General features: G+C 60.1%; 111 protein-coding genes, 1 other RNA gene and 1 pseudogene (2 of these 113 cut by a window edge). 73 read left to right on the top strand and 40 right to left on the bottom strand.

Features of this window, described 5'->3' with window-relative positions; translation table 11 throughout:
* The 3 genes and pseudogenes from I6G90_RS01245 to I6G90_RS01255 form a co-directional block, all read left to right on the top strand.
* Positions 1 to 107 carry the 3' end of an IS66-like element ISAs21 family transposase gene (locus I6G90_RS01245; protein WP_004576012.1) on the top strand. It extends 1,312 nt beyond the left edge of the window, so only the last 107 of its 1,419 coding nucleotides appear in the window; the start codon falls outside the window, past its left edge; the stop codon is at positions 105 to 107.
* Positions 108 to 114: 7 nt separating this feature from the next.
* Positions 115 to 567 (top strand): annotated as a pseudogene (locus tag I6G90_RS01250) (IS3 family transposase); the annotation flags it as partial.
* A gap of 365 nt (positions 568 to 932) precedes the next feature.
* Positions 933 to 1,343 carry an H-NS family histone-like protein gene (locus I6G90_RS01255; protein ID WP_005344269.1) on the top strand — a complete coding sequence of 137 codons (411 nt, stop codon included), beginning with the start codon at positions 933 to 935 and terminating at the stop codon, positions 1,341 to 1,343.
* Positions 1,344 to 1,876: 533 nt separating this feature from the next.
* Here I6G90_RS01255 and I6G90_RS01260 read toward each other — a convergent pair.
* The 6 genes from I6G90_RS01260 to nadK all read right to left on the bottom strand — a co-directional run bounded on the left by I6G90_RS01260 (position 1,877) and on the right by nadK (position 10,618).
* The gene (locus I6G90_RS01260) at positions 1,877 to 3,241 is read right to left on the bottom strand and encodes an efflux transporter outer membrane subunit (RefSeq protein WP_197929368.1); all 1,365 of its coding nucleotides are present in this window, start codon (positions 3,239 to 3,241) and stop codon (positions 1,877 to 1,879) included.
* Between the two features lie 2 nt (positions 3,242 to 3,243).
* Positions 3,244 to 5,220 carry a MacB family efflux pump subunit gene (locus I6G90_RS01265; RefSeq protein WP_197929369.1) on the bottom strand — a complete coding sequence of 659 codons (1,977 nt, stop codon included), beginning with the start codon at positions 5,218 to 5,220 and terminating at the stop codon, positions 3,244 to 3,246.
* Complete coding sequence (gene macA / locus I6G90_RS01270; protein WP_197929370.1) at positions 5,217 to 6,380, bottom strand: macrolide transporter subunit MacA; 1,164 nt, start codon at positions 6,378 to 6,380, stop codon at positions 5,217 to 5,219. Before macA ends, I6G90_RS01265 begins: the two co-directional genes overlap by 4 nt.
* Positions 6,381 to 6,631: 251 nt before the next feature.
* Positions 6,632 to 7,522 (bottom strand): manganese-dependent inorganic pyrophosphatase, encoded by an 891-nt coding sequence (locus tag I6G90_RS01275; RefSeq protein ID WP_197929372.1) that lies wholly within the window; start codon positions 7,520 to 7,522, stop codon positions 6,632 to 6,634.
* 295 nt (positions 7,523 to 7,817) lie between these two features.
* Entirely contained in the window at positions 7,818 to 9,482 is a 1,665-nt protein-coding gene (recN, locus tag I6G90_RS01280; RefSeq protein WP_197929374.1) for a DNA repair protein RecN, read from the bottom strand.
* Between the two features lie 251 nt (positions 9,483 to 9,733).
* Positions 9,734 to 10,618 carry an NAD(+) kinase gene (gene nadK, locus I6G90_RS01285; RefSeq protein ID WP_042018657.1) on the bottom strand — a complete coding sequence of 295 codons (885 nt, stop codon included), beginning with the start codon at positions 10,616 to 10,618 and terminating at the stop codon, positions 9,734 to 9,736.
* A 292-nt stretch (positions 10,619 to 10,910) separates the two neighbouring features.
* Here nadK and grpE point away from each other — a divergent pair, with 292 nt between their 5' ends.
* The 3 genes from grpE (at position 10,911) to dnaJ (ending at position 14,957) form a co-directional block, all read left to right on the top strand.
* Positions 10,911 to 11,486 (top strand): nucleotide exchange factor GrpE, encoded by a 576-nt coding sequence (gene grpE, locus I6G90_RS01290; protein WP_042058176.1) that lies wholly within the window; start codon positions 10,911 to 10,913, stop codon positions 11,484 to 11,486.
* A 298-nt stretch (positions 11,487 to 11,784) separates the two neighbouring features.
* The gene (gene dnaK / locus I6G90_RS01295) at positions 11,785 to 13,713 is read left to right on the top strand and encodes a molecular chaperone DnaK (protein ID WP_042058174.1); all 1,929 of its coding nucleotides are present in this window, start codon (positions 11,785 to 11,787) and stop codon (positions 13,711 to 13,713) included.
* A gap of 101 nt (positions 13,714 to 13,814) precedes the next feature.
* Positions 13,815 to 14,957 (top strand): molecular chaperone DnaJ, encoded by a 1,143-nt coding sequence (dnaJ, locus tag I6G90_RS01300; protein WP_033136595.1) that lies wholly within the window; start codon positions 13,815 to 13,817, stop codon positions 14,955 to 14,957.
* Between the two features lie 50 nt (positions 14,958 to 15,007).
* Here the strand turns inward: dnaJ and I6G90_RS01305 are convergent, their stop codons facing one another.
* Positions 15,008 to 16,336 (bottom strand): IS4 family transposase, encoded by a 1,329-nt coding sequence (locus I6G90_RS01305; protein WP_197928825.1) that lies wholly within the window; start codon positions 16,334 to 16,336, stop codon positions 15,008 to 15,010.
* Between the two features lie 322 nt (positions 16,337 to 16,658).
* Between I6G90_RS01305 and I6G90_RS01310 the strand changes: the two genes are divergently transcribed.
* From I6G90_RS01310 to I6G90_RS01330, 5 genes are all read left to right on the top strand, one after another.
* A complete protein-coding gene (locus I6G90_RS01310) occupies positions 16,659 to 18,149 on the top strand; it encodes a carbohydrate porin (RefSeq protein ID WP_197929376.1) in 1,491 nt (496 codons plus the stop codon).
* A gap of 115 nt (positions 18,150 to 18,264) precedes the next feature.
* Positions 18,265 to 19,221 (top strand): aminoimidazole riboside kinase, encoded by a 957-nt coding sequence (locus I6G90_RS01315; RefSeq protein ID WP_197929378.1) that lies wholly within the window; start codon positions 18,265 to 18,267, stop codon positions 19,219 to 19,221.
* Positions 19,222 to 19,304: 83 nt separating this feature from the next.
* Entirely contained in the window at positions 19,305 to 20,669 is a 1,365-nt protein-coding gene (locus I6G90_RS01320; protein ID WP_197929380.1) for a sucrose-specific PTS transporter subunit IIBC, read from the top strand.
* Positions 20,669 to 22,084, top strand: a complete 1,416-nt coding sequence (locus I6G90_RS01325; RefSeq protein ID WP_197929382.1) for a glycoside hydrolase family 32 protein — start codon at positions 20,669 to 20,671, stop codon at positions 22,082 to 22,084. The genes I6G90_RS01320 and I6G90_RS01325 overlap by 1 nt, the downstream gene beginning before the upstream one ends.
* Positions 22,085 to 22,111: 27 nt before the next feature.
* Complete coding sequence (locus tag I6G90_RS01330) at positions 22,112 to 23,122, top strand: substrate-binding domain-containing protein (RefSeq protein ID WP_197929384.1); 1,011 nt, start codon at positions 22,112 to 22,114, stop codon at positions 23,120 to 23,122.
* Between the two features lie 95 nt (positions 23,123 to 23,217).
* On the opposite strand, the gene I6G90_RS01335 is transcribed toward I6G90_RS01330, so the two are convergent.
* From I6G90_RS01335 to I6G90_RS01345, 3 genes are all read right to left on the bottom strand, one after another.
* The gene (locus tag I6G90_RS01335; protein ID WP_042657034.1) at positions 23,218 to 23,946 is read right to left on the bottom strand and encodes an MgtC/SapB family protein; all 729 of its coding nucleotides are present in this window, start codon (positions 23,944 to 23,946) and stop codon (positions 23,218 to 23,220) included.
* A 288-nt stretch (positions 23,947 to 24,234) separates the two neighbouring features.
* Positions 24,235 to 24,639 (bottom strand): hypothetical protein, encoded by a 405-nt coding sequence (locus I6G90_RS01340; RefSeq protein WP_197929386.1) that lies wholly within the window; start codon positions 24,637 to 24,639, stop codon positions 24,235 to 24,237.
* 414 nt (positions 24,640 to 25,053) lie between these two features.
* Positions 25,054 to 25,239: a YgaP family membrane protein gene (locus I6G90_RS01345; RefSeq protein ID WP_197929387.1), complete on the bottom strand. Its 186-nt coding sequence runs from the start codon at positions 25,237 to 25,239 to the stop codon at positions 25,054 to 25,056.
* Positions 25,240 to 25,327: 88 nt separating this feature from the next.
* Here I6G90_RS01345 and I6G90_RS01350 point away from each other — a divergent pair, with 88 nt between their 5' ends.
* Genes I6G90_RS01350 through I6G90_RS01390 form a run of 9 tightly spaced genes read left to right on the top strand, consistent with a single transcriptional unit; the run spans position 25,328 to position 35,053 of the window.
* Positions 25,328 to 25,642, top strand: a complete 315-nt coding sequence (locus I6G90_RS01350) for an ArsR/SmtB family transcription factor (RefSeq protein WP_058058004.1) — start codon at positions 25,328 to 25,330, stop codon at positions 25,640 to 25,642.
* Positions 25,642 to 26,055: a YeeE/YedE family protein gene (locus tag I6G90_RS01355; protein ID WP_029304077.1), complete on the top strand. Its 414-nt coding sequence runs from the start codon at positions 25,642 to 25,644 to the stop codon at positions 26,053 to 26,055. Before I6G90_RS01350 ends, I6G90_RS01355 begins: the two co-directional genes overlap by 1 nt.
* Positions 26,056 to 26,068: 13 nt before the next feature.
* Positions 26,069 to 26,539 carry a YeeE/YedE family protein gene (locus I6G90_RS01360; RefSeq protein WP_197929389.1) on the top strand — a complete coding sequence of 157 codons (471 nt, stop codon included), beginning with the start codon at positions 26,069 to 26,071 and terminating at the stop codon, positions 26,537 to 26,539.
* Between the two features lie 41 nt (positions 26,540 to 26,580).
* The gene (locus I6G90_RS01365) at positions 26,581 to 27,621 is read left to right on the top strand and encodes an efflux RND transporter periplasmic adaptor subunit (protein WP_197931135.1); all 1,041 of its coding nucleotides are present in this window, start codon (positions 26,581 to 26,583) and stop codon (positions 27,619 to 27,621) included.
* On the top strand, positions 27,614 to 30,790 hold the full coding sequence (locus I6G90_RS01370; RefSeq protein ID WP_197929391.1) for an efflux RND transporter permease subunit: 3,177 nt from the start codon (positions 27,614 to 27,616) through the stop codon (positions 30,788 to 30,790). Before I6G90_RS01365 ends, I6G90_RS01370 begins: the two co-directional genes overlap by 8 nt.
* Before the next feature lie 27 nt (positions 30,791 to 30,817).
* Positions 30,818 to 31,957, top strand: coding sequence for an efflux RND transporter periplasmic adaptor subunit (locus tag I6G90_RS01375; RefSeq protein ID WP_197929393.1), 1,140 nt, complete (start codon positions 30,818 to 30,820; stop codon positions 31,955 to 31,957).
* Positions 31,950 to 32,639: an ABC transporter ATP-binding protein gene (locus I6G90_RS01380; RefSeq protein ID WP_197929395.1), complete on the top strand. Its 690-nt coding sequence runs from the start codon at positions 31,950 to 31,952 to the stop codon at positions 32,637 to 32,639. The genes I6G90_RS01375 and I6G90_RS01380 overlap by 8 nt, the downstream gene beginning before the upstream one ends.
* Positions 32,640 to 33,854: an ABC transporter permease gene (locus tag I6G90_RS01385; RefSeq protein WP_197929397.1), complete on the top strand. Its 1,215-nt coding sequence runs from the start codon at positions 32,640 to 32,642 to the stop codon at positions 33,852 to 33,854.
* Entirely contained in the window at positions 33,854 to 35,053 is a 1,200-nt protein-coding gene (locus tag I6G90_RS01390) for an ABC transporter permease (protein ID WP_197929399.1), read from the top strand. Before I6G90_RS01385 ends, I6G90_RS01390 begins: the two co-directional genes overlap by 1 nt.
* A 105-nt stretch (positions 35,054 to 35,158) precedes the next feature.
* Here the strand turns inward: I6G90_RS01390 and I6G90_RS01395 are convergent, their stop codons facing one another.
* Positions 35,159 to 37,621 carry a diguanylate cyclase domain-containing protein gene (locus tag I6G90_RS01395; RefSeq protein ID WP_197929401.1) on the bottom strand — a complete coding sequence of 821 codons (2,463 nt, stop codon included), beginning with the start codon at positions 37,619 to 37,621 and terminating at the stop codon, positions 35,159 to 35,161.
* A gap of 428 nt (positions 37,622 to 38,049) precedes the next feature.
* On the opposite strand from I6G90_RS01395, the gene I6G90_RS01400 reads away from it, so the two are divergent.
* Entirely contained in the window at positions 38,050 to 39,066 is a 1,017-nt protein-coding gene (locus tag I6G90_RS01400; protein ID WP_197929403.1) for a lipoate--protein ligase A, read from the top strand.
* Between the two features lie 223 nt (positions 39,067 to 39,289).
* Positions 39,290 to 40,984: a pyridoxal phosphate-dependent decarboxylase family protein gene (locus tag I6G90_RS01405; protein WP_197929404.1), complete on the top strand. Its 1,695-nt coding sequence runs from the start codon at positions 39,290 to 39,292 to the stop codon at positions 40,982 to 40,984.
* A 146-nt stretch (positions 40,985 to 41,130) separates the two neighbouring features.
* On the opposite strand, the gene I6G90_RS01410 is transcribed toward I6G90_RS01405, so the two are convergent.
* From I6G90_RS01410 to yiaY, 3 genes are all read right to left on the bottom strand, one after another.
* Positions 41,131 to 41,760, bottom strand: a complete 630-nt coding sequence (locus I6G90_RS01410) for an NAD(P)H-binding protein (RefSeq protein ID WP_197929405.1) — start codon at positions 41,758 to 41,760, stop codon at positions 41,131 to 41,133.
* Between the two features lie 172 nt (positions 41,761 to 41,932).
* Entirely contained in the window at positions 41,933 to 42,271 is a 339-nt protein-coding gene (gene bamE, locus I6G90_RS01415) for an outer membrane protein assembly factor BamE (RefSeq protein ID WP_005337980.1), read from the bottom strand.
* Positions 42,272 to 42,407: 136 nt separating this feature from the next.
* The gene (yiaY, locus tag I6G90_RS01420) at positions 42,408 to 43,559 is read right to left on the bottom strand and encodes an L-threonine dehydrogenase (RefSeq protein ID WP_127008248.1); all 1,152 of its coding nucleotides are present in this window, start codon (positions 43,557 to 43,559) and stop codon (positions 42,408 to 42,410) included.
* 382 nt (positions 43,560 to 43,941) lie between these two features.
* Between yiaY and udp the strand changes: the two genes are divergently transcribed.
* Positions 43,942 to 44,697 carry a uridine phosphorylase gene (udp, locus tag I6G90_RS01425; protein ID WP_197929406.1) on the top strand — a complete coding sequence of 252 codons (756 nt, stop codon included), beginning with the start codon at positions 43,942 to 43,944 and terminating at the stop codon, positions 44,695 to 44,697.
* A 153-nt stretch (positions 44,698 to 44,850) separates the two neighbouring features.
* On the opposite strand, the gene I6G90_RS01430 is transcribed toward udp, so the two are convergent.
* A complete protein-coding gene (locus I6G90_RS01430) occupies positions 44,851 to 45,579 on the bottom strand; it encodes an RluA family pseudouridine synthase (RefSeq protein ID WP_197929407.1) in 729 nt (242 codons plus the stop codon).
* A gap of 222 nt (positions 45,580 to 45,801) precedes the next feature.
* Between I6G90_RS01430 and rihA the strand changes: the two genes are divergently transcribed.
* Together rihA and I6G90_RS01440 are read left to right on the top strand one after the other, a co-directional pair.
* Positions 45,802 to 46,737 carry a pyrimidine-specific ribonucleoside hydrolase RihA gene (gene rihA / locus I6G90_RS01435; RefSeq protein WP_197929408.1) on the top strand — a complete coding sequence of 312 codons (936 nt, stop codon included), beginning with the start codon at positions 45,802 to 45,804 and terminating at the stop codon, positions 46,735 to 46,737.
* A 33-nt stretch (positions 46,738 to 46,770) separates the two neighbouring features.
* Positions 46,771 to 47,238: a hypothetical protein gene (locus I6G90_RS01440; RefSeq protein ID WP_005337958.1), complete on the top strand. Its 468-nt coding sequence runs from the start codon at positions 46,771 to 46,773 to the stop codon at positions 47,236 to 47,238.
* Between the two features lie 113 nt (positions 47,239 to 47,351).
* On the opposite strand, the gene I6G90_RS01445 is transcribed toward I6G90_RS01440, so the two are convergent.
* The 4 genes from I6G90_RS01445 to I6G90_RS01460 form a co-directional block, all read right to left on the bottom strand.
* Positions 47,352 to 47,798 (bottom strand): hypothetical protein, encoded by a 447-nt coding sequence (locus I6G90_RS01445; protein ID WP_047438555.1) that lies wholly within the window; start codon positions 47,796 to 47,798, stop codon positions 47,352 to 47,354.
* 67 nt (positions 47,799 to 47,865) lie between these two features.
* Complete coding sequence (locus I6G90_RS01450; RefSeq protein ID WP_005337957.1) at positions 47,866 to 48,162, bottom strand: winged helix-turn-helix domain-containing protein; 297 nt, start codon at positions 48,160 to 48,162, stop codon at positions 47,866 to 47,868.
* Entirely contained in the window at positions 48,159 to 48,689 is a 531-nt protein-coding gene (locus I6G90_RS01455) for a DUF1523 family protein (RefSeq protein WP_042053974.1), read from the bottom strand. Before I6G90_RS01455 ends, I6G90_RS01450 begins: the two co-directional genes overlap by 4 nt.
* A 175-nt stretch (positions 48,690 to 48,864) precedes the next feature.
* On the bottom strand, positions 48,865 to 50,487 hold the full coding sequence (locus I6G90_RS01460) for a methyl-accepting chemotaxis protein (RefSeq protein ID WP_197929409.1): 1,623 nt from the start codon (positions 50,485 to 50,487) through the stop codon (positions 48,865 to 48,867).
* A gap of 232 nt (positions 50,488 to 50,719) precedes the next feature.
* Here I6G90_RS01460 and I6G90_RS01465 point away from each other — a divergent pair, with 232 nt between their 5' ends.
* Positions 50,720 to 51,352: a LysE family translocator gene (locus I6G90_RS01465; RefSeq protein ID WP_042058111.1), complete on the top strand. Its 633-nt coding sequence runs from the start codon at positions 50,720 to 50,722 to the stop codon at positions 51,350 to 51,352.
* A gap of 73 nt (positions 51,353 to 51,425) precedes the next feature.
* Here the strand turns inward: I6G90_RS01465 and I6G90_RS01470 are convergent, their stop codons facing one another.
* From I6G90_RS01470 to I6G90_RS01485, 4 genes are all read right to left on the bottom strand, one after another.
* Positions 51,426 to 52,634 (bottom strand): cation:proton antiporter, encoded by a 1,209-nt coding sequence (locus I6G90_RS01470; protein ID WP_197929410.1) that lies wholly within the window; start codon positions 52,632 to 52,634, stop codon positions 51,426 to 51,428.
* A 32-nt stretch (positions 52,635 to 52,666) separates the two neighbouring features.
* Positions 52,667 to 53,770: a beta-N-acetylglucosaminidase domain-containing protein gene (locus I6G90_RS01475; RefSeq protein ID WP_197929411.1), complete on the bottom strand. Its 1,104-nt coding sequence runs from the start codon at positions 53,768 to 53,770 to the stop codon at positions 52,667 to 52,669.
* A gap of 43 nt (positions 53,771 to 53,813) precedes the next feature.
* Positions 53,814 to 55,541, bottom strand: a complete 1,728-nt coding sequence (locus I6G90_RS01480; protein WP_058053650.1) for a potassium/proton antiporter — start codon at positions 55,539 to 55,541, stop codon at positions 53,814 to 53,816.
* A gap of 476 nt (positions 55,542 to 56,017) precedes the next feature.
* A complete protein-coding gene (locus I6G90_RS01485; protein WP_197929413.1) occupies positions 56,018 to 56,764 on the bottom strand; it encodes a LexA family transcriptional regulator in 747 nt (248 codons plus the stop codon).
* Positions 56,765 to 57,172: 408 nt separating this feature from the next.
* On the opposite strand from I6G90_RS01485, the gene I6G90_RS01490 reads away from it, so the two are divergent.
* The 12 genes from I6G90_RS01490 to I6G90_RS01545 all read left to right on the top strand — a co-directional run bounded on the left by I6G90_RS01490 (position 57,173) and on the right by I6G90_RS01545 (position 63,741).
* On the top strand, positions 57,173 to 59,386 hold the full coding sequence (locus tag I6G90_RS01490; protein WP_197929415.1) for a DNA-binding protein: 2,214 nt from the start codon (positions 57,173 to 57,175) through the stop codon (positions 59,384 to 59,386).
* A gap of 42 nt (positions 59,387 to 59,428) precedes the next feature.
* Positions 59,429 to 60,151: an AAA family ATPase gene (locus tag I6G90_RS01495; protein WP_139747559.1), complete on the top strand. Its 723-nt coding sequence runs from the start codon at positions 59,429 to 59,431 to the stop codon at positions 60,149 to 60,151.
* A 37-nt stretch (positions 60,152 to 60,188) separates the two neighbouring features.
* On the top strand, positions 60,189 to 60,779 hold the full coding sequence (locus I6G90_RS01500; RefSeq protein WP_197929417.1) for a hypothetical protein: 591 nt from the start codon (positions 60,189 to 60,191) through the stop codon (positions 60,777 to 60,779).
* Entirely contained in the window at positions 60,763 to 61,314 is a 552-nt protein-coding gene (locus I6G90_RS01505; protein ID WP_197929419.1) for a transcriptional regulator, read from the top strand. The genes I6G90_RS01500 and I6G90_RS01505 overlap by 17 nt, the downstream gene beginning before the upstream one ends.
* Positions 61,315 to 61,370: 56 nt before the next feature.
* Positions 61,371 to 61,619 carry a hypothetical protein gene (locus tag I6G90_RS01510; RefSeq protein ID WP_197929421.1) on the top strand — a complete coding sequence of 83 codons (249 nt, stop codon included), beginning with the start codon at positions 61,371 to 61,373 and terminating at the stop codon, positions 61,617 to 61,619.
* Positions 61,620 to 61,638: 19 nt separating this feature from the next.
* The gene (locus I6G90_RS01515) at positions 61,639 to 61,818 is read left to right on the top strand and encodes a hypothetical protein (RefSeq protein WP_029300298.1); all 180 of its coding nucleotides are present in this window, start codon (positions 61,639 to 61,641) and stop codon (positions 61,816 to 61,818) included.
* Between the two features lie 10 nt (positions 61,819 to 61,828).
* Positions 61,829 to 62,449: a DUF3164 family protein gene (locus I6G90_RS01520; RefSeq protein ID WP_197929423.1), complete on the top strand. Its 621-nt coding sequence runs from the start codon at positions 61,829 to 61,831 to the stop codon at positions 62,447 to 62,449.
* Between the two features lie 12 nt (positions 62,450 to 62,461).
* Positions 62,462 to 62,656, top strand: a complete 195-nt coding sequence (locus I6G90_RS01525) for a hypothetical protein (RefSeq protein WP_197929425.1) — start codon at positions 62,462 to 62,464, stop codon at positions 62,654 to 62,656.
* A gap of 7 nt (positions 62,657 to 62,663) precedes the next feature.
* Positions 62,664 to 62,733: hammerhead ribozyme type II (locus I6G90_RS01530), an RNA gene on the top strand.
* Between the two features lie 45 nt (positions 62,734 to 62,778).
* Positions 62,779 to 63,036 carry a hypothetical protein gene (locus tag I6G90_RS01535; protein ID WP_068976970.1) on the top strand — a complete coding sequence of 86 codons (258 nt, stop codon included), beginning with the start codon at positions 62,779 to 62,781 and terminating at the stop codon, positions 63,034 to 63,036.
* A complete protein-coding gene (locus I6G90_RS01540; protein ID WP_197929427.1) occupies positions 63,023 to 63,289 on the top strand; it encodes a hypothetical protein in 267 nt (88 codons plus the stop codon). The genes I6G90_RS01535 and I6G90_RS01540 overlap by 14 nt, the downstream gene beginning before the upstream one ends.
* The gene (locus I6G90_RS01545; RefSeq protein WP_197929429.1) at positions 63,289 to 63,741 is read left to right on the top strand and encodes a gp16 family protein; all 453 of its coding nucleotides are present in this window, start codon (positions 63,289 to 63,291) and stop codon (positions 63,739 to 63,741) included. Before I6G90_RS01540 ends, I6G90_RS01545 begins: the two co-directional genes overlap by 1 nt.
* A 1-nt stretch (position 63,742) precedes the next feature.
* On the opposite strand, the gene I6G90_RS01550 is transcribed toward I6G90_RS01545, so the two are convergent.
* Positions 63,743 to 64,036 (bottom strand): hypothetical protein, encoded by a 294-nt coding sequence (locus tag I6G90_RS01550; protein ID WP_134984303.1) that lies wholly within the window; start codon positions 64,034 to 64,036, stop codon positions 63,743 to 63,745.
* A gap of 113 nt (positions 64,037 to 64,149) precedes the next feature.
* On the opposite strand from I6G90_RS01550, the gene I6G90_RS01555 reads away from it, so the two are divergent.
* Positions 64,150 to 64,581 (top strand): Mor transcription activator family protein, encoded by a 432-nt coding sequence (locus I6G90_RS01555; protein ID WP_197929431.1) that lies wholly within the window; start codon positions 64,150 to 64,152, stop codon positions 64,579 to 64,581.
* On the opposite strand, the gene I6G90_RS01560 is transcribed toward I6G90_RS01555, so the two are convergent.
* Complete coding sequence (locus I6G90_RS01560) at positions 64,578 to 65,780, bottom strand: tetratricopeptide repeat protein (RefSeq protein ID WP_197929433.1); 1,203 nt, start codon at positions 65,778 to 65,780, stop codon at positions 64,578 to 64,580. The genes I6G90_RS01555 and I6G90_RS01560 overlap by 4 nt on opposite strands.
* A gap of 186 nt (positions 65,781 to 65,966) precedes the next feature.
* Between I6G90_RS01560 and I6G90_RS01565 the strand changes: the two genes are divergently transcribed.
* From I6G90_RS01565 to I6G90_RS01655, 19 genes are all read left to right on the top strand, one after another.
* Positions 65,967 to 66,542: a glycoside hydrolase family 108 protein gene (locus I6G90_RS01565; RefSeq protein ID WP_197929435.1), complete on the top strand. Its 576-nt coding sequence runs from the start codon at positions 65,967 to 65,969 to the stop codon at positions 66,540 to 66,542.
* Positions 66,539 to 66,841: a hypothetical protein gene (locus tag I6G90_RS01570; protein WP_016350120.1), complete on the top strand. Its 303-nt coding sequence runs from the start codon at positions 66,539 to 66,541 to the stop codon at positions 66,839 to 66,841. Before I6G90_RS01565 ends, I6G90_RS01570 begins: the two co-directional genes overlap by 4 nt.
* On the top strand, positions 66,834 to 67,055 hold the full coding sequence (locus I6G90_RS01575; RefSeq protein WP_005353373.1) for a hypothetical protein: 222 nt from the start codon (positions 66,834 to 66,836) through the stop codon (positions 67,053 to 67,055). Before I6G90_RS01570 ends, I6G90_RS01575 begins: the two co-directional genes overlap by 8 nt.
* Before the next feature lie 21 nt (positions 67,056 to 67,076).
* Entirely contained in the window at positions 67,077 to 67,304 is a 228-nt protein-coding gene (locus I6G90_RS01580) for a TraR/DksA C4-type zinc finger protein (protein ID WP_136501540.1), read from the top strand.
* Positions 67,285 to 67,599, top strand: coding sequence for a DUF2730 family protein (locus tag I6G90_RS01585; protein WP_016350122.1), 315 nt, complete (start codon positions 67,285 to 67,287; stop codon positions 67,597 to 67,599). The genes I6G90_RS01580 and I6G90_RS01585 overlap by 20 nt, the downstream gene beginning before the upstream one ends.
* Entirely contained in the window at positions 67,596 to 67,892 is a 297-nt protein-coding gene (locus tag I6G90_RS01590) for a VpaChn25_0724 family phage protein (protein WP_005345917.1), read from the top strand. The genes I6G90_RS01585 and I6G90_RS01590 overlap by 4 nt, the downstream gene beginning before the upstream one ends.
* Positions 67,893 to 67,894: 2 nt before the next feature.
* On the top strand, positions 67,895 to 68,470 hold the full coding sequence (locus I6G90_RS01595; protein WP_197929437.1) for a DUF3486 family protein: 576 nt from the start codon (positions 67,895 to 67,897) through the stop codon (positions 68,468 to 68,470).
* Positions 68,470 to 70,038, top strand: a complete 1,569-nt coding sequence (locus tag I6G90_RS01600; protein WP_197929439.1) for a terminase large subunit domain-containing protein — start codon at positions 68,470 to 68,472, stop codon at positions 70,036 to 70,038. The genes I6G90_RS01595 and I6G90_RS01600 overlap by 1 nt, the downstream gene beginning before the upstream one ends.
* Positions 70,038 to 71,615, top strand: coding sequence for a DUF935 domain-containing protein (locus tag I6G90_RS01605; protein ID WP_197929441.1), 1,578 nt, complete (start codon positions 70,038 to 70,040; stop codon positions 71,613 to 71,615). The genes I6G90_RS01600 and I6G90_RS01605 overlap by 1 nt, the downstream gene beginning before the upstream one ends.
* The gene (locus I6G90_RS01610) at positions 71,615 to 73,087 is read left to right on the top strand and encodes a phage minor head protein (protein WP_197929443.1); all 1,473 of its coding nucleotides are present in this window, start codon (positions 71,615 to 71,617) and stop codon (positions 73,085 to 73,087) included. Before I6G90_RS01605 ends, I6G90_RS01610 begins: the two co-directional genes overlap by 1 nt.
* Before the next feature lie 32 nt (positions 73,088 to 73,119).
* Entirely contained in the window at positions 73,120 to 73,323 is a 204-nt protein-coding gene (locus I6G90_RS01615; RefSeq protein ID WP_230581610.1) for a hypothetical protein, read from the top strand.
* Positions 73,323 to 73,769, top strand: a complete 447-nt coding sequence (locus tag I6G90_RS01620; RefSeq protein WP_197929445.1) for a phage virion morphogenesis protein — start codon at positions 73,323 to 73,325, stop codon at positions 73,767 to 73,769. The genes I6G90_RS01615 and I6G90_RS01620 overlap by 1 nt, the downstream gene beginning before the upstream one ends.
* A 223-nt stretch (positions 73,770 to 73,992) precedes the next feature.
* Positions 73,993 to 75,141 carry a phage protease gene (locus tag I6G90_RS01625; protein ID WP_197929447.1) on the top strand — a complete coding sequence of 383 codons (1,149 nt, stop codon included), beginning with the start codon at positions 73,993 to 73,995 and terminating at the stop codon, positions 75,139 to 75,141.
* A 44-nt stretch (positions 75,142 to 75,185) separates the two neighbouring features.
* On the top strand, positions 75,186 to 76,094 hold the full coding sequence (locus I6G90_RS01630) for a Mu-like prophage major head subunit gpT family protein (RefSeq protein ID WP_197929449.1): 909 nt from the start codon (positions 75,186 to 75,188) through the stop codon (positions 76,092 to 76,094).
* Positions 76,095 to 76,197: 103 nt separating this feature from the next.
* Positions 76,198 to 76,671, top strand: a complete 474-nt coding sequence (locus I6G90_RS01635; protein WP_197929450.1) for a Rho termination factor N-terminal domain-containing protein — start codon at positions 76,198 to 76,200, stop codon at positions 76,669 to 76,671.
* A gap of 1 nt (position 76,672) precedes the next feature.
* Positions 76,673 to 77,086 carry a gp436 family protein gene (locus I6G90_RS01640; protein ID WP_016350132.1) on the top strand — a complete coding sequence of 138 codons (414 nt, stop codon included), beginning with the start codon at positions 76,673 to 76,675 and terminating at the stop codon, positions 77,084 to 77,086.
* Entirely contained in the window at positions 77,083 to 77,529 is a 447-nt protein-coding gene (locus tag I6G90_RS01645) for a phage tail terminator protein (RefSeq protein WP_016350133.1), read from the top strand. The genes I6G90_RS01640 and I6G90_RS01645 overlap by 4 nt, the downstream gene beginning before the upstream one ends.
* Entirely contained in the window at positions 77,529 to 78,278 is a 750-nt protein-coding gene (locus I6G90_RS01650) for a phage tail tube protein (RefSeq protein WP_197929451.1), read from the top strand. The genes I6G90_RS01645 and I6G90_RS01650 overlap by 1 nt, the downstream gene beginning before the upstream one ends.
* 155 nt (positions 78,279 to 78,433) lie before the next feature.
* Positions 78,434 to 78,964 carry a hypothetical protein gene (locus I6G90_RS01655; RefSeq protein ID WP_197929452.1) on the top strand — a complete coding sequence of 177 codons (531 nt, stop codon included), beginning with the start codon at positions 78,434 to 78,436 and terminating at the stop codon, positions 78,962 to 78,964.
* Between the two features lie 188 nt (positions 78,965 to 79,152).
* Here I6G90_RS01655 and I6G90_RS01660 read toward each other — a convergent pair whose 3' ends face one another.
* Positions 79,153 to 79,956 carry a hypothetical protein gene (locus I6G90_RS01660; protein WP_197929453.1) on the bottom strand — a complete coding sequence of 268 codons (804 nt, stop codon included), beginning with the start codon at positions 79,954 to 79,956 and terminating at the stop codon, positions 79,153 to 79,155.
* Positions 79,957 to 80,372: 416 nt separating this feature from the next.
* On the opposite strand from I6G90_RS01660, the gene I6G90_RS01665 reads away from it, so the two are divergent.
* Entirely contained in the window at positions 80,373 to 81,791 is a 1,419-nt protein-coding gene (locus I6G90_RS01665) for an IS66-like element ISAs21 family transposase (protein WP_004576012.1), read from the top strand.
* On the opposite strand, the gene I6G90_RS01670 is transcribed toward I6G90_RS01665, so the two are convergent.
* The 3 genes from I6G90_RS01670 to I6G90_RS01680 all read right to left on the bottom strand — a co-directional run bounded on the left by I6G90_RS01670 (position 81,774) and on the right by I6G90_RS01680 (position 83,188).
* Complete coding sequence (locus tag I6G90_RS01670) at positions 81,774 to 82,049, bottom strand: hypothetical protein (protein WP_197929454.1); 276 nt, start codon at positions 82,047 to 82,049, stop codon at positions 81,774 to 81,776. The two genes, I6G90_RS01665 and I6G90_RS01670, sit on opposite strands and share 18 nt — an antisense overlap.
* A 190-nt stretch (positions 82,050 to 82,239) precedes the next feature.
* Positions 82,240 to 83,013 (bottom strand): reverse transcriptase domain-containing protein, encoded by a 774-nt coding sequence (locus I6G90_RS01675; RefSeq protein ID WP_197929455.1) that lies wholly within the window; start codon positions 83,011 to 83,013, stop codon positions 82,240 to 82,242.
* A complete protein-coding gene (locus tag I6G90_RS01680) occupies positions 82,982 to 83,188 on the bottom strand; it encodes a hypothetical protein (RefSeq protein ID WP_197929456.1) in 207 nt (68 codons plus the stop codon). The genes I6G90_RS01675 and I6G90_RS01680 overlap by 32 nt, the downstream gene beginning before the upstream one ends.
* Before the next feature lie 304 nt (positions 83,189 to 83,492).
* On the opposite strand from I6G90_RS01680, the gene I6G90_RS01685 reads away from it, so the two are divergent.
* The 9 genes from I6G90_RS01685 to I6G90_RS01720 all read left to right on the top strand — a co-directional run bounded on the left by I6G90_RS01685 (position 83,493) and on the right by I6G90_RS01720 (position 95,715).
* The gene (locus tag I6G90_RS01685; RefSeq protein ID WP_197929457.1) at positions 83,493 to 86,336 is read left to right on the top strand and encodes a tape measure protein; all 2,844 of its coding nucleotides are present in this window, start codon (positions 83,493 to 83,495) and stop codon (positions 86,334 to 86,336) included.
* The gene (locus I6G90_RS01690) at positions 86,333 to 86,701 is read left to right on the top strand and encodes a hypothetical protein (protein ID WP_197929459.1); all 369 of its coding nucleotides are present in this window, start codon (positions 86,333 to 86,335) and stop codon (positions 86,699 to 86,701) included. Before I6G90_RS01685 ends, I6G90_RS01690 begins: the two co-directional genes overlap by 4 nt.
* On the top strand, positions 86,698 to 90,291 hold the full coding sequence (locus I6G90_RS01695; protein ID WP_197929460.1) for a curculin (mannose-binding) lectin protein: 3,594 nt from the start codon (positions 86,698 to 86,700) through the stop codon (positions 90,289 to 90,291). Before I6G90_RS01690 ends, I6G90_RS01695 begins: the two co-directional genes overlap by 4 nt.
* 39 nt (positions 90,292 to 90,330) lie before the next feature.
* Complete coding sequence (locus I6G90_RS01700; protein ID WP_197929461.1) at positions 90,331 to 91,542, top strand: hypothetical protein; 1,212 nt, start codon at positions 90,331 to 90,333, stop codon at positions 91,540 to 91,542.
* 3 nt (positions 91,543 to 91,545) lie between these two features.
* The gene (locus I6G90_RS01705; protein WP_197929462.1) at positions 91,546 to 93,132 is read left to right on the top strand and encodes a hypothetical protein; all 1,587 of its coding nucleotides are present in this window, start codon (positions 91,546 to 91,548) and stop codon (positions 93,130 to 93,132) included.
* Positions 93,129 to 93,533, top strand: a complete 405-nt coding sequence (locus tag I6G90_RS01710) for a hypothetical protein (RefSeq protein WP_197929463.1) — start codon at positions 93,129 to 93,131, stop codon at positions 93,531 to 93,533. Before I6G90_RS01705 ends, I6G90_RS01710 begins: the two co-directional genes overlap by 4 nt.
* 11 nt (positions 93,534 to 93,544) lie before the next feature.
* Positions 93,545 to 94,750, top strand: a complete 1,206-nt coding sequence (locus tag I6G90_RS21270; protein WP_232254397.1) for a hypothetical protein — start codon at positions 93,545 to 93,547, stop codon at positions 94,748 to 94,750.
* Positions 94,751 to 94,831: 81 nt separating this feature from the next.
* The gene (locus tag I6G90_RS21275) at positions 94,832 to 95,494 is read left to right on the top strand and encodes a hypothetical protein (RefSeq protein WP_232254398.1); all 663 of its coding nucleotides are present in this window, start codon (positions 94,832 to 94,834) and stop codon (positions 95,492 to 95,494) included.
* On the top strand, positions 95,491 to 95,715 hold the full coding sequence (locus tag I6G90_RS01720; RefSeq protein WP_197929464.1) for a hypothetical protein: 225 nt from the start codon (positions 95,491 to 95,493) through the stop codon (positions 95,713 to 95,715). Before I6G90_RS21275 ends, I6G90_RS01720 begins: the two co-directional genes overlap by 4 nt.
* Positions 95,716 to 95,910: 195 nt before the next feature.
* Here I6G90_RS01720 and I6G90_RS01725 read toward each other — a convergent pair whose 3' ends face one another.
* The 5 genes from I6G90_RS01725 to I6G90_RS01745 form a co-directional block, all read right to left on the bottom strand.
* Entirely contained in the window at positions 95,911 to 96,057 is a 147-nt protein-coding gene (locus tag I6G90_RS01725; RefSeq protein WP_005337933.1) for a hypothetical protein, read from the bottom strand.
* Positions 96,054 to 96,743, bottom strand: coding sequence for a M15 family metallopeptidase (locus I6G90_RS01730; protein ID WP_197929465.1), 690 nt, complete (start codon positions 96,741 to 96,743; stop codon positions 96,054 to 96,056). Before I6G90_RS01730 ends, I6G90_RS01725 begins: the two co-directional genes overlap by 4 nt.
* Positions 96,740 to 97,867 (bottom strand): succinyl-diaminopimelate desuccinylase, encoded by a 1,128-nt coding sequence (gene dapE / locus I6G90_RS01735; protein WP_197929466.1) that lies wholly within the window; start codon positions 97,865 to 97,867, stop codon positions 96,740 to 96,742. Before dapE ends, I6G90_RS01730 begins: the two co-directional genes overlap by 4 nt.
* 19 nt (positions 97,868 to 97,886) lie before the next feature.
* Complete coding sequence (locus tag I6G90_RS01740) at positions 97,887 to 98,237, bottom strand: ArsC family reductase (protein ID WP_111807508.1); 351 nt, start codon at positions 98,235 to 98,237, stop codon at positions 97,887 to 97,889.
* A gap of 317 nt (positions 98,238 to 98,554) precedes the next feature.
* Positions 98,555 to 98,869, bottom strand: a complete 315-nt coding sequence (locus tag I6G90_RS01745) for a hypothetical protein (RefSeq protein WP_005337929.1) — start codon at positions 98,867 to 98,869, stop codon at positions 98,555 to 98,557.
* Between the two features lie 285 nt (positions 98,870 to 99,154).
* Here I6G90_RS01745 and dcuC point away from each other — a divergent pair, with 285 nt between their 5' ends.
* Both dcuC and I6G90_RS01755 read left to right on the top strand, forming a co-directional pair.
* A complete protein-coding gene (dcuC, locus tag I6G90_RS01750) occupies positions 99,155 to 100,531 on the top strand; it encodes a C4-dicarboxylate transporter DcuC (RefSeq protein WP_197929467.1) in 1,377 nt (458 codons plus the stop codon).
* 134 nt (positions 100,532 to 100,665) lie between these two features.
* Positions 100,666 to 101,805, top strand: a complete 1,140-nt coding sequence (locus tag I6G90_RS01755) for a M20 family metallopeptidase (RefSeq protein ID WP_197929468.1) — start codon at positions 100,666 to 100,668, stop codon at positions 101,803 to 101,805.
* Between the two features lie 138 nt (positions 101,806 to 101,943).
* On the opposite strand, the gene I6G90_RS01760 is transcribed toward I6G90_RS01755, so the two are convergent.
* The 4 genes from I6G90_RS01760 to asnS all read right to left on the bottom strand — a co-directional run bounded on the left by I6G90_RS01760 (position 101,944) and on the right by asnS (position 106,728).
* Entirely contained in the window at positions 101,944 to 102,600 is a 657-nt protein-coding gene (locus tag I6G90_RS01760) for an adenine nucleotide alpha hydrolase (RefSeq protein ID WP_197929470.1), read from the bottom strand.
* A gap of 143 nt (positions 102,601 to 102,743) precedes the next feature.
* Entirely contained in the window at positions 102,744 to 104,087 is a 1,344-nt protein-coding gene (locus I6G90_RS01765; protein ID WP_042062536.1) for an anaerobic C4-dicarboxylate transporter, read from the bottom strand.
* Between the two features lie 377 nt (positions 104,088 to 104,464).
* A complete protein-coding gene (locus I6G90_RS01770; RefSeq protein WP_197929472.1) occupies positions 104,465 to 105,217 on the bottom strand; it encodes a substrate-binding periplasmic protein in 753 nt (250 codons plus the stop codon).
* Positions 105,218 to 105,327: 110 nt separating this feature from the next.
* Positions 105,328 to 106,728, bottom strand: a complete 1,401-nt coding sequence (gene asnS, locus I6G90_RS01775; protein WP_075114525.1) for an asparagine--tRNA ligase — start codon at positions 106,726 to 106,728, stop codon at positions 105,328 to 105,330.
* A gap of 200 nt (positions 106,729 to 106,928) precedes the next feature.
* On the opposite strand from asnS, the gene I6G90_RS01780 reads away from it, so the two are divergent.
* On the top strand, positions 106,929 to 107,273 hold the full coding sequence (locus I6G90_RS01780; RefSeq protein WP_058053659.1) for a hypothetical protein: 345 nt from the start codon (positions 106,929 to 106,931) through the stop codon (positions 107,271 to 107,273).
* 9 nt (positions 107,274 to 107,282) lie between these two features.
* Here the strand turns inward: I6G90_RS01780 and I6G90_RS01785 are convergent, their stop codons facing one another.
* Together I6G90_RS01785 and bioA are read right to left on the bottom strand one after the other, a co-directional pair.
* Positions 107,283 to 108,095, bottom strand: coding sequence for a HAMP domain-containing protein (locus I6G90_RS01785; protein ID WP_197929474.1), 813 nt, complete (start codon positions 108,093 to 108,095; stop codon positions 107,283 to 107,285).
* 175 nt (positions 108,096 to 108,270) lie between these two features.
* Complete coding sequence (bioA, locus tag I6G90_RS01790) at positions 108,271 to 109,545, bottom strand: adenosylmethionine--8-amino-7-oxononanoate transaminase (protein WP_197929476.1); 1,275 nt, start codon at positions 109,543 to 109,545, stop codon at positions 108,271 to 108,273.
* 193 nt (positions 109,546 to 109,738) lie between these two features.
* Here bioA and bioB point away from each other — a divergent pair, with 193 nt between their 5' ends.
* The gene (gene bioB / locus I6G90_RS01795; RefSeq protein WP_197929478.1) at positions 109,739 to 110,827 is read left to right on the top strand and encodes a biotin synthase BioB; all 1,089 of its coding nucleotides are present in this window, start codon (positions 109,739 to 109,741) and stop codon (positions 110,825 to 110,827) included.
* Positions 110,824 to 111,247: the 5' portion of an 8-amino-7-oxononanoate synthase gene (gene bioF, locus I6G90_RS01800; RefSeq protein ID WP_197929479.1), read on the top strand. 773 nt of this gene lie beyond the right edge of the window; the window shows 424 of its 1,197 coding nt (coding positions 1-424); its start codon is at positions 110,824 to 110,826; its stop codon lies beyond the right edge, outside the window. The genes bioB and bioF overlap by 4 nt, the downstream gene beginning before the upstream one ends.

Consider the following 111,247-nt stretch of genomic DNA (forward strand, 5'->3'; position numbering starts at 1 on the left):
TGGGCCGCTGCCCGCAGGAGTGGCTGAGGGCAGTTGTCAGGTCCTGCATCGAGAAAACCGACTACCCGTTCCCGGAGGAGTTGGTGCTGTCAACACCGTCCCGGTGAACGGTTACGTTGGCATTACCTGGCCGCAGTGCTCGACCTGCATGCCCGGCGGGTTGTGGGGTGGGCGATGTCAGATAAAGCAGATGCCGAGCTGGCCATCAAAGCACTTGAGATGGCCTATCAGCAACGGGGTTGCCCATCTGGCGTGCTGTTTCACTCTGACCAGGGCAGCCAATACGGCAGCCGGGCATTTCGGCAACGACTGTGGCGTTATCGAATGACCCAGAGCATGAGTCGCCGTGGTAATTGCTGGGATAACGCACCGATGGAGCGATTGTTCAGAAGCCTGAAGTCAGAGTGGCTCCCGGCAACGGGGTACATGGGTCTGCGGGAAGCAAAGCGGGATATCAGTTATTACCTGATGGATTACTACAACTGGCGGCGTCCACATCAACACAATGACGGGATACCGCCAGCAAAAGCCGAGGATCGGCCTAACCAAGTGTCCGGATTTAGTTGACCACTACATCTAGGCTTGTTCATTGCTAAACGGATAGGAACAGGCTTGTCATATGATGTTGAGCGTATGGTAGAGATGTGCGATCAAGGTTTATATAGCGGATCTCAGCGTTAGTCTATTGGATACTGAACTGGAAATTAATGAGTCTTGAAATACCGACTTTTCTTGAACACAAGACGGTAATCGCCTCACTACCCAAATGATCGGCATTCGAGCTTGTTTGTTATTGATAGTGACCGGCATTCGATCTTGCTGGTGAAAATTAAGAAAAAAGAATGCTAATATAGAAAAACTGTATGTTGTCGGGAATTGTCCATGCTATTCTGAAACGGTATCCCTGTAACCGACTTTTTTGTGAGGAAATAATGAACGAGTTTCTGAAAGTTCTGCTGAACATTCGCAGTCTGCGTGCCGCTATTCGTGAGCTGCCGTTTGAGCAACTGCTGGAAGCTAAAGAGAAGTTTGACCTGGTTTACCAAGAGCGCGCCGATTCTGTTGAACAGGAGCGTGCTGAACAGGAAGAGCGTCAGCGCAAGCTGAATGAATTCACCGAAATGCTGCAGCAGGCTGGTATTGATCCTCGCGAGCTGCTGGCTACTGCCGCTGCTCCGGCTGCTGCGACTGGCGCTGCCAAGAGCAAGCGCGCTCCGCGTCCGGCTAAATACAAGTACGAAGAAGATGGCCAGGAAAAAACCTGGACCGGTCAAGGCCGTATGCCGAAAGCCATTGCTGCTCAAGTCGCTCTGGGTAAAGACCTGAACGATTTCCTGATCTAATTCGTCAGGTTCAGAGATTGAATAATGCCGCCCTTGGGCGGCATTATTTTTTCCGTTTTACTCGTGGTTATCCTATCCGACCCTTTGCCCCACAGTTATCAACATCCTCGCTTGTATCCTTTTTACTGCGTTTCACCTCACTGTTACTTTTCTCAATATCACGCGTTGTTTGCGATTAATTTTGCCCTGCGGCTCACCAGCGCGATATCGCTATTTGTATAGGTCGTGCAGATACGTGTTTCGGAAATGCCTCTCACGATTCACGGGGCACCGTTCGGCAAGAGAAACTCCTCTGCTGATGGAATATCCGGTAACCGTTATCTCCGCAGGGTGCTTTTCGTATCAAGAGTGCTGTAAGGGATGGCTAGGATATTCAGGGCGATCGACGTACGGAATTGGCTGAGTTGCCATGACAGTCCCTTGATGATGGGCAATGGAGTTCGGCTGCAGTGTGGGAGAGGGAATTCGGTACGGTCTATGGGGGTAGCATTCCCCACCCTGCTGGCCAGAGTGGGGAATAGCTGGGTGAACCATTATCGGGGCGTCATGCTATCGCTGCCACCCAGGGCGCGATAGATTTTGGCGGTGGTGGTGAGCTGCTCTTTTTGCTGGACCAGCAGGCTCTGCTGGGCATCCCACAACCGGTTCTGCTCATCAAGCCAGGCCTGCACACCGGTTGCCCCCGCCTGGAAGCGAGCCTTGGCCAGCCGCTCGGCCTCTTGGGCATAACTCAGTTGTTCCTGCAGATAATCGAGTCGCTGCTGGCCATAGTGGCGGGCGGCCAGATTGTCCTCCACTTCTACCAGTGCGGTGTAGAGCTGTTTGCGAAACTCGGTTTCGGCAATCTGGTAATCCAGCTCTGAGCTTTCGATGGCGAGCTGGGTGCGGTTGTATTCAAGGAAGGGGAGGGCGAGGCTGGCTCCCAGCGTACCGACCGGATTTTGCAGCACCTGCGCCAGTCGATCGGATGCGGTGCTGGCACTGCCGGTCAGGGTCAGGCTGGGATAGAAGCTGGTACGGATCTCGTCTCCTTTTGCCAGCGTCTTGCGCAGCCGCAATTCGGCCGCTTTGACATCGGGGCGGCGAGCCAGCACATCGGCCGGGATACCCACCGCAAGTTCAGGAATGGTCTGCTTTGCAAGGGAAGCGGGTGCATACTCCAGTGGCCCGCTGCTGCGGCCCAGCAGCAGACGCAAGGCATTGCGGGCCTGCTCCTGCAGCGCCTTGAGGGAGGCCAGCTCAGCCTGTTTGCCTGCCAGTTGCTGGCGTGCCTGCGCCAGATCGAGCCGGGTGATGGCGCCTGCCTGGTATTTGGTCAGGGTCAGTTGCTCGGTTCGTGTCAGGTTGGCCAGCTGCTGTTCTCCGAGCGAGATGGCAGAGCCGAGATAGCCGAGCTGCCAATACTGCTCCAGGGTATTGCCGATCAGCAGCAGTCGGGTACTGGCGAGATCCTGCTCGCTCGCAGCCGCTTCCCAGCTTGCCTGATCCCGTACCGAGGCGAGCTTGCCCCATAAATCCACTTCGTAACTGAGGCTCAGCGAGGGGCCAAGGCTGTTGGTGGCCTTGCCACTTTTCAGATCCTTGTTGCCAGTTGCGCCTATAGAGCCATTGACCGAGGGGGTGAGGTTGGTATCGGCCAGCTCGGTGCCCAGTCGGGCGCTTTTGAGCTTGAGGGCCGCCACACGCATGTCGGGGTTGGCGGCCAGTACCGCATCGACCAGCTTGTCGAGCCGGGGATCATGAAATTCCCGCCACCATGGGCCTGCCTGCGCAGCCAGTTGGGCGCCCTCTGCTTGTTGCCATGTGGGGGCAATCGCCAGCTCGGGTCTTTGATAGGTGCTGTGCTGACTACAGCCGCTGAGGGCCATGCAGAGAGCCAGCCAGGAGAGTTTGTGCATTGTTATTCCCTCGCCAGTGCGACAACAGGGTCGAGCCGCGCCGCATTGCGTGCCGGCAGGTAACCAAACAGGATCCCGATGAGTGACGAGCAGCCAAAGGCCATCAGGATGGAGAAGAGCGAGAACTGCATCTTGATGGAGTCCACCAGCAGTGAAAAGATCGCGCCAATGCCTAGCGAGAGGCCGACGCCGAAGATCCCCCCCAGCAGGCTGACCATCACAGCCTCAATCAGGAATTGCTGCAGAATATCCGACTGGCGGGCGCCCACGGCTATGCGAATGCCGATCTCGCGGGTGCGCTCGACCACTGACACCAGCATGATGTTCATCACGCCCACCCCGCCGACGATCAGCGAGATCACCGCGATGGCCGAGACCATCAGGGTCATGGTGGCGGTGGTTTTTTCCACCGATTTGATGATGCTGTCGCTGCTGAAGGTGAAGAAATCCTTCACCCCGTGGCGCTTGGTGATCAGCTCGATCACCGCCTGTTCGGCCAGTGCCGGTTGTACCCCGTCTTTGACCCGGATGGTGATCTGGCTGAAGTGGTGTTGCGAGATGAGGCGACTCATCACCGCGCTGTAGGGGAGCCAGATATTGACCGACTGGCTGGTGGGGCCGAAGCCGGTCTCCTGCGAAACCACACCGACAATCCGCACCGGCAAGGTGCCGACCAGTACCACCTTGCCGACCGGATCCTCCTGGCCAAGCAGGCTGGTGATGCTCTTCTTGTCCACCACGGCAACGGCGGCACGTTGCTGGATATCTTGCCACTCCAGTAAGCGACCACTGACCAGCGTCATCCCCTTTACCTTGAAATAGTCGTTGCCGACCCCTGTCACGTTGCCGCTGTTGGTCTTGTTGCGATAGCGCAACTGGCCTGAGTTGCCGATCTCGGGGCTGGCGCCTGCAAGATAGGGTTGCCCCAACAGGGCATCGAGATCCCCCTTGTTGAGGGTCTGGATGCTGGCCATCTTCTCATCGCCCCATCCCTTGCCCGGGAAGATTTCGATGGTGTTGGTGCCCATCGCATTGATCTGGTCGATCACCTTGGCGCGCGCCCCTTGCCCCAGCGCCACCACGCTCACTACGGCAGCGATGCCGATGATGATGCCGAGCATGGTGAGGAAGGTGCGCATCCGGTGGGCGAGCATGGCATGCATCGCCATCCGTCCCGCTTCCCGATAACGATCCCAATCGTGGCCCATGGCACCTTTAGTAGTGGGCACTATTTTTTGAGGGTCTACGACGGTGGTTGGGGCCAGCGTGGCCGTTTGGCGTGGGCCGCTATCTTGCTCAATTCGACCATCCTTGAGAGTGATGATCCGGTCGGCATGGCTGGCCACGTTCATATCGTGGGTGACCAGAATGATGGTATGGCCCTGAGCGTGCAGCTCCTTGAGGATCGCCATCACCTCCTTGCCGCTCTGGCTATCCAGTGCGCCGGTCGGTTCATCGGCGAGGATCACTTCGCCGCCATTGGCCAGCGCCCGGGCGATACTGACCCGCTGCTGCTGACCGCCGGAGAGTTGGCCCGGTGTATGGTGGCTGCGATCGGCCAGCCCCAGTCTGCCCAGCAGCTGACGCGCACGCGCCTGGCGATCCGAGCGGCTGGTGCCGGCATAGACGGCGGGGATCTCCACGTTGGCGGCGGCATCGAGATGGGGCAGCAGGTGGTAGCGCTGAAAGATAAAACCGAAGTGGTGGCAGCGCAGTCTGGCCAACGCCAACGCATCCATGGTGGCGGTGTCCTGACCGCGAAACAGGTACTGGCCGCCGCTCGGGCTATCGAGACAACCCAGCAGGTTCATCAGGGTCGACTTGCCAGAGCCGGACGCGCCGACAATGGCGATCATCTCTCCTGCCGTGATGGTGAGGTCAAGAGGGTGGAGCACGGTGACTTCGCTGTCGCCGCTCTGGTAGCGTCGCTCGACCCCTTTCAGCTGGATCAACGGCAGCTGGTTCAGGGGCTCACTCATAGCATCACCGCCATCTCATCATTGGCGGCGGGGGTACCGTGATTGAGCTGCACCTCCTCCTTCTCGGCCAGCCCGCTGATCACCTCAATACGGATCTCGTCCTTCATGCCGGTCTTGATATGGCGGGTTTCGGTTGTTTCATCGTCCTTGACCACGGTGACTTCATACTCGTTATCACCCAGCGACTTGCCGAGGGCAGTTTGCGGCACAGTGAGCACCTGCTTGCGCTCGCCGAGCACTATGGTCACCTGGGTGGTCATTGCAACCCGCAAGGTATGCTCGGGATTGGGCACATCGAACAGGGCGTAGTAGTAGACGGCCGCATTGCTGGTGGTGGTGCCGGTGGTGGCCTGCTCGTTGATGTTGGTAGGCGCTAACTCCACGGCGCGAAGCGTGCCCTGATAGCGGGTATCCGGATCGCCGATCAGGGTGAAGTAGACCGGCATACCGGCTTTTACCTTGGTGACATCGGCTTCGGAGATCTGCGCCTTGACCGTCATGGTCTCTAGGTTGGCCAGCTTGAGCACGGTCGGCACCGTCTGGCTGGCAGCCAGGGTCTGGCCCTGACGGGTCACAATGCTGATGACGGTGCCATCCATCGGCGCCAGGATCTTGGTGTAGCCCAGCTCGGTTCTGGCCCGATCAACCTTGATCAGGGCGCTGTCGATATTGGCCTGACTGTTTTGCAGTTCGGCGCGGGTGACCGCCAGCAGTGCCTCGGCGCTCTCCAGATCGGCCCGGGAGCTTGCCTCCTGTTTGAACATCTGCTGTTGGCGCCGCCAGGCGAGCTCGTTCTGCTTCAGCTGCGCCTGCTTGATCTTGAGCTGGGCGCGGTTGCTGGCGAGCTCCGCCTCGGCCGTCTTGAGATTGTTCTGGGCAATCAGGGGATCGATCTCGGCCAGCAGGTCTCCCTGTTTGACCTGATCACCGGCCTCGACGGCCAGCTTGGTAACTTGACCGGAGACCTGGGCCCCCACATCCACCTGCTCAACAGCCTGCAGCACGCCACTGGCCAGTACGGTCTGGGCAATATCCTCGCGGGTCACCTGAGCGGTCAACATCGCCTTGGGTGGTTGACTGGGCCAGAGCAGCCAGCCGAGGAGCACCACGGCGATCAGCATGGTGATAGCCAGGGTTCTCTGCTTGGGGGTTATGTTCATCGATCACCTGAATGGAAACGGGAAGGTTGTGCGCGGCGATTATCCTGCAGCAAAGCCCTGATAAATAACAGCCGCAAATATGTAAGCAAAGTTATGGCGTTAACTGTCAATAAGCAGCGGAAGGAACACGCGCGAGAGCGGAGGGGTGAGCATGATGGTCAGCAAGAGAGGGCGAGAGTGCGGCTGACGATGGGGATGAAAAAAGCCCTGCGCAGAGACAGGGCTTGGGAATAGGTTATGGCGAGTGAGGATCAGGCCTTGGCCAGCAGATCCATCACCCAGGGCAGGCCCTGCTTCTTGCGGCTGACAAAGCCCGGGTGGTAGCTGGACTCTGCCGGTACTTTCGGATGCTTGGTAAAGTAGATGCGGCTGGCGGCAGCCGTCAGGTCAGTCACCATCAGCACGAAGAAGTCGAGCCCTTCGCTCGCCACACGCTGGGCCATCTCCTGCTGCAGTGCCGGCAGGTGCTCGGCCAGCTGCTGCTCACAGCCTACTTCGATCTGGCTCATGATGAAGTTGCAACCTTCCGCCTGGAACGCTTTCTCATCCTGCTGTAGCAGTTGAGCTGGGGTCAGGCCGCTCAGGTCGGTTTTCGCCATCAGCAGCTGTTGGCCAAACTCGGCCAGTGATACTTCGGCCAGCGGCGCCAGACGCTCACAAGCGATCTTGTCCTGCTCGGTGGTGGTCGGCGAGGTGAGACAGAGTGTGTCGCTCATGATGGCACCCAGCATCAGGCGAGCCTGGCTGCGGGTCACGGTGCCTTGCTGACTCAGCAGATCGAAGGCGATGGTGCAGGTGCAGCCGACGGCCCGGATCCACGCATCCAGCGGAGACTGGGTGACCAGAGTGCCGAGACGGTGGTGATCCACCAGACCCAGTACATTGGCTTGTGCCAGTGTGGCGGGGCCCTGTTCCAGATCACTGAAATCCACCAGCCAGACATCTTCACCGGTCAGATCTTTGGTCAGCAACTCGGGTTCGCTGACGCCAGCCTGTTCCAGAATAAAACGGGTTTCGGTGCGCAGGTCACCCAGACGCCATGGGGTGGCCTGACGGCCTTGGCCATTGAGCCAGTCGGTGATAACCAGCGCACTGCAGATACTGTCGCTATCAGGATTCTTGTGACCAAAAACGTGGATCATAGACAAAGCCTCACAATTGGATACCCATAAAGGGGGGCAACACTATGCGAAATCCGCTGCATGAAGGCAACCGGATCCACGCCCATGTTGCTGCCAGCTTCGCCTAACTCGCCATTTTATTGATCTGGGTCGGTAATCCTGACGCGAGTTCAGTTCTCACAGTTGGCTATTGGCTATTGGCTATTGGCTATTGGCTATTGGCTATTACTGATTGCGCAGGCCATGGCTCTCGCCTGTACCTGCGCAGTCAGCGCCCTGTCAGTCGCCATCGCTGCAAATCGCGTTATCGCCTGATTCAGCAGCGCAGCAGCTCGCGAGCATTAGCCAGGGTATTGTCGGTGATCTGATCGCCGCCGAGCAAACGTGCCAATTCATTGAGACGGGCGGTCTCATCAAGGGCTCTCATTTGGGTTTCGGTGGTTTTGCCATCGGTATGCTTGCTCACCACCATATGCTGGTGGCCGTTGCCTGCCACCTGAGGCAAGTGAGTGACTACCATCACCTGGGTGGACTCCCCGAGCTGGCGCAGCAGGCGACCCACCACGGCGGCAGTCGGGCCGCTGATCCCCACATCCACTTCGTCGAAGATCAGCGTCGGGGTAGATACTTTACGGGCGCTGATCACTACGATGGCGAGGCTGATACGCGATAGTTCACCGCCTGACGCCACCTTGCCAAGTGGCTGAATGGGTTGGCCCGGGTTGGTGGTGACCATGAACTCCACCCGATCGATACCAAGCGGTGACAGGCTGCTCTGGGCGTCGGGGCGCACCTCGATGGCGAAACGGCCATCAGGCATCGCCAGTTCGTGCATGCTACTGGTCACCTTGGCGCCCAGCTCCTGAGCGTAACGCTGACGGCTCTGGCTCAGGGCTTCGGCGGCCTGGACAAACGCCTGACGGGCGTCGGCCAGCTCGTCTTCCATCCCCTCTAACCGCTCTTCGTCGGAATTGAGGCGGGCGAGATCCGAGGCCAGCTCCTGATGATGCTGGGCCAGATCTGCCGGTTTGACATGGTGCTTGCGGGCCAGATTGATCGCCTTGGAAAGGCGGGCTTCCAGCTCGTTGAAACGTTCGGGATCCAGTTCCAGCCGATCGAGGTAGCTGCGCAGCTCGCTGTGGCTCTCCTGCACTCCGATCAGGGCTTCGTTCAGCATCTCCAGTACCGGAGTGAGGCGGCTGTCCATGCTGACCAGCCCCTCGGCGCGATCGACGGCCGATTGCAGCAGGCCAGCGATAGTGGTCTCTTCGTTGTCATAGAGCAGATCGAGGCAGGCGCCGCACTCCTGCATCAACTCGGTGCCGTTAGCGAGACGCTGGTGCTCCTCCTCTATCTCTTCAAACTCCCCCGGCTGCAGGGCAAATTCGTCCAGCTCCTGCACCTGATACTCGATCAGCTGGCGACGGGCCTCCCGCTGCTGCTGTTCGGCCTTGAGCCGGTTGAGTTCGTTTTGCAGTTGGCGCCACTGCTGATAGTGCTGGCGCACCTCGTCGAGCAGCAGATGGTGACCGGCATAGCCATCGAGCAGGGCGAGCTGGTAGTCGGGTTTGAGCAGCATTTGGTGGGCATGTTGACCGTGTACGTTGACCAGTAGCTGGCCCAGATTCTTGAGCTGGGTGAGGGGGACGGGCACGCCGTTGATATAGCTGCGTGAGCGCCCCTCGGCGGAGATGACTCGCCGCACGATACACTCACCTTCGTTTTCCAGCTCGTTGGTGGCGAGCCAGGCGCGGGCGGCCGGGTTGTTGTCCAGCAGGAAGCGGGCGCTGACCTCGCTTTTGTCGCTATCGGGTCGCACCATGCCCGCTTCGGCCCGCTCTCCGAGGCAGAGACCGAGGGCATCGATGGCGATGGATTTACCGGCGCCGGTCTCACCTGTGATGCAGGTCATCCCGGGTTGCAGATCGAGTTCGAGAAACTTGACGATGGCGAAGTTGTTGACGGTCAGCTGGGTCAGCATGGTCTCATCCTGTATAGGTCAACATTACTGTTTATGCATCCAGTATATACTGGTCTTATATACAGTAAAGAGGGCACCGCCATTTTTACCACAGGAAAGGTGCGCCAGTGTGGTATGGCTATGAGAATGCGGTACTGAGCATTGACGCGCGGTACTGATATGGAGTGCAGAGGGAAATGTTGTCACGAAAGAAAAGAGAAGGGCGCCAATCAGGCGCCCTCTCTGGCAATGCCGTTGTCGGCTCACACAGGTTAAAACAGCTTGCTGCCCCAGCCGAGCTTGTTGCGCAGTACGTGGAAGTAGCTGTAGTCGAGGGGATGCACCAGATGAAGCTGGTGGTGGCTCTTCTTGATGAGGATCTCGTCCCCCGGGTGGACCGCCAGGGTCACCTGGCCATCACAGCTCACCTGCATGGCATCGTCCTGATTGTCTGGCGAGACCAGCAGCCGCACTTCGCTGTCGGCATCCAGCACGATGGGGCGACTGCTCAGAGTGTGCGGGAACATGGGCACCAGCGTGATGGCGTTGAGTTTGGGGGTGAGGATGGGGCCGCCCGCTGACAGGGAGTAAGCGGTGGAACCGGTCGGGGTGGCCACTATGATGCCATCCGAGCGCTGGCTATACATAAAGCTGCCATCGATATAGACCTCGAACTCGATCATGTGGGCGATCTTGCCGGGGTGCAGCACTGCCTCGTTGACCGCCAGATTGCTCGACTTGCGCTCGCCGTGGCGATAGACCGAAGCCTCCAGCAGGAAGCGGTGTTCGCTCTTGTAGTGACCGGAGAGCACCTGCTCCAGCGGCAGCAGATAATCCTGTGGCGAGAGATCGGTCAGAAAGCCGAGGTTACCCCGGTTGACCCCGATCACCGCCACATCGAAGCGCGACAGCACTCGCGCCGCCCCCAGCATGTTGCCGTCACCGCCGACCACGATGGCGAGATCGGCCTGCTGGCCCAGTTGCACCAGATCCATCACGTTTTCATCGAGGATGCTCAGGGTCTGGGCGACCCGGCTCTCGACCAGTACCCGAAAGCCGCGGGCGGTCAGGTATTGATGCAGGCCGGTCAGCGTCTGGTTGGCCCCTTCATGGTGGGGTTTGCCAATCAGGGCGATGGTTTTGAACGGAGAATCCATAGTCTGTCGGGTCTGGGATGAGTATTGCGGGCCAGTATACAGTGCTTTGCCCCGCTTGTGACGCTCTCCTGTGTCACGGGGGCAGCTATCCCCTTGAGTCAGCTGGCTAAAGGGTGAGCGGCAACGCCAAGAAACAGCAGCTTGCGGCAGATCATCCACCCTGATTGGCCTTTTACCCCTTGAAAGCCGGGGATGCATCCCCATAATAGCGCCAACATAGTCGGTCTGTTGTCGTCCGGTCGCTCAACCTGACGTCAGGGCCCTCATAAGTAACCCCGGAATTGGAGATGTCATGAACCACGAAGAGCAAAAGGTTGAAGCGATGGAGCAAGTGGAAGTCCAGCCAGTCGAGCCGACCGATGTAGACAGTGAAGTGACAGCCGAGCAGGCCCGCATTGCCGAACTGGAAGCGCAGCTGGAAACCGCCATCCAGAAGGCGGCGGAAGAGCGTGAACGCGCCCTGCGTACCGCCGCCGAAATGGAGAACCTGCGCCGTCGTACCGAACTGGATGTCGAGAAGGCGCACAAATTCGCCCTGGAGAAGTTCGCAGGCGAACTGCTGCCGGTGCTGGACAACCTTGAGCGTGCCATCGAACTGGCCGACAAGGAGAACGAAGCCCTCAAGCCGATGATCGAAGGTGTCGAGCTGACCCTGAAATCCATGCAGAGCGGCGTGGCCAAGTTCGGTCTGGTGGCGCTCGACCCGCTCAATCAGCCGTTTGACCCCAACGCTCATCAGGCGATGAGCATGGTGCCGAGTGCCGATGTGGCCCCGAACACCGTCATTGCCGTGATGCAGAAGGGCTACGACCTCAACGGTCGGGTGATCCGTCCGGCCATGGTGATGATCGCCAAAGCGGTCGACTGATTGGTTGTGGGTACCCGAGCCCGCCTCGTGGCGGGCTTTTTGTTTCGCAGTGCAGCACCCGCTCATGGTGCCCGGTTTCACTGCTCAACGTGACCGCGCAACCATGACAAAGGGTGTGGTTTTTTAGGGTTGGGGCTTGAAGCTGCGTCTGGCGACCCCATATAGGGTACAAGGCCGCGGCGGCACAAAAAATTTGATGCCGGGAGCTTGAAAGCCAGATTGGCAGCCCCCACCTAGCCGTTAACGCATTAAGGCGAGTTCCTCGCCAGTTTATTCAAAGTATTTGGAGATTCGTCAAATGGGTAAAATCATCGGTATTGACCTGGGTACTACCAACTCCTGCGTCGCTATTCTGGATGGCGACACTGCTCGCGTGATCGAGAACGCAGAAGGCGATCGTACTACTCCGTCCATCATTGCCTATGCCGATGATGGCGAGATCCTGGTTGGTCAGCCGGCCAAGCGTCAGGCCATCACCAACCCGAAAAACACCCTGTTCGCCATCAAGCGTCTGATCGGTCGTCGTTTTGAAGATGAAGAAGTGCAGCGTGACCTGAAAATCATGCCGTACGCCATCGCCAAAGCTGACAACGGCGATGCCTGGGTTGAAGTGAAGGGCAAGAAAATGGCACCGCCGCAGATCTCTGCCGAAGTGCTGAAAAAGATGAAGAAGACCGCCGAAGATTACCTGGGCGAGCCGGTAACCGAAGCAGTCATCACTGTTCCGGCCTACTTCAACGACGCCCAGCGTCAGGCTACCAAGGATGCCGGTCGCATCGCCGGTCTGGATGTAAAACGCATCATCAACGAACCGACTGCAGCTGCTTTCGCTTACGGCGTGAACAAGGTCAAGGGCGAGCGCAAGGTTGCCGTATATGACCTGGGTGGCGGTACTTTCGATATCTCCATCATCGAGATCGACGAAGTTGAAGGCGAAACCACCTTCGAAGTACTGGCGACCAACGGTAACACCCACCTAGGTGGTGAAGACTTCGATAACCGCGTCATCAACTATCTGGTAGACGAGTTCAAGCGTGAGCAGGGCATCGACCTGCGCAACGACCAGCTGGCGCTGCAGCGTCTGAAAGATGCCGCCGAGAAAGCCAAGATCGAGCTCTCTTCTGCCCAGCAGACCGACGTCAACCTGCCGTACATCACTGCAGATGCCACCGGTCCGAAGCACATGAACATCAAGGTGACCCGCGCCAAGCTGGAGTCCCTGGTAGAAGACATGGTGAAAGACTCTCTGGAGCCGGTTCGTGTCGCCCTGAAAGACTCCGGTCTGGCAGTTGGCGAGATCGACGACGTGATTCTGGTTGGTGGTCAGACCCGTATGCCGCTGGTTCAGAAGACCGTTGCCGAGTTCTTTGGCAAAGAGCCGCGTAAAGACGTCAACCCGGACGAAGCCGTGGCCATGGGTGCTGCCATCCAGGGTGCCGTACTGTCCGGTGACAAGACCGACGTACTGCTGCTGGACGTCACCCCGCTCTCCCTGGGTATCGAAACCATGGGTAGCGTGATGACTGCGCTGATCGAGAAGAACACCACCATCCCGACCAAGAAGTCCCAGGTGTTCTCCACTGCCGAAGACAACCAGTCTGCCGTGACCATTCACGTGCTGCAGGGTGAGCGCAAGCGCGCCAGCGACAACAAGTCTCTGGGCCAGTTCAACCTGGAAGGCATCCGTCCGGCACCGCGCGGTCTGCCGCAGATCGAAGTGACCTTCGACATCGATGCCAACGGTATCCTGCACGTCTCTGCGAAAGACAAAGAGACCAACAAAGAGCAGAAGATCACCATCCAGGCCTCCTCTGGTCTGTCCGATGACGAGATCGAGCGCATGGTACGCGAAGCCGAAGCCAACGCGGCCGAGGACAAGAAGTTTGAAGAGCTGGTGCATGCCCGCAACCAGGCTGACGGTCTGGTCCACTCCGTCCGCAAGCAGATCACCGAAGCCGGTGAAGCCCTGCCTGCCGACGAGAAGAGCAAGATCGAAGCCGCGGTGAGCGAGCTGGAAGCGGCCCTCAAGGGTGACGACAAGGCTGCCATCGAAGCCAAACAGCAGGCTCTGCTGGAAGCGTCCCAGAAGCTGATGGAAATTGCCCAGCAGCAGGCTCAGGCCCAGGGCGCAGCCGGTGCTGATGCCGGTCAGTCCTCCTCTTCTGCCAAGGCTGACGACGATGTCGTCGACGCCGAGTTCGAAGAAGTGAAAGACGACAAGAAGTAAGCCCTACCCAGATGGGCGAAGTCCGCTTCGCCCATCGGCTTGGTCAATGAATTCACGGGCGTTGGGTAACCAACGCCCGTCTGCGTAACCACAGGATGAGTATGTCGAAGCGCGATTTCTACGAAGTACTGGGTGTGGCGAAAGATGCCGACGATCGCGAGATCAAGAAGGCGTACAAGCGCCTGGCCATGAAGTATCACCCGGACCGTAACCAAGGTGATGCCGCATCCGAAGAGAAGTTCAAAGAGGTCAAGGAAGCCTACGAGGTCCTGACCGATGCCAACCTGCGTGCCCGATACGACCAGTATGGCCATGCCGGTGTTGACCCGAGCCAGGGTGGCGGTGGCCACGGTGGCTTTGGCGGCAATGCCGACTTCGCCGACATGTTTGGTGACGTATTCGGTGACATCTTCGGCGGTGGCCGTGGTGGTGCCCGTCGTGGCCCGGCCCGTGGCTCCGACCTGCGTTACACCATGGAGCTGACGCTGGAAGAGGCGGTACGCGGGGTCTCCAAGGAGATCAAGGTGCCTACCCTGGTTCACTGCGAAGTCTGTAACGGCTCCGGTGCCCACACCGGCAGCAGTGCCCAGACTTGCCCGACCTGCCACGGCTCCGGCCAGGTGCAGATGCGTCAGGGCTTCTTCGCGGTGCAGCAGGCGTGCCCGCACTGTCACGGTCGCGGCAAGATCATCAAGGATCCGTGCCGCAAGTGCCACGGTGAAGGTCGCTACCAGCGCACCAAGACCCTGTCGGTGAAAATTCCGGCGGGCGTCGATACCGGCGATCGCATCCGTCTCTCCGGCGAAGGGGAAGCGGGGGAAGCGGGGGCTCCGGCAGGGGATCTCTACGTACAGGTGCACGTCAAAGAGCACGAGATCTTCGTGCGTGACGGCAACAACCTCTACTGCGAAGTGCCCATCAGCTTCACCGCAGCTGCCCTCGGTGGCGAGATTGAAGTGCCGACCCTGGATGGCCGCGTCAAGCTCAAGGTCACTCCGGAGACCCAGACCGGCAAGATGTTCCGCATGCGTGGCAAGGGCGTCAAGTCCGTGCGCTCCGGTCAGGTAGGGGATCTGATGTGCAAGGTGGTGATCGAGACGCCGGTCAACCTCACCGAGCAGCAGAAAGAGCTGCTGCGCCAGCTGGACGAGTCGTTCAGCGGTGCCGCTGCCAAGACCCACAAGCCGAAATCGGAAGGCTTCTTCGAAGGGGTGAAACGCTTCTTCGACGATCTGACCAGCTGATTTCAGCCACCCGAATAAAAAGAGCCGGCCTTGTGCCTAATGCCAGTCAGTTAAGCCTGACTGGCATTGTTTTTATTGGCTTTTTTCACACTATACCTCTGTGGCCTTGGCTTCACGCAGCGGGGGTAACTTCGCTCCCTTCGTGCCGGCAGCACAAACTGCCCCGCCTGTTTCTCCAGGTCAGCTACCCGCTTCGGGATAGTCCCCGCTGACAGGTAGGGCATGCAGCTCAGTTCATGGATAAGATAGATCGACGCCATGTGAAAACTCAGCTGGCTCGCCGTGTATCCCTTCAGGCTCGCCGTCATCTTCACCATCTGGCTGCGCAGCAGGTTGTACGCCAGCAGCACGCCCCACAGCTCTTGCCGTATCCCCGTCGCCTTCTTGCTACGCAGGGTCAGTCGATGTTGTTGCAGGCTGTGCTTCATCTCCCGATAGCCCAACTCGATTTCCCAGCGATGGCTGTAGAGTTCAGCGATGTCAGTCCCCGGGAAGCGCATCGGGTCGACCATCGAGGTTAACACTTGGCGCTCCTTGCCGTTGATGTTGCGAGTCAGCAAGCGGGCTTCCACCGTATCCGGCAGTTGTGGCCACTTCTTGCGTGCCTGTGGACTGGTCGTCAGGCGCACCAGCACATCCTGGCGCCCCAGCTTGCGTACCACCTCGTATTGCGTGCCCTTTTTGAGCGGCAGCAGCCAGTGCCGCTCGCTACCCGCAGTTTGCCAGGCATGTAGCAGACCGAGGGAGTAAAACCCCTTGTCGAACAGGGTCAGCGAGTGGTCCGGCGTGCGCGCGACAAGCTGTTCGGCCAGCACCATCTCGTTGACGGCGCAGCTCTCCATGACAGCCTGAACAAGCAGGTGACTGGTCAGCTCCATCTGGCAGAGCATGCGTACCTGCGGATAGGCTGTCTCGCCATGCTGGGTGCCGGGCTTGGCAAACGCGGCGGTATTGTCCAGGGTATCGGGCGTGCGCCACATCACGCCATCGACGGCGAGCAGTTGCAGCCCGGCCCAGCCGGGGTGATTGGCCTGCTGGTGCCAGAGCGAGGCTGTCTCGTGAAACAACCGCTCGATGCTCTTGTCCCCGAGCTTTTGGCGGGCTTGCAGGAAGGCGCTGGGGGCAACAAAGGGACGGTCACCGGGCAACAGGATATCGAGCTGATTGACCAGCTGGGTCATGGGGACATGGCGGAACATGGCCATGCCGATGATGGCCCAGACCAGGCGCTCCATGGGCATGCGGCGACGGCGCAGGGTCACGACATCCTCTTCGGCGAGCAGAGTTGTGATGAGCTCGGGGGAAATGAGGTCGGAGAGTGACTCAAACTGAGCGGGATTGCTGGCGTGGAGGAAGTCGAGAGCCTGTACGATACGCATAAAAAATCCGAAACCAATCAACAGGTTTCGGATTTTTACACATCAGGAGGATCGGTCAATGGATCCTTAACTGATCGGCATTACGGCCTTGTGCCGGCTCTTTTTTTGCCCGCCGTTTAGCCCGGATCCGCCTTATTGAGTGGATCCTGATGAGGGATCCTCCTCACAACTCCCGCCAATTCCTGCTGTACAAATGTTATCCCGCTCACACTGTTGCTGAAACGGTTTAGGTGTCATATTGAGTTAGCTAAAGCGGTTTAGCTATGCTCTGGCTGTCGATAACAACAGCGCCCGTTCGGGCTACAGATGACAGGTGAGGAAGATGATGATGTTCAAGAGCAAGTTGGCGCTGGCGGTAGCGCTGGGATTGGGGATGAGCAACCCGCTATGGGCGGCGGATGGCGGTATCGAGGCCCGTCTGGCGGCGCTGGAGGCGCGGGTACAGGCGGCCGAAGCGAGAGCCGAGGCGGCAGAGATCCGTGCCGATCAGGCCGAGGTGAAGGCGAGCGCCGCCAGCGAGCAGGCGCAGGTGGCCGACAGCCGTAGCCAGAAGGTGGATGAGAAGACCGCCGGTGCCCAGGGCTTCGAGTTTCACGGCTATGCCCGCTCGGGCCTCTTGGTCAACGGCAATGGCAATGGTGGCCGCGGTGGCCCCTACCTCACGCCAGCCGGTTCGGTGGGCGGGGCTGTCGGCCGCCTTGGCAACGAGGATGACACCTACATGGAGGCCAACCTGCTGAAAACCCAGACCTTCGAGGATGGCAGCTGGGCCCGCTACAAGCTGATGCTGGCAGACGGGGTGGAGACCAGCAACGACTGGACCGCCAGCGATTCGAGCCTCAATACCCGTCAGGTGTTTGCCGAGATCGGCAATCTGGCGAGCTTCGACGGCCCCTTCAAGAATGCAGTGCTGTGGGCGGGCAAGCGCTTTGACCGCGACAACTTCGACATCCACTGGCTCGATTCCGACGTGGTGTTCCTGGCCGGTACCGGCGGCGGCGTCTACGACGTGCAGCTGGCCGACAGCTGGAAGGCCAACTTTTCCCTCTACGGCCGCGATTACGGCGACATCAGCGCCAGCGGCCTCTCCGATATCGAGAGCTACATCCTCACCATGAACAACCGCGTCGGCAACTGGCAATGGATGGTGAACGGTCTCTCGGCCAAGGACAATGACGCCCGCATCAATGACAAGGGGGCGGGCAGCGAGGCGGCGGACAAGGGGGCACACACCCTGCTGGCCTACCACGGCGAGAGCTTCTTCGGCATCAACCCCGGTTTTGCCAAGGCGGCGGTGTTGTATGGTCATGGGCTGGGGGCCGAGGTCAAGGGGCTGGGCTCTGATAGCGAGCTGCTGCCGGACGCCGATGCGGTGCGGGTCGCCGTGTTTGGTGCCATCGATCTCAACTCGCGCTGGCGTTTTGCCCCGGCCCTGCTGGCCGAGCAGAGTCAGGATCGCTATGTGAAAGGGGACGAGTACCGCTGGCTTACCTTCAATACCCGGGTGGCGCAGGTGCTGAGCCAGAACGTCGAGCTGGTCTACGAGGCAGCCTGGCAGTACATGGATCTCGATCCCAAGGGCTACAAGGGACGCCAGGCGGTCAACGGCAACTTCACCAAGCTCACCTTCGCCCCCACCTTCAAGGCGCAGACCGCCGGTTTCTTCGAGCGGCCCGAGCTGCGGGTATTTGCCAGCTGGATGGACTGGTCCTCCGAGCTCGACAACTACGCCAGCGACGATGCCATGGGTCAGAGCAACTTCACCGCCGGTGGCGAGTGGAACTTTGGCGTACAGATGGAAACCTGGTTCTAGTTCGTTATCCCGATCACAAAAATGGCAGCCGGTGCCGAGATCTGTTGGTTGGCTAAAACGGTTTAGCTAATAATGCCAGCCAACAGAACAGAGTTCGGGTTTGACCGTGGATCCGATGCAGCAGTGGAGTAGCAAGGTGACGAATCGTGTATGGGTAATGGGGGATGCGGTGGTGGACTTGATCCCGGAAGGGGAGAGGCACTACCTCAAGTGTCCGGGTGGCGCGCCCGCCAATGTGGCCGTTGGCGTGGCACGGCTGGGTGGCGATGCGGCCTTTATCGGCCGGGTCGGTGCCGATCCGTTTGGCCGCTTTATGGCCGACACCCTGAGCGGGGAGGGGGTGGATATCGGTGCGCTGCGGCTCGATCCTGACCATCGCACCTCTACCGTGCTGGTGGCACTGGATGATGAGGGGGAGCGCAGCTTCACCTTCATGGTGCGCCCCAGTGCCGACCAGTTCCTCACCCCGGATGAGTTGCCCCGCTTTGATGCCAGTCAGTGGTTGCTCACCTGCTCCATCGCGCTCGCCAACGAGCCGGTGCGCACCAGCTGCCTGCAGGCCATGGCCGCCATCAAGGCTGCAGGCGGGCGGGTCTGTTTTGACCCCAACCTGCGCCCAGAGGTGTGGGGCAACCCCGCCGAGATGCTGCCGCTAGTACGTCAGGCTATTGCGCAGGCGGATGTGGTCAAGCTCTCGGTGGAGGAGCTGCAACTGCTGAGCGGCGAGGATGAGCTGGCCGCCGGACTCGCGACGCTCTCTGGCCCAGTGCTGGTGCTGGTGACCCGGGGGGCGGCCGGTGTGGTGGCTCGCCTCGATGGCGAGCTGCTGGAGTGGGTGGGGCAGAAAGTGACTCCGCTCGACACCACGGGGGCGGGGGATGCCTTCGTCGCCGGGCTGCTGGCGGCGCTGGCCGGGCGTTCGTCGCTGCCGACGCTGGCCGAACTGCCCGCCATCCTGGCGCAGGCCCACGGCTGCGGGGCGCTCGCCACCACTGCCAAGGGGGCGATGACGGCGCTGCCGACCCGCAGCGAACTGGATAAATTTTTGCGATCAGACACAAGCGGCTGTTGATCTGCGGCTAGAAGCCCGGCTCGACAGCCCCTACTCTCATGTGACAAGGGCCCGCCAGAGTGGCGGGTCATAAGAGGAAGAATATGAATATCAGTGCGATAGCCAAGGATCTGGTGCCCCTGCTCGGGGGCAAGGAGAACATCGTCAGCGCCGCCCACTGCGCCACCCGGCTGCGGCTGGTGCTGGCCGATGACAGCAAGGTGAACAAGGCCGCCATCGACAAGCTGGAGGGGGTCAAGGGGTGCTTTAGCAACGCGGGTCAAATTCAGGTGATCTTCGGCACCGGCTTGGTCAACAAGGTCTATGCCGAGTTCGTGGCGCTGACCGGTACCGGCACCGCCAGCAAGGCGGAGCTGACCGACCTGGCGGCGGCCAAGCTCAACGTGGCCCAGCGGTTGGCGCGAACCCTCTCCAACATCTTTGTGCCGATCATTCCGGCCATCGTCGCCTCGGGCCTACTGATGGGGCTGCTCGGCATGGTGCGCACCTACGGTTGGGTCAATGCCGACAGCGCCCCGTTTGTGATGCTCGACATGTTCAGTTCGGCGGCATTTATCATATTGCCGATCCTCATCGGCTTTACGGCGGCGCGGGAGTTTGGCGGCAATCCGTACCTCGGTGCGACCCTCGGCGGCATTCTCACCCACCCGGCGCTGACCAACGCCTGGGGCGTGGCCGGTGGCTTCAAGACCATGGACTTCTTCGGGCTGGATGTGGCCATGATCGGCTATCAGGGCACCGTCTTCCCGGTGCTGCTGGCGGTCTGGTTTATGTCCCATCTGGAGAAACAGCTGCGCAAGCGCATTCCGGATGCACTGGATCTGATCCTCACGCCGTTTCTCACCGTCATCATCACCGGTTTCGTGGCGCTGCTCTTTATCGGCCCGGCGGGACGCGTGCTGGGGGATGGCATCTCGTTCGGCCTGAGCGCCCTCTATGAGCAGGCGGGCTGGCTGGCGGGGCTGGTGTTTGGCGGCACCTATTCGCTGATCGTCATCACCGGCATCCATCACAGCTTCCACGCCATCGAGGCGGGGCTGCTGACCAACCCGCAAATTGGCGTCAACTTCCTGCTGCCGATCTGGGCCATGGCCAACGTGGCCCAGGGCGGTGCCTGCCTCGCGGTCTACTTCAAGACCCGGGACGTCAAGATAAAGGCCATTACGGTGCCGGCGGCCATGTCCTGCCTGCTTGGCATCACAGAGGCGGCGATCTTTGGCGTCAACCTGCGCTACATCAAGCCCTTCCTGGCCGGTCTGTTTGGCGGTGCCTGCGGCGGTGCCTACGTGGTGGCGGCCAAGGTGGGGATGACGGCGGTGGGGCTGACAGGTATTCCAGGCATGGCAATCGTCCAGCCCATGAGCCTCATCCACTACGTCATCGGGCTGGTGATCGCCTTTGTCGCCGCCTTCGCCGCTTCCTACCTGCTCAAGTACAAGGTGGAGTGATGAAGGAAAGCGATCTTCTCAACCAGATTGTCCGGTCGTTGCTGGCCGGACAGCTCAAGGCGGCGGCCGATCCCCATCGGCCCCGCTGGCACCTGGCGGCCCCGGTGGGGCTGCTTAACGATCCCAACGGTTTTATCGAACACGACGGGCGCTACCACCTCTTCTACCAGTGGAATCCGCTCGGCTGCGAACACCGCAACAAGGGCTGGGGCCATGTCACCTCCACCGATCTGCTGCATTGGCAGCACGAGCCGGTGGCGCTGTTGCCCACCGAAGCCTATGAGAGCCACGGCTGCTATTCGGGCTCGGCGGTGAGCGACGAGCAGGGGCGCCTGACCCTTATCTACACCGGCAATGTCAAATACCCGGACGGCAGCCGCACCGCCTATCAGTGTCTGGCCCGCGCCGACGGTGAGGGCGGTTTCGAGAAGCTGGGCCCTGTGCTGGATCTGCCGCAAGGCTACAGCGGCCATGTGCGGGACCCAAAGGTGTGGCACGACGGCCAGCAGTGGCTGATGGTGCTGGGGGCCCGCACCCTGGACGATCGGGGTGAGGTGCTGCTCTATCGCGGCGACACCCTGCAAAGTTGGCAGCCGGTAGGCCCCATCGCTGGCAGCGGGCGCGGGGGGCTGGGGGAGTTTGGCTATATGTGGGAGTGCCCTGATCTCTTCCCGCTAGGGGATCGCCATGTGCTGATCAGCTGCCCCCAAGGCATAGCGCCCCAAGGGGAGGATTATCGCAACCTCTACCAGTGCGGCTGGCTGGCGGGCGATTTTGACGGCGAGCGCTTCGAGCACGGGGCTTTCCACGAGCTGGACCGTGGCTTCGAGTTCTATGCGCCGCAAACCACCCGAGACAGTCAGGGTCGTCGCCTCTTGTTTGGCTGGCTGGGGCTGCCGGAGGAGAACGAGATGAGCCAACCGACTGTCGCTCACGGCTGGATCCACCAGATGAGCTGCCCGCGGGAGCTGTTCTGGCAGGATGAGTGGCTCTGCCAGCGACCGGTGGCGGAGCTGGCGGCATTGAAGGGAGAGCAGACCCGTTTCGAGGGGACGCTTGGCGAATTTCCGGGGCTGGCCATCGACTCGGCCTGGCTCGATCTGGATCTCTGTGGCGAGGGGAGCCTCTGGTTCGGCGCTGTGGCCGAGCTGGTGTGGCAGCCGGGGCGCATCACCCTGCGGCGCCAGAACTGGCAGAGTGGAGCGTGGGAGACCCGCAGCAGCCCATGGTCTGGCGGGCGGATCACCGTGCTGTGTGATCGCTCCAGTCTGGAGTGTTTCATCGATGAGGGTCGCCACAGCCTGTCGGCGCGCTACTTCCCCGGGGAAAAGCCGCAACTTTCATCAGGTAACGGCGATGATGGCTGCAAAATTTGCCTCAATCACTGGCCGCTGTCGGCGTGCCTAGTACAATAGCCCGGTTCTAGTCAGCCGGGAGGCCAGGTGGAGAAGAAGAAACGGATCACGATTGCCCAGATCGCCGAACTGGCGGGGGTGTCCAAGGCGACCGCCAGTCTGGTGCTCAACGGGAAGAGTGCGGAGTACCGGATTGCCGACGATACCCGCAAGCGCATTCAGGCGGTGGCGGATGAGTGTCACTACCTGCCGAGCTTTCACGCCCGCTCCCTGCGCGAGACCCGCAGTTACACCTGGGGATTGGTGATCCCCGATCTCACCAACTTCGGTTTCGCCCGCATCGCCCGCGCCCTCGAAGCCCACTGCCGGGAGGCGGGCATCCAGCTGCTGATCGCCTGTTCCGAGGATGATCCCGCCCTCGAGCAGCGGGTGGTGGACAACCTCATCAGCCGTCAGGTGGATGGGCTGATTGTCGCCTCCAGCGGCCACAGCGATGACATCTATGCCCGCATTCACGATCGTCTGCCGGTGGTGCAGCTAGACCGTCACATCGGCGAGTCGCGCCTGCCCATGGTGATCTCCGATGCCTGCAAGGCCACCGCCGAGCTGGTGCGGGACATGACCAGCGAGTGCGGCGAGGAGATCTACTACTTCGGCGGCCTGCTGGATCTCTCCCCCAGCCGTCACCGGCTGGCGGGCTACGAGCTGGGGCTCCATCGCGCCGGTTTCGAGGCCGATGCAGCCCGGGTGCGCCATCGTGACTACCAGCCGAGCTCCGGTTATCAGCTGATGGCCGAGCTGGTGGCCGAGTTGGGGGCACTCCCCAGGGGGCTCTTTACCGCCTCCTTTACCCTGCTGGAAGGGGTGCTGCGCTACCTCAACGAGGCGGGGCTGATGGAGACGGGGATGCGGCTCTGTACCTTCGATGATCACGACCTGCTCGACTGCATTCCGATGCGCATCGACTCGGTGGCGCAGGATTGCCCGGCGCTGGCCCGTGCCGCCTTCGAGCTGATGCAGCAGCTGATTGCGGGCAATCCCCCGGCGCAGACTGCCCAGGTGATCACCCCCAAGGTATGCTGGCGCAGTCGCCGCTAGCCACGCCGATTCGTCCATCCCATATGAGAAAGCCCCGCCATTGCTGGCGGGGCTTTTTGCTGTTGGTGGATGGAGCCATTCCTCTGACTGGCAGCTCAATCCGTGGTGCTGGCGCGCCAGAATACCTGCTTGATATGGGGATGGATGGCCAGTTTTTGCATCAGGGCATCCAGCTCGTCGCCATCGATGGAGGTGGCGAGCAGCACCGCCGAGATCTCCAGATCCCGCACTCCGAACGGCTCGATATCGAGTTCGCTCAAGGGGTAGTTTGCCTGCTCCAGCATCTCTTCCAGCCAGTGCAGCACCTCTTTTTGATGTTCACGCTGGGTCAGCGCCGTCACCTTGTAGGTCACTTCGGTGTCGGTATTGTCCACCGGGCGGCGGTTGATCTGATTGACCAGCGGGCGCAGCAGGGTATTGGCGGCCAGCACAAAGAGGGCGCCCAGAATTGCCTCCATGGCCAGTCCGGCGCCACAGGCGGCGCCGACCGCTGCCACGCCCCAGAGGGTGGCGGCGGTGTTGATGCCGCGGATATTGCCTGACTCGCGCATGATGACGCCGGCACCGAGAAAGCCGATACCGGAGACGATATAGGCCACCACATGGACCACGTTGTAGTTGCCGCCGTGCAGGTCATAGATGCGCTGGGCCAGACTGACGAACAGGGCGGCCCCCACGGCGACCAGCACGTTGGTGCGAAGGCCCGCGGTACGTTGGCGGTACTGGCGCTCCAGCCCGACCAGACTGCCAAGCACAAAGGCGAGCAGCAGGCTGGCCAGGGTGTCGAGCAGGGAGATCATGTCAATTTGTTGCCACATCTTCATGGCGTACTCCTTCTGATGAGTGCTGGCTTGGCGCAATCCATGATGAAACGCCGGGTGGCGGATGGATCAGGGGATGATTGCGCGGATAGCCAGCAGAAAAACAACACAGCGCGCCCGCCTTCGGGCGCTCGGGGTGCGAGCCGAGCATAGGCGTGAGCATAGGTTCGAACATAGGTGCGAGCATGGTCGGCGTATCGGCTATCCGATCCGCCGCAGAGCAAGCTGTTGCTCACGACAAGGGGGCCAGCGTGGCTGGCCCCTTTCACTGTGGTTAACGCAGGTGTGCGGTCAGTTGAGTTCGGGATCGCAGTCGATGCGCGGGCGCAGTTGCCAGCGCACCGGATGTGCTACTCCGACCTGATGAACAAACTGCACCAGATAGCGTCGCTGGGGCGGGGTGCACTGCAGGTTGAGCACCAGCTCACGCCCGCCGCCGCGACCCGGCTTCATCGATTGCATCGGTTGCAGCCCGGCCGGTTGCAGGGTGTGGTTCACCATATCCAGCACCTGCTCCATATCGGCGCGATCCTCGCAGCGGATCTGCAGCCGGTAGTGGTGCTGGCGCTGTTTGCCGCCCAGCCAGCGTGGCAGCATGCCACGGCCAAACTTGCTCAGCCGGGGGTGAGCCCGGGTTGCAACAGAACCTGTTGCGACCGCGCGATCCGCAGCCGGTTTGATTGAGATAAAACGCATAGCAGCCTCCTTGTGGGAAGCAGAAACTATGCAGGCATAGCGACCGTGGCGGTTGGCCACTGGTTGCCGGACGTCAAGTGTAAAAAGGGAGAAGAGGGGAGTGGATTTCCGCTTCTCGCAGGGTTGCGAGTTGCGGCAGAGGAAATCTGCGGCTAGCTCGCGACCGGGGTGCCGACGATAAGGGTCGGCAGACATCTGTCACTTGATGAGTTGCCCACTGATGGTCTCCGCTGTGTTAAGAACGGCGAAATGGTACTCATCCAGAGCGGTGAGGTAAAGCCTCAACTCCCTTTCAGCAACATTTAGATACAAGTTTGTCAATAATCGGGGTCGGCTGGCTACTACAAGGACGATGAAAGAGCGTTGAGTACCATCACCGCCCTCGCTCCATCTTCTGCTCTCCCCACCGTGACCCTATTTCAACCCCAGCCGTTTGAGGATCATGGCGGCCGGGCAGAAACCGGTGAAGGCGCTCTGGATCAGGTTGACCCCGACAAAGGCACTCAACCAGACAAAACCCGGATGGACCCAGTTGGTAAGGATCAGCGAGAGCAGCAACATGCAACCCGCGACGATTCTGACGCCGTTATCTACTGTCATGGTCTTTCTCCCTATCTACTTTAGATATTGCTAATTTAGTGTTGTTTTATACAATAGAACAAATATCAGCAATTGCTAATTTACTCTTATGAGCCAATTCGACGAGATGAACAGACATGCGACAGCCGCCGCCTCCCTGCTCAAGGCGTTGGCTCATCCCGAACGCCTGATGGTGCTCTGCCAGCTGGTGGAGGGGGAGAAGGGAGTCGGGGAGTTGCTGGCTCACAGCCAACTCGGCCAGTCGGCCTTCTCCCAGCAACTTTCGGTATTGAAGCGCCATGGCCTGATCCGTTCGCGCAAAGTCTCCCAGCAGATCTACTACTCGCTGGTGAGCGAGGCGGCCGCCGATGTGCTGGGGGCGCTGCAAACCCATTTTTGTCACTCAGAAAATAAGGAATCTTGATGATGGAAAGCCAATGGCTGCTCTCTTTGGGCGGCGGCATGCTGGCGGGGCTCGCGGCCCTGATCCTGATGTTGTTCAACGGCCGGGTGGCCGGGATCAGCGGCATTCTGGCCGGTGCCTTGCAACACCGCGCGCCGTGGCGTGTGCTGTTTCTGCTGGGGCTCGGGGCGGGGGCCTGGCTGGCGCTGACTCTGGGTTGGGCCAGCATGCCCGCATTCACCACCTTGCCCGGCTGGCCTGTAGTGCTGCTGGCCGGTCTGCTGGTCGGCATCGGTACCCGTCTTGGCAATGGCTGCACCAGCGGCCACGGCATCTGTGGCATGGGGCGGCTCTCCCTGCGCTCCATCGTCGCCACCCTCACCTTTATGGCGGCAGGCTTTATCACCGTCTTCGTCACTCATCATCTGCTGTAAGGGGCTGATTGCCATGAAGTTGCTGACTAGTCTGTTTGCGGGTGTGTTGTTCGGACTGGGGATGGCCATCTCCGGCATGATGGATCCCGCCCGGGTCACCGGTTTTCTCGATCTGGCAGGCACTTGGGATCCCAGCCTTGCCTTCGTGATGGGGGGCGCCCTGCTGGTCTTTATGCCGGGTTATTTTCTGCTGGTGAAACCCCGTCGCCAGAGCGTGCTGGGGGAGCCCATCGTTGCTGTACCAGCCCCAAGGCTGGATCGCCGGCTGGTCGGCGGGGCCGCGCTGTTTGGCATCGGCTGGGGGCTGGTGGGCATCTGCCCGGGGCCTGCTCTGAGTCTCATTTCCAGCGGGCAGCCCATGATAATGTTGTTTATCGCGGCCATGGTGGCCGGGATCTTGCTGTTTGATAGAGGGCTGGCCAGGGTGCTGACCAAGGCGCCAGCTCGGGGAAAGGATAAGGTGCGCCAGTCCCATACCGGCTGATCCCGTGCAGTGACTGATGATGCCAGGGAAGGATAGTAATGATGGAAAAGATCCGGTTGCTGGGGATCACCTTGCTGGTGATGACATCGCAGGCCATGACATTCACTCAGGCCCTGGCCGCAGAAGGGGAGCCAGAGCCCTTGCTGACAGTGGCGCCACAGCCGGTGACCGACTGGCTGACGCTGGATGGCACCGTCAGTGCCATCAATCAGGGGACGGTGGCGGCCCAGACCAGCGGCCGGGTCTCCCGCATGCTGGTGGATGTGAACGATCAGGTGCAGGCGGGGCAACCGCTGCTGGAGATCAGCGGCAAGGAGCAGTTTGCCGTCGTCACGGGGGCCGAGGCGCGGCTGGCCCGGGCGCAGGCCCAACAGGTGGAAGCCGAGCGTCAGCTCGCCCGTTTTCAGGCGCTGATTGCCAAGGGGGTGATCACCCGCGCTCAACTTGATAATGCCGAGGCCTCCGATCGCGCCGCCCGCGCCGAGGTCAATGCGGCCGATGCGGCTCTCACTCAGGCACGCGAGGCTTACGGTTATACCCGCATTCTGGCTCCTTACGCCGGGGTGGTGACCAAACGGCTGGTGGAGTTGGGGGAGACGGTGGCCCCCGGTACCCCGCTGCTCTCCGGCTTCTCCCTCGACACCTTGCGGGTGGAGGTGGAGTTGCCCCAATCCGCCCTGACGCTGGCTCGTGAGCCTGCGGATGTGCAGGTGCTGCTGCCGGATGGCAGGGCCGTTACCCCGGTCAAACTGACCCGCTTCAACTATGCCGACAGCCAGAGCCACGCCTTCAGGCTGCGCCTCGACTTGCCGCCGCAAACTGCCGGAGTATTGCCCGGCATGTGGCTCAAGGTGCAGCTCAAGCAGGGTGAACGTCAGGTGCTGCAAGTGCCGGATCGCGCCCTGCTGCGGCAAGGGGAGTTCAACGGCGTCTATCTGCAGCAGCCCGCTGGCTGGGCCCTGATGCCGGTACGGGTCGGCCACTGCTTGGCGGGGCAGTGCGAGATCCTGGCCGGGCTGCAAGCCGGTGACCAGCTGGCCCCCGATGCCAGGGCGCAGCAGCAGGAGGTGGCCCATGAGTAGCGAGCTGAACGGCAACAAGGAGAGGCTGGGACCTGCCGGTCGGCTGGCGGCGCTGTTTCAGGGCTCGGCCATCACCCCCCTGCTGGCGCTGGTGGGGTTGCTGCTTGGTCTGTTTGCGGTGCTGGTGACCCCCAAGGAGGAGGAGCCGCAGATCGATGTTACCTTCGCCGATGTCTATATCCCCTTCCCGGGAGCCACTCCGGCTGAAGTGGCCTCTCTCGTTACTACCCCTGCCGAGCAGGTGGTCTCCCAGATAAAGGGGATTGATACCCTCTACTCTTTTTCCCAACCCGATGGTGCCCTGCTGGTGGTGGTGTTCAAGGTGGGGGTGAGCCGCGAGCAGGCCATTGTCGATCTCAACAACCAGCTCGACTCCAACCGTGACTGGTTGCCACAGGGGATCGGAGTCGGTCAGCCACTGGTAAAACCCCGGGGGATCGATGATGTCCCTATCGTCAGTTTGACCTTATGGAGCAAAGAGTGGAACAAAGAGGGGAGCAAGCAGCTGGGTGCCGCCGAACTGACCCGGGTTGCCCATGAGCTGGAGACCGAACTCAAGCGCATTCCCGGTACCCGCGATATTTACAGTTTGGGCAGCCAGAGCGCCGTGTTGCGGGTGATGCCGGATCCGGTGGCTCTCAGCGCCCACGGCATCAGCTGGGGCGAGCTGAGCCAGCGACTTGCCGCCGCCAATCAGGTAGGCCCGACACAGGCCATCGAGCAGGACAACAGTGAGATTAAGGTGCAGGTGGGGCAGTTCCTGCAAAGTGAGCAGGAGGCTAGAGAACTGGTGGTGGGGCTGCACGACGGCAAGCCGGTCTATCTGGGGGATGTGGCCAGGGTCTCTCTGGGTCAGGAGACCCCGACCAAGCGCAGCTGGATGGGGCAGGGGCAAGCCAGTTATCCGGCGGTGACGCTCGCTATCGGCAAGCAGCCGGGCCAGAACGCGGTCGATGTGGCCAAGCAGGTGGAGGCGCGGGTCGAGAGTCTCAAAAATCGGCTGATCCCGTCTGGCGTCGAGGTGACGGTGACCCGGGACTACGGCGTCACCGCCGAGACCAAATCCAACACCCTCATCGGCAAGCTGATTTTTGCTACCACGGCGGTGGTGCTGCTGGTACTGGTGAGTATGGGCTGGCGCGAGGCGCTGGTAGTGGGGGTGGCCATCGTCATCACCCTGGCGCTGACCCTGTTTGCCAGCTGGGCCTGGGGTTTTACCCTCAATCGGGTGTCGCTGTTTGCGCTGATCTTCTCCATCGGCATTCTGGTGGATGACGCCATCGTGGTGGTGGAGAACATTCACCGCCATCGCGGTTTGGGCAAGGGGTCGCTCAAGGATCTTATTCCGGGGGCGGTGGACGAGGTGGGGGGGCCGACCATACTGGCTACCCTGACCGTCATCGCGGCTCTGCTGCCGATGGCCTTTGTCAGTGGCCTGATGGGCCCCTACATGAGCCCCATCCCCATCAATGCCAGCATGGGGATGCTCATCTCCCTGCTGGTGGCCTTTATCTTCTCACCCTGGCTGGCGAGCCATTTGCTCAAGGGTGAGGTGCATGCAGCCCACGGCGAGGCCAAGGCGGGTCTTTTTCACCGGCTGATGACCCCTTTCCTGATCGGTGATGGCGCCAAGCGCGCCAGACGCAAGCTCTGGCTGGCGGTGTTGCTGCTGGTCGGGGCGGCTACCGCCATGCCGGTGGTGCAGTGGGTGGTGCTCAAGATGCTCCCCTTTGACAACAAATCGGAATTTCAGCTGGTGCTCGACATGCCGGAGGGGGCAACGCTGGAGCAGACAGAGCGCACCCTGCTGGCGGTCGGGCGGGAGCTTGCCAAGGTGCCCGAGGTGAAGGATTACCAGATCTACGCCGGTACTGCCGCCCCCATCAACTTCAACGGCCTGGTGCGCCACTACTTTATCCGCAGCGGCGCCAACGTGGGGGATATTCAGGTCAATCTGGTGGACAAGCATGAACGGGATCGCAGCAGTCACCAGATTGCCCAGTCGGTTCGGGCACCGTTGCAGGCCATTGCCGGTGCGGCGGGGGGCAACCTCAAGGTGGTGGAGGTGCCGCCCGGCCCGCCGGTCTGGTCACCCATCGTTGCCGAGATCTATGGCCCAACCCCTGCTGCCCGCGAAGCAGCGGCACGCGCCGTTCAGGCCCGCTTTGTGGTCACCGCGGATCTGGTGGATGTCGATATCTATCTGACCGACCCGCAGCCCAAGTGGCGGCTGGTGGTGGATCGCAGCAAGGCGGCCCTGCTCGGGATCGATCTCGGGGTTCTGGTGAGCACCCTCAATGGCGGGGTGGGTTATCAGGATGCCAGCTGGCTGCAGGGGCACGGCGCCAAGTATCCGGTGCCGATCCGCATCGAACTGGCTCCCGGTGACAAGCGGGATCTGGCGGGTGTGCTGGCGCTCAAGGTACGCAGCCAGAGCGGCCAGCTGGTGCGGGTCTCCGAGCTGGTGAGTCGTCGTGATGAGGCGGCCCCCAGCTATATCATGCACAAGAACATGCAGCCCATGGTGATGGTGGTGTCCGACATGGGCGGTCATACCGACAGCCCGCTCTACGGCATGTTTGCCGCCGGTGCCGACATCGATCTGCCCCAATATTACGTGCAGCAGCCCGACAAACTGGGGGAGGTGGCCCTGTTGTGGGACGGGGAGTGGAAGATTACTTACGAGACCTTCCGCGACATGGGGCTAGCCTACGCCGTGGGGATGATCCTTATCTACCTGCTGGTGGTGGCCCAGTTCCGCTCCTATCTGGTGCCGCTTATCATCATGGCTCCCATTCCGCTCACCCTCATCGGGGTGATGCCGGGCCACGCCCTGCTGGGGGCCCAGTTTACCGCCACCTCGATGATCGGGATGATCGCGCTGGCCGGGATCATCGTACGCAACAGCATCCTGCTGGTGGACTTTATCGAACAGCAGCGGGCGAGTGGAGTGGCGTTCGAGCTGGCGGTGATCGACGCGGCGCAGGTGCGGGCCAAACCCATCATGCTCACCGCGCTGGCGGCGATGATCGGGGCCCTGTTTATCCTCGATGATCCCATCTTCAACGGGCTGGCCATCAGCCTGATTTTCGGGATCCTGGTCTCCACCTTGCTCACCCTGGTGGTGATACCCTTGCTCTATTATGCCCTGCTCTCCCGACGTTCATGACGGGAGTCACTAGCGAAAGGATGTGCGATGAAGAGAGGCTGGTTGTGGTGGGGAAGTGGCGCCGTGGTGGCGGTGGCTGCTGTGGCATGGTGGTGGCGACCGCAGGCGACGCCGATCAGGCTGGTTGAGGTCGGGCGGGGGGACGTGCTGGTCACCGTGGTCAACACCCGGGCCGGCACCATCAAGTCCTGTCAGCGGGCCGGGCTCAGTCTGCCCGGTGGCGGCGTGGTGGAGCAGATCGCCGTCAAGCCAGGGGAGCGGGTGGCGCAGGGGGATTTGCTGCTGACCCTCTGGAGTGACGATATTCGCGCCGATCTCGCCCGTGTCCGCGCCCAGCAGGCCCTTGGCAAGACCCAGCGCGAGGAGCGCTGCAGCGAGGCGGCCTATTACGAGCGGGAGGCCAACCGGCTGGCCACCTTGCTGGCCAAAAACCTCACCTCCCGCACCCTGGCCGAGCAGGCCCAGAATCTGGCCGATACCCGTCGCTATATCTGCCGCGCATCCCGTCAGCAGGAGCGGGTCGACGAGGCGCAGGTCGCCCAGGTGGAAGCCCGCTTGAGCGAGCGCCGCCTGCTGGCGCCGTTTGCCGGTGTGGTGGCGGAGGTCAACAGCAAGCTGGGCGAATACATGACTCCCTCACCGCCCGGAGTGGCCATGCCTCCCGTTATCGATCTTATCGACGATCGCTGCCTTTATATTTCTGCTCCCATCGATGAAGTGGACGCCGCCCGTCTCAAGGTGGGTCAGTCTGCCCGGGTACTGCTCGACGCCATGCCCGGGCGCGATTTTGCCGCCACCGTGACCCGCATCGCCCCCTATGTGAAGGAGCTGGAGAAGCAGGCTCGCACCGTGGAGGTGGAGGCATCGCTCACCGCCCTGCCCACCGATGTGCCCCTGCTTATCGGCTACAGCGCCGATCTTGAGGTCGAGGTGACCCGCGCCACCGATGTGCTGCGGGTGGCCGCCAGCAGTCGTGCCGACGATGGCAGCGCGCTGCGGCTGGATGGGGATAAGCTGGTGCGGGTGGTGCCCCGCTGGGGTGTGGAGAACTGGAACTGGATTGAGGTGGCCGAGGGGCTTGCCGCTGGTGAGCAGCTGGCGGCCCAGCCCGGTCAGATTGTCGGAGAGGGCCCCTTCAGCGCCGCCACGGAGCAGCCGGATGAGTGATCTCATTCGCCTCGATGCCGTCAGCCGTCGTTTCACTCTGGGCGGCAGCGAGGTGGCAGCCCTCGATCGCGTCTCTCTGCGCGTTGCCGAGGGGGAATATCTGGCGGTGATGGGCCCTTCTGGTTCCGGCAAATCGACCCTGCTCAATGTACTGGGGCTGCTGGATCGGCCCGACGAGGGGCGCTACTGGCTGGGAGGGGAAGACACCGCCACCCTGTCAGAACCTGCGTTGGCCCAGCTGCGCGGCCACCGCATCGGTTTCGTGTTCCAGTCGTTTCACCTCATCTCCCGCCTCACCGCCCGTGAAAACGTCGAGCTGCCGCTGATGCTGTGCGGGATTGCCCCCACCGAGCGCCATCGCCGCAGCCAGCGGTTGCTGGGAGAGCTGGGGCTGGAGAACCGGGCCGGGCATCGCCCTGCCGAACTCTCCGGCGGTCAGCGCCAACGGGTAGCTATCGCTCGGGCCATGGCGATGGCGCCGCGGCTGATCCTGGCCGACGAGCCCACCGGCAATCTCGACTCCCATTCCGGGGAGGAGGTGATTACCCTGCTGGAGGGGCTCAACCGGGAGCAGGGGATCACGCTGGTGGTGGTGACCCACGATCCGCGCCTCGGTGAACGGGCGGGCAGGCGGATCCTGATGAACGATGGCCATATCAATACCGATAGTGGCGGGGGCTGAATGCGGCGGCCCGATGTTATTCGCTTTGCCGCCGTGGCCCTGCTGCGCCAGCGCTCACGGGCGTTGGTATTGATTTTGGCGGTGAGTCTGAGCGTCACCTCAGTGCTGCTGCTCACCGCGTTGGGGGAGGGGGCGAGACGCTATGTGGCCGATCAGTTCAGCTCCCTTGGCAAGGATCTGCTGGTGATGTTCCCGGGCCGCAAGGAGACCACCGGCGGGCTGCCGCCGGTCACCGGCAACAGCCTGCGGCAGATCACCCTCGATGACCTGCACTACCTAGGCCAGCATCAGCCCAAGGTGCGGCTGGTGCCGCTGGTGATGGGCTTTGCCGAGGCCAAGCAGGGGGCGCGGCTGCGCCAGACCATGCTGCTTGGCAGCAGCAACGGGCTGCGTGATACCCACGGGCTGGAACTGCTCTCCGGCCGTTGGTTGCCGGGGGATGCCGCAGAGGATCGACCGGTCGCCCTGCTCGGGGCCGTGGTGGCCCGCGAGCTGTTCGGTCAGGCCGATCCGGTCGGCCAGTGGCTGCGTTTTGACAATCGCCGCTTTCGGGTGGTGGGGGTCTTCACCAGCCAGAGCAGCAATCTGGGGATGGATATGGCCGAGGCGGCGCTGATCCCGGTGGGCAGCGCAATGCGGTTGTTCAATACCGAGGGGCTGTTTCGCTTGCTGATCCAGCCGCTGGCGGGGCAAGCGGTGTCCCCGCTGGTCAAGCGACTGGAGCAACTGATGCAGGCGCGCCACGGGGTGCTCGATGTGACCGTGGTACGCCGTGACGCCATGCTGGCCACCTTCTCTACCATTCTCTCGACCCTTACGCTGGCGGTCGCCGGTATCGGCGCCATCAGTCTGCTGGTCTGTGGCATCATGATGATGAATCTGGCGCTGATCAGCACCCGCCAGCGCACCGGCGAGATCGGCCTGCTCAAGGCGCTGGGGGCCGACAGTCGCCAGATCCGCCAACTGTTTTTGTGGGAGGCGCTGCTGCTGAGCGGCAGTGGCGCGCTGTTTGGCACGGCGTTGGGCTATGCCCTGGTTGCCCTTGCCGCGCTGATCTGGCCCAGTTTTCCGGTGGCGGTCCCTTTGCTCGCGACTCTCTGCTCTATACCGGCGGCCCTGCTGACCGGGCTCTTCTTTAGCTGGCTGCCCGCCTCCCGGGCGGCAAGACAAGATCCGGTCAGCAGCTTGCGCAGCGGGCAGTGGAGCGGTGGCTGATGCGCCTCGCCGATCTGCTGTTCTGGCTCTGGCGCGCCTTGTTGGCGGGGCGCAGTCGCAGCCTGCTGTCGGCGCTTGGCATTGCTATCGGGATCGCCTCGGTGACCCTGCTCACCGGCCTCGGTGAGGGGCTCAGGCTCTATCTGCTCGACAGCTTCTCCCAGTTTGGCACCCGGCTGATCGCCGTCACCCCAGGCAAGACCGAAACCGCCGGAGGCCCGCCCGGCATCCTTTCCAGCAGCCGTCCCTTGTTGTTGGAGGATGCCGATGCCCTCGCCAGATTGGCAGGTGTAGAGGCTGCGCTCCCTGTGGTGCAGGGGCAGGGGGAGGTGCGCAGCCGCGGACTGACCCGCAGCACCGCCATTCTGGGCACAGGTCCGGCGGCGCTCTCCGGTTGGCGACTCACCCTGATGCAGGGGCGTTTTCTGCCCGCGGACGACAGTGCCATGCCCCGCGCCTATGCAGTGCTGGGCTCCAAGGTGGCGGCGGAGCTGTTCCCCGGTGGCGATGGGCCGGGGAGTCTGCTGCGGGCCGGTGATCGCCGTTTTCGGGTGGCCGGGGTGCTGGCCCCCAAAGGGCAATTTCTCGGCTTTGATCTGGACGACATGATCTATCTGCCCGCCGCCCACGCCCAGGCGCTGTTCAACAAGGAGGGACTGCAGGAGATCGACGTTATCTATCGCGCCGGGCAGAGGGAGGCCGAGATCACCGCCCAGATCAGGCGGCTGCTGATCGCCCGCCACGGCGCCGAGGATTTTACCCTCACCTCCCAGCAGGACATGTTGACCAGCCTCGACAAGATCCTCTCCATCATCAAGCTGGCGGTCGGTGGGCTCGGCATTATCTCGCTGCTGATCGGGGCGGTCGGTATCTTCAGCATCATGAGCATCGCCCAGCAGGAGCGGATCCCCGAAGTGGGCTTGCTGATGGCGCTGGGCTGCCCGCGGCGCCGTATCCTGCTGCTGTTCCTGCTCGAAGCCGTGGTGCTGGCGCTGCTGGGCGGGGCCATGGGGCTGGCCCTGCTCGGCGGACTCAAGCTGCTGCTCACCTTGCTGGCGGCCGGGTTGCCGCTCACCCTCCATCCTCTCTATCTGCTGCTGGCGCTCGGTTGCAGCGCCCTGGTCGGCCTGCTGGCCGGGGTCGCCCCTGCGCTGCGGGCGGTGCGCCTCGACCCCGTGGTTGCCCTGCGAGGTGACTAGGCGACCCCTTCCGCAACCGGCACGCTGCGCTCTGATCTGAACAGGGGGGACTAGGCGACCACCTCCGCAACCGGCACGCTGCGCTCGGATCTGAACAGGGGGGAACTAGGCGACCACCTCCGCGACCGGCAGGTTGCGCTCAGATCTGAACAGGGGGAAGTAGCGGCGATCCGCCTGACTCATGTGGCCGACCACCAGCTCCTGAATGATGAAGTTGAGCAGCTCGTCGTTGCCCAGCGTCCCCGCTTTGGCGGCGTGCAGCAGCTGGCCTGCCTTGTTGAGCAGGCGCTGGTGATCCTGACGGTGGCTGGCCAGCTCCCGATAGTCGATCTCCGCCAGCATCTGCTCTTCAAAAGCGAAGTGGTGACGGGCCATCTCGAACAGGCTCTCCAGACTCTCCAGAAACGGGGCCGGGTGTTCGTGTTGATCCTTGACCCGCTCCAGCAGCCGGTTGGTCAGCACGAACAGCTGGCGATGCTCGGCATCGATGCGCGGGTGACCGCACTCGTGGCCGGGCTGCCACAGCAGGGCGCCCTGCTCCGGATCAAGCCCTGCGCTAAAGAGGCAGACCCGGCCACGGCCGCGATGCTTCGCCTGATACATCGCCTGATCGGCCTGGTGCATCAGGGTCTTGGCATCCTCCCCGTGCTCCGGATAGAGCGCCAGCCCGATACTGCTGGAGATAAGCAGCTCCTGCCCCTCCAGCTGGAACGGATCGCGCAACTGGCGGTGCAGCTTGTCGGCCACCGCCAGCACTTCATCGCCGGTATCGGGCAGCAAGATGACGAACTCGTCGCCCCCCAGCCGCGCCACCAGATCCTGTTCCCGCACACAGTGACGCATTCGTTCGGCCACCAGATTGAGCAGGATATCCCCGGTCTCATGGCCGAAGGTGTCGTTGATCGGCTTGAAGTGATCGAGATCGATAAACATCAGCGCCAGCGGACGGGGCGCCTCCTGATCCAGCAGCTCCTTGAGCCGTTGTTGCAGCAGGCGGCGATTGGGCAGGCCGGTGAGGGGGTCGTAGAAGGCGAGGCGGTGCATCATGGCCTCCCGCGCCGCTCGCTCGGTGATATCCCTTGTGACGCCCAGGATCGCCTCGGGTTGGGCCGTGCCACTGCCATGGAGCGTGGTGATGGTCTCGGTCGCCACCAGATGGCCATGCTTGTGACGCAACTGGGTGCGGATGACCCGGCGGGTCTGGTCGTGTTCCCCCTGTTGCCAGGCGGTGAGGGTGGCGGAGATCTCCTCGCGCAGCAGTTGCCGCGAGGCATCCGGCAGCAGTTGCTTGAGCGGCATGGCGAACAGCTCGGGAGCCTCGTAGCCGCTCAGGGCAGCGATGGCCGGACTGACATAGCGAAAGCGCAAGCTGGTGGCATCCATGGTCCAGATCACATCGGCGCTGTTCTCCGCCACGAAGCGGTAGTGCTGTTCGCTCTGGGCCAGTTCACGGGTCAGCCGCTGGCGATCCCGCGCCTCCTGACGCAGCCGCAGATAGAGGTGCAAAAAGATGCCGAGCAGGGTCATCAGGGTAAAGGTGACGAGCATGGCCACCGCCACGCTCTTGTCGAGCAACTTGCGCTGCTGGCGCAGCCGCTCTTGCGCCGGGTCGTAGATAAAGTGGTCGAGGTTGGGCAGCACTTGGAGCAGGCCCGCCTCCAGATAGGTTTTGGCGATCTGCAGCCAGCGCTCCTGCTGCATGTAACCCGGTTCGACAAGATCCGGCTGCATCAGTGCTCTGGTTTCGCGGGCCTCGAACGCCAGCTGGTCACGACCCGCGCCGCTCGGGTACTGCTCCATGATCAGGTTGATCATCTCTTCGGGGTTGTCCATCGCATAGCGCCACCCCTTGAGGCTGGCCTGCTGGAAGGCGTATACCCGATCCTGTCGGGTGATCAGCTCCCGCTCGGAGGTAAACAGGTTGTCACCGTAGAAATCGAAGCCGACGGTACGCGGTCTGAAGACCCGATAGGGGATCCCTTTTTGCTGCAGATAGAAGGGTTCGGTGGAGCTGTAGGCGCTGATGGCATCCACCTCGCCCGCCAGCAGTGCCTGCAGTCCTCTCTCATAGGGAACGGTGACCCAGTCACGGCGCTCGTTATGCCGGGTCAGATAGGTCAACAGCTCGTTGGAGCCAGGCTCCAGCATCAGCCGCTTGTTGGCCAGATCCGCCGGGTTGCGGATATCGGGCCGCTCCAGCGTCAGCAGCACCAGTGGCGAGTGTTGCAGCAGGGCGGCGAGCACCACCACGGGTCGGCCGGCGGCCCGGTCCAGCAGCAGGTCACTGCCGCTGATGCCAAAATGGGCCTTTCCCGAGATCACCTCGCTGACCACATCGGTCCGGTCGTTCGCCTCGCGCAGGGTGACCCGTAGACCGGCATCCTTATAGAAGCCCTTGGCGATGGCCGCGTAGTAACCGGCAAACTGGAATTGATGTTGCCAGGGCAGTTGCACGATGACCTGCTCCTCGGCCCGCAAGGGGGGAGAGATCAGGGTGGCGATGACCAGACTGACCAGCATCGGCAGGAACCAGCTGGGGCGCTGGCGGGGGTCGGCGTTCTCCGTCATACAGCGTTCTCTCGGGAGGCGGTGTCTAAGCTAGATTCAAGCAATTCGTTGTAACCTGCAAGGGGGGTGAAGGCGTTTGCAATGGGGTGTCCGGGACATTAAAAGTCATTTTTGTGTCATTCATCACACTTGATATGCGCATACTGTTTTTTGGCGAGTTATGTGACGAAGAAGAGAGCCATATGGCCAATTAAAGTGGTCGCATTCTAGCCATTTTTTCCCGTTTTTATCGTTGCCATTGTGGCTTGACTGCATTTTTTTCGCGGTTTCACGTCAAGTTGTGTCGTTATATCAAAAGATACTTTTACGGGGCGGTCGGGTGTGAAGCCAATGTATCCATGCTGCTGCGCGTCGGTTAAGGTGAAACGGGTCAGTGATGGCCCCGCCAGTGTTATCATGTTGCCCCCTGTTCCGGATAAGGTCCTGTTATGTCCCGCTTGCGTCTGCTTCTCTCCGACTCTCACGATCCCCTGTTCAATCTGGCCGTCGAGGAGTGCATCTTCCGCCAGATGGACCCCGGCCAGCGGGTGCTGTTCCTCTGGCGCAACGCCAATACCGTGGTGATCGGCCGGGCCCAGAACCCGTGGAAGGAGTGCAATACCCGCCGGATGGAGGAGGATGGTGTGACCCTGGCGCGCCGCAGCAGTGGCGGCGGCGCCGTGTTCCACGACCTTGGCAACAGCTGCTTCACCTTTATGGCGGGCAAGCCGGAGTATGACAAGAGCATCTCCACCGCCATCGTGCTGGACGGGCTCAAGCGGTTGGGGATCGAGGCCTTTGCCTCCGGTCGCAACGATCTGCTGGTCGCCACTGCGGACGGAGAGCGCAAGATCTCTGGCTCGGCCTATCGTGAGACCCTGGATCGCGGTTTCCACCACGGCACCCTGTTGCTGGATGCCGATCTTGGCCGCCTCGCCAACTACCTCAATCCCGACCCCAAGAAGCTGGCCGCCAAGGGGATCAGCTCGGTGCGCAGCCGGGTGGCCAATCTGTGCGAGCTGCTGCCGGGGATCGACCATCAGCAGGTGAGCGAGGCTCTGCAGGAGGCGTTTTTCCACCATTACGGTGCGCGGGTCGAACCCGAGCATATCTCCCCGGCGCAGATGCCGGATCTGCCGGGCTTTGCCGAGACCTTCGTCCGCCAGCGCAGTTGGGAGTGGAACTATGGCCATGCCCCGGCGTTCAGCCATCTGCTGGAGGAGCGCTTTGGCTGGGGCGGCGTGGAGCTGCACTTTGATGTGGAGAAGGGGGTTATCACCCGGGCACAGCTGTTCAGCGATACCCTGGAACCTGCCCCGTTCGATCTGCTGGCAGCCGAGCTGGCGGGTTGCGACTATCGGTCGGAGGCGGTTGCCGCGCGCCTGCAGCCCTGGCTGGCAGCTTTTCCGCAGCAGCAGGTCGAGCTGGCGGAGTTTGCCCAGTGGCTGTTGGCCTCCCTGCGTTGAGGGTGGCGTGGCGCTGATGGCGGTCTGGTAGTAAGGACTATGTCAGCCAACATGTGAACGAGATCACGAAATGCAAAGAGGCGCCCCAAAGGCGCCTTTTTGCCAGCCCTTGTCATGGCTGATGCATGACAAAAAGTAGGGTAGGCCATTAGATATTGTCGCTGTCGGCCCCGCTGGCACAGGGGTATAACGGCCGCACGTTTTCTGTACTAATGGTATAAAAATGAGTGACTTAGTTTATCTGAAAGACGAAAGCGTCAACGCCGTTCACCCCGAGTTCTCAAGCCGGTTTGCAGCCGTAAAAGCCAACTTTTTCTCGCGCAATCCCGATCTCTGGCCGGTTTTTCGCGAACCCGGATTTGCCACCCTCAATGAATTTCGGGCCCGTGGCCTGGCCCCGGATGCCCGTCTGAACGCCTGGCCAGATGGCCGCGCCCGCCTTGCCGATCTCTGCGAGACCATGCCGGTGCCTGCCACCATGCGCACCCCGGGCGAGCCGATGGCCGAGCTGCTGTTCGCCGCCGCCCTGTCGAAGGATTGGGAGAACCCCTCCAGCGTCGAGAACGTCATCACCATGTCGGCGGATCCCGCCATCTACGGCGCCCAGCTGGGCATTCTGGCCAACCCCAATCTGGTCTACTCCGAATATGCCGGGGTAGCCGAGGAGCTGGAGAAGAAGGTGGTGCGCCAGATTGCGCTGCTGGCGGGTTATGATCCCGAGCGGGCCACCGGCATCTTCACCCAGGGGGGGACCTTCTGTAACCTCTATGGCTACCTGCTCGGCATTCGCAAAAGCCTGCCGGAGGCCAAGCACAAGGGGCTCGGCCACTATCAGGATTACCGCATCATCAACTCCCAGGGCGGTCACTACTCCAACATCACCAACCTCTCCCTGCTCGGGGTCGATATCGAGAACAAGACTATCCGCATTCAGGTCGGCGAGAACAATGACATCGATCTCGACCACCTCGAGCGCACCCTGACCGCCTGTTTTGCCCTGAAACACGTGGTGCCCACCATCATGCTCACCATGGGCACCACCGACACCTTCGGGGTGGATCAGGTGAAACCCGTATTCGAGCTGCGCAATCGCCTCTGCGAGCAGTTCGAGGTGACGGTCAAGCCCCATATCCACGTCGATGCCGCCATCGGCTGGTCGATGATCTTCTTCCTCGATTACGACTTTGCCGCCAACCCGCTCGCCATCAACAGCGCCACTCTGGCGGGGATCGAGCGCAACGTGGCGCGCTTTGCCGAGCTGAAATATGCCGACTCCTTCACCGTCGACTTCCAGAAGTGGGGCTATGTGCCCTACACCTCCAGTCTGGTGATGATCAAGGAGCAGGATGACCTCAAGGCGATGGAGAACGATCCGGAGAACTTCTCCTACTTCGAGCGGGACATTCAGGGCCAGACCCACCTGCAATCCACCATCGAGTGTTCCCGTGGCGCGAGCGGTTTGTTCGGGGCCTATGCGGCGCTCAACTACATGGGGGTCGAGGGGTATCGCACCGTGCTGGCCCACTGCTTGCAAAATGCCAACTACTTCCGCTTCCGGTTAAGCCAGCTCGGCAACGTCAAGCTGGTGGCGCAGGAGAATCAGGGGCCGAGCGTGGGCTTCAAGATCTACAACCCCGAGTGGGTGAGCGATCCGGAGGCCGAATTTGCCTTCGAGCTGGCCCGCTCCAGCGATCCCGCCTACAAGGCGCGGCTGCAGCGCAACACCGATTACCACCGCAACCTGTTCAAGGGGCGCGGCAAGGTGGGGCTCTACACCAACTGGGTGGAGGCGGTGGCCCACTCCGACTACGACGCACGGGGCAAATACTCCTACATCGCCGGGGAGAAGGCCGTCTTTATGAACCCCGCCTGCACCCGCGAGCAGATCGACGCCTTTATCGACCATATTCGCGGTTGATGGCGGTTGCCCTGACTGTCGAGCGCGGTCAATGGTGGCAAGAGGTGGTTGGGGTGTATCACGCCGACAAATAGACGAAGGGCAAGCCGGTTGGCTTGCCCTTCTGTTTTAACGACGGTATGCGAAAGCGGTGGAAAAGGCCGGGCTCAGAGGGCCAGCAGTTGCTCATTTTCGACAATCTCGCACCCGGCGGGCAGTTGCGAGAGTGCGATCATGGCGCGGGCCACCTGCTGGGCCTCGATGGCGCGCCAACGGGCGAGCTTGCCCACCAGCAGCGGCCGAAACAGCGGATAGATAGCCTGAAAGATCTGCTCCGAGCGGCGCGGCGGTTGGCGATCCCCCAGCAACATGGCGGGGCGCACGATGGCGAGCCGTGGCCAAGATTGGGCCAGCAGGGCCTGCTCCATCTCCCCCTTGGTACGCGGATAGAGAGCCGGGGACGATGCGTTTGCTCCTATGCTCGAGACCACGATCAGCCGCTGGCAACCGTGGCGGCGGGCCAGTTCGGCAAAGGCGACCACATAGTCGAGATCGACCCGGCGGAACGCCTCGGCAGAGCCCGCCTCCTTGCGGGTGGTGCCGAGGGCACAGAAGGCGATATCCACCGGGCGGGAGAGGGTGACGCTGGCCAGATCATCAAAATTGACCGGCAGCCAGTGGTGCGCCTCCTTGCCCGGCTTGCGACAGAGCAGGGTCAGTTCATGTTCGGCAGGCAGTTGCTGCACCAGTTCGTGACCGATCAGGCCGCTGGCTCCGGCAATCAGGATCCGGCTCATGGGGATTCTCCCTGTGTCATTCGATGGTGTTGATGCCATGGTGGCTGCTCATCAGCATCAGGCAATTTGCGGGCAGCTGCAATGGGGGGAGATGACACAGTGTTGCCGGGCTGGATACATAGCGCGGGGTTTGGATAAAACAAAACCGGCGCGAGGCCGGTTTTGCGGGATATCAGAGCGGGGTATTGAAGGCTGCTGGCAGCGGGAAGTCACCCGTCACTGTGGTCAGCCTGTCATTGGCGAAGGTGACGGTGAGCTCTTTGCGCTCCTTGTCGCCGTGGCCCGGCTGGAATTCATAGAGGTAGTACCAGGTGTTGGGGTCAAAGCCGTCGCGCAGCATGGGGGTCCCCAGCACATAGCTGACCTGCTCGCGGGTCATCCCCTGGCGCAGTTTGTCGACCTGTTTTTGTTCCACATAGTTGCCCTGGGGAATATCAATGCGATAGACCAGGCTGCAACCGGAGAGGGTGAGGGCGGTCAAAGCCGCGGCAATCAGGTGTTTCATCCGCATATCGAGTTCAGATCATCCATACAGTCTTTTTGGCTCGGCAAATCATACCGACTCCCTCCACGGAAGTAAAAAGCCATTGATCCATCAGCCAATAAAAAGGGTCGCACTGCGACCCTTTCTGGCAATCAGGCAGCGATTACATGGCTGCGCGGAAGATGGCGACGATCTCTTCGTGGCTGGCCTGTTTCGGGTTGGTGAAGCCGCAGGCATCTTTCAGGGCGTTGCTGGCCAGAGTGTCGAAGTCATCGGCCTTGACGCCGAGCTGCTCCAGACCGGCCGGGATCTTCACATCCAGCGCCAGCTGCTTGATGGCGGCAATGGCAGCGGCGGCGCCCTGCTCGTCGTTCATGGCGCTCACGTCCACACCCATGTAGCGGGCGACATCTTTCAGGCGAGCGGCGCTCACCTGGGCGTTGTAAGCCTGAACGTGGGGCAGCAGCACGGCGTTGCAGACACCGTGGGGCAGGTCGTAGAAACCGCCCAGCTGGTGCGCCATGGCGTGCACGTAACCGAGGCTTGCGTTGTTGAAGGCCATGCCGGCCAGGAACTGGGCATAGGCCATCTGCTCGCGGGCGTGCAGATCATCGCCCTGGTTGACCGCGGTGCGCAGGTGCTTGGCAATCAGTTCGATGGCCATCACGGCGCTGGCATCGGTCACCGGGGTGGCGATGGTGGAGACATAAGCCTCGATGGCGTGGGTCAGGGCATCCATGCCGGTGGCGGCGGTGAGACCCGCCGGCTTGGCCAGCATCAGCTCGGGGTCGTTGACCGACATCAGCGGGGTAACGTGTTTGTCGATGATGGCCATTTTCACCTGGCGCGCTTCGTCGGTGATGATGCAGAAGCGAGTCATCTCGGAGGCGGTGCCGGCGGTGGTGTTGATGGCGATGAGCGGCAGTTGCGGCTTGGCGGAGCGATCCACCCCTTCGTAATCCTTGATGTTGCCACCGTTGGCGGCGACCAGGGCGATGCCCTTGGCGCAGTCATGGGGTGAGCCGCCACCGAGCGAAATGACGCAGTCGCAGCCGTTGGCCTTGATCATGGTCAGACCCGCTTCGACGTTGGTCATGGTGGGGTTTGGCTTGGTTTCATCGAAAACCACGCTCTCAATGCCATGTTCAGCCAGCAGGGTGGTGAGCTTGGCGACCACGCCAATCTGGTTGAGGATCTTGTCGGTGACGATCAGTGCCTTGCGATAGCCGTAACCCTTGATATCGGCGGCGGCCTCTTGCAGACAGCCGGCACCCATCAGGTTGATTGCGGGAATATAGAACTTGAATGTAGCCATGATGGACTTCCTGTAGTTAGCCATTAAGTGGTAGTTGGCCGCTAGGCTATCATCTCGAAAGGGATACAAAAGCATCTTGTTTACAACTTTACGGGGTCGATCACGAGTCGTTAATTAAGCGCTGAACCGGGCTTGACTTTCCCTGTTCGAGACCCTTTTTCAGAAAAACGTTTGTCAATTATTTCATTGGGTTAGCAAACGTTTTGCGCGATCTTTGTGACTGTCAATGCGTGGAAGTGTGAGGCGCTTCAAGGAATTGGAAAGCGCTTTCGACCATAGTTGGCGCCTCCCCGAAGAGGGGGGTAAAGGCTTGAAAGTATCATAAAGAATCATCTTAACTTGCGCCCTGACCATGCTGGCAGGGGGCAACCAGGAGTCCACTATGTCTGATGTATTTCACTTGGGTTTGAAGAAAGCGGATCTGCAAGGCGCCACCCTGGCGATCGTCCCCGGTGACCCCGAGCGCGTCAAGCGCATCGCAGAGATGCTGGATAACCCGGTGCACCTGGCCAGCCATCGTGAATTCACTACCTGGCGTGGCGAGATGGACGGCAAGGCCGTGATCATCTGCTCTACCGGTATCGGTGGCCCGTCCACCTCCATCGCAGTGGAAGAGCTGGCCCAGCTGGGTATCCGCACCTTCCTGCGTATCGGCACCACCGGCGCCATCCAGCCGCACCTGAACGTGGGTGACGTGATCGTGACCACCGGCTCCGTGCGCCTCGACGGTGCCAGCCTGCACTTCGCACCGATGGAGTTCCCGGCTGTAGCCGACTTCGACTGCACCACAGCGCTGGTCAACACCGCCAAAGAGATGGGCTCCAAGCTGCACATCGGTGTAACTGCCTCCTCCGACACCTTCTACCCGGGTCAGGAGCGTTACGACACCGTATCCGGCCGCGTCGTGAGCCGTTTCCAGGGTTCCATGAAAGAGTGGCAAGCCATGGGCGTGCTGAACTATGAGATGGAGTCTGCAACCCTGCTGACCATGTGCTCCAGCCAGGGCCTGCGTGCCGGTATGGTGGCTGGCGTTATCGTCAACCGTACCCAGCAAGAGATCCCGAACGCCGAGACCATGGCGAAGACCGAATCTGATGCCATCAAGATCGTACTGGGCGCTGCCCGCAAGCTGATCTGATAGCACCACAAAGAGTGGGGGGTGGGGGCCGTTGCGAAAGCGCGGCCCCTATCTTTATCCGCCGTTTACCGCCTTTCCTCTCCCGCCCCCCCTTTCACTGATCCCGTCGCACTCGCGCAGGTTGTCTCTGCTGGCTGCCTCTACCTATTGCTCCTAAAAAGGCGCTGCACAGCGCACTTGCATCGGCTCGCCGCTCACCGGATGAGTAAAATCCAGCTCGCTGGCGTGCAGCATCAGCCGCGGCGCCTGTTCGCAGCCTGGCGGCAGCTGGCCGCCATAGAGATCGCAGCCGAGGATGGGGTGGCCCAGCAGCTCGCTGTGGATCCGCAGCTGATGGGTTCGGCCGGTCTCCGGCAGCAGTCGTACCCGGGTCAAAGGCACGGTCTGCCCCTGCATCTGCAACTCCAGCAGCTCAATCACCTGATAGCGGGAGCGGGCGGGTTTGCCACTGGCGGCGCAAATCTTCATCAGCGGAAAGAGGGCCGGATCCTTGGCGATGGGGGCGTCGATAACTCCTTCGTCGTCAATCAGATGACCGCACAGCAGGGCGCTGTAGGCCTTGCTCACCGCCCGCTGACTGAACTGCTGGCAGAGCAGGGCATTGATGGCCCTGTTTCTGGCCACCACCATGATGCCTGAGGTACCAAAATCGAGGCGATGCACCAGGGTGCAGCCGGGGTAATCCTGCACCAAGCGATAGTGAACCGAGTCGAGGTTCTGCGGATTCTTGCCCGAGAGGCTCAGCAGGCCGCTCGGCTTGTTGATGAGCAGCAGGTGCTCATCATCGAACAGGATCTCGATGGCGGCATTGCAGGGCGGGGCAATAAAGGTGTCGACGATAACGGACATAGGGCACACGGGCTGGAAACGGGGGGCGATCATACCCGAACCGGCGCGGCCGGGCGAATGGGCGGTGCGCTGCCTCGGAAAATGAACGGGATGACGCCATGCAAACTTTTGATAGTGAGCCGTGTTGAGCGAGGTGGCGTGCCGTGCAAACCGCCCAGGTCAGCAACAAGGCCCCGTTTTGTGACCCCTTCCCGAGTTCATCCGAGGCTTGCTTGTTAAGGTATGGCTCCCTGTTATGTTGTAAGGACTCATCCCATGGCACTGCCCGTTATTCTCGATTGTGATCCCGGCCACGACGACGCCATCGCCCTCATTCTGGCGCTGGCCAGCCCTGAACTTAAGGTGCTGGCGGTCACCACCAGCGCGGGCAACCAGACGCCGGACAAGACCCTCAACAATGCCCTGCGCATCCTCACCTTGTTGGGGCGGGACGATATTCCGGTGGCGGCCGGGGCACCGAAACCGCTGGCCCGCGAGCTGATTATCGCCGACAACGTCCATGGCGAATCTGGGCTCGATGGCCCCAAACTGCCTGATCCTGCCTTTGCGCCGCAGGCCATGACTGGGCTTGAATTGATGGCCAAGTGCTTGCGCGAGAGCCCGCAGCCCGTGACTCTGGTGCCGACTGGGCCGCTCACCAATATCGCCCTACTGCTGGCGGCTCATCCCGAGCTCAAACCCAATATTGCCCGCATCGTATTGATGGGGGGCGCCGCTGGGGCTGGCAACTGGACGCCGGCGGCGGAATTCAATATTTATGTGGACCCGGAAGCGGCCGATATGGTCTTCAAGTCGGGTATCCCCATCACCATGTGCGGCCTTGATGTGACCCATGAGGCGCAGGTGATGGACGAGGATATCGAGCGGGTGCGCGCCATCACCAACCCGGTAGCCCAGTGTGTGGCCGGGCTGCTCGACTTTTTCATGATCTACCATCGGGATCCCAAGTGGGGATTTGCTGGTGCACCGCTCCACGACCCCTGTACCATTGCCTGGTTGCTGGCTCCCGAGCTGTTCCATGGAGTCGAGTGCCGGGTCGATATCGAGACCAGCGGGGAGCATACCGTGGGGATGACGGTGGTGGATCGTTATGGTCTGACCGGCAAGCCAGCAAATGCGCTGGTATTGTTGGGGCTGGATCGTCCGGGCTTTATCGATCTGCTGGTGACGCGGCTGCGGGCGTTTGACTGAGCGCCGGTTCATTTTTGCAAGAAGGGGCGGGGAATGTGGAAGAGAGGCTTGGTGCTGCTGGCCGGGTTGCAACTGACAGGCTGTGCGACGCCATTCGAGCGGATGTGGCAGGGGCTGGCGACCTGTGAATTTACCGATCTCTATGTGGATGAGACGGGCAGGCCCGCCAATCTACAACTGGCCAACTACACCCCCTACAAGGTGAGCGACGGCTTTGCCTGGTACAAGGTGCACGAGGAGCTGCACGGCTTGCCGGTGGTCGGCTTTATCGTGCCCGCTTCCAGCTTCGAAGTGCATGCTCTCTTTGTCGATACTCCCATCGCCAATGCCCGCCGGTTGACCCACAACGCCTACGGCAGCGAGTTTGGTGACGAGCAGAAGCATGACGAGGGGTTGGCGCCCCTGCTGCTGCGCGATCCCAACAACCCCAAGCGCTCCATCATCGACTGCACCCGCGGCGAGTCTGACGGGGAGCTTGAGGATTCGGCCATGCCCGAGTAGGGCTACCTGTCACGCCGTCGGCCTGAAAAAGAGGGGCCAGCCTTGCCGGCTGGCCCCTCTTTTTCCATTAGGACTATGAGTTAATAAGGCTTACATGATGGCATTCAGTAAGGCTATCGTCTTCCCCTCACCAAGTGGTAACCAATAAAGCAAAGAAATAGTCCCGCGACTGACCACAAGCTGAAGGCAAACAGTTTGGCAACTGCTTGGCCAAATGCTTCGGATGCCAACAGTATGATCCCGCACAGGGCACGGCATGCACCACTACCATTCGGTAAGGATTGCTGTCCGATGAGAATGCTCGCGCCGTAGAACATGGCAAACATACCAGACAGGAGCAGAACCATTCCAATTGGTTTGAAGCTGAGCTTATGGTCAGGGCTTAAGCGGTTTTTTGTGTGCTCTTTTAGTGCCTGCGTGAGAGCAAGGAGAAGTGCTACAAAGCCAAGTAAAACGACAATGACTGTGAAATTTGGTGTAGGCACAGCAATGAGAGCCGCAAGAGTAATACCCCCTGCGGCAAGAATCACAAGCTGCAAAATGATGCGTATAGCTTTCATTGGTGCGCCCGAGGATTGACTGGGAGATCCCCCGTTGGTAGGGACATATCGGAGTTCACCCTCAGGATCAGGGATAGCTCAACGTCTCTTTGATAAGCGGCAGTTGAGCCTTGATCCACGCCGGATTGATGGGACCCCAGTCGCTGATGCGGTAGTGCCCCTGCAGGTGGCGAGCCCCCTCGGTCTGCTCGAAGGCGCAGCTGATGTCGAGCTCGGCCAGCGCCGTCAGGGTATCCTGCGCGGTGCGGCGCGGCATGCCGGTTGCCTCCATGATGGCAGGTACCGTATCCGTGCCCTGGCTGATCAGCCAGGCCACGTAGAGGCGGCGGTAGAAGCTGGTGCGGGTCTTGCTCGGCTCGCTCATAGCTCGTCCTCGAGACGATCGAAGTAGCGCCAGGTCGCGATGGCGGCTTTGCCCATCACCAGTGCCCAGAGGCCGAACCAGAACCAGCGGAAGAAGCTCCAGGTGGAGGCATCAGGCTCGGTGCTCTCAATCTTGGTAACGTTGGGGAACATGGAGAACATGTTGATGCGCCAGCCGTAGGAGGTGATGATGGCGAGCCGTTTTTCAAACTCCATCGATTTGGCCTTGGCCTGCACGTCGGCGGCGTTGAACTTGAAGTAGAAGGGCCAGCCCCACTCGGTATCTTCATTGCGGAACACCCGGATCTTCTCGCCGGGCCGCTCGGTATAGATGTAGTAGACGTCGGTGGTGGGGCCGTCAGCCGGGTTCTTCTGGCTGATGGGGCCATCCTTGTCGGTGCGCTTTACCTCGACCCCGGTGATGGTGGCGATGGTGTGCTCCGGCAGATAGTAGTCGAGCCAGGCGGCGGAAATGAGGGCGATGAGCCCCAGGGCGATAAAAGCGGGTTTCTTGAATCTCAGGCTCATGGTGTGCTCACGTGAGGGGGAGTAACGTGCCTCTACCATACCGATATTTGACGGGGCAGCCCAGCCCCTTATGGCACCAATGGCCAAAAAATGGCGTTTAAAACAGGGACAAACGGATTGCACCGTGAATCAAAAAGGCCCTCGCGGGCCTTTTTGTCTGGTTCACTTCCTGTGCTTACAGCTGGAATCGGGAGAGCTGCTTGCGCTGCTGCTCGGCGAGCTGCGAGAGTTCGTTGCTGGCAGTGGCGCTCTGGCTGATACCGGCGGAGCTCTGGCTCACGATCTCGTGAATATTGGTGATGTTGCGGTTGATGTCGGCGGTGACGCAGGACTGCTCCTCGGCGGCGGTGGCGACCTGGGCGTTGGCGTCGTTGATCTGGCGCACGGCACCGGTAATGCCACTCAGCAGATCCTGCACCTGAGCCGAGAGGCGCTGGTTATGGCTGAGGATCTCCAGGGTCTCCTGCACGCCGTTGTTGGCGGACTGGGACTGGCTCTGCAGCCGCTCGATGATGGTCTGGATCTCCTTGGTGGAGTCCTGGGTGCGGGCCGCCAGCATTCTCACCTCGTCGGCCACCACCGCAAAACCACGCCCCGTTTCACCGGCACGGGCCGCTTCGATGGCGGCATTGAGCGCCAGCAGGTTGGTCTGCTCGGAGATCCCCTGGATCACTTCAATCACCTTGCCGATCTGCTCGGACTGGGATTTGAGCTGGGCCACGATGGCGGCGGCATCTTCCAGACTGCCCGCCATCCGGCTGTTGGCAGCGATGCTTTCGGTAAAGAGCGCGAGCCCCTGTTCGACCCGGCCATTGGCATCCCGCGCCAGCTCATCGGCGATGGCGGCGTTGTGGTTGACGTTGTCAGCGGTGCTGGATAGCTCGGTCACGGCGGAGGCGACCTGTTCGATCTCGCTGTGCTGCTGCCTTGCATTGGCCTCGGACTGGGTCATCACGGCGGCCAGTTCGGTGGCAGCGGAGGCGACGCTGTTGCTGATGCCGGTCAGGGTTTCGATGGTGCTGCCAAGCTGCCCCAGAGTGAGGTTGATATCCTTGGCCAGCTGGGCCAGCTCGTTGTTACCCTCGACCCTGGCGCGGACGTTGAAGCGACCCTGCGCGACGGCGTGCATCACGCTCTGCAGCTGGCCGATAGGGCTGACGATACGGCCGGAGAGCCACCAGCCACACAGCAGTGCCGCCAGCAGGGCGACGGCCATGAGCAGCAGGGTGCGCAGCAGGGTGGCATGGTAGTGGGCCTGCTCCTGCGCCAGCTCGCTCTGGGTCAGCTGGTTGATGTGGGCAGACATGCTGTCGATCTGCTTGATCAGCTGTTCACCCAGCTCGCGGAAATGGAGGCGGGCCGCCTCGTAGGCGACCGGATCGCCGCCACCCTGATGTTTTTGCGCCAGCAGCGGCAGCATGTTGCCGCGAGTATGGCCGAGGTAGGCCTGCAGGGCGGCAGCGACCTGACGGTTATCCTGCTCGGCACCGGGGATCACCAGACGGGCGAGGATGCTGTTGATCTCCTGCTCGGCGCTGTTGAGGTTCGCCGGCAGCGCGGCAAACAGCTTGGCATCGTAGAGGCCATAGATGGCGCTGGTGCGCAGCCGGTAGGTGGCGTGGATCAGTTTGGCAATGTCGTCCTTGTTCTGGACCACGCTCTGGGTCGTCTCATCTATGTCACGGATGGCTTCGTCCAGCCCCTGTTTACTGATGGCGATCATCACCAACATCAGTAGGCTGGCCAACAGCAGCGGTATCAGGATTTGGACTCTTATTGATAGATTATTCAATGACATAGATAGTTCTAATCCGAAATTGGAGGAACCGACATATTACACATTAGCGTCAGGAGCTGTCACAGGCTTTTATTGCTGAAATGTGCTGAAGAAAAGGTTTTTCCTTGTGCGCAAGGAGCCGTTTAGGCATGATTGAACGCTTAATCCCCTGAATATGTGGTACAACTGGCTGTATTGATTCAATATTGTCCGGTTTCCGTTATTCCCCGCTCTCGTCCCATGGAGGTGTGTTGTGTCCAGCTGGATCGATCCGGCCATTCTGGCTCTGTTTATCCCGACCTTTTTCTTTGTCTCGGTGACCCCCGGCATGTGCATGACCCTGTCGATGACGCTGGGGATGAGCCTGGGTGTGCGCCGTACCCTGCACATGATGTGGGGGGAGCTGATCGGGGTAGGGTTGGTCTCGGTACTGTCGGTGATCGGGGTGGCCGCCATCATGCTCAACTATCCGGGGATCTTCGCCGCCTTCAAATATGTCGGGGGCGCCTATCTGGTGTGGCTCGGCATCCAGATGTGGCAGGCGAAGGGGAAGATGGCCATTCCGGCGGATCTCTCGGCCGGTCAGCAGACCAGCGCCATGGGGCTGGCGGTGCAGGGCTTTGTCACCGCCATCGCCAACCCCAAGGGGTGGGCCTTTATGATCTCTCTGCTGCCGCCGTTTATCTCTGCCGACAAGCCGATGGCGCCGCAGATCAGCGCGCTGGTGGCGCTGATCCTGGTCATCGAGTTCTCCTGTCTGCTGCTATACGCCAGCGGTGGCCGCACCTTGCGCCACTTCCTCGCCAGGAGCGGTAACGTTACCCTGATGAACCGCATCGCCGGTACCCTGATGCTGGGAGTGGGGGTCTGGCTGGCGCTTGGTTGAGCGCCGTCAGTGACCCTCGCCACCAAAGAAAAATGCCACCTTGCGGTGGCATTTTTTATGGGCGCGGCCTGGCTCAGCGAGGTTTGAAGCGCTCGACCCAGGGGTTGGCGGTGAGGCCGTGGAGCAACACGCTCAATATGATGGTGCAGAGCACGGTGGCGATGATGGGGCGTTGGCCGATCAGCGCCGGCTGGTTTTGCAGTACCATCACCGCAAAGACGATGCTGGCAAGGCCCCGTGGCCCGAACCAGCCGATAAAGAGCTTGAGCTCTGGCTTGAGGCCGGTGCCGATGAGGCTCAGCCAGACCGGCACCATCCGCAGCAGGGTGAGGCTGGCAACGGCATAGAGCCAGTATTGCCAGTGCATCAGCTCCGGCAGCATGGGGAGCAGAGTGGCGCCAAACACCATCCAGATCACCACAGAAAGTAGGTCGCCATACCCCTCGCAGCTGTCCATATAGGCGTGCTTGTGTTCACCGAGTCTGCGTCCGATAAAGAGGCCGCCGACAAAGGCAGCGATAAAGCCGCTGCCACCCAGGCTCTGGGCCAGCGCGAAGCAGAGCAGGGCCAGCCCCGGCATGGTGAGCTGACGCCACAGTGGCAGTTGCCAACCGTTGAGATAGGAGATTTTCAGCAGTCGGATGGTGAGGCTGGTCAGCACGAAGGCAACCAGCAGGCCAATGCCGATCTCCTCCAGTATCAGGGTAATGGCCAGCGTCGCGGTGCCTGCGTGCTGTTCGGTGGGGGCGATAAGGGCCAGCAGCAGGAGCAGTACTGGCACGCAGATACCGTCGTTGAGGCCGCTCTCCTGATTGAGCCCTTCACGCACCGGTGCCGGTACGGCCGGGTTGCTGACCACCGCCTTGCCGAGCGCAGCATCGGTGGGGGCGAGTATGGTGGAGAGAATGGCCATCTCCAGCAGTGGCAAATCGGGGAAGAGCCAGTGGCCAAACAGGGCGCCACAGACCAGGGTGAGGGGCAGGCCTATCAGCAGCAGCCGGATCGGCAGTTGCCGGTTGGCCAGCAACACCTGCCAGTTGGTGTTGGCGGCATCGTTGAACAGCACGATGACCAGCGAGAGCTCAGCCAGCAGCTTGATGCCATCGCTGTCGATGGAGAGGGCGATCAGCTCCACACCACCCGGCCCCAGCAGCCAGCCCGCCAGCATAAACAGCAGGGGGCCGTTGACCAGTTTTGATTCGAAGCGCCCGGCAATCAGGCTATAGACCAGCAAGAAAGCGGCGATCACCGCCAGGTTCTGGTAAAGCAGGTGTGCATCCATACAACCTCCTTTCTGCCCCCCGCAGGGGCGGTTTAGTCGGTCAGGCAGTCGGGGTCGAACACATACTCCCCGTCGAGCCAGCGCACGATTTCGTCGACGCAGGCTTGATCCCGAAACGGCAGGTAGCGCGCCTTGAGGGCGGCAATCTGCTCGGGGGTGAGCTGCGCCAGCCCCAGATCCTGAAACAGCGGCAGGTCGGCCTCGATCATCGCCGAGATCTGTGGGCCGCAGGTGGCGTTGAGGGCGGCGTGCAGCGCCTTGTCGGGATCGTACTGCTTGCCGAGTCGGTAACTCATCGGCAGGGTGGCGAGCGGCAGGGCCGACAGCGCCGCCTGCTTCATCGGGTTGACCGCGTGGCCCGCGACCAGCTCCGCCAGCTCGGCGGGGCGGTTCTCGAAGGCGCGCAGATGGAGGTAGCTGCTCGCCTTGCTGCCATCGTTGACCGGGTAGTTGTCCCACAGGAAGGGCTTGCGGCCGAGCAGTTCGGTCACCTGCTTGAGGTGTACCGCCGGATACTCGGTCGAGCAGACCTTGGGGCCGGTCCAGAAGATCTCGAAACGGCGGTCGAGCTGCTCGCCAAGCTCCTCCAGATAGCGGGGAGGCATAGCGCCGAACACCTTCTCCAGCACCGGGTCGGTCGAGTAATAGCTGGGGCAGAAGATGAGGCGGGTCGCCTTGCTGTGAGCCGCGATATCGTGGGCGATGGTGAGCTGGTGCCGGGCCAGGTCCGGGGTATCCCCCTTCATGTCGTCAAACAGCACTGCCAGAATGTCGGGCTGGAGCATCTCGTCGATCAGGCGCACTTTTTCGAGCAGCGCCGGGCGCTTGCGATCGTAGTCGTGGTGCGCCCCCATCGGGCTTAAGCCCACTCCGAAGGCGAGCCCGTTGGCGCGGCACTGGCGCGCCAGCTCGGCGAGATCCGTCAGCTGCTGCTCGGGCCAGGGGAGGGCCCAGTGCTTGCGCAGATAGCCATCCTCTTTCGGGGCGTAGATATAGAAGCCGTAACCGTGGCGCGGCAGCCACTGGGCGTAGCGGGCGCGGGCCTGCCAGCTCCATCCCTTGCCAAAAAAGCCTTCAATGACCCCCAGATTGGCAGCGGGGGGCAGGGGGCCGGACAGCAAACTTTGATATGGCATAACTCTCTCCCTTCTTGCTGGGGACTTGATACGGGACGGTCGGTCAGACCGGGTCCTCTTCCTGAAAGCGCACCCCGATCTTGCTCGGCACGCTCTCGTCCATTTCGGCCACGGTCCAGATCAGGCCCTGCCATTCGATGTTGTCACCGACCACCAGATTATCGCCCAACTGGCTGGCAATAAAATCGCCCAGTGTCTGATCCGCCACCTCGCTCACATCCAGTCCGTAGAGAGGGGCGAGATCCACCACTCGTGCGTCCGCTTCCAGCAGGAAGTCGCCGAAGAAGCGGGGGCCGAGATCCTGCTCCGGCGCCTGACTGAACAGCTGGCCGAGGGCGGGGAGGTCACGTTCGTGGCCGATCACGCAGAGGATGTCATCGGCCTGCAGGCAGGTACTGCCCGAGGGGTGGAGCAGCTCGCGGCCGCGAAACAGGGCGCAGATCCGGGTGCCGGCGGGCATCTGCAGATCCCGCAGTGGCGAGCCGATGCACCACTTCTCCTCCCCCAGCTGGTAGACGAAGGTCTCCCACTGGCTGTCGAGATCGATCTCGAGCCCGGAGCGGTTGATGGGAGACGGCGGGGCCGGTACTTCCACCCGCGCCAGTTTTGAGGCCAGCGGCAGCGAGCTGCCCTGCAAAATCAGCGAGACCAGCACCACGAAGAAGGCGACGTTGAAGTAGAGCTGGGCGTTGGGTAGCCCCGCCATCATGGGGAACACCGCCAGAATGATCGGCACGGCGCCGCGCAGGCCAACCCAGGAGATAAACCAGCGCTCGCGCGGGGCGAAGTTCTTGAACGGTAGCAGTCCGATCCAGACCGACACCGGGCGGGCAAACAGGATCATCCAGGCCGCCAGCGCCAGTGCGGGCAGGGCGATGGGCAGCAGCTTGTGGGGGGAGGCGAGCAGCCCCAGCACCAGAAACATGCCGATCTGGCTGAGCCAGGTCAGGCCGTCCAGCACCGACAATGTGGTGCTGCGGCTGCGCAGGGAGAGGTTGCCGAGCAACAGACCGGTGAGGTAGATGGCGAGAATGCCGCTGCCACCGACCGCCGTTGTGAGGGCGAAGATCAGCAGGCCGCCGCTGACGGTGAGCAGCGGATAGAGCCCCGGCGCCAGGCGGGCGCTGTTGATGAGGCGCCACAGCAGCCAGCCGCCGCCAAGGCCGATCCCGGCGCCAAGGCCAAACTGCTTGACCAGTTGCAGCAGCAGGAAGCCCGCATCCAGCCCCTGCTGGGCGGTGGCGAGCACCTCGATCAGAGTGACGGTGAGAAACACCGCCATGGGGTCGTTGCTGCCTGACTCTATCTCCAGGGTGGCGCTCACCCGCTCGTTGAGGCTACGCCCGCCGAGCAGGGAGAAGACCGCCGCTGCATCGGTGGAGCCGACGATGGCGCCGATCAGCATCCCCTGCATCAGACTGAGGTCAAACAGCCAGGCGGCGGCCAGACCCGTCAGGCCGGTGGTGATGGCCACCCCGACCGTGGCGAGCGATAGCGCAGGCCAGAGCGCGACCCGAAACGAGGAGACCCGGGTGCGCATGCCGCCGTCGAGCAGGATGATGGCGAGTGCCAGGTTGCCCACCAGATAGGCGATGGAGTAGTCGGCGAAGTGAATGCCACCGGGGCCATCCTCACCGGCCAGCATGCCGACGGCGAGGAAGATAACCAGAATGGGAATACCGAGGCGGGAAGAGAGGGCGCTCAACAGTACGCTGGCTCCCACCAACAGGGCAGCGACAAAAAAGAAACTGTTGATGGTAGCGGCATCCAAGGGCGAACTCCTTCCTGGTAATGTGCAAAGTAGGCACATTATATGCAGTTAGGCCCCCCTTGTGTGGCTTGATTGTGCATCAATTTGCATTTTTTTACATTTTTCACCTCATGCCCGCGCCATATGATGGTCGCGACAAGGTGAACGAAAGCGGAGCCAAAAGAGCGTTGATCTCAGGGTGAGAAGACGGGGTGTAATGGTGTAACCCACCACCAAGAATGAAAAACCGGGAGCTGGTGAAAACAAGTGGGAGATGGCGGGACAAACTCAGGAATGGCGTGGCTTGTAGCGTGATGCGGTTAAACCAAGCTGTTTAAGCGCAAAATGAAAAGTTGGTACGCTCAGCCGATTGGGATGCGCTGAAAATGAAAAACAGGCTGGCGCCTGTTTTTTCTTTTGTGTGACAGCTGGTGGTGGTTTAAATCCGGATTTAAGAGCTGCACAAGTGAGATAGCCTCACTTGTGAGAGTGTCTCGTTAAAAGAAATCGTGCCCGGCCCAGACTACCTTACCGATCACGGCCAGGTTCTCCAGCTGGTTGGCTGGAACGACCTGCAGGGGGTAATCATCGCGGTTGTCGCTGATGATGGTGATCCCGCCATCGAAGTTTTTCTGCAGGCGCTTGGCGTAGAGCTCTTCTCCCAAGCGCAACACGAAGATGGATCCATCTTCGATCTGATTCTTGCTGATATCGACCAGGATAGAGTCACCAGAGTGGATGGTGGGCTCCATGCTGTCGCCTTTGGCGAAGACCACCACCAGGTGATCCGGGTTTAACTTGCGAAACGTGAGCCACTTGCGGCGGAAGGCCAGCTTGCGTTTAACCTCATGATCATCATTAAACGCACCATGGCCGGTACTGACGGTGACATGGTAGCCATCGATCAGCGCGTACTCCTCATCAAACTCCTCACGTTGCACCATCTGCTCGGCCATTCCATCGGGGTGTTTCGGGCCCTGACCGGTGGCCAGCCACTCCAGATTCACATTGAACGTCCGCGCGATGCGCAGCGCCTTGTCGATGGTGGGCAGTGAATTAAACGGGGGGAAGTATTTGCGCATCCCCGACTCACTCATCCCCACCAGTTCGGCAAATGCCTTGTAGCTCAAGCTCCCGCGCAGCTCATCCAGACGGTCACTCAAAGTATCCATTCCCGCCGTCAGAAAAGATACCTCACCGTCTTTTTGTGCTGCTTGTGGTTTTTCTTCATAACGCTCTGACATACAAGGAATTCTCGGCTAGTGGCTAATGCTGGTGAGTCGATAGACAAAAAATTCCGCACAAAAAGACTTGTCAATCTTTTTGGGGTGATCAATCATTCATATGTGACGCACCGCGACATAAAATCATTCTTTTATGAATGACGAAGATACGCGCTGCGACACTTGATGATACCGAAACGGGGTGAGTATGTCAGGGAAAACACCAGAGTGGATCAGGGCTGAGCTCATAAAATGCGGATATTCCCAAGCTGCTTGGGCCCGCGCTAAAGGGTTGCATCCCCGAGCTGTGCAGCGTTGCATCAAACACTATGCTCCGGCCAGAGGGATTAGCCCCAAGCGTCGGGAAAGCCGCGCCATCATGGCCCTGCTGTCCGAATCGCTGGGGATCGATCTACTGGGAGGTGACCAATGAGCACCTGGTACACCGCCCAGGCGCTGGCCGGATTGGTCGGCATGCCCGCTTACCCCGATGGTGTGCGTAAAAAGGCCGAGCGTGAAGAGTGGCAAAGCCGCAAGCGCGAGAAAGGCAAAGGGGCCGAATACCACACTGGCTCACTGCCGATTGAAACCCGCCGTTACCTGGCAGAACAAGCGGTGGCCGCACAAGGTCATGCGGTGACTGACCATGCTGCGGGTGGCAAGGCCATGGCCAAGTTGCTGGCGCGTGAGGTGCCGGTCAAACCGGAGGCAGGCCGCAAATTGCTGACTTTGGGGGAGGGGGCTCGCCAGAAGGTCGATGCCAGACTGCTGATCCTGCAGGCCGCCGATATCTTCCTGGCCCCCTATCACGCTTGCCAGCAAGGGGAGGTGGGTCGCCGTGCCTTTATCGAGGCATACCGTGCCCGCACTCTCGCCCTGCCTGTCAGCGTTTATGAAAGGCAAAAGCCATTCAGTCTGATCACCCTGCGCCGCTGGCAAAGTGCGTTGGCGGACGAAGGCCCCGCAGCCCTGGCTGGCAACTATCAGCGGGAGCGGCCATCAACCGTCGAACAGAGCCCGGATCTGGCCCAGTTTCTCACCGCACTGGTCACCACCAAGCCCCATCTGGCCAACAAGTGGGGGGCGCTGCACGAACTGGCCAGCCAATACAGCGACATGAATCAGCTGGGATGGCAGATCCCCAGCCAATCCTCCTTGCGCCGCTGGATGGTGAAATGGTTGGCAGAGAACAAGGTGGCCTTTACCTACACCACCAACCCGGATGCCTACAACAACAAATACCGCAGCGCGATCGAGGAGATGTACCCCTGGATGGCCCAGCCCAACGACGTGTGGGAGTTCGATAGCACCCCGGTCGATGCCATGCTGGTGGATGGTCGCCACAGCATCATCGCAGTGATCGACGTGTATACCCGTCGTGTTCGTCTGCTGGTGGCCAAGAGCTCATCGAGCGAGGGGATCTGCCTGCTGCTGCGCAAGACCCTGCTGGCCTGGGGCACGCTCAACGATAACGGCGTGATGCGCACTGATAACGGCTCTGATTACGTGAGCCAGCGGGTCATGTCCATCTGCACTCTACTTGGTATGAACGTCAGCCGCTCCAACGCCTACTCGGGGTGGGAGAAACCCCATATCGAGCGTTTTTTCCGCACCTTGAGCCACGGCCTGATCGAGCTGTTGCCCTCCTATATCGGCCACTGCGTGGCAGACCGTCAGGTGATCGAGGCGCGCAAGAGCTTTGCCCAGCGGCTGGAGGAGAAGCGCAAACCGGATGCGCAAAAAGAGATCTACGAGCTGGCCATGACGGCTGCAGAGCTGCAAACCCTGCTCGATAACTGGCTCGACGCCCGTTACCACAACCGCAAGCACAGTGCCCTCGGGGTCAGCCCCAATGAAAAGTACCAGCTGGCCCGTTATCAGCGCCGCGCCATTCCCGATGAAGCTGCGCTGGATCTGCTGCTCAACCATATCGGTGAGGCGACCGTCTCCAAAGGCTTTATCAAGGCCGGTGGCCTCAAATACAGCGCCCCCGAATTGCTGGAGCACAACTGGAAGAGCCAGCGGGTCAGCGTCTTTCTCGATCCGAGCGATGTGGGCCGCGCCATCTTGTACCGCACCGGCGACTGGAATGAGCGGATCGAGGCCATCAACATCGACCTGCTGGGCAATGGCATCAGCCCCGATGCCTTCCGGGCGGCTAAAAAAGCCGATGCCAAGGCGCTGGCCAGCTTTCGCCGCGAGATGCGCAACCTTGCCAAGACCTTTGGCATCGACCAGCTCCATCAGGATGTGGTGCGCCACTTCGTCGATCAGGGCAAGGGTATTGAAGCGTTCAGCAGTCGCGATCTCACCCTCGATAACCCGGCATTGGCCGCGCTCACAGGGGTCTCAACGCCCGCTGAACCCGCCCGTTTCAATGCGGCAGAACTGGCCGCCATAGAAGCCAGACGAGAAGCGAAAGCGCAGCGGGCGCAAGTCACCGCAGGGCAGGAATCGAGAGCACTCAAGACCGAGTATGAGCAAGCCATCTATCTGGCAGAGCGGGAGCTGGATACCCCGCTGACAGAGCGGGAGAAGGAGTGGCTGACCCGATACCTCTACAGCCACAAGCTGATGGCAAAACGCATTAACCGCCATCTGGATGAAGTTCGGGCTACCCGCCGCACCCAGGCAAAAGGTTAGCGAGTAGCCCGAAAAGGCCCAAAAACAAAGGACAAAACCACTATGAAACACAAGATCGTTGAAGTCAAAAACATGCTCAAGACCGAGCAACTGCTCGACAACCTGCTCAACCGTTCCAGCATGGTGCCGGGAATCGGTTTGGTGCATGGGTCTACCGGCTTTGGCAAGACCACCGCCGTAGAGTGGCTGTTCAATCAGGATGAGGTGAATGGGGTGTTTGTGCGCTGCTACAAGGCCGATACGCTCACCAGTTTGATGGATGGCATCACCCGCGAGATCGGCTTGGCTCCGCGTCACAGCTTACGCGCCCAGATCGACGGTATCGTCGAGGCCGTGCGGGCGCAGGAGCTGGTGCTGTTTGTTGACGAGGTGGATCACGTGATTGGCAATGCCCGCATTATGGAGACCCTTCGCGATATCTACGATGCCACCGAACAACCCCTGATCCTGGTCGGGATGGAAGAGATTGCCCGCCGCATCAGCCAACGCAAGCAGCTGTTTAATCGCATCTCCCAGTGGATTGAATTCAAGGCCGCCGACTTGGAAGACGTAGCCCTCTTTGCCAGCGAAATGCTGGAGGTCGATGTGGAGATTGACGAAGCCTTGCTGGATCTCATCCGAAAACGTTCCAACGGCATGGTGCGCACCATTGTCACTGCGTTGGACAAGATCGAGAAAATGGCGATGGCCTCTGATGCTCGCATCATCCGTCTGGAAGATGTAGACGCCAGCGAGCTGTTCCAGGACGTACGCCGCTGTCGCTAGCGTTCGACCCAAATAGCAAAGCACGGGAGGGATACCAGTGGTGGGAAGTCGCGCTAATAAAAACAAAACAGAAATAGCCTGGTTATGGATTACCCAAGGGTTTGAATTTGATTCTGTTTTATTAAGTAAGCAGGTCAGTGTAACCAGAAATTACGCCAGCAGGCTGGTCAAAAAGTGGCACGAAAGCGGTCACTTAATGCTGATTGGTTGTCAGGGGGTGACCCGGTATTACCGAGTCAATCAGACCGCAATCTCAAGCATGCCGCCGGGGTGGGGCGCCGAGCCTGTGAGTACCAATGAAAAGCGGCATGCCCCGATGAAAAGCCGACAACAGAAGATGTGGAACTCAATGAAGATCAACAAAACGGTCAGCAAGTCGGGGTTGGTCATGTCAAGCGGGGCTACGGTTCACACCGTCGCCGGATACCTCCATGCGCTGGTAAACACGGGGTATCTCAAACGGTTGAATTCAACCTGCTCAGATAAACACATGCCAAGTCGGTACGTTTTGGTGCGCGATACCGGTCGCTATGCCCCGATTGTTCGCAAAAACGGTTGTTGGGATCAGAACCAGCAGCGGCTTTATCCATTCCTGGTTGAGGAGGGTGAGCATGGACACGTGGCTTGAGGTGTTGCAGGCCGAAGTGGCGGCCAGCTCGCTGGCCCTGGTGGCCGAGAAGCTCGGGCTCTCTCGCACCACCATCAGCCAGGTCTGCAACGAAAAGTATCCCGGCGATATGGCAAGGGTACGGACATTGGTGGAAGGGGCCCTGATGGGCAACAAGGTGAGGTGCCCGATCTTGGGGGATATCCCGGCTCATCAGTGTCTCGCTCACCAACGCCGTGGCCCGAGCGAAGTGGGCAGCAGTCCGATGGATATCAAGCTCTGGAAGGCATGCCGCAGCGGTTGCCCCCATAGCCAGCTGACCGAGGCGCAGCAACTGCGCCGCCCGATGCGGTTATCGGTAGAGCAGGGCAGTGGCCAGCAGAAAGCCGCGCGCTATGACGCCGAGGCCACCCTCTCCAGATTGCGCCGTCAGGCTAAAAGCGATGGCGACAATGCCAGCAGCAGCCTGCGCATTCTGAGTGAGCTGCTGGCCGAAGAGCTGAAAATCATGGGGATCAAATACAACCGGCTGCTCGACAAGCAAGAAGGCAAATAAGGGTTGGCGGGGCTCTTTCGCGGTGGGCCCGGTGACGAGATCACAAGGAGAACGGGATGAAAAAGCATCTGCACAGCAATTTGCAAAAGACCGCCGAGCAACTCAGCCATTGGCTGACGGCCAAGGGATATGACGTTCGCACCAGTCGGGTTTGCCATACCCCGCTGCTGGCTGTTACCGGGCCACTGCCCAAAGAGATGCAGGCCCGCGCCGTGTTAAGCCGCGAATGCCTGGCGGGCGTGGTGCGTGAAGTCGCCTTGGTGCGCTTTGGCGGCTGCCTGCTCCACTGGCGCCAAAAATCCTGAAACCAGCAAGGGGGATGAGATGAGCAAGATCCAGCTTGAGATAGAAGACGAGGCGCTGGCGCGGGTGGTACTGCGCCAGTTACCCAAGTTTCTCGAATTCTGCAGCGCGACCCATCAGGAGGAGCTGGCGAGCGCGACAGCAGAGCAGTACAGCGCCGTGATGTGCCCTCCGGTGCCCGGCAGCAACAAGATCCATTAAGGAGAAGCCCATGCAAGAAGCACAAACCGCCAGCACAACCCCGATGCGCCAGAACGCACAGGGGCACTGGGTACCGGAAAACCTGATCGCCCCGGCAGACAAGCTGCGCGACGAAGTGGTGCTGGCCATTATCGCCGCTGCTCGCGAGCAACGCGCACAGCTGGCCGCCTTCAAGATTGGCGCCATGCAACAGATCGCCGACTTTGTGGATCTCTCCGCCGAGCAGTACGGCGTGGCATGGGGCGGTACCAAGGGCAATGTGACCCTGCTCAGTTTTGATGGCCGTTACAAGCTTATTCGGGCGGTGGGGGAGCACCGCAAATTTGATGAACGGATCCAGGCCGCCAAAGCGCTGATTGACCAGTGCATCGAACGCTGGAGCGATGGCGCCAGCAGCGAGATCCGCGCTCTGGTAGACCATGCCTTTCGGGTATCCAAAAGCGGTCATATCGACGTGAATCAGGTGCTCTCCCTGCGCCAGCTCAATATCGATGACCCGGATTGGCTGCTGGCCATGCAAGCCGCTGTCGATGCCATCCAGGTGACCGGCACCAGCCAATATCTGCGGCTCTACGAGCGTGACGCCCAGGGGCGTTACATCCAGATGAGCCTGGATCTGGCCAAGTTGTAAAGGAGGAGCGCGATGGAAATCAACGTGGATATGGCCGAGGAGCAACTGCTGCTCTGTGAGCAGATCACCGAAACCGAGGGCACCTGCTACCCCGACGACACCTATGAGGATGGCATCAAGGCCACCCTGCTCTGGGCGTTGGGTCTGGGCCCTGCACCCCTCAATGCCGAGGAGTATCAAGGGGGGACGCCACTGCAGTTTGAGTAATAGCCTGATGCGAAACAGGGCGACGATGCCGCCCTGTCTGCCCGGTGTGGTGGCCGGGTACTGATGAGCAACCAAACGATCTGGGCCCAGGTCTTCACCGTCTTGATACAAGGAGCACGGCGATGACCAAAACAGAGATGGATATTCGACTTACCAAGATATTCAGCAGCGCAGCCATTGCACTGGTAGCTGCTGACAAACGGGCTGTGTGCAAACAGCTCAAACAGTTTGATAAAGAGGCGCGCGCCCGTGGTTTTCATGCGCTGGCCGGAGAAGCCTGCCAGATGCGCTGGCAACTGGTGGCCGAGCTGCAACAGGCCAAATCGGCCAGAGATTGTGGTGGGGTACACGGAACCGGGGATCGCCATGGCCATCTATAGCCCCCTGCTGGCCCCCCATATTCTGGCTCGCCGTCTGCAAAGCGGTCGGGCCTGCATCACCGAACTGGGGCTGGAGCAGCGTTGCCCCCGTTGTGGCGAGTTCTGGCCATGGGATACCGAGTTTTTTGGTGTGGCGAGCGATGCCACCCGGCTCTCCAGCTGGTGTCGGGGGTGCCTCAACGAGCACTACCAACAGCTGAGAGTGGCCGAGCAGCACCATTACAGCAAGGCAGAACGGGGAGGGGATAGGTGATGGATAAACGCAGCAGACTGATCCGGTTGGTACAGGTGGGGCGCCGAGCGTTGGCGCTCGATGACGAGTGTTACCGCGACTTGCTGGCCAGCCATACCGGCAAGCGTAGCGCCGCCCTGTTGAACGAGCAGGAGCTGGAACAGGTGCTGGCTGCTTTCAAGGCGGCGGGTTTTATTCCCAAACCGGCTCGCCATGCAGCCAACAGACGGCTGAGTCCGACGGCCGGTAGTCATCTCAGGGTCAATGAAATTGCCAAGATCAGGGCCATCTGGTGCGAGATGGCCCGCCTTGGCATCATCAGGGATGGTTCGGAAACCGCATTAAACCATTGGGTGCAACGGATGACTGCCCGTTTAAACGGCGGGGTAGGGGTTGCCGAGGTGGGCTGGCTGGATGCGCCTCTGGCCGTCAAAGTGCTGGAGGCGCTGAAAAAGTGGAACAGCCGTACCTGAGTTAATCGGGAATACGCCCTGCTTTTTCTAGTCGAGCCATGGTGAGCATTACCCCTTTGGCTAAAATGATCAGGCCAACTACTGACGAGGCGACCCAGATGATTTGCAATATATCGATCATCCCATCTCGCATCGGGCCTTGAGCTGGAAGGTTGCTGATTAAGAACGCAGGGAAAATAGCCAACCCAAAGGCAATGATAAAAGCAATGACCGCAGGCCATAGAGCATTGGGGTCTCGCTGGCTTTTCACCGTTAGATCCAGCAGCCATTCAACCAATCGTTCGCTCCATTTCATTCGTCTCAATCTCCCTTTGATAACGAGGGACTCAGTATGCGCTAAAAAATGTGCGCATAAAATGGCCTGTGTTCTAATCGGCGCACCGCTTTTTCTGTTTTGCTGGGGGAGTCATGGAACAAAATCAGGATCTCTTTGCCGACGATCATGCCTCGTTGGGGCAACTGGTCGATCGCCTCGACCAGATCCCGGCCTCCGAACTGACGGCCAAATGGCCCAAAGCCCTGAGCGAGCTGGTAGATGTGCTGGCCTGCGAACTGGTAAGAGGGGGGATGGGGCCCGAGCAGGCCAAGGCACAGGCCCGCAAGTTGGCGCTGGTACAGGCCCATTACATGGGGGGCCGTGCCTACTACATCCCCACCGGGGATCATCTCAAGGCCGCACTGCGGGACAGGGCGATCTGGGATGAGTTCAACGGCCGCAATATCGACCAACTGGCCCGCAAGCATGGTCTCTCGGTACCGCAGACCTATGCGGTGGTGGCGGAGCAGAGAAAATTATCAAGACTAGCCCATCAAATGACGCTACCTTTTAGCAATGGTTAATAGTGGTCTTTATAAAAATTAGCGGTTCTATCCTGAATTAATGAAATGTCATCTTGTGATAGTTTTTCTTCTAGGGTTAATACCATTTCCTTTGCTGCTAAATTACCATGGGCTTGTGCAATACTGAACCAAAAGTATGATTTTTTATAGTTTTTTGGTATCCCATTACCACTGAAATACAATTTACCAAGAGAATACATGGCACCATGATCACCAAGTTTTGCTGCAATTTCATAAGGTTCAATAGCTTTATGGTATTGAGGGTTGTTAGTTGGATAGTGACAATATGTAGAGCCTAACAATGACATAGCATCTTTATCGTAAGGCAATTTAAGTAAATGCTCAATGGCCTTCTCATTGTTGTTTAACTCTAAGTGCATCAAGGCTAATTCCCAATGAGCATTGATACTGGTGTATAACTCTTCTGCCTTGCTGATAGAAAGTCCAGTTCCTTTGCCATGTTTGTATAATCTGGCAAGACCTTTTGTTGCTTCTTTCTCCTTGTAATTACTTGCTATTTCATACCAATGAAATGCTTCATGGTAGTCTTGTGCTACTCCTTGACCCTGCTCATAGAAAAAACCAACCATATACTCTGCAGTATGGTCACCAAGTTTCGCTGACTTGATCATCCATTGTAAGGCAAGGTCATGTTTCTCAAGAGAAGAGTATATGTTGCTTAATACATAGGCAGAATAACTGTCGTTATGTTCACAGGATGCTGTGAACCATGCTATTGCATTGTCGATGTCACCGAGGTTGTTTCTATAAAAATTGCCTATCATTCTTGATGACATGGCAACGTTGAAGTTTAATTCATAGGCCCTTTTTAAAAACTCGATAGAGAGAATTGGGTTGTTAGGGAACACATCACTAATCCAAAATGCCTGAGATGCCTTGAAACAGTCCTCGCCAGAACCATTCCTTAAAATAGCTTGCATTTTTTCCATTGCTAGATCTAAATTTTTGTCGACGTTTCTTCCCAAGGCATAATCCCAAGCGAGCTCATAACTGGACTTTTCTTCTATCCAGATAGGGGGCTCCGTCAGTTCATCAGCCCCTGAGAATTCAGGGCATGGGGGTTCCGGGGTTACATAGTTAATATTTTGTGAACGGGCGGAGTATTTTTTTGAACTCAGCGCCCGGATCTTTGAAATTAAGGCTTCTTTTAGATAAAACCAGTTGAAAGAAAAATTCATTAATGTGTCTCAACGAAAATAATAACATTATACAATGACGGATAGCCGTCAGCGTGACTAACATCACGAAATGTCATTGGCTACTTTAATTAAGTAATTTGTTTTTAAAGTAGTAATAGACCATAAACCCATGCCATAGAGGCCCCTCGGTACGCTGCTGATAACGCAGTTCACCGAGGGGCCTTTATGTTATCACTCGCACTTAAATGGCTGCTTCGTCCCGATGTGGAAGGGGGCGAAGTCAACCATCCCGCTGACCGTGGTGGCCATACCAAGTACGGCATCGCCGATGCCGCCGATGGCAAGAAGGACGGCATGGCCGACCTCGATCGGGATGGGGTACCCGATATCGCTATCGGTGATTTGACCCCGGCCCATACCGAGCCCTTTTACCGCCAGAACTACTGGGCGCCCGCCCGCTGTGACCTGATTGCGAGCTTAAGCCCGGCCCTCTCTATCGCCGTGTTTGATGCAGCGGTGCATCACGGGCCGAAACGCGCCATTCAACAGCTGCAGCAGGTCTTGGGGGTGATGGCAGATGGTCGCCTTGGCCCGGTGTCGATTGGCAGGCTCAAGCAGCAACTGGGCACCAAGGGCGAGGGCCAGTTCCTGCTGGCGCTGATGATGCAGCGGGCCAGCTTCATGCACGGCATTGTGCGCAAAGACCCGAGCCAGTGGGCCAATGCCGATGGCTGGATCAACCGGCTGCTGCGTCTGCAGAGCTACCTCCTTTCCGACGTGGTTGGCGAGGTGGTGGCATGAGCGTGCTGACCATCAAGCAACAGCAGGCGGCGGCCGCGATCCAGGCTGCGGGCTGCTTTGGTATTCCTGAGCTCAAGAACCCCCGTTATCTCGCTTGCTTCAAGGATGGGCGCAAAGCCCATCTCAAGGCCGCTCTGGCCAATCAGATCGCTGACCCGAAGGCGATCCCGCTCTATAGCCACCACAAGACCCGTCAATCCCTGTTCGAGAAAGGGTGGCGTTCGGTGACCGAACTGGATCGCCTGCGGGCCCGTGCCCGTCATTCCCAACCTCAACAAAAGGAAGTCCATCATGCCTGATTCCCTGTTACCTCAAGCGAAGTCTGCCTTCAAAAGCCGCACCGTGATCGGTGGTGTGATTGCCGTGGGGGCCGGTATTGCGGGCCTGTTCGGTGTGCCGGTCGATGCGGGTACCCAAGCCAGCTTGGCATCCACCCTGGTGGATCTGGCCAGTGCGGTGGGTGGCCTGCTCGCCATCTGGGGCCGCATCAAGGCGACCCATACCGTCCGTTAGTAGCCATACGAGAGAGGTCATGTGACAAACCTCATAGACCGTGCCCAGCTGGCCGATGCCGATCGGACTGGGCGCATTATCGAAGCCCACCAGAACAGGGCAAGGCCACACGGCGATGGTATCTGTTGCGATTGTGACGAAGCCATTCCGCCCTCCCGCCTTGCAGCCGAGCCTGGTGCCGAGCGCTGTATCGAGTGCCAGACCCTGTATGAGCGCAAGGAGGCGACCCGTGTGGGAATTCATCGTTAAGAACTGGGGGCCTCTTTATGCATTGGCCAGTTTGGTTGGGCTGGTGGTCATCATCTTGCTCTCCAAGACCTACGCCAAGCGCGAAGACCTCACAGCCCTGGTGCAGAGAGTGCAGCGGGTGGAGCAGGTACTGGCTGATCTGCCAAGCGAGCGTGAGCTGCACAAGCTGCAGCTGGAGATCAGCGAGCTGCGGGGGGAGTTGCGGGAGGTCAAACCGGAGCTGCGTCAAGCCCGCCGCCTTGCCGATCTGCTGTTGGAAAATGAGCTTGCCGCCGTACAGAAGGAGAAGCCATGAGCATTCAACAAATATTGGACGCCCAGCAGCGACTGGTGATCCTGCGCTCCCTGCTGGATATCGGTGGTGCCGCCAACGAGTCAATCCTCAATGACTGCCTCGATCAGCTGGGTACCGGCCGGGTGACGCGGGATCGGGTTAAGACCTTGCTTGCCTGGCTGGAAGAGCAGGGGCTGGTACGCATCGAGCGACTGGCCACGGTGCAGGTGGCTCACCTGACCGGTCGGGGCCAGGACGCGGCAGAGGGCCGGGCAACGGTACCCGGCGTTAAGAAGCCCCGAGCGGAGGATTGACCATGGCCGATAAACCGACCCGAGGCCGCGCCAGCAAGGTGTGGCTGCTGCCTGAGTCTATCCGCAACGCGCTCAACGAGATGCTGCGGGATAAGGGCAACAGCCAGGCCGCCATTCTGGATGAGATCAACGGCCTGATCGAGGACGCGGGGTTGCCAGATGATCTCAAGCTCTCCCGCTCCGGGTTGAGCCGTCATGCCAGCCAGGTTGAACAGGTTGGCCAGCACCTGCGGGATTTGCGTGAAACCACGGCCGCCTTGACCTCCCAGCTTGGCGACAAGCCGATGGGGGAGACCACCAAGCTCATTCTGGAGCTGGGTCGTTCCCAGCTGTTCAAGGCGATGCTGGCTCAGGTGCAGAACCCGGAGGAGGCTGTGGATATCGACATGCTGAAAAACGCCATGCTGGCGGCCCAGCGGCTCGAATCGACCGCGATGCAGAGTCACAAGCGGGAGAAAGAGATCCGCCAGGCATTTGCCGAAGAGATCGCCGCCAAGACCGAAGCCATTGTGACTCAGGCGGGCTTGAGTGGTGAAGCCGCCGCCGAGATACGCCGCGAAATATTGGGGATTGCCTGATGACCGCCCTTGCTCAGACCCCTATCGCCCAACAGTTGGCCCAGACCCTGGGTACCGAATACAACCCTGACGAGGTGTTGCTGCCATACCAGCGCATCTGGATTGCTGACGAGAGCCCGCTCAAGATTGCCGAGAAGAGCCGCCGCACCGGTATCACCTGGGCGGAGGCAGCTGACGCGGCCCTGACGGCCTCCAAGACCAAGACGGCCGGGGGTTGCCACCACTTCTATGTGGGTAGCAACAAGGAGATGGCCCGCGAGTTTATCGATGCGGTAGCGATGTGGGCCAAGGCGTACAACAAGGCTGCCGGAGAGATCCAGGAGGAGGTGTTCACCGACGACGAGGATAAGGCGATCCTCACCTTCGTGGTCTATTTCGCCTCGGGCTTCAAGGTGCAGGCGCTCTCCAGCAACCCCTCCAACCTGCGGGGGATGCAGGGCAATGTAACCATCGACGAGGCCGCATTCCACGACCGACTGGCCGAGGTGCTCAAGGCCGCCATGGCGCTGACCATGTGGGGGGCCAAGGTGCGGTTGATCAGTACCCATAACGGCGTCGATAACCTGTTTAACCAGCTGATAAACGACAGCCGAGCGGGCCGCAAAGCGTATTCCATCCATACCATCAGCCTGGACGATGCTTGCCGCCAAGGGCTCTATCGCCGGATCTGCCAGGTCAAGGGCGGCCTTTGGACACTGGAAGCAGAGGACGCCTGGAAGGCGGGGCTGCTCAAGGCCACCGCCACCGAAGAGGATGCCCTTGAGGAGTATTTCTGCGTACCCAAGCAGAGCAGCGGCGTCTATATCAAGCGCACCCTGATCGAGCGGGCGATGCAACCGGATATCCCCATCCTGCGCTTTACCGCCCCCAAAGATTTCGAACTGCAGAGCGAGGAGACCCGCAAGGCAGTGGTGGATATCTGGTGCGAGGAGAACCTCAAGCCCTGTCTGGAAGCGCTCGATCGCAATTGTCGCCATGTGCTGGGGGAGGACTTCGCCCGTAAAGGGGACTTGTCGGTGTTCGTTCCGCTCTCCATCACCACCAACTTGCGCAAACAGGTGCCCTTTGTGGTGGAGCTGGTCAATGCCCCCTATGAGAGTCAGCGCCAGATCCTGTTCTACTTGCTGCAGGGGTTGCACCGTTTCACGGCGGCGGCCTTCGATGCCACCGGTAACGGCGGCTATCTGGCAGAGGCTGCCAGACTGCGCTGGGGCGCCAGCATGATCGAGTGCGTGATGCTCAATGACCCCTGGTATCGGGAGTGGATGCCCAAGCTCAAGGCAGAGTTTGAGGATGGCAACCTGACCATCCCGCGCCATGCAGACGTGCAGGATGACTTGGGGAAAATCCAGGTCATCAACGGCATCCCCAAGATCGACAAGGGCAAGAACACCGGCCAAGGGGGCCAACAGCGCCACGGTGACTTTGCGGTGGCTTTGGCCATGGCGGTGCGGGCCAGCTGGATGGAGGGGGGCGCCATCGAGTTCACCCCACTACCAGGTAAACGTGATGACCATGGCAGCGACAACAACGATGACTATCACCGATATGAGCGAGGAGCCTGGTAATGGGCAGGATCATTGATATCCATGGCAAAGCCATGAGCCTGGAAAAAGAGCCGCAGACCGAGAACGATGCCAAGTTGGCCCAGCTGCGCCGTCATTACAGCGATCATCCGACCATCGGGCTGACCCCAGGCAAAGCGGCTGCTGCACTGAAAGAGGCCGAGGAAGGGGGCCTGATCGCCCAGTGCGAGCTGGCCGAAGACATGGAGGAGAAGGATGCCCACCTGCAGAGCGAGCTCGGCAAACGCCGCCGTGCCCTGCTTGGGGTGAGCTGGACAATCGAGCCACCCCGCAACGCCACCCCGGCCGAGAAGCGTGATGCCGAGCTTATCCGGGAGCTGCTGGAGGACTTCACCTGGTTGGATGATGCCATCTTTGACGCCACCGACGGGATCCTCAAGGGGTTCAGTGCCCAGGAGTTCAGCGGCTGGGAGATGGTCGAGGGGCTACAAATCCCCAAGGGTATCATCTGGCGTGATCCCGCCTGGTTCCAGACCCACCCGGACGATCGCAATCAGCTGCGCTTGCGAGACGGCAGCCAGGAAGGGGTTGCTCTCAACCCGTTTGGCTGGCTGCTGCACAAGGCCAAGTCCAAATCGGGGTATCTGGCCCGCACCGGCCTTGTCCGCACCCTGGTCTGGCCGTTCCTGTTCAAGAACTACAGTGTGCGGGATCTCGCCGAGTTTCTGGAGATCTACGGCCTGCCGGTGCGGCTGGGGAAATACCCGGAAGGGGCGACCGAGAAAGAGAAGGCCACCCTGCTGCAGGCGGTGCTCTCCATCGGTCATAACGCCGGGGGCATTATTCCGCGCGGGATGGAGATTGAGTTCCAGAATGCCGCCAGTGGTCAGGCTGATCCCTTTGTGGTGATGATGGATTGGTGCGAGCGCTCCATGAGCAAGGCTATTCTGGGGGGCACCTTGACCTCACAGGCCGATGGCAAGAGCTCGACCAATGCCCTGGGCAATGTCCATAACGAGGTGCGCCAGGAGGTACGGGATGCCGACCTGCGTCAGCTGGCCGCTACCCTGAGCCGCGATCTGGTCTATCCGCTCTATGCCCTGAACGGCAAGAGCTACCAGGGGCCGCGCCGCTGCCCCCGGTTGGAGTTTGATGTGACCGAGCCGGAGGATATGCGCGATTTGGCGTATCCACTGCGGGCCCTGGTGGGGATGGGAATGCAGATCCCGGCGCAGTGGGTGCGGGATAAGTTGCAGATCCCGGCCCCCAAAGAGGGGGAAGAGGTACTGATCATTGTGGACAAACAGGCCGGGCAGGGAGAGGCCGCGCTCAAGGCAAAGGGACTGGCCGCGCTGGCTGCAAGTAAAGGTGAGGCCGACAAGGGGGATAACAACGATGCCCAGTTGGCCCGGCTGCAGGCCGAGGCGGCCCCTCTGCTGGCAGGGATGAGCGATGCTGTCCAGGCGCTGGTGATGCAAGCCACTACCCTGGAAGAGATCCGGGATGGCTTGTTGGCACTGGAACCAGAGCTCAGCCATGACGAACTGGGGGCGCTGATGGCGCAAGCCATCGCCGCCAGCGAGCTGCTCGGCATGCTTGAGATGGAGGAGGGGCGCTGATGCCCGTTCGCTATGGTTCTTTGCCCTTTGCTGAGGCGATCGCCTTCTTTCGCCAGAAGCTCGATATGCCGAGCGAACGCTGGGCCGATGTGTGGCGCGATGCCCATAACCGCGCCTTTATGGTGGCGGGGGCCACCAAAACGGATCTGCTGGCTGATTTGCGCGGGGCGGTAGACAAGGCGATCAGTGAAGGGCAATCCATCGGGGCCTTTCAGAAGGCGTTCAAGGAGATTGTGGCCCGCCACGGTTGGGAACATACCGGCCCGGCGTCGTGGCGCTCCCGCGTCATCTTCGAGACCAACCTGCGCCAGAGCTATAACGCCGGGCGTGAGGAGCAGATCCAGCGAATCAAGCACAAACGCCCCTATGCGCTCTATCGTCATGGGGACTCCGAGCACCCCAGGGAGTTGCACCTCAAGTGGAACAACCTGGTGCTGCCGGTGGATCACCCCTGGTGGGAGACACACAGCCCGAGCAATGGCTATGGCTGCAAGTGCAAGAAGTTCTTGCTCTCCGAGGCCGATCTCAAGCGGCGCGGCTTGGTGCTGGGTAAGGCCCCGGATGATGGCGAATATGAGTGGGTGGACAAGGCCACCGGGGAGTTGCACAAGATCCCCAGAGGTATCGACCCCGGCTTTGATTATCGCCCCCAGACTCCGGCAGAGCTGACCAAGGTGGTGGCCAAGCGCGAAGCGGCCAAGCCAGCGTTGGCCGAGAGGCTGCCAGAGCGGATGGTGGATAGCGCCTTCTCTAGCGTTAAAGGTGTCACTGCACAGGGTTTGAGTGAGCTGCTGGCCAAGTTGCCAGCCCCCCAGCGCGAACCGTTGGCGGCGTTCCTCAAGGTGCATCCGGTCAAAACGTTGTTTATCAAGCAGACCGAAATGGGGAAGGGCGCGGCAGGGCTCAAGGTTGCCCAGGCTATTGCTGATTACCTGGGCAAAGATCCCTATCTGGTGCGTTCCTTTTACTATTCGCGCCGGGCCAGCAGGGTCAACGGCTTTACCGCAACCAGCTGGGATCATCTGGTTATCAAGGTAAAGGGGGGCGATACTTTAAAGACGGTGGATATGCAGGCGGTACAAGCTGCGGCTGCCGACGTGTTGGCTGATGCCTACGCTAATCGCGGCCCGCGCCAATTAATGCCAAGAGGCGCCAGTGGTGAAGCCTTGCGCCGTCATTGGAGTGTGTCGGCCAATGTAGGCGATAAACTGGGGGAATCGGCCCAGCGGATCTCGACCTGGTTGCATGAGCTCGGCCATCAGGTTCACTTCTGGGCCGGGGAGCCCAATCTCACCGGTATCGGCCTGATTACCGAATATGCCGGAACCAATGGCAAAGAGATGGCTGCCGAGGCGTTTGCCGCCTGGGTGCTGGCGAGGGAATCCATGCTGGAGCACTTTCCCGAACTGGCCAAGAGGGTGGAAGCCATGCTGGCCAAGGCAACAGCTGCCACTACCAAGGGCGGCCGCTAGTGGCCCCGGAGAGCAAAAAATAAAGGAGCGACATGATGACCTTGCTGGAACAAGCCAGCGCCCTGCTGGCACAGGATGGCCCCTTTACCCTGGCGCAAGCCAAGGCGCTGGATGCCCTGTGTGAGCAAGCCCGTGATGAGGAAGCTGACCTGATGGGAGATCTCTGGGAGGCCGCGATGGCTAATGCAGATGAGGAAGCGCTGCACTATATGACCACCTTTGAGGATGAGTTCTGATGGCGGGTATCTTTATCGCCATCAGCCACCACGGGGTGGCCGATGCCTTTGAGCTGCTGGCCAAGCTCTATCAGAAAACCGGTGACTTGAGCGAACCGCTGGCAGATATAGGGGAAGGGCTGCTGCTGTCGCACCGGGATCGCTGGGATGCCCAAGAGAACCCGGAAGGTGAGCCCTGGGCCCCGCTCTCGGAGAAGTACCGTGCCCGCAAGCCGCGTCATGCCGATGAGGTGCTGCGTCTGAACGACGATCTGCGCGATACCCTCGACTATCAAGTTGATCCCCAGGCCCTCTACTTTGGTACGCCCATGGTATACGGTGCCGCCCACCAGTTCGGGCGCCCAGAGATCAACCTGCCAGAGCGCCGTGTTCTGGGGCTGTCAGAAGGGGATAAACAGAGCGTGCTGGAGACGCTGGAGGGATATTTGGTCATCGAGGCTCCGTGAGCTTCTGGGCGCCTCTGGTGCCCCCTTGCGGCTACGATGGCATGTCTACCCTCTGAATAGGTCAGGAAAATGGAGTTTAAACACCATTAAACAGTATCGCCGCCCCCCAGCTTACCCTCCGATCCATCCCGTGATGCAGTAACCCACCATAAACCCCACCCAATTCTCAGTTCGATGACACTGGCCGCAATGAGGTTTGCTGTGACCAGCCGGAGTGAGAGTGATGCCCCTATCTGCCACCAGTTCCGCCATTGCCGTGGCCATCTTGAATGCAAGACCAATCGCCCTGGGGTTGGCCGTGCTCGATGCAGCCCTTGGCCCGAGCGACGACGGTTGGCACCAGTTGCTGCCGGTCGGCCCGTTCAAGGCTCGTGATGGTCGCCCGTTCGATGTGGCGAGTGGCCATTGGCAACTGGACGGGCAGATTGCTGCTGCTCTGATTGCCCGTGCCAAAGCCCTTGGGCAAGACATCCTGATCGACTACGACCACCAGACCCTCCATATCGAAAAGACTGGCAAGGAGGCTCCTGCCGCCGGTTGGTACAACGGTGACGAGATCGAATGGCGCGAGGGGCAGGGCCTCTTTATCAAACCGCGCTGGACGGATCGTGCGGCTGCCATGGTGGCCGCCAAAGAGTACCGATTCCTTTCTGCCGTCTTTCCCTATGACGCCCAGGGCCGCCCGCTGGAACTGCGGATGGCCGCCATCACCAATGATCCCGGTGTGGTGGGTATGCAGGCTCTGGCAGCTCTCAGTGCTTTACCTCCCAAGACCAATCAATCCGGCCAGTTGGCCACTGTAACCAAGGAGATACCCATGAACGAGGCAATGCTCGCCCTGCTGGCCAAGCTGGGCATTCAGGTAGAAGAGGGCAGCGAGCTCACCGTCGAACAGGGGCAGGCTGCGCTGTCGGCCCTCGATACCCTGCAAAGCGCGGCAGGCAAAACCGCCAGCGCTGAAGCCGCCCTGGCTGCTCTCAAAGCCCAACCGGTGCAACAGGGTGGCCAGATTGACCTGGCGCAATTCGTGCCGGTGGCGACCTATAACGCCCTGGTTGCCCAGGTGGCGAGCTTAAGCGCCAAGGTGGAGACCACGGATGCCGCAACCCTGATCAAGGAAGCCCGCACCCAGGGCAAGGTGGTGGCCGCCGAAGAGGAGTATTTGACCGCCTATGCCGCCCAGAAAGGGGTGGCAGCCCTCAAGGCGTTGCTGGATCCCCGTCCGGCGATTGCCGCACTGTCCGCCAGCCAGACCACCCAGGTGACCCTGCCAGAGAAGAAGGGGGATGCGGTGCTCTCGGCGGATGACAAGTATGCCGCCGACCAGCTCGGTATCAGCCACGAGGAGTTTGCCAAGGCCAAGCAGGCTTAAGCGCAGACCCTACCACGCCATTTATCCAGAGAAGGAACACCCGTATGGCCATGATTACATCCGCGCTGTTGCAGTCCCTCTTCACCGGCTTCAAGAAGAACTTTGAAGACGCCAAGAGTGAAGCGCCTGCCCAGTACACCAAGATCGCTACCGTGATCAAATCGACCACCAAGTCCAACACCTATGGCTGGTTAGGCAAGTTCCCCAACCTGCGCAAGTGGGTCGGTGATCGGGTGATCGAGTCGATGAAGGCGCATGGTTACCAGATCGTCAACGAAGACTTTGAGGCCACCGTGGCGGTCGATCGCAACGATATCGAAGATGACGAGCTGGGTATCTACGCGCCGATGTTTGCCGAGATGGGCCGTTCGGCGGGTATTCACCCCGATGAGCTCTGTTTCGGTCTGCTCGGTGCTGGCTTCACCACGCCTTGTTATGACGGCCAATATTTCTTCGACACCGATCACCCTGTCTATCCCAAGGCCGATGGCACCGGTACCCCTGTCTTGACTGCCAACGTGGTGGTGGATGCAGGTTATCAGGGGGAGCCCTGGTTCCTGCTCGATACCAGCCGCGCCCTCAAGCCGGTCATCTTCCAGGATCGCAAGTCACCGCAGCTGATTGCCATGACCAAGATCGATGACGAAGCGGTATTCACCCGCAAGGAATTCCGCTACGGGGTCGATTGCCGCGATGCCGCAGGCTTTGGCTTCTGGCAGCTGGCCTTTGCCAACAAGCGGGCGCTGACCCCCGACAACCTGTGGGATGCCTACTCCAAGATGCGGGAGTTTCAGGCTGATGGCGGCCGCAAGCTCGGGGTGAAGGCCACCATGTTGGTGGTACACCCCTCCCTTGAGAAGCTGGCGACCCAGATGCTGGAGCGAGAGCTGTCGAACAGCAGCAGCAACGAGCTGAAAGGCAAGTTGGAGCTGGTGGTGGCTGACTACCTCTAACCCTGCGTTATGCCTGTTTAAAGCGGGGTTAAACAGCTGCCAGGCTCTGTCTAACCCCCGGTTTAAACAGCCTCTCTATCAGATACGACGAGGAAAACATGAGATGGAACAAGAGATGGAACTGGCTATGCGAGTGGGCATTTATTGCCAAACAGGGTCAACAGTTCGTCAGGTCTATTTTCGCGCGGGCCTGCCGATTGTACCGGGCAAGTCAGAGATGGTTGTGTCGCCTGAGCAGTGCGCGACCCTGGAGAACGACCCGCGTCTGGTGGTCGTCCGGTTGGCTGAAAACGCCAGCCTTCAGGCAAGTGATGCACCATCGGCGCCTGGGGATCTGGACGCAACACTGGGCGTCCTGACAGGTTCGGGCTATCTGGCGGGAGTCGCCACACTGGCGGGCAAGGTCACGCCGCTGGCCGAGATGAAGGTCGATGAGCTGCGCGAGCTGGCGGTGCAGATGGGTATCCCGGAGGCGACCAAGCTCAAAAAGGCCGAACTGGTGACGGCGATCGCGGCGACCGAAGTGCAATACCCGGTCAAGGATGAGCAGTCATCTGGCCAGAACGGAGAGCAGTGATATGTATGCCAGCGTCAATGACATGGTGATCCGCTTTGGCGAGGCCGAGTTGCTGCGCCTGGCCATGACGCCGACCGGTGAGCTGGATCAGGCGGCTATCACCATCGCCCTGCAGGATGCAGGCGCCTTGATCGATGGCTATCTGGCGGGTCGCTATCCCTTGCCGCTGGCCCATATCCCGAGTGCCCTGGTACCTATCTGCGCCGATATCGCCCGTCATCGTCTCTATGGTGAACAGGCACCGGAGCAGATAGCCAAGCGCAATGAGGCGGCCCTGGCCTTTCTGAAATCGGTTGGCAAGGGGGAGCTGGCGCTGGGGTTGGCATCTGATGGCGCCACCCTGGAGAGCCAGAATCTGGCTCAACTGCAGTCGGATGGTCGGGTGTTCGGGCGGGATAAGGGGGGCTTTCTATGAGCCAGCTTGCCAACCAGTCTGGTACCGAACTCGACTACCTGCAGGCTGGCGAGCGGCTGCGTGAGCTGCTGGCCCCCCTCAAACCTGCGGGGCTCAAGGAGGTGTTTGTGGCCACCGATGTGGCGGCCATCGCCAATCTGGGCCAGCACAGTCCGGCGGTGCATGTGGTCTATCAGGGCGAACGTGAGAGCGAAGGCACCCAGTCAGGCCGGGCCAGCAGCTTTGATCAGCTCTGGTTGCTGGTGCTGGTGCATCGTGCCAGCCCCAAGGAGGTCAGTGCCGGAGTGTGGCTTGCCCGCATCCTGCAGGCCGTCAGTGGGCGAGCATGTGGTGACAGTACCTTTCGCCGCGAAACCCCACCGGTAAAACCCAGTTACAGCGGCGGTGCTGCCTATCTGCCGCTTGCCTTTACTACCCGAGTGAAATTCAAAGGAGAGCGATGATGAGCGAAACACTGCACCTGGAAGGGGATCTCTTTATCGAGACCTTTGTGAACGGGCTTTCGGCCGGGGTGATTGGCCCCATCGATGTGGATAGTCTGGAAGTGAAACCAGACAGCCAGAAGATCTCCATTCCCAGTAAGCGCAAGGGGCAATACGGTCAGGCACGGGAGAACTACCACATTCCCAAGCCTGCCATGGTCACCATCAAGACCACCGAAATCCCGCCTGTGCTGCTGGCCGCCGCCTTTATGGGTCTGGAGAGCCCCATCAATCAGGGGGCCGGGACGTTGACTGATCTGCTGGTCATTCTTCCCGCCTGGCCGAAGTGGGCCCAGCTAGGCAAGAGCAATATTGCCGCAACCGGCCTGGCTATCAAGGAAGGGGCCACGGCGCTGGTGGTGGGTACCGATATCGAGGTCAACTATGCGCTCGGGCTGGTGCGAGCGGTGAAAGGTAGCTCGGTAGCCGATGGCGGCAGCCTGACGGTCAGCGGTACCTATAACGCGGTGACCGGTACCCGCATCGCGGGCAACATCCAGCCGGAGATCAAGGCGCGGCTGCTGCTCGATGGCCGCAGTATCGTTAGCGGCGAGGCCATCAAACTGACGGTGCCCCGTGCAAGTTTATCCCCCAAGAAGGCGGTGGACTTTATGAGCGATAAGCCCATCGAGATCGAGCTGGAGGGAGAGTTGCTTGCCGTGGATGGCGAGACAGCCCCCTTCTATGTGGATCGGCCGGTCACTGTGTGACGTTTGATAGCAGAACGGCGGGGTGACCCGCCGTTCTATATAGTATTTGCATTCTCCTGTGAGTAGAGTAATTTGATCCTTGAAGCTGTTAGCTCGAAAAGTTAGCAGATCAACAATTGACATTGTTTCTTTTATCGAAAGTAAAGGTGTGACTTATGAACAATCCCTATATCCCCCAATATTCATCCCTAGTAACGACTATCTATAATGAGCCTGCACCTGTTGGTTGCATTGGTCGGGGTAGTCATTATTCAGTTCTCAGAGCAACAACATCTTACGATTCAACACTTAATCCAACACGCATTGTTAATGTGCATGACTTCGCTGTAATTTGGGATGAAGACCACGATACAAGGCTTATCAAGGTTATTGAACGTATGTGTATAGAGAACTTACTATCCCCAGTTGTTTTTATTGGTGAGCGAAAGGGGAGTGTAACTATTCTTGTCGACAAAAAATTTTATGATGATAAGGACAGGTTACAGTTTTATAACTCGATGATTAGGGGAGTTTGCAGCCCGTTGGACGATTCATGGGGCAGTGAGATCGGGTATTTTGATGGGAATGATGAAGGTGTCACTAATGAAGCAGGAATGATTATTAATGATAAGGAGGCGAAAGTAAAAAATTACCTATTAAACATTAATGGACTTTGGTCTTTGGGTATTAAAAGTTTTAAACCCTAGTTTGTAAATGTGCAGTTGTTTACTGTAATTAGCCATAAACCATCCCATCTTGCCATCCCTTTACCATGGGGCATATCTGAATTTCTCAGGAATGCCCCATGTCCACTTCTTCCATCCTCAAACTTGCGCTAGAACTGTCTGCAAAGGTTTTACTGCGCTGGCTATCTCTTTTGAAATATTTTTAAATTTTACCACCCAGCGAAAAACTCCTTCTTGCACTCCCCATAAAGCGATTCATACTCAATTCCATAACGGAACGAGGTTAAAGCTTTATGTACCGCATAGCTATTAGTCAAGTCTTCGTCCAAATTATGTAATTTAACGTGATACAACATAATGCTGTCAGACGGTGATATTGCCATTGACTCAAGCCCGAACACTGCATTTATATCATACTCATGCTCATCATTTGCAAGAACGGAATCTATTGCTGCATGTAGAGGCATGTTAGCATCAAGCTTTTGGTCGCCAACGAACATAGAAAAAGATTTCAAGATAGCAGGGCCAACTCCTTTATTAATTAGATGTGCCTCAAAGATTCCATTATTAATGCTATGGTTAGTTTGAAGAATAATATATGGTTTAACACTTAGCTTTTGACGTTCTATAGCTAGCATTTCAGCTTCTTTATCCGCGACCGATTTTTTATGATTAAGCTCTTCAATTTTTTTAGCTTCAATGCTTCGTTGTTTTGACTCTCGTACAGAGTAACGTAATGCAACCACAGCAACTACGAGTGAAATTATTGTTGATAAAACAATAGCCCAATCGGCAATATTGGGTTCAGCAATCGACTTCAGCTGCTCTTGTTGATTTTTTAACTCTAAGCTCAATGAGTTTAAAGCAGTCGTTACTGAATTAAAATCAATGTCATTAGATATAATCACGTTAGGCTCACTAGGAAGCACAGTGATATTAACTTTTTCAGTCGATTTTTCGAAAGGACTTTCAATTGTTGATATTTTGTCACATGGTTCTTTGTTATTTTTCATCATCACACTTAAAATTTAACAGTTAAGCCAAAGGGATTTCTAATGGAGGGCTGTAGGTTCGGCTAGCGAAGCGCAATCGGACGTTCGCGGTTCCGATGATATTAGTAATTCCCCATAAACCCGTCCATTTTGCCATTTCTTCACAATAGGGCATATCTGAATCTGAGCGGAATGCATCATGTCCACCTCTACTACTCTCAAACTAGCCTTGGCGCTGCTGGCCAAGGTCACCGGCTGGGAAGGGAAGCCTTATCGGGGTAAGGTGTGGTTTTAGCGCAATGCCAGCCGCTTAATCATGGCCAGTGGCTGAGATGTAACTGTTCACCCAGATGGCATTGACAGGAAAAAGTGAGACGATCATCCCTTGATCCACTGTTGCCCCTTGCCTGATCCCGCCAGCTTGGCACCATCACGTCATGAGCAAACCCATTACGCCACCACCCGGCCTGCCGCTGACCCTCGAGCAAGCCAACGAGCTGATTTACAAGCTGATGGCGCGCATCGCCGAGCTTGAAGACCGCCTCAACCAAAACAGCAATAACTCCTCCAAGCCCCCCTCCACTGATGGCTCGGGGACCCCGCCTGCGCGCAAGCGCCCCGCTTCCGGCAAGGCTCGTGGTGCCCAGCCTGGCCACAAGGGGCAGCGGCGTGAACGTCATCCTGAGGACGACCGACTGACGGCAATACCACACTATCCTGCCCGGCAGTGCGCCTGCTGTGGTGAGCAGGTGGTGTCCCATGACAAGCCCTACCGGGTTCATCAGGTGTTTGACCTGCCCGAGGTCAGCTATGTGGTGACAGAGCATCAGCTGTATCGGGGCACCTGCCGTGGGTGCGTCACCACCAGTGAAGCAGCCCTGCCCGATACGGTGAGCCACAGCCAGATGGGGGCTAATCTGCTGAGCTATATCGCTTTGCAGAGTGGTCAGTTCCACCAGAGCATCAGCAAGATACAGCAGCAGCTCAAGCAGCACTTCGGTTTGAGCTTTAGCCGAGGCGCCATCAGTGAAGCGCAAGGCCGGGTCAGCGCCATGCTCACCCCGACCCACCAAGCCATCAAACAGCAAGTGCAGTCTGCCGCCATCATCCATGCCGATGAAACCCGGCACCAGCGGGGCGGTGAGCGACGCTGGATGTGGCTGGCCCTGAGCAAGGTCGCGGTCTGCTTCATGACGGCGTTTGGCCGCGGTCAGGAGGCAGCGAAGCGGTTGCTGGGCAGTGAGCTTGATGGGGTGCTGGTGACCGACCAGTATGCGGGATACCGCTTCATCGACAGCGCCCAGCGCCAACTGTGCTGGGCGCATGTGCTGCGCAACGTGGCGGCGATTGCCGAGAGTAGCGACGCCGTCAACCAGCCTATCGGAGCCCGGCTGGTACTGCTGGCTGACACGGTGTTCAGAACCCGGCATGGCTATGAACAAGGCTGCTTAAGCCGGGAGCAGTACCAGCGAAGGTTGCAGCGATGTCGGCAAAGCTGGCGAAGGCAGCTGGAGCGGGGCAGTGTACTGTGTTCCAAGCGCTACCGTGGGCGCTGCCAGTTACTGCTCAAGGACGATGAGATGCTATGGCGTTTTATGGAAAACGACGAGATAGCGCTGACCAACAATGAAGCGGAGCGGGCGCTGCGTGGCTATGTGCTGTGGCGCAAGGGAAGCTATGGCGTCTGGTCGCATCGAGGCGAGCAGTTCAGGCAGCGTATCCTATCGTTGGTGGAGACGGCCAAGCGATTGGGCCGCTGCCCGCAGGAGTGGCTGAGGGCAGTTGTCAGGTCCTGCATCGAGAAAACCGACTACCCGTTCCCGGAGGAGTTGGTGCTGTCAACACCGTCCCGGTGAACGGTTACGCTGAGATGAGGCTGAAAGGGGAAGGATGGAGTTTTCTAACCACTGCCAATCCAGCGGTGGAGTACCCTCTTTGAACTTCTGGTAGGGCACGCCATCTTTGATGGTCAGGAACAGGGTGCAAGGTGTATCGGCACGGCAAACATAGCGCACCATCACATCGCCATGGAGTGTACGCAGTAGATGTTTCAGGATCGGCAGCCCTTGTATGGTGTTGTGCCCCCCTTCATGCCAGACGCCAAATTGATTCATTCATGTTGTACCTTTGCTCAAGTGAATCTGAGTATCGATCGTCCAGGCCCACTTGCCACTGTCAGAAATGACAGGTCATTGGGTTGTCAGTGTTTTAGCGAGCAAACTGTAGGGATAGAGGCATTATGTGGAGCGAGCTGTGATGATATGACGGGAGATATTTATCTGTTGGGTGTCTACCGTATTAGCTTTATATAAGCTGTGAAAAAATAGCTAATTGAGCTGGGTTAACTGATTTGATGTAGCCAATGATGCCATCGTGCACAAAATCATTGTCAGATGCTCTGTACTGTTCTGCTAACGAGATGAGCCGGTTATTTGTGATGTCTAAACTTCTATGAGAAAGATGAATGTTGAAGCACTCAATAAGTGGCTGCTGCTTTGCTTCCTTCATTTGATTTAATTCGAAATGAGACTTCAATGCTGCTTTTTTGATCAGCTCAAAGGCCATTTTTGTTATGGATTCATTCATCCCTGACACTATCAAATCATCCATATACAAGCTGATACGCACATAACCAGTTTGATATAATCTCTCTATCACTTTTCCTAAATAGCTACGATGTAAACAAATGGATGCCAAGAGAGGAGACTGAACAAATCCATAGGGTAGACAATGGCTATAGCTTTGCCCATTCGATACAGGGACTGTTGACTTTTTGGCTACATCTCGAGCGATCGGATAGCTGAGGATATCTTTTAGACTTCGAGTAATGCGGGTACGGCTGATGCTACCAAAGAAGTTTTTGATATCAAGATGAGCGAAAAAATGGTCATCAACATGATGCTGTAAAGCAGCTAAATGACCACCTGATTGAAGATGAAAGTAGTATCGGGGACAACGATAGCGCTTTAGTAATTCATCGTGAATCCGTCTGCCATAGTCAGCAACTTGCTTTGTGGGAACATAGACCCAGGAGCCAGGTTTTACTTCAAACTTTACAGTCCATCTTGGCTCGTTCACAACTTCTGATAATTCCTAAAAGGTAGTTTGAAGCCATGTTAATGAGAGTGATGAGACCAATACCAAAAGCAATCATTGCACCGAGAAGAAGATAGACTTCTTTCGCAAGAACAACAATGCTGGTGGCAAGCTCGATACGCTCCTTAACTAGGCCGTAGTCAGATGATTTTTTCATAACTACGTCCCTCCACATACGCACTCGACGAGTCCTAGCGCAAAGCGCATGGCTTAAACTAACCGACAACTCGTGGAACACGTGTAACCCAGTGGGAACAGTGAGACCAGTAGCGAGTCGCAAGGCATCACAACGTGACTAGTGGATCGCTAAACCCCTCGGCGAGCGGGAGCCTAACGTCGAGTGACGCTCAAATCATACGAGTGTACCGTTTGGGACGCAATACTCTTTAATCCACCATAAACCCTTAATCCTCCTAATGAATTTCAAAATGGGAGCTATCGCACTTTAACGAGATAGCCCCATGTCCACCTCAACCACCCTCAAACTTGCCCTGGAGTTGGCGGCCAAGGTCACCGGCCGCGAAGACCTGGCCGCCTTGGCGGGTGAGGTGCAGGAGCTGGGCCCAATCTCGGACGAGACGGCCGCCGAGACTGCACGGCTGGCTGAAACCCTCGAATCGCTAAGCAGCCAGCAGGCGCTGATCCAGCAGTTCAATGACTCAAAGGCCGCCCTGACCCAGCTCGAACTGGCGACAGTGCTCAGCCGTGACAAGCTGGAGCAGTTGCGCCGCGAGCAGCAAGCAGGCAGCGGTGACGCCAAGGCGCTTGCCGAACAAGAGCGGTTGCTGACTTCCGAGGTCAAGCAGCTGGAGCGCCAGCTGGTCGCCCAATCCGCCAGTCATACCCGCCTGCACGCAGGGCTCAAGCAGTCCGGGCTCGACACCAAGAATCTTGCCCAGGAACAGCAGCGCCTGCAGCGTGAGCTGACCAAAAGTGTCGCCCAGACCGAACGGCTGGGGCGCGAGTTTAGCCAAGGCAGTCAGCAGGCCGGTGGCTTGCAGGGGGCCATCGGCAGTCTGACCGGGCGTCTGGTGGCGCTGGCGGGTACCTGGTTCGGTATCCAGACCCTGACTACCCAATTGCTCGCCATGTTCCAGACTGGCGATCAGGCCGAGCGCCTCGATGTGCAGCTCAAGGCAGTGATGGGGTCGATTGCCGGTGGCAAAGAGGCGTCAGCCTGGATCCAGGACTTTGCCAAAAATACCCCCCTGCAGCTCAGTGAAGTCACCCAGGTATTCGTGCGCCTCAAGGCGTTCGGCATCGACCCTATGGCGGGGGCCATGCAGGGTATTGTCGATCAGGCGTTCAAATTGGGCGGCGGTTTTGAAGAGGTGCAGGGCATCTCTCTGGCCCTTGGCCAAGCCTGGGCCAAGCAGAAGCTGCAGGGTGAGGAGATCCTGCAGCTGATTGAGCGGGGCGTACCTGTCTGGCAGATGTTGGAGCAGGTGACTGGCAAGAATACTGCCGAGCTGCAGAAGCTCTCTGAGGCAGGCAAGCTGGGCCGCGAGACCATCTCTGCCCTGATGAACGAGATTGCCACCCAATCGCGCGGTGCCGCTGCCGACAACATGAGCCTGCTCTCCGGGCTTATCTCCAATGCCCAGGACAACCTCGCCAAGTTTTATCGGATGGTGGCCGAGAACGGGGCGCTGACCTGGCTCAAAAACCAGCTGGCCAACCTCAATGCCGAGTTTGAGACGATGGCCAGGGATGGCCGCCTGCAGGAGTGGGCCAAGCGTCTTTCCGATGGCTTTATCACCATGGGGGAAACCCTCAAGTCGCTGATCCAGATCCTCTATGAGTGGCGCACCGCGCTGGCCGTGCTGGCCCAGGCTTGGGTCGGCCTGAAAATCGCGGGCTGGATGGGTGATCTGCGCAGCCTCTATGCCCAGTTTATTGCCATGCCTGTGGCGACAGCGACAGCTGCAGGCGGTATGACGACAGCGGGCACGGCGGCAGCCGGTGCTGCGATCGGGGTCAGGGCACTGGGCGCTGCCGTCAAGGGGCTGCTGGCTGCCGTGGCGGTCGAGTCCATCATCCAGATCACCCAGTTCGCCTCTGCCCTGCGCCAGCTGGTGCAGGCTGAGCTGGCACTTCGAGAGGCGCAAGCGCTGCGCTCCGAGACTCAGGCCCGCCTCAATGGTCAGTTTGCCGCCCTGTCAACGGAGCTGGGTTTTGCCATCACCAGCATGGCGGATCTCGATCGCCTGGTCGCCGAGGGCAAGGTGCATTACGACGATGCCACTGGAAGCTGGCGACAAGGAGCCGCAGCCGTTAAAGCGCTGGGGGATGAGGCCAAGAGCACCCGTGACTATCTGGCCGAGATCAATGCGGTGGCCAAGCAAACCGCCGCCGATGGCCCTGCCAAGTTGGCCAAGGCGTTTGAGGCGTTGGGGCTGGATTTCGAACGGGCCAATGGCCGTATCGGTGCGGGCTTTCAGAAGACCATCGGCGCCCTGGATGTATTGGTGGCGCACACGGGGGCCAGTAGTGCCGCCATCGAGGAGGCGCTGGCCGCCGCCTACAACAGCGCCAAGACCACCGCCGAGATCGATGCGGTGATCGCGCGTCAGAAGCAACTGGCCGCCCAGGGCAAGATCACCGGGGATGCGCTGGCCCGCTCCATGGCCATCGCCGCCGATGCCATGGGCAAGGTGAAAGGGGGGAGCGGCGATACCAAGCAGGCCGTCGCGGCCATTGGTGATGGCTTTGACGAAGCGGCCGCACGGGCCAAAGGCGCTACTGATGCGATGCGGGCGGGGCTTAAAGGGGTACAGGATGAAGCCAGGCAGACGAATGCCAGCCTCACCAGTAGTGGCGGGGGCGGTGGTCGAGGCGATATCACCCGCACCGTGAATGCCGGTTCCTTCTACTACAAGAGCGTGGATATCAACAGCCTGCGCGGCAATGCCGAGGGGCTGGCCAATACCTTGGCTGGTGTTGAGGATGAGCTGGCCCGCTACAGCCAGAAGGTCAAAGACATTCCGGCCTACAGCGAGTGGAGCAAGTATTACGGCGAGAAGTTCCAAAAAGAGATGGAGGCGATGCAGGCCCGCCTCAAAGAGGAGCTCAACAAAGCGTTGGCCAAGGAGAGTGCCAAAACCAATCAGGCCGCCACCCAGCAACCAGTCCTAACTGCAGAGCCATCTACCCCCAGCGCCAACACCCCAGGGACACGCAGACCCTTGTCCGAACGGATCACCATCGAGCTCAAAGGGGCAGGGGGCTCGGCCGAACTGCAGACCGATGAGGTCAATGCGAATGCCCTGATTTCCCTTCTTAAACAGCAAGGACTGCGGCAATGAACGTGACCTTAAACAGCGTGCTGCTGCCAGATGATCTGGTCTGGCGCGACGAGTTCGAGTGGGCGCCGGTCGAGCAGGTGGTGACCCCGACCTTGAGTGGCGCCTTGTTGGTGGAGGAGACCGCCAAACCCGAGGGGCGGCCGCTGACCCTGAGCGGGCATTGTTCCCGCGCCAAGGTGCAGGAGCTCAAGATGCTGGAGGCGCAGGTGGCCCAGCTGATGACGTTGACCCTGCTCGATGGCGTGGCCCGCACCGTGGTGTGGCGCCGCCCTGGTGTGGTGGCGACCCCACTGGTCGAGATGGCCGACCCGGAAGGGGGCGACCCCTATGCCTTGACCCTGAATTTGACCGAGGTAACCCCATGACCATTCTCTCTGGCGATATCGTGTTGTTGGCCAGCCAGCGCCTGGTTGATACCGATGACGGCGGTGGTCGCATCACTGGCCGCGAGATCATCAGCGGCAACCATAACAGCCTGTTCCCTGATGTAAGCGACATGGATCGGGCCTATGGCACCGTGAATATGCGCAAGGCATTTCTGGCAGTGCAGACGGACGACACCGACACCTACTATGGCGCTAATGCCATGGTGCTGCTGCCGCCCAGTGACCCCAGCGTCAACCTGACGCTGATGACCACCAAAGACCACAACGACACCAGAGGCAACGCCCGCAACACCCTGGAGCGCTATCAGGCCCGAGGCCCGAAGTGGCAAGGGGTGCTCTACGATACCCAGCTGGAAGGGCAGCGGGCGATCCGCATCCTGCAACGCATTGAGGTACGGTTGCCGGAGGTCGGGGAGGTGCTGGTACTGGTCGGCAATGAAGGGAAGGGGAACGAGGTTGAGCAGTATGTGCGGGTCGACCGGGTCACCGCCGAGCTGCGCAAGTTCGGGGTATCTGGCTACCAGGGCGAGTTCACCCGCAACGTGGTCACCTGCGTGATCACTGACCCGCTGCGCCACACCTTTGAAGGGGAGCAACCCAGCCCCTATGACCAGGCAACCACCAAGACCACCCTGCGGGAAACCGTGGTGGCCGATGCAGCCAACTACTTTTCGACCACCAAGCTGGTCGCGGATGCGGCGCTGGGGGCAATGCGGGTTCAGGCCAAGACCATTTTCACTCAGCTGGTACCCAGTGCTCGCAGTGAAACCCCTGTGGTCGATCTGACCGCTGCCGGTGAGCTGGGCGCCTTGCTGGAATCCGGGGTGGGCAGTCCCCACACCTTCACCACCACCTCACCGGTCAGCCCGAGTCAGGGGCTATTCCTGGGGATTGGTGCCATGCCGGGTAGCGTATCGGTCACCATCGGCGCGGCGGTGATCACCGACAAGGGTGGCGAGCTGTTCCTGGTCGGTACCGTGGTGGGGGCTATCGACTACGGGCGCGGCCTGCTGACCTTCAACAGCCAGTGCCCGAACTATGGCGCGGCCAGCAAAACCGTGAGCTTTCGCCCGGCAGTGATGCCATCGCGCATCGCTGACACGGCCCAGATCCAGATCGCCGCCAACAACCGGGGCTATGCCTACACCGCGACCCTGCTGCCCACCCCTTGCCCCGGTTCGCTGACCGTCAGCTATCTGGCCCAGGGCAAATGGTACGACCTGAAAGACAACGGGCGCGGGGAGCTGTTTGGCCAGGACAAATCCTATGGCTCTGGCCTGCTCAACTTCACCACCGGCTCTGTGGTGCTGACCCTGGGGGCGCTGCCGGATGTGAACAGCGCGATCATGTTCAGCTGGGGTACCAAGGTCTCTTACCTCAACCGCGCCAGTATGGTGCTGGATCCGGTGCAGCTGACCCATAAGCTGGCCCATGAGGGGATCACCCCCAATAGCCTGACCCTGACCTGGCAAGCCGGAGGCGCGACCAAAACCGCCATCGACAACGGGGCGGGCCAGCTGACCGGCGATGCGACCGGAACCATCAATTATGTGACCGGCGATCTGGCCCTGCGGGTGGCGACCCTGCCGGATGGCGGTCAGGAGTACCAGGTTGTTTACCAGTACGGCGACCCGGACACCCAACGCTTTGACTACCCGGCCCGCAACCCGGACGGGACGATCACCATGCAGCTGACCAAGCAGAACCTGACCCCCAGGATGGTATCAGTACGCTGGAATGCCCTTTATGAGGATGTGAAGGACGACACCGAACTGGTGATCGCTACCCGTGACCCTATCATCAGTGTCCGTGACAACGGCGCGGGCAAGCTACTGGATGCGGCAGGGGTGGAACGGGGCAGCGTCAACTACACCACCGGCAAGATCACCATCAAGCCGGATGGCCAGGGCGGCATTCCGAAAACCCGCTATGAGTGGCGCACCATCGGCACCTATGGCGATGGTCACGGCAACACCATTGCCCGCCAGCGCTGGACTCTGGTGGAGATCTACTACGTGCAGGCGGCTTACTTGTTCCCGGTGGACGACAGTGGTTGGGTCGAGGTGGAGTACCGCAGCAATAACGCCAGCAGCGCGGGTCAGGACACCGTGAAGGCCACCCCGTTGGTGCTGGATATCACCCCGCGCAACGGCGAGGCGATCCTGGCTAACTCAGTGCGCTTTACCCTGGGCGGGTCGGTCTATGTGGACAGGCAAGGGATCCTCTATCGCAACATCGACCCCGCCACCGGGGCCGGTGAGCAGGCCGGTACACTGGATTACGCCACCGGCAAGGCGACCGTCACCGTCTGGAACCCCGGCGCGGCGCCAGTGCCTGCTCTGAGTTCGCTGGTCACCAGCCTGGTGGCCCAGACGGTGGATGAGGTGACATTCAGGACGCCGGGGGCTCCCATTGCGCCATCCAGCCTCTACCTGAGCGGCAACACCGCAGACGGTCGCCGGTTTGAGGTGACCGCCAACGGCGATGGCACCATCACCAGCCAGGATGTAACCGGCAAGGTGGACTATCAGACCGGGGTGGTATCGGTGCGTTTTGGCCGCCTGGTGACGGCAGCGGGCAACGAGAGTAAACCCTGGTACGACCCGGATATGGTGGTTGATGGCAAGATCTGGCGCCCTTTGTCGGTGGTGGCTGACACCATCCGGTTTAATGCGGTGGTCTATAGCTATCTGCCGCTCGATGCGGATCTGATCAAGCTGGATCCGGTGCGCCTGCCATCCGATGGCCGGGTGCCCTTCATCCGCAAGGGGTACATCGTGGTGGTGCATTCCACCAAGCGAAGCGCCTTCCCCATGGGAGTACAGGCGGGACAGCAGCTCAACACCGGGCGCGAACGGCTGGCCTATTGCCGGGTGGAGGACAAGAACGGCAAGGAGCTGGCGCCGCAGCTCTACAGCGTCAACATGAACAGCGGGATGGTGACCTTGGTCAGCCCGCTGAACCTGACCGGCTATGTGGAGCCGCTGACCGTGGTTCATCGGATTGAGGATATGAGCCTGGCCACCGATGTGGAGATTTCTGGCCGCATCACTCTGGCCAGGCCACTCAGTCACAACTATGAGGCGGCGGATACCCTGGTCTCCAGCGCCCTCATTATTGGTGACCTGTGGGCCCGCTATGGGGCGCTGTTCGACCAGCGCACCTGGACAAATAACTGGTCTGATTTTCCGATTGGCGACCCCTGCACGGCGGAATACAACGACACGGATTTTCCGATCGTGGTGACCAACCGGGCCACCCTGCAAGAGCGCTGGGCCATCATCTTCCAGACCACCACCACGTTTATTTTGGTCGGCGAGCATGTGGGCCAAATCGCGGTGGGGGACGTGAATACCGACTTTGCTCCCATCAACCCCAACAACGGCCAGCCTTATTTCAGGCTTGACCGGCGCGGCTGGGGCGCCGGTTGGACTGCGGGCAACGTGCTGCGCTTCAACACCTACGCCGCCAATTACCCGATCTGGTTTATCCGCACCATCTTGCAGTCGGTGGCAGCGGTGGATACCGACCGTTTCGAGGCCCAGCTCAGGGGCAACGTCAACCGTTAACCGGTGAGGCGTTGCGCCTTGCCCGTGGAGAGAAAAGCAATGGCTGAATACAAGGTCAAATGGTTTGCAAGCGAGATGCAGGGGGCCCCGAGCCTGGGCGATACCGCAGAGGGCGCCCTAGCGGCGCTGCTCAAGGCGGTGCTGGTCACCGGCTTTGGTACGCTGACCATCAACGCACTGGCTTTCGATGCCGCAAAGGGGTGGGCGGTGGCGACCTTTACCGGTGGGCATGCCTATCTGCAAGACTCAGTTGTCCAGGTCGAGGGGGTATCGCCTGCTGCCTACAACGGCGAGCATCGGGTGATGCAGGTCACCGCCACTCAGGTCTGGTTTGAGATTGACGGCGGCAACCCCGGCGCCCCAGGAACGGGCGCAGCCATGACCATGAAGGTGGCGCCGCTGGGCTGGACGATCACCCACGAAAGCGGTGACGGCAAGATCTTTATCGTGCGCCCTACCAATGTCAGTGAGTCGGGCAATGTATCGTGGCGAATTGATAACAGCGCATTCACTGGATGGACGGGCTCTAACCAGTATGGGTTTGCCTCCTATCTGGCCAAGATCACCATGGTTGAGGATGTGGTGGATATCAACACCTTTACCACTATCTATGACCATCGTTGGCCTGCGACCCAGCGCTATACGGCAAAGACCTGGGATCTGATAGGCGATAGCCAGTTCTTTTACTGGCTGCCGAGCATTGGCAACTACAGCTATCAAACCGTCTATTGCACCGGTTATATCCGTTCAGTCAGACCCGGTGACCGTTACCATGCTGTCCTGTGCCATTACTTCACTACGGCGGCGAATGCCAACGAGTCAAACTGGGGTAACCGGGATGCGAGTGGTGCCGCTTATTGGGGCACAACACTCACCACGTTCAACACCACCGATCAACGAGCGATTGCTCGCCCATATCATCAGTTGTTTGGCACAACATCATGGTGGCTCAAGGGCATGTTTGCCCGTTTTGGTGTGGGATTGGCCGTACCCAACGGCCCAGATAACGGATTTTATCTCTCAACCGACCCCTGCATGGTGCTGGAGAACGGCAACCATCTGCGTGGGTATATGCCGGGGTTTGTCGTGCCATACGGTGATATCGGCGGTTGGCATCGTAAAAACTTTGGCGATTTGCCTGCATTGCCGGGTAAGAAGGTGCGCTTCATTCGTGGGCTCTATCAGGTAAACACATACCAGGCTGATCCGCGCTCACTGATTGGGTTCGATATCACCGGCCCCTGGAGGTAAGTCATGGCGACTTTCCTGCCGTCAAAAGGGTGGCTGATGTTATCGGCTGCCCAGACCATTACCTACGATGCCGCGCTTGATGTAACCGCGACCAGCGGGGCGGAATGGGTAGACTGGTTTGGCGATACCGCCGATATCGGGTTGTTCCGTTATGCCTATAACAAGAGCGGTGCCGCTGATACCGGCGTATGGGGTGGGTCTATCCCGTTCAAGCCGATTGGGTATCGGTTGAAGATTGGGGCAGCCAACGCCTGCTGGACTAACGACCTGTGCGATATGGATCTGGAGTTTCTGGATGCGGCGGGCAATGTGGTCGCCGCCCTTCGCACCCGCACAGATGGCACCTATCGCAGCGGGCTATGGTACGGCCCAAGCCTTACCAGCCTGACCAAAGCCACCCAGCGAGACGCATACCCGCGCACTTATGGTGAGCTGACCTTTACCCCAACCAGCCTGATTTATACCGATGATGGCGGTCAGCATCGCAACCAGTCATTTACCCTGACCTGCAATATGGCGGTGGTAACGACCCTGCGCTTTAGCAATATGCGCTCCTACGAGACCTATACAGGTGGCAACGGTTGCCGTGCTGAAACCTATTTGCGCATTGCAGGCGGGCCAGCCGGGTTTGATGGGGACTTTGCGGCGCTGACGACAGAGCAGTACACCGCATTGCAGCCGGATTTGGTATTGCCAGTCGGTGCTGCTATTGAACATCAATCCGGGGTTGGGTTGGTTGCTTCTGGCACTGCACCATCCTATGTCTTGGCCAGGGGGATTTTGCCTGGTCAGACTGGGGTGCTGTTCGATGCGGCTGGCGCTGTGGTTGCCCAGCTGGCTTACCTCAATGGCGTGGCCAGGTTGACGGTGGGCGGCGTCACGACAGAGGGGGCAACTGATGCCCCTTATCTGGGCCTAGCTGCCATCAATGGCCAGGTGTTTGGCTATTACCAGACCAAGGTATTGGTGCGTTCATCGCAGTTTATTGCCCCACCAAAGAGCCGGATCTGGATAGAGCTACAGCCTGGGCAGACGTTGGCCATCATCGGAACCGAGTTCACCCCGTTGCTGGTTGAATACACCTATCTGGTTTATCGCCATACCATCACCGCTGTTGCCGCCAACCAGGAACCGCGCAGCCAATTCCAGCCGCAAGATGTGGCCTGGCGCGGCTACCCGGCGATGTATGCGGGCCCGGTCAACCTCCAGCAGCAGACCCAGTACCCGCTCTGTAAGGGGCGGGATTACTTTTGGATCCGCGATGGGGTGCGCAACGTGGAGCAGGGGTTTATTGAAAGTACGGTGACTATCAGCGGGATGGGAGTGCGGCGCCGGGTACTTTGCTTTACCCAGGATGGCGAATTGGTTGGCGAGACCTACAGCCGCGCAGCGGATGGGGTCTATCGGTTCGATCTGTTGTGGCTGAATCGCCGTTATATGGTGGTCGCCCAGGATGACCCGGCATATGGCCCCGCCGACTACAACGCCGTAGCAGCCGACTATCAGGCGCCAAAACCCTACCCGCCTGGTGGTGGCGTGGCGCCCGAGCCGTTCCCCATGATTGCCCCACTCAAGAGGAAAAAACCATGATCTCCTATGCCGAAGGGCTGCGCACCAGTCGTGCCCAGCTATTGGCCACGGCCATTGATACGGGTAGCGGGGCGAGTGCCAAGCTGACCATCTACACCGGCACCAAACCGGCACCTGGGGCGGCTACGACTGACCAGCTGGCTCTGGTGGTGCTCACGTTCAGCCACCCTTGTGCCAAGACGATCAGCGGCGGGGTGCTGACCCTGAAACCTCTGGCTGAGCAGATGGCCACCGCCAGCGGCGCCCCCACCTGGGGGCGCATTGTTAACCGGGATGGGGCCTTTGTGGCGGATCTCGATGTGGGGGTGCCAGGCAGTGGCGCCGATCTGGAGCTGCCCGCAGCGGAGTTTTTTGCCGGTGCGCTGATCCGCATTAATACCGCCACCATCACCGAACCGTAACCGGGGGGCCCATGGCCAGAAAGGATGCGAGCTTAGAACTACGCAAGGCCAGGAACAGCACCGGCCAGCTGGAGCTGAACCAGTCAGAAGTGGTGCGTCTGGTCGGCATCCTGGATAGTACCAACTTGCCGCCGCGCCTGAGTGCATCACCGGGGCTGGTGCTGTCATCGGTATTGGATGGCGCCCCGCATCGTTCCAGCGCGATGCTGGGCGGCTCTGTGGTGCTTGATGCAGTGCTTGCCAGCCACACCCATAGCCGTGGTGAGCTGCTTGGTGAGTTCGTCATTGAATGCACCATGGCCAGCACATCACGCGCCCCGGTGCCGGTGATCGCCGGGGAGTATGACCAGAACGTATTCCGGGGCCCTGCCAGTGCAATGGGGGATGCCTGGGAGCGGGCGGATAGCTATTCCCAGGCCCTCAGTAGCGAATGGCAGAAGGCAGGCACCGAGCGGGCAACCAGTCGCTCCCTGTGGCAACAGGCCGCTGCGCATCAGCAGCAGGTGGCTGAGCTGGGCGAGCAGATGCCCCAGGCGTTCATGGCCAATCAACAACGCTTTGCCGAGGGGTTGCCGGTCAGCCAGCAGAGTCGCCAGGGCTATGACAGCCTGGCCGCTGGCCATGTGGCGAATCAGTCCCTGTGGGTTGAGGCGGCGCCGGTCAGCTGCTGGCGCCTTGTCGGGTTCACCAACCCGCCGCGCTTTGACAAGGCTTGGCTGGCTGACCAGTGGCAAGAAGGCATCCCCATCGGTAAAGGGGTGGCCGCCCAAGCCTGGCACCACGGCCAGCCGCTGATAGAGGGCTGGCGTGATGGCTGGGACGAGGCCATGTGGCCACCCAAGGGCAAGACGCCGCCACCAGAACCACCCAAGCCACCCATCCGCCCCGATAAGCGGGTGCTGCGGCTGGCGTTTGGGCGCAAGCGCGACACGGCAGAGCTGGAGTTCGTCTGGCAGGGCTGTGATGCGGCAATCGTCATTCCAACCCGGAGGGTTTATCTGGTGAGCAATACAGCAAAGATCGTGCGGGTACGTGATGGGCTCGATATCCCGGCCACTGCGGTGAGTATCGAACTCGATACCGACTCCTGGGCGTGGCAGTTCAGTGCCCAGATCCCCCGTATCGCGGCGGCGGCCTTGACCGATGAGGAAGAGGTCAGCATCCATATCAATAGTCAGCAATGGGACTGCGTGTGTGATGGCTGGCAATCGAGCTAGAGCTTTGGCCGCGAGTCAGCAACGCTGACGGGACGCTCGCGTACCGCTTATCTCTCACCGACCCATGTATTGGCACAGGCGGTGAGTGAGAGTGCTGCAGCGACCATGGCCCAGCTGGCGGCCGCCGTATTGCCGGTGGGTTGGACGCTGGATTGGCAAGCGGCTGACTGGTTGGTGCCTGCCGGGTACTTTAGCCTGGACAACCAGACCCCGATCGAGGTGGTCAGGTACCTGGCCGAGGCGGCCGGTGGTTTTGTGCTGCCACACCAGCGCAACCGCCATCTGGTCATCAAACCGCGTTATCCCACTGCGCCATGGCAACTCGATACTGCTGTGGCCGATGTAGCGATCCCCAGAGCCATCATTACCACCCTAGGCAGTGACTTCCTGCCGGGTCATGCCGCCAACGGGATCTGGGTAAGCGGTGGCCATCAGGGCATCAGTGCGCGGGTGGTGCGCCAGGGGACGGCTGGCGAGCAACAAGCGCCGACCATCACCCACCCGCTGGTATGTGATGTGACGGCAGCCCGTGCACAAGGTGTGGTGGGGTTGGCCAAGACCATGCCCAAGCGTACCCAGACCATTGAACTGCCGTTGTCAGCTGATACCGGCTTGATCCTGCCGGGTGCGCTGCTCGCCGTGGACGGTTGGAAGGGTTACAACCGGGGCGTCAGGGTCTCTGCTGCGCTGCAGAACCGGGCCATGACGGTGCGCCAGCAACTGAGTGTGGAGCGATTTGTATGAACCTGTTTAAGCGATTCCTGGAGCTGGTGCCCGGCGCTGATCCCTTGCTGGTTGGTACCGTGACCGCAGTAGGTACCACGACCACCACTCTCACCGTGTTGGCGGGTGGAACGGTCACAGTACGGGGCACCGGGGTAGCCATCGGCAAGAAGGCATTGTACAGGGGAGGAGAGTTGGCAGGGGAAGCGCCTGATTTACCGACCTATGAGATAGAGGTTTAATGCCGGTTTAACTTGCTTATCAAACTCAGTGATTCCGGTGCCACCAAGTTTGATAAACTACTGGGCCGGTAGCTTTTCATTTTCCCCGTCACTCTTTTTCATTTTCGGCGGCGGGCTACAAATGGGGGACCAGTGAGGTCGGGCAGGAGTGGGGCAGGGGAGCACAAGGGCGCTCCCCACGGGATGGGGCGGGATTCAGTCGTCCTCGTCATCCTTCACTTCGCGGATCTTGTCCTTGTAGTTGGGCAACTGCTTCTCCAGCCGTTTCATGTCTTTGATGGCATTGAGAAACAGCCCGAGCAGGAACAGCAGCGGCAACCCTATCCACAGCCAGAGATTCATGGGATTTTCCTTTCGTCAGGACAGGTGGTGACATAACGGGCCAAAATTTCATCGAGGTTGGCCAATATGGTCGACTTGCCTTCAATATCCGCCTGTTGCAGGCAAAGCGCCAGTGCCGCGGGATCGAGCCGCAGCTCGTCGGACTCCAGCGAGAAGCTGATATGCCAGGGCTCGTAGGCGACCCCGCTCTCGGCCCCGACCGGTTTGGCATAAGGGAGGAAGAAGCCGAAGTCGCTCATATGATCGCTGAGCCACTCGCCGAGATCTGCAAACCAGCCCCCGGCTTCATACTCCCATGGCTCCAGCGCCAGTTTGGTATCGGCAGGCAGGCAGTCCGGGTCGTAGATATCGAGATCGGTACCCCAGTGGTGACGGCTGGTGCCCGGCAGGGCGCTCCAGCGCAGGATAGCGTGCAGCCGCTCTATCTCGCCCAGTTGTAGGGCATCGATGGGCTGACTGTTGGCATCGAGCAACGGCCGCTCGCCGCGCCACTTGCCATTCCAGATGGCGAGCTGGCGCTCGAAGCTGCGCCAGCTGGAGGCCGCTTGCAGGTTGAACCCCTCGTAGGCGGCTGCGACCTGCATGTCGTTGAAGGCCGCCGCGGTGGCGGCGGTCAGGCGATGGGGGCCGCGCCCCACCACAACAAGGTGGCTCTCATTGAGCCCCATCAGTTGTTCCTGCGTCATGCCAGCAATCTCTCGAGCACCCCTTGGTACATGTTGGCCAGCAGATCCAGATCGTCCGCCTTTACGCACTCGTTGACCTTGTGAATGGTGGCGTTGACTGGGCCAAGCTCAATCACCTCGGCGCCAGTGGGGGCGATAAAGCGCCCGTCGGAGGTGCCGCCGGTGGTGAGCAAGGCCGGTCGCTGGCCGTTCACTGCCTCGATGGCCGCCACGGCCGCATCGAGCAGCGCGCCGGTATCGGTGAGGAAGGGCTGGCCGGAGAGGGTCCAGCTCAGCTGATAATCAAGACCATGTCTATCCAGCAGCGCTTCGACTCGCTCGCGGATATCCATGTCGGTCAGTTCGGTGCTGAAACGGAAGTTGAACTGCACCTGCAACTCGCCTGGAATGACGTTGGAGGCGCCGGTACCGGCCGAGATGTTGGCGATCTGGAAGCTGGTGGGGGGGAAGTAGGCGTTGCCCTCATCCCACACGGTGGCAGCGAGCTCCGCCAACGCTGGCGCGGCGTTGTGAATGGGGTTGTCCGCCAGATGGGGATAGGCCACATGCCCCTGCACCCCGCGCACCAGCAGATCGCCGGTGATGGAGCCGCGTCGGCCATTTTTCACCACATCCCCCACCACGGCGGTAGAGGAAGGCTCACCGACGATGCACCAGCGGATCTTCTCGTTACGCGCCTCCAGGGTATCGATCACCCGGGTGGTGCCATTGATAAAGGGCCCCTCTTCATCTGAGGTGATAAGGAAGGCTATCGACCCTGTGTGATCCGGATGTTCGGCCACGAAGCGCTCGACCGCCACCACCATGGACGCCAGCGAGCCCTTCATGTCGGCCGCGCCGCGCCCGTAAAGCACGCCATCCTTGATGGTCGGCTCGAACGGCTGGGTGTGCCATTTGTCCAGCGGCCCGGCGGGCACCACGTCGGTGTGACCGGCGAAGCAGAACAGTGGCCCCTCGCTGCCACGGCGGGCCCAGAGGTTGGTGGTGTCCTCAAACACCATGGGCTCGATAACGAACCCGAGCTTTGCGAGGCGCTCCGCCATCAGGGTCTGGCACCCTTCATCGAGGGGGGTAACGGAGGGGCGGCGGATCAGATCCTTGGCCAGTGCGATGACATCCGACATCAGTTGTCCTTAGTTGTCCTTAACGGGAGAAGAGGGATTGGTAGTGATCAGCCTTGAAGCCCAGGGTCAGTTCGCCGTCACGATCCAGCAGCGGGCGCTTGATCATGGCCGGATGCTCCAGCAGCAGGGCGCGTGCCTTGGCGGTGTCGAGCCCCTGTTTGGCCTCATCCGGCAGAGCGCGGAAGGTGGTGCCGCGGCTGTTGAGCAGGGCTTCCCAACCGAGTTGTGCCAGCCAGCAGTCCAGATCGTCCGGGTTCAGGCCGTCGGCGCGGTGGTCGTGAAAGCGGTAGTCGATACCGGCCTCATCCAGCCACTTGCGGGCTTTCTTGATGGTGTCGCAGTTCTTGATGCCATAGAGGGTGATGGCCATGGGGAGTCCTTCTCTTGTGGGCGCTGGCCGTGGGCCGCGTCCCGAAAATCCGAATCAATAGAGTGCAAGGGCCTGATTCTGGCATTGTGGCGATCTCATGGCAACGCTGATGGTCTGGAGTGAGGGGATTCTCGTGACTGGTCGCACCTGAACGGCGCTTTCGAGCTCAAGGTCAGGAGCACTGTAGCGGGAGTGCCCGATGGCGCGGTTATTGCGGGAGAAAAGTGGTTATTGCGGAAAAAAGAGACGGGGGCAAACGCCAGATAACCAAAACGCGCCAGCGGGCGCGTTTTGGTCGGCATCTTCAAGCACCTCAATCAGTGCAGGGTGGTCCACTCATGGTCAAAGACCCGGGCCCGTTCCCAGGGGGCATCAGGCAGGCTGGAAGAGAGGCCAGTGTATTTGCCCACGTCGTCCACCACGATGGCGGAGAGGATCGGCAGGTTGTTTTCGGTGCAGTACATGCGGATGCGTTGCAGCAGGGTGCGCAGTTCATCCTGGCACTGCTCCAGCCCGGCCTGCTTGGCCAGTTTGGAGTAACGAATGGTAGTGCGTTCCTTTGCAGACTCGACGAGGATGTCCCACAGCTTGTAGTCGCAGGTCGAGGCACCTGCGGTGGCTTGGCTTGTCATAACTCTCTCCGGCGCGAAATGGTCGCTATATGTCGAAGCGCATCTTCGCCAGTTCGGCGCCGTCATATGTTGATCCAACGCAAAAAAGAGGGGAGTCGCGTCATACAATTCCCCAGTAAGGGCGGACAAAGGTTTTCCAGCAGTTGAAATAACGAAAATTTGTTACATGACCGACATATTATGCTGATGAATCCCGATGACGGCCCCTTTCTTGATAGGGATCAAAGGCAAACTGTGGTCAGAACACTAGATTTCGCTCTTCGATAAATTTATCAGGAGTGAATATTGGAACTGCTATTCGTCTTGCTCGTACTGGTTGCCGTGGTCTACGGCATTATCAAGGATTACAACCCGCAGGCGGTGCTGGCGCTGGCGGGCATGGCCATTTTTGCGGTGGCCTACTGGCTGGGGCTGCACCCCATTCTCCCCGCTGACAAGAGCACTGGCTTCGCCCTGTTCGACCTGTTCGAAGTGTTCAAGGGGATCTTCTCCTACCGCGCGGCGGGGCTCGGTCTCACCATTATGGCGGTCGCGGGCTTTGCCACCTACATGTCCCATATCGGGGCCTCCCAGGCGCTGGTGCGGGTGGCGGTCAAACCGGTGGCGGGCATTCAGTCCAGCTACCTGATGCTCTCCATCTGTTATCTGGTGGCGGTATTCGTCTCCCTGTTCGTCACCTCCGCCACCGGTCTCGGCCTGCTGTTGATGGTCACCATGTATCCGGTGATGCGCAACCTCGGCATCAGCCCAGCCTCCGCCTGTGGCGTTATCGCCACTTCCCAGGCGTTCGAGATTGGCCCGACCCAGACCAACGCCATCTTCTCCGCCGGTCAATCCGGCATGGATCCGACCAGCTATTTCGTCGACTACCAGATCTGGCTGGTGGCCCCCATGTTGCTGGTGACCATGGTGCTGCACTTCTTCTGGCAGCGTCACTGCGATCGCCAGGATGGCTGGGATCCGGCCCAGCATCGCGGCGATCACGCCGAGCTGGACGAACAGGGCGCCGAGAGCGTGCAGGCGCCCACCTGGTATGCCCTGCTGCCGATCATCCCCTTCGTGCTGATGATGACCTTCTCCAAGCTGCTGGTGAGCGACATCAAGATGAGCGTGGAGGTGGCCATGTTGCTGTCGGTCTTTATCGGCATGCTGTGCGAGCTGCTGCGTAGCCGCTCGGTGCGTACTGCCTTCGCCGGGCTCTCCAGCTTCCTCGACGGCATGGGCAAGGTGTTTGGCCCGGTAGTGGCGCTGATCGTCTGTGCCGAGCTGTTTGCCGAATCGCTGAAAGCCATCGGCGCCATCGATACCCTGCTGCACTCTGCCAGCAATGCCGGGATCGGCAGCGGTCTGATGACGTTGGTGATGGTGGCGCTGATCATGGTGGCAGCGGTCATCATGGGCTCCGGCAATGCGGCATTCCTCAGCTTCTCGACCCTGGCACCGGCGGTAGCGTCCAAGTTCGGCGTGCCTGCGGTTACTATGCTGCTGCCGATGCAGCTGGCCTCCAGCATTGGCCGCACCATCTCCCCCATTGCGGCGGTGCTGATCGCCTGTGCGGGCATCGCTAAGGTATCGCCCTTTATCGTGGTCAAACGCACCAGCGTGCCGATGGCGGGGGCACTGGTGACGGCGTTGACCCTCAACTATCTGCTGTTCATGTAGTGATATGAGTTATGTAGTGGTGTTTGGAATTTAGCGGTCGGGCGGGTGGCATGGCTGCCCGCCCCTTTCTCACTGTGTCGCATAGTTGCAATTGACGATCGGCCATCAACGCTGATTGTTGCATGGAGAAGATAATGACAGTTGTAAAGAGCCCGTTTTCCCTCGAGAGCTATCTGGCCGACTTGGCCCCGCTCATCAATCTCGATTGCGGCACCCGCACCCCGGCCGGAGTGGCTCGGGTGGCCGATATCATGACCGAGAAATATGAGGCCATCGGCTGGCAGGTGACTCGCCACCAGTTCGCCGCCGAGTGCGGCCCCTGCCTTGAGATCACCAATGCGCCGGGTGCCGAGCACTACGACGTGATGCTGTGCGGCCACATGGATACCGTCTTCCCCGAGGGGACGGCGGCCAAGCGCCCGCTGAAAATCGAAGGCAATCAAGCCTTTGGTCCCGGCGTATCGGACATGAAGAGCGGCCTGCTCTCCATCTGGTATGCCCTGAAAGAGATGGACCCGGCGCAGCTGGCCAGGCTCAAGGTGCTGGTCTGCTACAACTGCGACGAAGAGATTGGCTCCCCCTGGTCGAAGAATTGGCTGGTGAAAAAAGCCAAACAGAGCGGCTGCGTGCTGGTTGCCGAGGCGGCCCGTCCCAATGGGGATCTCATCAGTGCTCGCAAGGGCAATGCCAAGTACCGCATCACCTTCCACGGCAAGGCGTCCCACGCCGGTTCGGCGCTGACCGAAGGGGTCTCTGCCATCACCGAGCTGGCGCACTGGGTGCTGGCCATCAACGAGCAGGTCAATATGACCACGGGTACCACCATGAACGTCGGCGTGGTACAGGGCGGCACCGGCGTTAACGTGGTGCCGGACTTTGCCGAGGCGATCGTCGATCTGCGCTTCTGGAGCAACGAAGAGGCCGCGGCGGTGCACGATCGACTCACCTTTATGGCCAACAATCCCTTCCTCGTGGGCTGTCGGGTCGAGGTGGATCGCCAGACCTTCAAGCCAGCGATGCGCCCCAATGGTGACACCGAAGCAGTGATGGCATTGGTAGAGGCCGCGGCGGCGGATGAAGGGATAACCTTCAACTGGCTGGAGGCCGGTGGTGGCTCCGATGCCAACTTCACCGCCGCCGCTGGCGTACCGTCGCTGGATGGCTTCGGCCCTATGGGCGGCGGTTTCCACTCGGAGGCCGAATTCTTGCTGCTCGACAGCATCGAGCCGCGCATCCGCCTGCTGCAGCGGGTGCTGGGCAAGCTGGCGAAATAAGCCGGTTTATCCCTTGTCCGGGTCGTCATAGTCCGCTTAAAACTGGCCCGATCAAATCCAAACGGGAGGCTGTTGCCTCCCGTTTTTTTATCCCGATTTTTCGCGCGTTGAGTGAGCGGGCCAGATAGTTTGGCGCCGTTACCCCTGCGGCTCGGCCAGATAGGCCAGATGATCCTGCCGCGCCACCCGCCAGTCATCGAGGCGCAGCGGGGCGGCAAAGCCCGGGCCGTCGGTCACCATGGTGTGATATTCCCCTTGCTCGCCGCAGGCATCGAAGCCCTCGCGCTCGGCCAGTTGCTGCAGCTCGCTGAGGGTGGTGGCATCCAGAATACGTCCGGCCCACTCGGGGGCCAGCACCCGGGTATCGACGCAGGAGAGGTGGGCGACGATGCCGCGGGCCAGCATATCCGCCAGCAAGGCTTGGCGAGATTGCTGCCAGAGCGGGGTATGGACGGTGAGCCCGAGCGGTCGGCAGCGTTCGCGGATCCAGTTTGGTGCGCCCCCCACGCTGTCGATATCGCCGGTCACCACCCCATCCAGAACCCACTCTTGCTGCAAGCGGCTTAGCGCCGTCTCATAATTCTGCTCGAACGGTGCTTCGATGGTGACCAGCAGATGGGGCAGCCCGAGGGCCGCCGCCTGACGGCGTACTAGCGGCAAGGGGTGAGCGAGAAAACGGGGCGCAGGGGGCGCAAAGGTGGCCAGTGCCACCACCTGATGGCCCGCAGCGCGGGCATGACAGAGGGCCAGCATGGCATCTTTGCCACCGCTCCAGAGCAGGATGACGCGAGACATGGGGAAGATTCCGGTGGTGAACGAGGGGGCATGCTACCCAGCGGCGGGGGCACAGGTAAAGCGGACGGGTCAATCGAAGCGCAAAAAAGCAACGGGCCCGCGATGGGGCCCGTTGAGCGGTGACGTGATAAACGCCGCTGCGATTACAGCAAAATGGTGGTCAGCAGGTAACCCACGGCACTGGCGCTGCTCACCCCGATCAGCCCCGGAATGATGAAGCTGTGGTTGATGATGAACTTGCCGATGCGGGTGGTGCCGGAGCGGTCGAAACCGATACAGGCCAGATCGCTTGGGTAGGTCGGCAGCACGAAGTAGCCGTAGCTCGCTGGCAGGAAGGCGATCAGCAGTTTCGGCTCAACGCCCAGTGCCAGACCCATGGGGGCGATGGCGGTCAGGGCGGCGGCCTGGCTGTTCACCAGCTTGGAGATGAGGAACAGCACCAGGGCGTAGGTCCAGGGCTGGGCCTGTACCACGTGGGCCAGGGTCTCTTTGAGCAGCGGCATGTGGGCCTGGAAGAAGGTCTCACTCATCCATGCAACCCCGAACACGGAGAAGATGGCGACCATGCCAGCCTTGAAGACGGCGCCGTTGGAGATATCACCCGGCTTAACCTTGCAGCGCATCAGGATGATGGCACCGGCGATCAGCATCATCATCTGGATCACCAGGTTCATGGAGAGCGGGCCGGTCTTGTCCTTGATGGTGAATACCGGACGCAGACCTTCGTTGGCACCGAGCAATACCACGGCAGCGATGGCGGCAAAGAAGATCCAGGTAGACCAGTAGGCCTCTTTCGGGAACTTGGTGTTGAGCAGGGTTTCACCGCCGCCGTAGATGAAGGCGCGTTGCTCCGGATCCTTGATCTTGGCCTGGAACTCTTCGTCCTTGTCCAGATCCTTGCCGCGACGCAGGCTCCACAGGGCCGCCATGACCACACCGGTCAGGGAGGAGGGGATGGCGACCATCAGGATGTCGAGCAGGCCGTAAGCCTGACCGATGCCGTGACCGGCAGCCAGAATGGAGACCATGGAGACCACGGCAACGGAGACCGGGGAGGCACAGATCGCCATCTGGGAGGCAACGGATGCCACGGCCATCGGACGCTCGGGACGGATGTTCTTCTGCAGCGCGATGTCAGCGATGATGGGGAACATGGTGTAGACCACGTGGCCGGTACCGCACAGGAAGGTGAGGGTCCAGGTCGTCAGCGGTGCCAGGATAGTGATGTATTGCGGGTGACGGCGCAGCAGACGCTCGGCCACTTGCATCATCAGGTTGAGGCCACCGGCAGTCTGCAGGGTGGCGGCACAGCCGATCACCGCCAGAATGGTCAGCATCACCTGCACCGGCGGTTCGCCCGGCACCAGGCCGAAGACGAAGGTCAGCAGGAAGAGACCGATACCACTGATGAGACCGAGTCCCATGCCCCCAAAGCGGGTACCCAGCAGCAAGCAGCCGAGTACCACTAAAAATTCCATCAAGATCATTCCGTTACCTCGTGTGATTCAACCCATATTGCCGCGGGTAGCCTGAACCATGAATTGTCGTTGTCTGTTTTATTTAGCCCAAAAGGGTTAGTTGCTATTCTGCTCCCCTGCAAAAGTGAAAAAATTGAGTTACTTCAATAACTCGATGAATTTTAGATTAAACCACTTAAAAACCACGTGCTGATAAAAGCATCACTTCTTCAAGGGTATGGTATCACTCTGGACTCACCCGCCAGGTCGCCACAGAGGGCGTCATGACGGGAAAAAAGGCTGCAAGAGAGGCGTCAGAAAAGGTCTGGATCACCGGAGAATAGGCGCTAAAAGCGCGGGTTCGGATGATATTTTCCGCCAAGTTGGGGGTTCTGTGAGTCTGATTGTCAGGGGGCGGGCGGTGACTGCAGATAGCGGCGTTGATAATCCTCGCTCAGTTGCACAATATCGAGTCTTGCAATGGCCTGCGCCACCCGTTGTTGCAGTGCCTGCTGATCGGGGTGAAACATGATGTGCAGGCTCTTGTGCTCGAGGATCCGCGGGTGAAACTGCAATCCGGCCACTTGCAGCTGGCGGTCGTGATTGATCAGCCAGTGAAAGACATCCCGGTCGATCACTGCCAGATCGAGCCGGTTGCGCTGCAGTTTGCGCAGATTGAGCAGATCTTCATCGACGGCAAACGTATTAAGGCGCTTGTTCACCATCAGGGTATCGAACTCTCGGGTATTGACGTACCCCTCCACCACGCCGATCCGGTAGGGGGCGAGATCCTCGAGCTGCTGCCAGAGGATAGGCGCCCCGGCACGCTGCGCCATGCCCAGCACGCTGTCGCCCACGCTGGGGGAGCTGCGCCACAGGGTGGGCAGGGTGTCGGAGAGGTACTCGGGAAAGTAGCCGCTATAGGGCTGGGTCGGATCGGCCGCCAGCCGCACCGCCCGTTGCCAGGGGTAGAAGTCGAACTCCACTTCCAGTCCCGCCTCGGCAAAGGCACGCTTGACGATGTGACCGGTGAGGCCGCCATCGGGCAGGCTCTGGCTGGTGTAGGGGGGCCACTCCAGCGTGGCCAGACGAACGGGCTTGGCCCACAGTGAAACAGGCATGCAGAACAGCAATAGCGAGAGCAGCAGGCGATATCCCATGGGCGACCAGTTCCTTGTGCCGATTGGTTCTGAGTATCACCCATAACGGTGACAATAAAAAAGCCGACCCACAGGTCGGCTTTTGCAATGCAGTGGCAAGATGCCGCTGATCAGAACTCGGCGGTACGCGGAGTACGCGGGAACGGGATCACGTCGCGAACGTTGCCCATGCCGGTCACATAGACCACCAGACGCTCGAAGCCCAGACCGAAGCCGGAGTGCGGCACGGTACCGTAGCGACGCAGGTCGCGGTACCACCAGTAATCTTCCTTGTTCAGGCCCATCTCGGCCAGACGGGCATCCAGCACGTCCAGACGCTCTTCACGCTGGGAACCACCGATGATCTCGCCGATGCCCGGAGCCAGTACGTCCATGGCGGCAACGGTTTTGCCGTCGTCGTTGAGGCGCATGTAGAAGGCCTTGATATCTTTCGGGTAGTTCTTCACCACCACCGGAGACTTGAAGTGCTCCTCCGCCAGATAGCGCTCGTGCTCGGAGGAGAGATCGATACCCCAGGAGACCGGGAACTCGAACTTCTTGCCGCAGTTTTTCAGCACTTCGATGGCGTCGGTGTAGTCGATCTGGGCGAAGTCGGAGGAGACGAAACGCTCCAGACGGTCGATGGCATCCTTGTCCACGTGCTGGGCGAAGAACTCCAGATCGTCGCGACGCTCGGTCAGTACGGCGTTGAAGACGTACTTCAGCATGGCCTCGGCCAGCGCGGCGTTGGCGGCCAGATCGTTGAAGGCCACTTCCGGCTCAACCATCCAGAACTCGGCCAGGTGACGGCTGGTGTTGGAGTTTTCAGCGCGGAAGGTCGGGCCGAAGGTGTAGACCTTGGAGAGGGCGCAGGCATAGGTTTCGGCGTTCAGCTGGCCGGATACGGTCAGGAAAGCCTCTTTGCCAAAGAAATCTTCGTTGTAGTCCACCTTGCCGGCGTCGGTGCGCGGCAGGTTTTCCATGTCCAGGGTGGATACGCGGAACATCTCGCCAGCACCTTCGGTGTCAGAGGCGGTGATGAGCGGGGTCGCAACCCAGAGGAAACCCTCTTCGTGGAAGAAGCGGTGGATGGCTTGCGCCAGGCAGTGACGAACGCGGGTCACGGCGCCAACGATGTTGGTGCGCGGGCGCAGGTGGGCCTGTTCACGCAGGTATTCGATGCTGTGGCGCTTGGCGGCCATCGGGTAGGTGTCCGGATCTTCGACCCAGCCGATCACCTTCACGTCGGTCGCCTGCAGTTCGAAAGCCTGGCCGCTGCCCTGAGAGGCGGCAACCACGCCGGTCACTTCCACGGAGCAGGCAGTGGTCAGACGCAGCACTTCATTCTCGTAATTGGCCAGGGTATTGGGGACAACCGCCTGTACCGGATGGAAACAGGAGCCATCGGATACGGCCAAAAATGAGATCCCCGCCTTGGAATCACGGCGAGTCCGGATCCACCCTTTTACAGTTTGGGTGGTGCCGACCGGATACTTACCGGCCAGCACATCTACTACGGATGCGTGCGTCATCGAAATATTGTCTCCAGCTTGTTCTTGCAGCGCTATTTGCAACACTAGGGAGTCTGGCCCGGGCACAGATGGCCCACCATGGCAGACTAAGCCGACAATCTTACCCGCGCGGGTTTGATAAACAAGCAAAAATGTCGGACTCTGGTGGGGTTTTCGGCATGGCTCACTCAACAAGAGTGTCACGGGCGCAGGAGAGGTGGGTGAAAGAGCGGCGGCAGGGGCCAGATTGGCTGACACGGGTGTTGCGGGTGCTGGTGCTGCTCTGCTGGGGCGGCTTTATCGTGCTGCTCTCGCTCTATCACTATGCCCGCCCGGAGATTGCCTACGGTTTTCTGGTCTATGGCGGGATCAAGGTACGCGACTATTGGGATCCGGCGCTCACCCCCTGGCTGGTACACGGACTCTGGGGCTGCTGCGCCCTGACGCTGGCGGTGTTGCTGCTGGAGCGCAAGCGCAGCCGCCGTCGGGATGATGCCCTGCATGTCAATCTGGCGATCCTGTTGCTGGTGCTGATCGCCGGATTGCTCTTCTATTACGTCGGTTAAGCGCCCGCCTCAACGGGGCTGATCCGGCTCCTGCCTGCTTGCCTTGGGACGCTTGCCGAGCTGACGCTCCACGCTGTCGAGCATCTGGTTGTAGGCCACTGCCACCCGGCCAATTTCGTCGCCGTCATCCCCCTCCAGCCGGTGGCCGAAGTCGTGCAAGTCGGTCGCCTCTTCCATGGAGCGGGTCAACTGGTTGAGGGGGCGCACGATCCAGGTGCGGATGACCCAGAGGGTCAGCAGCAGCCCCAGCCCGAAGATGCCGGTGAGGATCAGCGCCGAGGTGAGGATGTTCTGCTCGACCCGGGTAAACAGCGAGTCGAGGGAGTAGTCAAAGCGCACCGCGCCGAGCACGGTATTCTCCGGCACCAGATGACAGCTGGTGCAGTCGGTGCCGCGAAAATCCTTCTTGGCCAGCAGCGGTCGGGTCACCACCAGACGGCTGTGCATGCCGTCGTGAACGACTTCCAGACTCCCTTTACCGGCCAGTGCCAGCTGATCATATTCATCCTTGCTCTGTTCGCTCTCCCGGCCCGGCCCGTACTGTTTGCTCACCGCCTCGCCACGGACGATGCGGGCATCCTCCACATGGGCGTGGTCGAGAAACTTGCCGCGCAGGGTGTCGCGGGCATCCATCTTGCCGGTCAGCATCAGCATGTTGAGGCCGTCGAAGTAGGCTTCGGTCTGCTCGCGGCTCTGCTCCTTGATGAGACTCAAGATGAGATCGCGCTCGCGCACCGCCTGATAGGCGGCGGAGAAGACCAGTACCATGGAGAAGATGAAGAGCAGGAAAAAGTTGATTTTGGCAGCAATGGAGAGGCGCATGGGCAGTCTTTCTTGATGGTAAAACCGCAGCAGTTTACCCCTCTTGGCGCCTCAGGTCTGGTGTTTTGCTCACATTACGGCAAGTGAAACCGCAGTGACGGGGATAAAGTTGCCCTCTTTATATATCAAATGCGGATAGTCAAACGGGCGGCTGCGATGGCCGCCCTCCCGTGCCTTAAAACTCGCCCTCGGCGATGGCCTGATTGATGGCGCCGGTCAATACCCTAAGCTCCTCGGGGGTGATGACGAAGGGGGGCATCAGGTAGATCAGCTTGCCAAACGGGCGGATCCAGGCGCCAAGCGATACAAACTTGCGCTGGATACGCGCCACATCCACCCGCTCTTTCATCTCCACCACACCGATGGCGCCGAGTACCCTCACATCGGCGACCGCCGGGTGCAGGGTCAGCTGCACCAGCTCGGTACGCAGTTGATGTTCGATGGCACGCACCCGTTCCTGCCACGGTGAGGCCAGCAGCAGATCGATGGAGGCGTTGGCCACCGCGCAGGCGAGGGGATTGCCCATAAAGGTGGGGCCGTGCATAAAGACCCCCGCCTTGCCGTCGCAGATGGTGCGGGCGACATGCTCGGTGGTCAGGGTCGCCGAGAGGGTGAGATAGCCGCCGGTGAGTGCCTTGCCCAGACACATGATGTCGGGGCTGATCCCCGCCCAGTCACAGGCAAACAGTTGGCCGGTGCGGCCAAATCCGGTGGCAATCTCGTCGGCAATCAGCAGCACACCGAACTCGTCGCACAGGGCGCGCACCCACTGCAGGTAGCGGGGGTGATAGAAGCGCATGCCGCCAGCCCCTTGCACGATGGGTTCGAGCACGATGGCGGCGATCTCTTCGTGATGATCGGCCACCAGCGTCGCCAGCTCCACCACGCACTGCTCGTCCCACTCGGCGTGGAAGCGGCAGCTGGGGGCCGGGGCGAAGTAGTGTTCGGGCAGGAATCCCTGGTAGAGCTCATGCATACCGCCGTCCGGATCACAGACGCTCATGGCACCAAAGGTATCGCCGTGATAGCCGCCGCGCAGGGTGAGGAACTTGGCTCTGGGCGTTCCTTTACTGTGCCAGTACTGCTGGGCCATCTTGAGCGCTACTTCCACTGCCACCGAGCCGGAATCAGCCAGAAACACCCGATCCAGACCCACCGGGGTGATCTCCACCAGTTTGCGACAGAGTTCGACCGCCGGAGCGTGGGTCAGGCCGCCAAACATCACGTGAGACATCTTGCCGAGCTGGGCGGTGGCCGCGGCATCCAGTTCCGGCACCTGATAACCGTGGACGCAGGCCCACCAGGAGCTCATGCCATCTACCAGTTCGCGGCCATCGCTGAGGGTGAGGGTCACCCCTTTGGCGCTGGCCACTTCATAGCAGGGCAGAGGGTGCGTGAGGGAGGTATAGGGGTGCCAGATGTGGTGCAGGTCGAATTCTTGATTGGTCATTTGTTGTTCTATTGTCAATTTGCTTGATCTGGTCGGTGTTGACAGTCTACGCGTGCTCTCTACACTAGCCAACAATTTCAGCCACTTGGCACTGCGCCTCACCCTGAGCGCACAGGCCAGGCGGCGGGTTTTGTGGTCGCCCATCCCGAGATGGCGGGCGCAGGATCCCACTAATAACAACCGGAAGCCATGTATGAATGCTCTCACCGCTGGCGGTCACGCCCTTCGTCATGACTGGACCCTCGCCGAGGTTCAGGCCCTGTTTACCCTGCCATTCAACGATCTGCTGTTCCAGGCCCAGATTGTCCACCGCGCCCATTTCGACCCGAACGAGGTGCAGGTGAGCACATTGCTCTCCATCAAGACCGGCGCCTGCCCGGAAGATTGCAAATATTGCCCCCAGAGTGCCCGCTACCACACCGGCCTGGAGGCCGAGCGGCTGATGGAGGTGGAGAAGGTGCTGGAGCGGGCTCGCGAAGCCAAGGCCAACGGCTCGTCCCGTTTCTGCATGGGGGCCGCCTGGCGCAACCCCAAAGAAAAAGACATGCCCTACATCATCCGGATGATTGAAGAGGTGCGCGGGCTGGGGATGGAGACCTGCATGACCCTGGGGATGCTCACTGCCGATCAGGCGGCGCGTCTGGGCGCTGCGGGGCTCGATTACTACAACCACAACCTCGACACCTCGCCGGAGTTTTACGGCGAGATCATCTCCACCCGCACCTATCAGGACAGGCTCGATACCCTGGATCATGTGCGCGGCGCCGGCATGAAGGTCTGCTCCGGCGGTATCGTCGGCATGGGCGAGCAGGCCAAAGATCGGGCGGGCCTGTTGATGGCGCTCGCCAACCTGCCCCGCCACCCCGAGAGTGTACCCATCAACATGCTGGTCAAGGTGAAGGGAACGCCGCTGGAGAATGAAGAGAACCTCGATCCGTTCGAATTTATCCGCACCATCGCCGTGGCGCGGATCATGATGCCCGCCTCCCATGTGCGCCTCTCTGCCGGACGGGAGAAGATGAACGAGCAGATGCAGGCGATGTGCTTTATGGCTGGGGCCAACTCCATCTTCTACGGCTGCAAGCTGCTGACCACGCCGAACCCGGACGAGAACAGCGACATGCAGCTGTTCAAGCGGCTCGGTATTCGCCCTGCCCAGCGGGCCCAGAAGCCGGATCAAGTACAGGAAGAGGAGCTGCTGGCCGAGGTGAGTCGCCAGAGCGAACCTGCCGAGATGTTTTATGACGCCACTCGTCCCCGTGCAGGGGCCGTGCGGTCATGACTGGCCATGCAGTCACAGGCCCCTTTGCATTGGGCGCGGCGCTGGCCGGGCGCGAGCAGGCCAATCTGCTGCGTCGCCGCATCGCGACGCAAGGCTGCGTGGCAGGGCGGTTACAGGTGGCCGGGCGTGATTACCTCAATTTCTCCGCCAACGACTATCTGGGGCTTACCGGTCACCCCGCCATCAAGGCCGCCTTCAATGCGGGGATTGAGCGTTATGGCACGGGCGCCGGCGCCTCGCCGCTGGTGACCGGTTACAGCCGTGCCCACCAAGAGCTTGAGGAGACCCTGGCCGAGTGGCTCGGGGTGGAGGCGGTGTTGCTGTTCAACTGCGGCTTTTCTGCCAATCAGGCGGTGCTCAAAGCCCTGCTCGGCAAGGAACACCTGCTGTGGCAGGACAAACTCAACCACGCCTCCTTGC

Source organism: Aeromonas allosaccharophila, assembly GCF_016026615.1.
Classification (GTDB): domain Bacteria; phylum Pseudomonadota; class Gammaproteobacteria; order Enterobacterales; family Aeromonadaceae; genus Aeromonas; species Aeromonas allosaccharophila.

What these genes read in the sequence shown, in the direction of transcription:
- I6G90_RS01395 (WP_197929401.1), bottom strand. Translation starts at nt 37,621, where the DNA reads ATGACGGAGAACGCCGACCCCCGCCAGCGCCCCAGCTGGTTCCTGCCG.
- I6G90_RS01720 (WP_197929464.1), top strand. Translation starts at nt 95,491, where the DNA reads ATGAACCTGTTTAAGCGATTCCTGGAGCTGGTGCCCGGCGCTGATCCC.
- I6G90_RS01595 (WP_197929437.1), top strand. Translation starts at nt 67,895, where the DNA reads ATGGCCGATAAACCGACCCGAGGCCGCGCCAGCAAGGTGTGGCTGCTG.
- I6G90_RS01350 (WP_058058004.1), top strand. Translation starts at nt 25,328, where the DNA reads ATGAGCCAATTCGACGAGATGAACAGACATGCGACAGCCGCCGCCTCC.
- I6G90_RS01555 (WP_197929431.1), top strand. Translation starts at nt 64,150, where the DNA reads ATGGAACAAAATCAGGATCTCTTTGCCGACGATCATGCCTCGTTGGGG.
- I6G90_RS01620 (WP_197929445.1), top strand. Translation starts at nt 73,323, where the DNA reads ATGGCGGGTATCTTTATCGCCATCAGCCACCACGGGGTGGCCGATGCC.
- I6G90_RS01730 (WP_197929465.1), bottom strand. Translation starts at nt 96,743, where the DNA reads ATGACGCAGGAACAACTGATGGGGCTCAATGAGAGCCACCTTGTTGTG.
- I6G90_RS01665 (WP_004576012.1), top strand. Translation starts at nt 80,373, where the DNA reads ATGAGCAAACCCATTACGCCACCACCCGGCCTGCCGCTGACCCTCGAG.
- I6G90_RS01690 (WP_197929459.1), top strand. Translation starts at nt 86,333, where the DNA reads ATGAACGTGACCTTAAACAGCGTGCTGCTGCCAGATGATCTGGTCTGG.
- I6G90_RS01335 (WP_042657034.1), bottom strand. Translation starts at nt 23,946, where the DNA reads ATGAAGATGTGGCAACAAATTGACATGATCTCCCTGCTCGACACCCTG.
- I6G90_RS01575 (WP_005353373.1), top strand. Translation starts at nt 66,834, where the DNA reads ATGCCTGATTCCCTGTTACCTCAAGCGAAGTCTGCCTTCAAAAGCCGC.
- I6G90_RS01685 (WP_197929457.1), top strand. Translation starts at nt 83,493, where the DNA reads ATGTCCACCTCAACCACCCTCAAACTTGCCCTGGAGTTGGCGGCCAAG.
- I6G90_RS01355 (WP_029304077.1), top strand. Translation starts at nt 25,642, where the DNA reads ATGATGGAAAGCCAATGGCTGCTCTCTTTGGGCGGCGGCATGCTGGCG.
- I6G90_RS01265 (WP_197929369.1), bottom strand. Translation starts at nt 5,220, where the DNA reads ATGAGTGAGCCCCTGAACCAGCTGCCGTTGATCCAGCTGAAAGGGGTC.
- I6G90_RS01655 (WP_197929452.1), top strand. Translation starts at nt 78,434, where the DNA reads ATGAACAATCCCTATATCCCCCAATATTCATCCCTAGTAACGACTATC.
- I6G90_RS01440 (WP_005337958.1), top strand. Translation starts at nt 46,771, where the DNA reads ATGTGGAAGAGAGGCTTGGTGCTGCTGGCCGGGTTGCAACTGACAGGC.
- nadK (WP_042018657.1), bottom strand. Translation starts at nt 10,618, where the DNA reads ATGGATTCTCCGTTCAAAACCATCGCCCTGATTGGCAAACCCCACCAT.
- I6G90_RS01410 (WP_197929405.1), bottom strand. Translation starts at nt 41,760, where the DNA reads ATGAGCCGGATCCTGATTGCCGGAGCCAGCGGCCTGATCGGTCACGAA.
- recN (WP_197929374.1), bottom strand. Translation starts at nt 9,482, where the DNA reads ATGCTGACCCAGCTGACCGTCAACAACTTCGCCATCGTCAAGTTTCTC.
- I6G90_RS01605 (WP_197929441.1), top strand. Translation starts at nt 70,038, where the DNA reads ATGGGCAGGATCATTGATATCCATGGCAAAGCCATGAGCCTGGAAAAA.
- I6G90_RS01365 (WP_197931135.1), top strand. Translation starts at nt 26,581, where the DNA reads ATGGAAAAGATCCGGTTGCTGGGGATCACCTTGCTGGTGATGACATCG.
- I6G90_RS01525 (WP_197929425.1), top strand. Translation starts at nt 62,462, where the DNA reads ATGGAAATCAACGTGGATATGGCCGAGGAGCAACTGCTGCTCTGTGAG.
- I6G90_RS01255 (WP_005344269.1), top strand. Translation starts at nt 933, where the DNA reads ATGAACGAGTTTCTGAAAGTTCTGCTGAACATTCGCAGTCTGCGTGCC.
- I6G90_RS01640 (WP_016350132.1), top strand. Translation starts at nt 76,673, where the DNA reads ATGTATGCCAGCGTCAATGACATGGTGATCCGCTTTGGCGAGGCCGAG.
- asnS (WP_075114525.1), bottom strand. Translation starts at nt 106,728, where the DNA reads ATGACGCACGCATCCGTAGTAGATGTGCTGGCCGGTAAGTATCCGGTC.
- I6G90_RS21270 (WP_232254397.1), top strand. Translation starts at nt 93,545, where the DNA reads ATGGCCAGAAAGGATGCGAGCTTAGAACTACGCAAGGCCAGGAACAGC.
- I6G90_RS01625 (WP_197929447.1), top strand. Translation starts at nt 73,993, where the DNA reads ATGCCCCTATCTGCCACCAGTTCCGCCATTGCCGTGGCCATCTTGAAT.
- I6G90_RS01345 (WP_197929387.1), bottom strand. Translation starts at nt 25,239, where the DNA reads ATGACAGTAGATAACGGCGTCAGAATCGTCGCGGGTTGCATGTTGCTG.
- yiaY (WP_127008248.1), bottom strand. Translation starts at nt 43,559, where the DNA reads ATGGCTACATTCAAGTTCTATATTCCCGCAATCAACCTGATGGGTGCC.
- bioB (WP_197929478.1), top strand. Translation starts at nt 109,739, where the DNA reads ATGAATGCTCTCACCGCTGGCGGTCACGCCCTTCGTCATGACTGGACC.
- I6G90_RS01545 (WP_197929429.1), top strand. Translation starts at nt 63,289, where the DNA reads ATGGATAAACGCAGCAGACTGATCCGGTTGGTACAGGTGGGGCGCCGA.
- I6G90_RS01400 (WP_197929403.1), top strand. Translation starts at nt 38,050, where the DNA reads ATGTCCCGCTTGCGTCTGCTTCTCTCCGACTCTCACGATCCCCTGTTC.
- I6G90_RS01385 (WP_197929397.1), top strand. Translation starts at nt 32,640, where the DNA reads ATGCGGCGGCCCGATGTTATTCGCTTTGCCGCCGTGGCCCTGCTGCGC.
- I6G90_RS01490 (WP_197929415.1), top strand. Translation starts at nt 57,173, where the DNA reads ATGAGCACCTGGTACACCGCCCAGGCGCTGGCCGGATTGGTCGGCATG.
- I6G90_RS01360 (WP_197929389.1), top strand. Translation starts at nt 26,069, where the DNA reads ATGAAGTTGCTGACTAGTCTGTTTGCGGGTGTGTTGTTCGGACTGGGG.
- bioA (WP_197929476.1), bottom strand. Translation starts at nt 109,545, where the DNA reads ATGACCAATCAAGAATTCGACCTGCACCACATCTGGCACCCCTATACC.
- I6G90_RS01560 (WP_197929433.1), bottom strand. Translation starts at nt 65,780, where the DNA reads ATGAATTTTTCTTTCAACTGGTTTTATCTAAAAGAAGCCTTAATTTCA.
- I6G90_RS01755 (WP_197929468.1), top strand. Translation starts at nt 100,666, where the DNA reads ATGACAGTTGTAAAGAGCCCGTTTTCCCTCGAGAGCTATCTGGCCGAC.
- I6G90_RS01670 (WP_197929454.1), bottom strand. Translation starts at nt 82,049, where the DNA reads ATGAATCAATTTGGCGTCTGGCATGAAGGGGGGCACAACACCATACAA.
- I6G90_RS01510 (WP_197929421.1), top strand. Translation starts at nt 61,371, where the DNA reads ATGAAAAAGCATCTGCACAGCAATTTGCAAAAGACCGCCGAGCAACTC.
- I6G90_RS01650 (WP_197929451.1), top strand. Translation starts at nt 77,529, where the DNA reads ATGAGCGAAACACTGCACCTGGAAGGGGATCTCTTTATCGAGACCTTT.
- I6G90_RS01375 (WP_197929393.1), top strand. Translation starts at nt 30,818, where the DNA reads ATGAAGAGAGGCTGGTTGTGGTGGGGAAGTGGCGCCGTGGTGGCGGTG.
- I6G90_RS01600 (WP_197929439.1), top strand. Translation starts at nt 68,470, where the DNA reads ATGACCGCCCTTGCTCAGACCCCTATCGCCCAACAGTTGGCCCAGACC.
- grpE (WP_042058176.1), top strand. Translation starts at nt 10,911, where the DNA reads ATGAACCACGAAGAGCAAAAGGTTGAAGCGATGGAGCAAGTGGAAGTC.
- dapE (WP_197929466.1), bottom strand. Translation starts at nt 97,867, where the DNA reads ATGTCGGATGTCATCGCACTGGCCAAGGATCTGATCCGCCGCCCCTCC.
- I6G90_RS01565 (WP_197929435.1), top strand. Translation starts at nt 65,967, where the DNA reads ATGTTATCACTCGCACTTAAATGGCTGCTTCGTCCCGATGTGGAAGGG.
- I6G90_RS01765 (WP_042062536.1), bottom strand. Translation starts at nt 104,087, where the DNA reads ATGATCTTGATGGAATTTTTAGTGGTACTCGGCTGCTTGCTGCTGGGT.
- I6G90_RS01515 (WP_029300298.1), top strand. Translation starts at nt 61,639, where the DNA reads ATGAGCAAGATCCAGCTTGAGATAGAAGACGAGGCGCTGGCGCGGGTG.
- I6G90_RS01680 (WP_197929456.1), bottom strand. Translation starts at nt 83,188, where the DNA reads ATGAAAAAATCATCTGACTACGGCCTAGTTAAGGAGCGTATCGAGCTT.
- I6G90_RS01370 (WP_197929391.1), top strand. Translation starts at nt 27,614, where the DNA reads ATGAGTAGCGAGCTGAACGGCAACAAGGAGAGGCTGGGACCTGCCGGT.
- I6G90_RS01745 (WP_005337929.1), bottom strand. Translation starts at nt 98,869, where the DNA reads ATGACAAGCCAAGCCACCGCAGGTGCCTCGACCTGCGACTACAAGCTG.
- I6G90_RS01505 (WP_197929419.1), top strand. Translation starts at nt 60,763, where the DNA reads ATGGACACGTGGCTTGAGGTGTTGCAGGCCGAAGTGGCGGCCAGCTCG.
- I6G90_RS01305 (WP_197928825.1), bottom strand. Translation starts at nt 16,336, where the DNA reads ATGCGTATCGTACAGGCTCTCGACTTCCTCCACGCCAGCAATCCCGCT.
- dnaK (WP_042058174.1), top strand. Translation starts at nt 11,785, where the DNA reads ATGGGTAAAATCATCGGTATTGACCTGGGTACTACCAACTCCTGCGTC.
- I6G90_RS01485 (WP_197929413.1), bottom strand. Translation starts at nt 56,764, where the DNA reads ATGTCAGAGCGTTATGAAGAAAAACCACAAGCAGCACAAAAAGACGGT.
- I6G90_RS01470 (WP_197929410.1), bottom strand. Translation starts at nt 52,634, where the DNA reads ATGGATGCACACCTGCTTTACCAGAACCTGGCGGTGATCGCCGCTTTC.
- I6G90_RS01380 (WP_197929395.1), top strand. Translation starts at nt 31,950, where the DNA reads ATGAGTGATCTCATTCGCCTCGATGCCGTCAGCCGTCGTTTCACTCTG.
- I6G90_RS01615 (WP_230581610.1), top strand. Translation starts at nt 73,120, where the DNA reads ATGATGACCTTGCTGGAACAAGCCAGCGCCCTGCTGGCACAGGATGGC.
- I6G90_RS01275 (WP_197929372.1), bottom strand. Translation starts at nt 7,522, where the DNA reads ATGATCCACGTTTTTGGTCACAAGAATCCTGATAGCGACAGTATCTGC.
- I6G90_RS01405 (WP_197929404.1), top strand. Translation starts at nt 39,290, where the DNA reads ATGAGTGACTTAGTTTATCTGAAAGACGAAAGCGTCAACGCCGTTCAC.
- I6G90_RS01590 (WP_005345917.1), top strand. Translation starts at nt 67,596, where the DNA reads ATGAGCATTCAACAAATATTGGACGCCCAGCAGCGACTGGTGATCCTG.
- rihA (WP_197929408.1), top strand. Translation starts at nt 45,802, where the DNA reads ATGGCACTGCCCGTTATTCTCGATTGTGATCCCGGCCACGACGACGCC.
- I6G90_RS01260 (WP_197929368.1), bottom strand. Translation starts at nt 3,241, where the DNA reads ATGCACAAACTCTCCTGGCTGGCTCTCTGCATGGCCCTCAGCGGCTGT.
- I6G90_RS01710 (WP_197929463.1), top strand. Translation starts at nt 93,129, where the DNA reads ATGATCTCCTATGCCGAAGGGCTGCGCACCAGTCGTGCCCAGCTATTG.
- I6G90_RS01645 (WP_016350133.1), top strand. Translation starts at nt 77,083, where the DNA reads ATGAGCCAGCTTGCCAACCAGTCTGGTACCGAACTCGACTACCTGCAG.
- I6G90_RS01520 (WP_197929423.1), top strand. Translation starts at nt 61,829, where the DNA reads ATGCAAGAAGCACAAACCGCCAGCACAACCCCGATGCGCCAGAACGCA.
- I6G90_RS01760 (WP_197929470.1), bottom strand. Translation starts at nt 102,600, where the DNA reads ATGTCTCGCGTCATCCTGCTCTGGAGCGGTGGCAAAGATGCCATGCTG.
- I6G90_RS01740 (WP_111807508.1), bottom strand. Translation starts at nt 98,237, where the DNA reads ATGGCCATCACCCTCTATGGCATCAAGAACTGCGACACCATCAAGAAA.
- I6G90_RS01540 (WP_197929427.1), top strand. Translation starts at nt 63,023, where the DNA reads ATGGCCATCTATAGCCCCCTGCTGGCCCCCCATATTCTGGCTCGCCGT.
- dnaJ (WP_033136595.1), top strand. Translation starts at nt 13,815, where the DNA reads ATGTCGAAGCGCGATTTCTACGAAGTACTGGGTGTGGCGAAAGATGCC.
- I6G90_RS01570 (WP_016350120.1), top strand. Translation starts at nt 66,539, where the DNA reads ATGAGCGTGCTGACCATCAAGCAACAGCAGGCGGCGGCCGCGATCCAG.
- I6G90_RS01315 (WP_197929378.1), top strand. Translation starts at nt 18,265, where the DNA reads ATGCAGCAGTGGAGTAGCAAGGTGACGAATCGTGTATGGGTAATGGGG.
- I6G90_RS01660 (WP_197929453.1), bottom strand. Translation starts at nt 79,956, where the DNA reads ATGAAAAATAACAAAGAACCATGTGACAAAATATCAACAATTGAAAGT.
- bamE (WP_005337980.1), bottom strand. Translation starts at nt 42,271, where the DNA reads ATGCGGATGAAACACCTGATTGCCGCGGCTTTGACCGCCCTCACCCTC.
- I6G90_RS01635 (WP_197929450.1), top strand. Translation starts at nt 76,198, where the DNA reads ATGGAACAAGAGATGGAACTGGCTATGCGAGTGGGCATTTATTGCCAA.
- I6G90_RS01610 (WP_197929443.1), top strand. Translation starts at nt 71,615, where the DNA reads ATGCCCGTTCGCTATGGTTCTTTGCCCTTTGCTGAGGCGATCGCCTTC.
- I6G90_RS01705 (WP_197929462.1), top strand. Translation starts at nt 91,546, where the DNA reads ATGGCGACTTTCCTGCCGTCAAAAGGGTGGCTGATGTTATCGGCTGCC.
- I6G90_RS01630 (WP_197929449.1), top strand. Translation starts at nt 75,186, where the DNA reads ATGGCCATGATTACATCCGCGCTGTTGCAGTCCCTCTTCACCGGCTTC.
- I6G90_RS01430 (WP_197929407.1), bottom strand. Translation starts at nt 45,579, where the DNA reads ATGATCGCCCCCCGTTTCCAGCCCGTGTGCCCTATGTCCGTTATCGTC.
- I6G90_RS01445 (WP_047438555.1), bottom strand. Translation starts at nt 47,798, where the DNA reads ATGAAAGCTATACGCATCATTTTGCAGCTTGTGATTCTTGCCGCAGGG.
- I6G90_RS01460 (WP_197929409.1), bottom strand. Translation starts at nt 50,487, where the DNA reads ATGTCATTGAATAATCTATCAATAAGAGTCCAAATCCTGATACCGCTG.
- I6G90_RS01725 (WP_005337933.1), bottom strand. Translation starts at nt 96,057, where the DNA reads ATGAATCTCTGGCTGTGGATAGGGTTGCCGCTGCTGTTCCTGCTCGGG.
- I6G90_RS01770 (WP_197929472.1), bottom strand. Translation starts at nt 105,217, where the DNA reads ATGGGATATCGCCTGCTGCTCTCGCTATTGCTGTTCTGCATGCCTGTT.
- I6G90_RS01320 (WP_197929380.1), top strand. Translation starts at nt 19,305, where the DNA reads ATGAATATCAGTGCGATAGCCAAGGATCTGGTGCCCCTGCTCGGGGGC.
- I6G90_RS01310 (WP_197929376.1), top strand. Translation starts at nt 16,659, where the DNA reads ATGATGATGTTCAAGAGCAAGTTGGCGCTGGCGGTAGCGCTGGGATTG.
- I6G90_RS01340 (WP_197929386.1), bottom strand. Translation starts at nt 24,639, where the DNA reads ATGCGTTTTATCTCAATCAAACCGGCTGCGGATCGCGCGGTCGCAACA.
- I6G90_RS01495 (WP_139747559.1), top strand. Translation starts at nt 59,429, where the DNA reads ATGAAACACAAGATCGTTGAAGTCAAAAACATGCTCAAGACCGAGCAA.
- udp (WP_197929406.1), top strand. Translation starts at nt 43,942, where the DNA reads ATGTCTGATGTATTTCACTTGGGTTTGAAGAAAGCGGATCTGCAAGGC.
- I6G90_RS01695 (WP_197929460.1), top strand. Translation starts at nt 86,698, where the DNA reads ATGACCATTCTCTCTGGCGATATCGTGTTGTTGGCCAGCCAGCGCCTG.
- I6G90_RS01550 (WP_134984303.1), bottom strand. Translation starts at nt 64,036, where the DNA reads ATGAAATGGAGCGAACGATTGGTTGAATGGCTGCTGGATCTAACGGTG.
- I6G90_RS01455 (WP_042053974.1), bottom strand. Translation starts at nt 48,689, where the DNA reads ATGAGCCTGAGATTCAAGAAACCCGCTTTTATCGCCCTGGGGCTCATC.
- I6G90_RS01700 (WP_197929461.1), top strand. Translation starts at nt 90,331, where the DNA reads ATGGCTGAATACAAGGTCAAATGGTTTGCAAGCGAGATGCAGGGGGCC.
- I6G90_RS01325 (WP_197929382.1), top strand. Translation starts at nt 20,669, where the DNA reads ATGAAGGAAAGCGATCTTCTCAACCAGATTGTCCGGTCGTTGCTGGCC.
- I6G90_RS01785 (WP_197929474.1), bottom strand. Translation starts at nt 108,095, where the DNA reads ATGCGCCTCTCCATTGCTGCCAAAATCAACTTTTTCCTGCTCTTCATC.
- I6G90_RS01475 (WP_197929411.1), bottom strand. Translation starts at nt 53,770, where the DNA reads ATGCCATATCAAAGTTTGCTGTCCGGCCCCCTGCCCCCCGCTGCCAAT.
- I6G90_RS01450 (WP_005337957.1), bottom strand. Translation starts at nt 48,162, where the DNA reads ATGAGCGAGCCGAGCAAGACCCGCACCAGCTTCTACCGCCGCCTCTAC.
- macA (WP_197929370.1), bottom strand. Translation starts at nt 6,380, where the DNA reads ATGAACATAACCCCCAAGCAGAGAACCCTGGCTATCACCATGCTGATC.
- I6G90_RS01390 (WP_197929399.1), top strand. Translation starts at nt 33,854, where the DNA reads ATGCGCCTCGCCGATCTGCTGTTCTGGCTCTGGCGCGCCTTGTTGGCG.
- I6G90_RS01535 (WP_068976970.1), top strand. Translation starts at nt 62,779, where the DNA reads ATGACCAAAACAGAGATGGATATTCGACTTACCAAGATATTCAGCAGC.